Origin of the sequence: Castellaniella sp. FW104-7C03 (assembly GCF_040276085.1) — a bacterium.
In the GTDB taxonomy this organism is placed as follows: Bacteria; Pseudomonadota; Gammaproteobacteria; order Burkholderiales; family Burkholderiaceae_B; genus Castellaniella.
Map to the genome: position 1 here is coordinate 57,444 of NZ_JBELOK010000006.1, position 113,539 is coordinate 170,982.

106 protein-coding genes and 5 tRNA genes (2 of these 111 only partly in view) are annotated in these 113,539 nt (G+C 59.1%); 59 read left to right on the forward strand and 52 right to left on the reverse strand.

Going from position 1 to position 113,539, the window contains the following annotated elements:
* The 8 genes from ppk1 to ABS758_RS08770 form a co-directional block, all read left to right on the forward strand.
* On the forward strand, positions 1-2,029 hold the 3' portion of the coding sequence (gene ppk1, locus ABS758_RS08735) for a polyphosphate kinase 1 (protein WP_350382209.1). Its footprint begins 41 nt before the window's first position; the window shows 2,029 of its 2,070 coding nt (coding positions 42-2,070); its start codon lies beyond the left edge, outside the window; its stop codon occupies positions 2,027-2,029.
* Between the two features lie 120 nt (positions 2,030-2,149).
* Positions 2,150-3,196, forward strand: a complete 1,047-nt coding sequence (gene pstS / locus ABS758_RS08740) for a phosphate ABC transporter substrate-binding protein PstS (protein WP_350382208.1) — start codon at positions 2,150-2,152, stop codon at positions 3,194-3,196.
* A 176-nt stretch (positions 3,197-3,372) separates the two neighbouring features.
* Positions 3,373-4,314, forward strand: a complete 942-nt coding sequence (pstC, locus tag ABS758_RS08745) for a phosphate ABC transporter permease subunit PstC (RefSeq protein WP_350382206.1) — start codon at positions 3,373-3,375, stop codon at positions 4,312-4,314.
* Positions 4,315-4,319: 5 nt separating this feature from the next.
* On the forward strand, positions 4,320-5,180 hold the full coding sequence (gene pstA, locus ABS758_RS08750; RefSeq protein WP_350382204.1) for a phosphate ABC transporter permease PstA: 861 nt from the start codon (positions 4,320-4,322) through the stop codon (positions 5,178-5,180).
* A 17-nt stretch (positions 5,181-5,197) separates the two neighbouring features.
* Positions 5,198-5,980, forward strand: coding sequence for a phosphate ABC transporter ATP-binding protein PstB (pstB, locus tag ABS758_RS08755; RefSeq protein ID WP_350382202.1), 783 nt, complete (start codon positions 5,198-5,200; stop codon positions 5,978-5,980).
* Between the two features lie 121 nt (positions 5,981-6,101).
* Complete coding sequence (locus tag ABS758_RS08760; RefSeq protein ID WP_350382200.1) at positions 6,102-6,491, forward strand: PepSY domain-containing protein; 390 nt, start codon at positions 6,102-6,104, stop codon at positions 6,489-6,491.
* The gene (locus ABS758_RS08765) at positions 6,488-7,153 is read left to right on the forward strand and encodes a response regulator (RefSeq protein WP_350382198.1); all 666 of its coding nucleotides are present in this window, start codon (positions 6,488-6,490) and stop codon (positions 7,151-7,153) included. Before ABS758_RS08760 ends, ABS758_RS08765 begins: the two co-directional genes overlap by 4 nt.
* Entirely contained in the window at positions 7,150-8,529 is a 1,380-nt protein-coding gene (locus ABS758_RS08770; RefSeq protein WP_350382197.1) for a sensor histidine kinase, read from the forward strand. The genes ABS758_RS08765 and ABS758_RS08770 overlap by 4 nt, the downstream gene beginning before the upstream one ends.
* A 33-nt stretch (positions 8,530-8,562) precedes the next feature.
* Here ABS758_RS08770 and ABS758_RS08775 read toward each other — a convergent pair whose 3' ends face one another.
* The 6 genes from ABS758_RS08775 to ABS758_RS08800 form a co-directional block, all read right to left on the reverse strand.
* Positions 8,563-8,973, reverse strand: coding sequence for a DoxX family protein (locus ABS758_RS08775; protein ID WP_350382196.1), 411 nt, complete (start codon positions 8,971-8,973; stop codon positions 8,563-8,565).
* Between the two features lie 18 nt (positions 8,974-8,991).
* Positions 8,992-9,068: transfer RNA gene (locus ABS758_RS08780), tRNA-Pro, on the reverse strand.
* A 39-nt stretch (positions 9,069-9,107) separates the two neighbouring features.
* The gene (locus ABS758_RS08785) at positions 9,108-11,009 is read right to left on the reverse strand and encodes an LTA synthase family protein (RefSeq protein WP_350382195.1); all 1,902 of its coding nucleotides are present in this window, start codon (positions 11,007-11,009) and stop codon (positions 9,108-9,110) included.
* A 20-nt stretch (positions 11,010-11,029) separates the two neighbouring features.
* The gene (locus ABS758_RS08790) at positions 11,030-12,259 is read right to left on the reverse strand and encodes a phospholipase A (protein ID WP_350382194.1); all 1,230 of its coding nucleotides are present in this window, start codon (positions 12,257-12,259) and stop codon (positions 11,030-11,032) included.
* 52 nt (positions 12,260-12,311) lie between these two features.
* Positions 12,312-13,082, reverse strand: a complete 771-nt coding sequence (tam, locus tag ABS758_RS08795; protein ID WP_350382192.1) for a trans-aconitate 2-methyltransferase — start codon at positions 13,080-13,082, stop codon at positions 12,312-12,314.
* Positions 13,083-13,165: 83 nt separating this feature from the next.
* Positions 13,166-13,242: transfer RNA gene (locus ABS758_RS08800), tRNA-Arg, on the reverse strand.
* A gap of 153 nt (positions 13,243-13,395) precedes the next feature.
* Here ABS758_RS08800 and ABS758_RS08805 point away from each other — a divergent pair.
* Complete coding sequence (locus ABS758_RS08805) at positions 13,396-14,607, forward strand: trans-sulfuration enzyme family protein (protein WP_350382191.1); 1,212 nt, start codon at positions 13,396-13,398, stop codon at positions 14,605-14,607.
* A 78-nt stretch (positions 14,608-14,685) separates the two neighbouring features.
* Here the strand turns inward: ABS758_RS08805 and ABS758_RS08810 are convergent, their stop codons facing one another.
* The 5 genes from ABS758_RS08810 to ABS758_RS08830 all read right to left on the reverse strand — a co-directional run bounded on the left by ABS758_RS08810 (position 14,686) and on the right by ABS758_RS08830 (position 17,629).
* On the reverse strand, positions 14,686-15,165 hold the full coding sequence (locus ABS758_RS08810) for a carboxymuconolactone decarboxylase family protein (RefSeq protein ID WP_350382189.1): 480 nt from the start codon (positions 15,163-15,165) through the stop codon (positions 14,686-14,688).
* Between the two features lie 66 nt (positions 15,166-15,231).
* Entirely contained in the window at positions 15,232-16,686 is a 1,455-nt protein-coding gene (gene cls / locus ABS758_RS08815; protein WP_350382188.1) for a cardiolipin synthase, read from the reverse strand.
* 38 nt (positions 16,687-16,724) lie between these two features.
* Entirely contained in the window at positions 16,725-16,958 is a 234-nt protein-coding gene (locus ABS758_RS08820; RefSeq protein ID WP_350382186.1) for a hypothetical protein, read from the reverse strand.
* A 76-nt stretch (positions 16,959-17,034) separates the two neighbouring features.
* Positions 17,035-17,463: a multidrug/biocide efflux PACE transporter gene (locus ABS758_RS08825; protein WP_350382184.1), complete on the reverse strand. Its 429-nt coding sequence runs from the start codon at positions 17,461-17,463 to the stop codon at positions 17,035-17,037.
* Positions 17,464-17,553: 90 nt separating this feature from the next.
* Positions 17,554-17,629: transfer RNA gene (locus tag ABS758_RS08830), tRNA-His, on the reverse strand.
* A gap of 155 nt (positions 17,630-17,784) precedes the next feature.
* Here ABS758_RS08830 and ABS758_RS08835 point away from each other — a divergent pair.
* From ABS758_RS08835 to bamC, 4 genes are all read left to right on the forward strand, one after another.
* On the forward strand, positions 17,785-18,417 hold the full coding sequence (locus ABS758_RS08835) for an L-threonylcarbamoyladenylate synthase (RefSeq protein ID WP_417276052.1): 633 nt from the start codon (positions 17,785-17,787) through the stop codon (positions 18,415-18,417).
* A gap of 74 nt (positions 18,418-18,491) precedes the next feature.
* Entirely contained in the window at positions 18,492-19,145 is a 654-nt protein-coding gene (locus ABS758_RS08840; RefSeq protein WP_350382183.1) for a site-2 protease family protein, read from the forward strand.
* Between the two features lie 82 nt (positions 19,146-19,227).
* On the forward strand, positions 19,228-20,130 hold the full coding sequence (gene dapA, locus ABS758_RS08845; protein WP_350382182.1) for a 4-hydroxy-tetrahydrodipicolinate synthase: 903 nt from the start codon (positions 19,228-19,230) through the stop codon (positions 20,128-20,130).
* 1 nt (position 20,131) lies between these two features.
* Complete coding sequence (gene bamC / locus ABS758_RS08850) at positions 20,132-21,256, forward strand: NlpB/DapX family lipoprotein (RefSeq protein WP_417251571.1); 1,125 nt, start codon at positions 20,132-20,134, stop codon at positions 21,254-21,256.
* Positions 21,257-21,284: 28 nt separating this feature from the next.
* On the opposite strand, the gene ABS758_RS08855 is transcribed toward bamC, so the two are convergent.
* The 3 genes from ABS758_RS08855 to ABS758_RS08865 form a co-directional block, all read right to left on the reverse strand.
* The gene (locus tag ABS758_RS08855) at positions 21,285-22,487 is read right to left on the reverse strand and encodes a JmjC domain-containing protein (protein ID WP_350382181.1); all 1,203 of its coding nucleotides are present in this window, start codon (positions 22,485-22,487) and stop codon (positions 21,285-21,287) included.
* A gap of 48 nt (positions 22,488-22,535) precedes the next feature.
* Positions 22,536-25,127, reverse strand: a complete 2,592-nt coding sequence (gene mutS / locus ABS758_RS08860; protein ID WP_350382180.1) for a DNA mismatch repair protein MutS — start codon at positions 25,125-25,127, stop codon at positions 22,536-22,538.
* Positions 25,128-25,230: 103 nt separating this feature from the next.
* The gene (locus ABS758_RS08865; RefSeq protein WP_350382178.1) at positions 25,231-26,274 is read right to left on the reverse strand and encodes a CobW family GTP-binding protein; all 1,044 of its coding nucleotides are present in this window, start codon (positions 26,272-26,274) and stop codon (positions 25,231-25,233) included.
* 202 nt (positions 26,275-26,476) lie between these two features.
* Here ABS758_RS08865 and ABS758_RS08870 point away from each other — a divergent pair, with 202 nt between their 5' ends.
* Together ABS758_RS08870 and ABS758_RS08875 are read left to right on the forward strand one after the other, a co-directional pair.
* A complete protein-coding gene (locus ABS758_RS08870) occupies positions 26,477-27,637 on the forward strand; it encodes an alpha-hydroxy acid oxidase (RefSeq protein WP_350382176.1) in 1,161 nt (386 codons plus the stop codon).
* A gap of 300 nt (positions 27,638-27,937) precedes the next feature.
* On the forward strand, positions 27,938-28,759 hold the full coding sequence (locus ABS758_RS08875; protein ID WP_350382174.1) for a mechanosensitive ion channel family protein: 822 nt from the start codon (positions 27,938-27,940) through the stop codon (positions 28,757-28,759).
* 22 nt (positions 28,760-28,781) lie between these two features.
* Here ABS758_RS08875 and cysE read toward each other — a convergent pair whose 3' ends face one another.
* Together cysE and ABS758_RS08885 are read right to left on the reverse strand one after the other, a co-directional pair.
* Positions 28,782-29,696 carry a serine O-acetyltransferase gene (gene cysE, locus ABS758_RS14980; protein ID WP_417276105.1) on the reverse strand — a complete coding sequence of 305 codons (915 nt, stop codon included), beginning with the start codon at positions 29,694-29,696 and terminating at the stop codon, positions 28,782-28,784.
* Positions 29,697-29,702: 6 nt separating this feature from the next.
* Entirely contained in the window at positions 29,703-30,530 is an 828-nt protein-coding gene (locus tag ABS758_RS08885) for an RNA methyltransferase (protein WP_350382172.1), read from the reverse strand.
* Between the two features lie 40 nt (positions 30,531-30,570).
* On the opposite strand from ABS758_RS08885, the gene ABS758_RS08890 reads away from it, so the two are divergent.
* Entirely contained in the window at positions 30,571-31,353 is a 783-nt protein-coding gene (locus ABS758_RS08890; RefSeq protein ID WP_350382171.1) for an inositol monophosphatase family protein, read from the forward strand.
* A gap of 12 nt (positions 31,354-31,365) precedes the next feature.
* Positions 31,366-32,946, forward strand: a complete 1,581-nt coding sequence (locus ABS758_RS08895) for a TerC family protein (RefSeq protein WP_350382296.1) — start codon at positions 31,366-31,368, stop codon at positions 32,944-32,946.
* Positions 32,947-32,974: 28 nt separating this feature from the next.
* Here ABS758_RS08895 and ABS758_RS08900 read toward each other — a convergent pair whose 3' ends face one another.
* The 3 genes from ABS758_RS08900 to ABS758_RS08910 form a co-directional block, all read right to left on the reverse strand.
* The gene (locus tag ABS758_RS08900) at positions 32,975-33,751 is read right to left on the reverse strand and encodes a UDP-2,3-diacylglucosamine diphosphatase (RefSeq protein WP_350382169.1); all 777 of its coding nucleotides are present in this window, start codon (positions 33,749-33,751) and stop codon (positions 32,975-32,977) included.
* Entirely contained in the window at positions 33,744-34,253 is a 510-nt protein-coding gene (locus ABS758_RS08905; RefSeq protein ID WP_350382295.1) for a peptidylprolyl isomerase, read from the reverse strand. Before ABS758_RS08905 ends, ABS758_RS08900 begins: the two co-directional genes overlap by 8 nt.
* Positions 34,254-34,406: 153 nt before the next feature.
* A complete protein-coding gene (locus ABS758_RS08910) occupies positions 34,407-35,111 on the reverse strand; it encodes a tetratricopeptide repeat protein (RefSeq protein ID WP_350382167.1) in 705 nt (234 codons plus the stop codon).
* Between the two features lie 146 nt (positions 35,112-35,257).
* Here ABS758_RS08910 and cysS point away from each other — a divergent pair, with 146 nt between their 5' ends.
* From cysS to ABS758_RS08950, 8 genes are all read left to right on the forward strand, one after another.
* Positions 35,258-36,700, forward strand: coding sequence for a cysteine--tRNA ligase (gene cysS, locus ABS758_RS08915; RefSeq protein ID WP_350382165.1), 1,443 nt, complete (start codon positions 35,258-35,260; stop codon positions 36,698-36,700).
* An 8-nt stretch (positions 36,701-36,708) separates the two neighbouring features.
* The gene (locus tag ABS758_RS08920; protein ID WP_350382293.1) at positions 36,709-37,356 is read left to right on the forward strand and encodes a DNA-3-methyladenine glycosylase family protein; all 648 of its coding nucleotides are present in this window, start codon (positions 36,709-36,711) and stop codon (positions 37,354-37,356) included.
* A gap of 28 nt (positions 37,357-37,384) precedes the next feature.
* On the forward strand, positions 37,385-38,347 hold the full coding sequence (locus tag ABS758_RS08925) for an acetyl-CoA carboxylase carboxyltransferase subunit alpha (protein WP_350382163.1): 963 nt from the start codon (positions 37,385-37,387) through the stop codon (positions 38,345-38,347).
* The gene (tilS, locus tag ABS758_RS08930; protein WP_350382161.1) at positions 38,322-39,365 is read left to right on the forward strand and encodes a tRNA lysidine(34) synthetase TilS; all 1,044 of its coding nucleotides are present in this window, start codon (positions 38,322-38,324) and stop codon (positions 39,363-39,365) included. The genes ABS758_RS08925 and tilS overlap by 26 nt, the downstream gene beginning before the upstream one ends.
* 65 nt (positions 39,366-39,430) lie before the next feature.
* Complete coding sequence (locus tag ABS758_RS08935) at positions 39,431-40,699, forward strand: aspartate kinase (RefSeq protein ID WP_350382291.1); 1,269 nt, start codon at positions 39,431-39,433, stop codon at positions 40,697-40,699.
* Positions 40,700-40,733: 34 nt separating this feature from the next.
* Positions 40,734-40,826, forward strand: a tRNA-Ser gene (locus ABS758_RS08940).
* 181 nt (positions 40,827-41,007) lie between these two features.
* Positions 41,008-41,910: an ATP adenylyltransferase family protein gene (locus tag ABS758_RS08945; protein ID WP_350382159.1), complete on the forward strand. Its 903-nt coding sequence runs from the start codon at positions 41,008-41,010 to the stop codon at positions 41,908-41,910.
* A 112-nt stretch (positions 41,911-42,022) separates the two neighbouring features.
* The gene (locus ABS758_RS08950; RefSeq protein ID WP_350382158.1) at positions 42,023-42,952 is read left to right on the forward strand and encodes a 2-hydroxyacid dehydrogenase; all 930 of its coding nucleotides are present in this window, start codon (positions 42,023-42,025) and stop codon (positions 42,950-42,952) included.
* Positions 42,953-42,959: 7 nt separating this feature from the next.
* Here ABS758_RS08950 and ABS758_RS08955 read toward each other — a convergent pair whose 3' ends face one another.
* Positions 42,960-44,189: a spore maturation protein gene (locus ABS758_RS08955; RefSeq protein ID WP_350382156.1), complete on the reverse strand. Its 1,230-nt coding sequence runs from the start codon at positions 44,187-44,189 to the stop codon at positions 42,960-42,962.
* 15 nt (positions 44,190-44,204) lie between these two features.
* Positions 44,205-44,759, reverse strand: a complete 555-nt coding sequence (locus ABS758_RS08960; protein ID WP_492304510.1) for a hypothetical protein — start codon at positions 44,757-44,759, stop codon at positions 44,205-44,207.
* 187 nt (positions 44,760-44,946) lie between these two features.
* Between ABS758_RS08960 and ABS758_RS08965 the strand changes: the two genes are divergently transcribed.
* From ABS758_RS08965 to ABS758_RS09005, 9 genes are all read left to right on the forward strand, one after another.
* Positions 44,947-45,021: transfer RNA gene (locus tag ABS758_RS08965), tRNA-Arg, on the forward strand.
* A 219-nt stretch (positions 45,022-45,240) separates the two neighbouring features.
* Positions 45,241-47,916 carry a hypothetical protein gene (locus ABS758_RS08970; protein ID WP_350382155.1) on the forward strand — a complete coding sequence of 892 codons (2,676 nt, stop codon included), beginning with the start codon at positions 45,241-45,243 and terminating at the stop codon, positions 47,914-47,916.
* Positions 47,909-51,688 carry a tetratricopeptide repeat protein gene (locus ABS758_RS08975; RefSeq protein WP_350382154.1) on the forward strand — a complete coding sequence of 1,260 codons (3,780 nt, stop codon included), beginning with the start codon at positions 47,909-47,911 and terminating at the stop codon, positions 51,686-51,688. Before ABS758_RS08970 ends, ABS758_RS08975 begins: the two co-directional genes overlap by 8 nt.
* An 18-nt stretch (positions 51,689-51,706) precedes the next feature.
* On the forward strand, positions 51,707-52,243 hold the full coding sequence (locus ABS758_RS08980) for a penicillin-binding protein activator LpoB (protein WP_350382153.1): 537 nt from the start codon (positions 51,707-51,709) through the stop codon (positions 52,241-52,243).
* 88 nt (positions 52,244-52,331) lie between these two features.
* Entirely contained in the window at positions 52,332-53,618 is a 1,287-nt protein-coding gene (locus ABS758_RS08985; protein WP_350382287.1) for a PelD GGDEF domain-containing protein, read from the forward strand.
* A gap of 65 nt (positions 53,619-53,683) precedes the next feature.
* Positions 53,684-54,625, forward strand: coding sequence for a hypothetical protein (locus ABS758_RS08990; RefSeq protein ID WP_350382152.1), 942 nt, complete (start codon positions 53,684-53,686; stop codon positions 54,623-54,625).
* On the forward strand, positions 54,622-56,187 hold the full coding sequence (pelF, locus tag ABS758_RS08995; RefSeq protein ID WP_350382151.1) for a GT4 family glycosyltransferase PelF: 1,566 nt from the start codon (positions 54,622-54,624) through the stop codon (positions 56,185-56,187). The genes ABS758_RS08990 and pelF overlap by 4 nt, the downstream gene beginning before the upstream one ends.
* Positions 56,175-57,551, forward strand: coding sequence for an exopolysaccharide Pel transporter PelG (pelG, locus tag ABS758_RS09000; protein ID WP_350382149.1), 1,377 nt, complete (start codon positions 56,175-56,177; stop codon positions 57,549-57,551). The genes pelF and pelG overlap by 13 nt, the downstream gene beginning before the upstream one ends.
* Positions 57,544-58,416, forward strand: coding sequence for an endo alpha-1,4 polygalactosaminidase (locus ABS758_RS09005; RefSeq protein WP_350382148.1), 873 nt, complete (start codon positions 57,544-57,546; stop codon positions 58,414-58,416). The genes pelG and ABS758_RS09005 overlap by 8 nt, the downstream gene beginning before the upstream one ends.
* Here the strand turns inward: ABS758_RS09005 and ABS758_RS09010 are convergent, their stop codons facing one another.
* A complete protein-coding gene (locus ABS758_RS09010; RefSeq protein WP_350382146.1) occupies positions 58,417-58,908 on the reverse strand; it encodes an aminoacyl-tRNA deacylase in 492 nt (163 codons plus the stop codon).
* A 23-nt stretch (positions 58,909-58,931) separates the two neighbouring features.
* The gene (xerD, locus tag ABS758_RS09015) at positions 58,932-59,843 is read right to left on the reverse strand and encodes a site-specific tyrosine recombinase XerD (protein ID WP_350382285.1); all 912 of its coding nucleotides are present in this window, start codon (positions 59,841-59,843) and stop codon (positions 58,932-58,934) included.
* Between the two features lie 133 nt (positions 59,844-59,976).
* Here xerD and modA point away from each other — a divergent pair, with 133 nt between their 5' ends.
* The 3 genes from modA to ABS758_RS09030 are packed head-to-tail and all read left to right on the forward strand — an operon-like array spanning position 59,977 to position 62,174.
* Positions 59,977-60,726: a molybdate ABC transporter substrate-binding protein gene (gene modA, locus ABS758_RS09020; RefSeq protein WP_350382144.1), complete on the forward strand. Its 750-nt coding sequence runs from the start codon at positions 59,977-59,979 to the stop codon at positions 60,724-60,726.
* Positions 60,727-60,783: 57 nt separating this feature from the next.
* Positions 60,784-61,470, forward strand: a complete 687-nt coding sequence (modB, locus tag ABS758_RS09025; protein WP_350382142.1) for a molybdate ABC transporter permease subunit — start codon at positions 60,784-60,786, stop codon at positions 61,468-61,470.
* Positions 61,467-62,174 carry a sulfate/molybdate ABC transporter ATP-binding protein gene (locus ABS758_RS09030; protein ID WP_350382141.1) on the forward strand — a complete coding sequence of 236 codons (708 nt, stop codon included), beginning with the start codon at positions 61,467-61,469 and terminating at the stop codon, positions 62,172-62,174. The genes modB and ABS758_RS09030 overlap by 4 nt, the downstream gene beginning before the upstream one ends.
* Positions 62,175-62,204: 30 nt before the next feature.
* Here ABS758_RS09030 and ABS758_RS09035 read toward each other — a convergent pair whose 3' ends face one another.
* A complete protein-coding gene (locus ABS758_RS09035) occupies positions 62,205-63,041 on the reverse strand; it encodes a TOBE domain-containing protein (RefSeq protein WP_350382139.1) in 837 nt (278 codons plus the stop codon).
* 67 nt (positions 63,042-63,108) lie between these two features.
* Between ABS758_RS09035 and mog the strand changes: the two genes are divergently transcribed.
* The 7 genes from mog to ABS758_RS09070 all read left to right on the forward strand — a co-directional run bounded on the left by mog (position 63,109) and on the right by ABS758_RS09070 (position 69,048).
* Positions 63,109-63,750: a molybdopterin adenylyltransferase gene (mog, locus tag ABS758_RS09040; protein WP_350382138.1), complete on the forward strand. Its 642-nt coding sequence runs from the start codon at positions 63,109-63,111 to the stop codon at positions 63,748-63,750.
* Positions 63,751-63,820: 70 nt separating this feature from the next.
* Positions 63,821-64,885 (forward strand): class II fructose-bisphosphate aldolase, encoded by a 1,065-nt coding sequence (gene fba, locus ABS758_RS09045; RefSeq protein ID WP_350382137.1) that lies wholly within the window; start codon positions 63,821-63,823, stop codon positions 64,883-64,885.
* Positions 64,886-64,891: 6 nt separating this feature from the next.
* The gene (locus ABS758_RS09050; protein WP_350382136.1) at positions 64,892-65,779 is read left to right on the forward strand and encodes a phosphoribosylaminoimidazolesuccinocarboxamide synthase; all 888 of its coding nucleotides are present in this window, start codon (positions 64,892-64,894) and stop codon (positions 65,777-65,779) included.
* Positions 65,776-66,294, forward strand: a complete 519-nt coding sequence (gene purE, locus ABS758_RS09055; protein WP_350382134.1) for a 5-(carboxyamino)imidazole ribonucleotide mutase — start codon at positions 65,776-65,778, stop codon at positions 66,292-66,294. Before ABS758_RS09050 ends, purE begins: the two co-directional genes overlap by 4 nt.
* Positions 66,294-67,475, forward strand: coding sequence for a 5-(carboxyamino)imidazole ribonucleotide synthase (locus ABS758_RS09060; protein WP_350382132.1), 1,182 nt, complete (start codon positions 66,294-66,296; stop codon positions 67,473-67,475). The genes purE and ABS758_RS09060 overlap by 1 nt, the downstream gene beginning before the upstream one ends.
* On the forward strand, positions 67,468-68,487 hold the full coding sequence (locus tag ABS758_RS09065) for an L-threonylcarbamoyladenylate synthase (RefSeq protein WP_350382130.1): 1,020 nt from the start codon (positions 67,468-67,470) through the stop codon (positions 68,485-68,487). Before ABS758_RS09060 ends, ABS758_RS09065 begins: the two co-directional genes overlap by 8 nt.
* A gap of 111 nt (positions 68,488-68,598) precedes the next feature.
* Entirely contained in the window at positions 68,599-69,048 is a 450-nt protein-coding gene (locus tag ABS758_RS09070) for a MaoC family dehydratase (RefSeq protein ID WP_350382128.1), read from the forward strand.
* 70 nt (positions 69,049-69,118) lie between these two features.
* Here the strand turns inward: ABS758_RS09070 and purU are convergent, their stop codons facing one another.
* From purU to ABS758_RS09090, 4 genes are read right to left on the reverse strand one after another with little or no spacing between them, the layout of a single operon-like run.
* Positions 69,119-69,967: a formyltetrahydrofolate deformylase gene (purU, locus tag ABS758_RS09075; RefSeq protein WP_350382127.1), complete on the reverse strand. Its 849-nt coding sequence runs from the start codon at positions 69,965-69,967 to the stop codon at positions 69,119-69,121.
* Between the two features lie 5 nt (positions 69,968-69,972).
* A complete protein-coding gene (locus ABS758_RS09080) occupies positions 69,973-70,503 on the reverse strand; it encodes a flavin reductase family protein (protein ID WP_350382126.1) in 531 nt (176 codons plus the stop codon).
* 5 nt (positions 70,504-70,508) lie between these two features.
* Positions 70,509-71,141, reverse strand: a complete 633-nt coding sequence (gene pdxH / locus ABS758_RS09085) for a pyridoxamine 5'-phosphate oxidase (RefSeq protein ID WP_350382125.1) — start codon at positions 71,139-71,141, stop codon at positions 70,509-70,511.
* A 9-nt stretch (positions 71,142-71,150) separates the two neighbouring features.
* Positions 71,151-71,801, reverse strand: a complete 651-nt coding sequence (locus ABS758_RS09090; protein ID WP_350382124.1) for a gamma-glutamylcyclotransferase — start codon at positions 71,799-71,801, stop codon at positions 71,151-71,153.
* Positions 71,802-71,874: 73 nt separating this feature from the next.
* On the opposite strand from ABS758_RS09090, the gene ABS758_RS09095 reads away from it, so the two are divergent.
* From ABS758_RS09095 to acs, 4 genes are all read left to right on the forward strand, one after another.
* Positions 71,875-72,684 carry a tRNA threonylcarbamoyladenosine dehydratase gene (locus ABS758_RS09095; RefSeq protein ID WP_350382122.1) on the forward strand — a complete coding sequence of 270 codons (810 nt, stop codon included), beginning with the start codon at positions 71,875-71,877 and terminating at the stop codon, positions 72,682-72,684.
* 145 nt (positions 72,685-72,829) lie between these two features.
* The gene (locus ABS758_RS09100) at positions 72,830-74,716 is read left to right on the forward strand and encodes a propionate--CoA ligase (RefSeq protein WP_350382121.1); all 1,887 of its coding nucleotides are present in this window, start codon (positions 72,830-72,832) and stop codon (positions 74,714-74,716) included.
* A gap of 2 nt (positions 74,717-74,718) precedes the next feature.
* On the forward strand, positions 74,719-76,050 hold the full coding sequence (locus ABS758_RS09105; RefSeq protein ID WP_350382120.1) for an MFS transporter: 1,332 nt from the start codon (positions 74,719-74,721) through the stop codon (positions 76,048-76,050).
* Between the two features lie 73 nt (positions 76,051-76,123).
* Entirely contained in the window at positions 76,124-78,103 is a 1,980-nt protein-coding gene (gene acs / locus ABS758_RS09110; protein WP_350382119.1) for an acetate--CoA ligase, read from the forward strand.
* Between the two features lie 127 nt (positions 78,104-78,230).
* On the opposite strand, the gene ABS758_RS09115 is transcribed toward acs, so the two are convergent.
* From ABS758_RS09115 to ABS758_RS09165, 11 genes are all read right to left on the reverse strand, one after another.
* Positions 78,231-79,580, reverse strand: coding sequence for an MmgE/PrpD family protein (locus ABS758_RS09115; RefSeq protein ID WP_350382118.1), 1,350 nt, complete (start codon positions 79,578-79,580; stop codon positions 78,231-78,233).
* Positions 79,581-79,624: 44 nt separating this feature from the next.
* Entirely contained in the window at positions 79,625-81,178 is a 1,554-nt protein-coding gene (locus ABS758_RS09120) for a class I adenylate-forming enzyme family protein (RefSeq protein WP_350382116.1), read from the reverse strand.
* Between the two features lie 13 nt (positions 81,179-81,191).
* Complete coding sequence (locus tag ABS758_RS09125; protein ID WP_350382115.1) at positions 81,192-82,385, reverse strand: acyl-CoA dehydrogenase family protein; 1,194 nt, start codon at positions 82,383-82,385, stop codon at positions 81,192-81,194.
* A gap of 63 nt (positions 82,386-82,448) precedes the next feature.
* Positions 82,449-83,306 carry a nitrilase-related carbon-nitrogen hydrolase gene (locus tag ABS758_RS09130; protein ID WP_350382113.1) on the reverse strand — a complete coding sequence of 286 codons (858 nt, stop codon included), beginning with the start codon at positions 83,304-83,306 and terminating at the stop codon, positions 82,449-82,451.
* Between the two features lie 42 nt (positions 83,307-83,348).
* The gene (locus tag ABS758_RS09135) at positions 83,349-84,242 is read right to left on the reverse strand and encodes a glycine betaine ABC transporter substrate-binding protein (protein ID WP_350382112.1); all 894 of its coding nucleotides are present in this window, start codon (positions 84,240-84,242) and stop codon (positions 83,349-83,351) included.
* A 40-nt stretch (positions 84,243-84,282) separates the two neighbouring features.
* Positions 84,283-85,029 carry an ABC transporter permease gene (locus tag ABS758_RS09140; protein WP_350382111.1) on the reverse strand — a complete coding sequence of 249 codons (747 nt, stop codon included), beginning with the start codon at positions 85,027-85,029 and terminating at the stop codon, positions 84,283-84,285.
* Positions 85,026-86,066, reverse strand: coding sequence for an ABC transporter ATP-binding protein (locus tag ABS758_RS09145; RefSeq protein ID WP_350382109.1), 1,041 nt, complete (start codon positions 86,064-86,066; stop codon positions 85,026-85,028). The genes ABS758_RS09140 and ABS758_RS09145 overlap by 4 nt, the downstream gene beginning before the upstream one ends.
* A 29-nt stretch (positions 86,067-86,095) precedes the next feature.
* A complete protein-coding gene (locus ABS758_RS09150; protein WP_417251976.1) occupies positions 86,096-86,749 on the reverse strand; it encodes an ABC transporter permease in 654 nt (217 codons plus the stop codon).
* 194 nt (positions 86,750-86,943) lie between these two features.
* Positions 86,944-87,927 carry a GlxA family transcriptional regulator gene (locus ABS758_RS09155; RefSeq protein WP_350382108.1) on the reverse strand — a complete coding sequence of 328 codons (984 nt, stop codon included), beginning with the start codon at positions 87,925-87,927 and terminating at the stop codon, positions 86,944-86,946.
* 81 nt (positions 87,928-88,008) lie between these two features.
* On the reverse strand, positions 88,009-88,665 hold the full coding sequence (locus tag ABS758_RS09160; protein ID WP_350382106.1) for a MarC family protein: 657 nt from the start codon (positions 88,663-88,665) through the stop codon (positions 88,009-88,011).
* 108 nt (positions 88,666-88,773) lie between these two features.
* Complete coding sequence (locus tag ABS758_RS09165) at positions 88,774-90,420, reverse strand: electron transfer flavoprotein-ubiquinone oxidoreductase (protein ID WP_350382105.1); 1,647 nt, start codon at positions 90,418-90,420, stop codon at positions 88,774-88,776.
* A 108-nt stretch (positions 90,421-90,528) separates the two neighbouring features.
* Between ABS758_RS09165 and ABS758_RS09170 the strand changes: the two genes are divergently transcribed.
* The 10 genes from ABS758_RS09170 (at position 90,529) to ftsB (ending at position 100,250) form a co-directional block, all read left to right on the forward strand.
* Positions 90,529-90,966: an acyl-CoA thioesterase gene (locus ABS758_RS09170; RefSeq protein WP_350382104.1), complete on the forward strand. Its 438-nt coding sequence runs from the start codon at positions 90,529-90,531 to the stop codon at positions 90,964-90,966.
* A 36-nt stretch (positions 90,967-91,002) separates the two neighbouring features.
* Positions 91,003-91,698, forward strand: a complete 696-nt coding sequence (locus tag ABS758_RS09175) for a CoA transferase subunit A (protein ID WP_350382102.1) — start codon at positions 91,003-91,005, stop codon at positions 91,696-91,698.
* Between the two features lie 11 nt (positions 91,699-91,709).
* Positions 91,710-92,366 (forward strand): CoA transferase subunit B, encoded by a 657-nt coding sequence (locus ABS758_RS09180; RefSeq protein ID WP_350382101.1) that lies wholly within the window; start codon positions 91,710-91,712, stop codon positions 92,364-92,366.
* Positions 92,367-92,372: 6 nt separating this feature from the next.
* Entirely contained in the window at positions 92,373-94,184 is a 1,812-nt protein-coding gene (locus ABS758_RS09185) for a M24 family metallopeptidase (RefSeq protein WP_350382100.1), read from the forward strand.
* 98 nt (positions 94,185-94,282) lie between these two features.
* Positions 94,283-94,750: a MarR family winged helix-turn-helix transcriptional regulator gene (locus ABS758_RS09190; RefSeq protein WP_350382098.1), complete on the forward strand. Its 468-nt coding sequence runs from the start codon at positions 94,283-94,285 to the stop codon at positions 94,748-94,750.
* On the forward strand, positions 94,747-95,952 hold the full coding sequence (locus ABS758_RS09195) for an MFS transporter (RefSeq protein WP_350382097.1): 1,206 nt from the start codon (positions 94,747-94,749) through the stop codon (positions 95,950-95,952). The genes ABS758_RS09190 and ABS758_RS09195 overlap by 4 nt, the downstream gene beginning before the upstream one ends.
* Positions 95,953-96,018: 66 nt before the next feature.
* Complete coding sequence (gene pyrG, locus ABS758_RS09200; RefSeq protein WP_350382096.1) at positions 96,019-97,674, forward strand: CTP synthase; 1,656 nt, start codon at positions 96,019-96,021, stop codon at positions 97,672-97,674.
* Positions 97,675-97,692: 18 nt separating this feature from the next.
* The gene (kdsA, locus tag ABS758_RS09205) at positions 97,693-98,544 is read left to right on the forward strand and encodes a 3-deoxy-8-phosphooctulonate synthase (protein WP_350382094.1); all 852 of its coding nucleotides are present in this window, start codon (positions 97,693-97,695) and stop codon (positions 98,542-98,544) included.
* A gap of 122 nt (positions 98,545-98,666) precedes the next feature.
* A complete protein-coding gene (gene eno, locus ABS758_RS09210; RefSeq protein ID WP_350382092.1) occupies positions 98,667-99,953 on the forward strand; it encodes a phosphopyruvate hydratase in 1,287 nt (428 codons plus the stop codon).
* Positions 99,954-99,962: 9 nt separating this feature from the next.
* Positions 99,963-100,250: a cell division protein FtsB gene (ftsB, locus tag ABS758_RS09215; protein ID WP_350382091.1), complete on the forward strand. Its 288-nt coding sequence runs from the start codon at positions 99,963-99,965 to the stop codon at positions 100,248-100,250.
* Between the two features lie 51 nt (positions 100,251-100,301).
* On the opposite strand, the gene ABS758_RS09220 is transcribed toward ftsB, so the two are convergent.
* The 13 genes from ABS758_RS09220 to ABS758_RS09280 all read right to left on the reverse strand — a co-directional run bounded on the left by ABS758_RS09220 (position 100,302) and on the right by ABS758_RS09280 (position 113,050).
* Positions 100,302-101,330, reverse strand: a complete 1,029-nt coding sequence (locus tag ABS758_RS09220; protein WP_350382089.1) for a TadE/TadG family type IV pilus assembly protein — start codon at positions 101,328-101,330, stop codon at positions 100,302-100,304.
* A gap of 142 nt (positions 101,331-101,472) precedes the next feature.
* Positions 101,473-102,405, reverse strand: coding sequence for an Hsp33 family molecular chaperone HslO (gene hslO / locus ABS758_RS09225; protein ID WP_350382088.1), 933 nt, complete (start codon positions 102,403-102,405; stop codon positions 101,473-101,475).
* Positions 102,402-102,920: an RDD family protein gene (locus ABS758_RS09230; RefSeq protein ID WP_350382087.1), complete on the reverse strand. Its 519-nt coding sequence runs from the start codon at positions 102,918-102,920 to the stop codon at positions 102,402-102,404. The genes hslO and ABS758_RS09230 overlap by 4 nt, the downstream gene beginning before the upstream one ends.
* A 151-nt stretch (positions 102,921-103,071) precedes the next feature.
* Positions 103,072-103,260 carry a hypothetical protein gene (locus tag ABS758_RS09235; RefSeq protein ID WP_350382086.1) on the reverse strand — a complete coding sequence of 63 codons (189 nt, stop codon included), beginning with the start codon at positions 103,258-103,260 and terminating at the stop codon, positions 103,072-103,074.
* A 118-nt stretch (positions 103,261-103,378) separates the two neighbouring features.
* A complete protein-coding gene (locus ABS758_RS09240; protein WP_350382085.1) occupies positions 103,379-105,067 on the reverse strand; it encodes a THUMP domain-containing class I SAM-dependent RNA methyltransferase in 1,689 nt (562 codons plus the stop codon).
* 5 nt (positions 105,068-105,072) lie between these two features.
* Positions 105,073-105,489: a CopD family protein gene (locus ABS758_RS09245; RefSeq protein ID WP_350382083.1), complete on the reverse strand. Its 417-nt coding sequence runs from the start codon at positions 105,487-105,489 to the stop codon at positions 105,073-105,075.
* 2 nt (positions 105,490-105,491) lie between these two features.
* A complete protein-coding gene (locus tag ABS758_RS09250; protein WP_350382081.1) occupies positions 105,492-106,760 on the reverse strand; it encodes a glutamate-5-semialdehyde dehydrogenase in 1,269 nt (422 codons plus the stop codon).
* A 24-nt stretch (positions 106,761-106,784) separates the two neighbouring features.
* On the reverse strand, positions 106,785-107,840 hold the full coding sequence (gene holA / locus ABS758_RS09255) for a DNA polymerase III subunit delta (protein WP_350382079.1): 1,056 nt from the start codon (positions 107,838-107,840) through the stop codon (positions 106,785-106,787).
* Complete coding sequence (locus ABS758_RS09260; protein ID WP_350382077.1) at positions 107,840-108,466, reverse strand: LPS-assembly lipoprotein LptE; 627 nt, start codon at positions 108,464-108,466, stop codon at positions 107,840-107,842. Before ABS758_RS09260 ends, holA begins: the two co-directional genes overlap by 1 nt.
* Before the next feature lie 5 nt (positions 108,467-108,471).
* Entirely contained in the window at positions 108,472-111,123 is a 2,652-nt protein-coding gene (gene leuS / locus ABS758_RS09265; RefSeq protein WP_350382076.1) for a leucine--tRNA ligase, read from the reverse strand.
* A 217-nt stretch (positions 111,124-111,340) separates the two neighbouring features.
* Complete coding sequence (rpmG, locus tag ABS758_RS09270) at positions 111,341-111,508, reverse strand: 50S ribosomal protein L33 (protein ID WP_094827438.1); 168 nt, start codon at positions 111,506-111,508, stop codon at positions 111,341-111,343.
* Between the two features lie 19 nt (positions 111,509-111,527).
* Positions 111,528-111,764 (reverse strand): 50S ribosomal protein L28, encoded by a 237-nt coding sequence (rpmB, locus tag ABS758_RS09275; RefSeq protein WP_066453342.1) that lies wholly within the window; start codon positions 111,762-111,764, stop codon positions 111,528-111,530.
* A gap of 80 nt (positions 111,765-111,844) precedes the next feature.
* Positions 111,845-113,050, reverse strand: a complete 1,206-nt coding sequence (locus tag ABS758_RS09280; RefSeq protein WP_350382075.1) for a multidrug effflux MFS transporter — start codon at positions 113,048-113,050, stop codon at positions 111,845-111,847.
* 68 nt (positions 113,051-113,118) lie between these two features.
* On the opposite strand from ABS758_RS09280, the gene ABS758_RS09285 reads away from it, so the two are divergent.
* Positions 113,119-113,539, forward strand: partial view of a class I SAM-dependent methyltransferase gene (locus tag ABS758_RS09285; protein ID WP_350382073.1) — the 5' end (the start) only. 839 nt of this gene lie beyond the right edge of the window; only the first 421 of its 1,260 coding nucleotides appear in the window; its start codon is at positions 113,119-113,121; its stop codon lies off the right edge, out of view.

Below are 113,539 nucleotides of genomic sequence, written 5' to 3' on the forward strand. Positions count from 1 at the left end.
GCTTTCCGTTCTCAAATTCAACGAACGCGTACTGTCCATGGCAGAGCGCCTGGACGTACCGCCACTGGAGCGGCTGCGGTATCTGTGTATCGTGGGGTCAAATCTGGATGAGTTCTTCGAAATCCGGATGGCCAGCCTCAAAGAGCAGCAGCGGCAAACGCCCGAACTGACCGGTGTCGATGGGCTCACGCCCGCCGAAGCCTTCGATCGTGTGCAACGGGCGGCCCATACCCTGGTCGACCGCCAAAACCGCCTGCTGACCGGCGAGGTGATGCCCAAGTTGATGGAGTGCGGGGTGGGGTTGGTGTATTCCACCGGCTGGACGGATCTGCAGCGCGAATGGGCCTATGGCGTTTTCCTGCGTGATGTGCAGCCATTGCTGACACCTATTGGCCTGGATCCTGCCCATCCGTTTCCGCGCGTCTATAACAAAAGCCTGAACTTCATTGTTTCCCTGAGCGGCGAGGACGCGTTTGGGCGCGAAGGGCATATCGCCATTGTTCAGGCGCCACGGGCGTTGCCACGCATGATCAAGGTACCCTCCGAAATCTCCGGGATTTCTGATGGTTTCATGCTGCTCACCACATTGATCAATGCGTTTGTGGGTGATCTTTTCCCGGGCATGGACGTTCAGGGTTGTTATCAGTGGCGCGTCACGCGCAACAGCGACCTCTTCGTCGACGAAGAAGAAATCACCAACCTGCGTTTGGCGCTGCAAGGCGAGCTCTCGCAGCGCAATTTTGGTGCCTCTGTGCGTCTTGAAATTGCCCATGCGATGCCGCCGGATCTCGAACTGTTTCTGCAAAGAGAGTTCAACCTGGGCATCGCCGATACGTATCGCGTCAATGGGCCTGTCAACCTCTCGCGCCTGATGCAGTTGTGCACGCGGGCCAATCGTCCGGATCTCGAATACCCGGTGTTCAGGCCCCGCATCCCGGCTCCCTTTGATGGCGATCTTGAACGCCCGGAGGCAATGTTTGCGGCATTGGCCGAGCGCGATCACCTCCTTCATCACCCCTATCAATCGTTTCAGCCGGTGCTGATGTTTCTGCGTGCGGCGGCGGTGGATCCCCAAGTGGTGGCCATCAAGCAAACCATTTATCGCACTGGCGAAGACTCCGAGCTCATGAGCTTGCTGCTATCCGCTGCGCGGGCAGGCAAGGAAGTTACGGTGGTGGTCGAGCTCATGGCCCGCTTTGATGAACAAACCAATATCAACTGGGCTGCACGCCTCGAAGAAGTCGGCGCCCATGTCAGCTACGGGGTGGTGGGGCACAAGACGCACGCCAAGATGGCGTTGGTGCTGCGTCGAGAAGAAGGCCGGATCCGGCGCTATGGGCATCTGGGCACAGGCAACTATCATCCCCGAACCGCCAAGCTGTACACTGATTTTGGGCTGTTGACCGCCAACCAGGCGATTTGCGAGGACATGGATCAGGTGTTTTCCTTGCTGACGGGGCTGGGGGCGCGACGCGAACTCAAGCTTCTGTTGCAGTCACCCTTTACGCTGCACGATACTGTGCTCGAGCTGATCCACTCCGAAACGGCGTTTGCCCAGGCAGGCAAGCGTGCCCGGATTCGTGCGAAGATGAATTCGCTGCTGGAGCCCACCGTCATTCAGGCCCTCTATGATGCCAGCCAGGCAGGGGTGCGCATAGATCTGATTGTGCGTGGCGCCTGTGCCTTGCAGGCTGGGGTGCCCGGTTTGTCAGAACACATCCGGGTGCGCTCCATCATCGGACGCTTCCTCGAACACTCGCGAGTCTTTTATTTTTATCAGGATGGCGCTGAACCCCTGTATTTATCGTCAGCCGACTGGATGGATCGCAATTTTTTGCGGCGCGTCGAGCTGGCGGTGCCGGTGCTGGACAAAACCTTACGGCGGCGTGTCATTGACGAAGCCTTTACCTTTGCCTGGCGTGATAACCAGCTGGCCTGGGCGGCACAGTCGGACGGCCGCTACCAGCGTGTGCGCAACCGCCGGGTGCCGGTCAATTTGCACCAGCACTTGATGGCCCGGCTGGGGTAGTGCTTCGCAGGTGGCGTCCTGGCTTTTGTTGTCATCAAACTGTCATGCAAGGCCTTTAAGATGCTGTTCTGACGCACAAGCAGACGCGTCACCTTCAATTAACGATACAAGGTCTTCTACATGCTAAAACGTTTGCTGGTTCAATGTGCAACAGGCTGCCTGCTGGCTGCTGCCGCGGGCTCACCTGCCATGGCCGCTGACATTACAGGCGCAGGGGCATCCTTCCCTTATCCCATTTATGCCAAGTGGGCTGCAAAATATCATGAAGTCACTGGTAATCGAGTCAACTACCAGTCGATCGGCTCGGGTGGTGGGCAACAGCAGATCATTGCCAAAACGGTTGATTTTGGTGCTTCAGACGATCCCATGAAACCCGATGCCCTGAAAAAACACGAGCTGGTTCAGTTTCCGGCAGTGGTCGGGGGTACCGTGCCGGTGGTCAATATCAAGGGGATCGAACCGGGTAAGCTCAAGCTGACAGGCCCTATCGTGGCAGACATCTTCCTGGGCAAGATCAAGAAATGGGACGATCCCGCGATTGCCTCGCTCAATCCGGATGTGAAATTGCCTTCCAGCAGCATTGTCGTGGTGCACCGTGCGGATGGTTCGGGCACAACCTTTGGCTGGACGCACTACCTCGCCCAAGTCTCTGAAGGCTGGAAAAACACCGTGGGTGTTGGCAAGTCTGTGAAATGGCCTACTGGCCAGGGTGGCAAGGGTAACGAAGGTGTTGCAGCCTATGTGCGCCAGATCGGCAACTCCATCGGGTATGTCGAGTACGCCTATGCGCATCAAAATGGTTTGGCCTGGACACAGCTGCAAAACCGTGACGGTCAGTTTGTACAGCCTTCGCAAAAAGCGTTTGCCGCTGCGGCAGAGCATGCCGATTGGGCTTCTGCGCCGGGTATGGGTGTGATCCTCAATAACGAGCCGGGTGCTGATTCCTGGCCTGTCACGGCAGCCACGTTCATTTTGATGGCCCGCACACAGGAAAACCCAAAGCAGGCACACGAAGTGCTGGCTTTCTTCGACTGGGCCTGGCGTGAAGGTGCCGACATGGCCCGCGAACTCGATTACGTCCCCCTGCCGGATGTGGTTACAAAGTCGATTCGCGCCATGTGGGTGCAAGACATTCATGGCAAGGACGGCGCAGCTGTCTGGAAATAAGTAGTAAGTAGTATTGGTTGGCAAAAGGCCCGTGTTTGGGCCTTTTGCCGCACCAGGATCCCTGATTTGGCCACTGGCGCATCTGCAGCCGGTGGTTTATGGGAAAATACGACTTTTCAACCTCTTTCGGCGCTCTGTGTGTTTTTTCAACAGTCCGTCAATCTTGAAGCTCCTTCATGATCAATCAACACCGAAGTCTGCTGGTGGATACCGGTTTCCGGCACCTCACACGCTTCTTTGCGTTTCTGGTTTTCATCCTGCTGGCAGGTATTCTTGCGTCGCTGGTGTATGGCAGCCGTGAGACGCTGATTCGTGATGGCTTGGCGTTTCTCTGGACCAACAACTGGGATCCAGTCGCGCAACAGTTTGGCGCCCTGGTACCCGTGATGGGTACTGTGGTGAGTGCCTTGCTGGCTCTGTTGATTGCGGTGCCTGTCTCGTTTGGTATTGCGATGTTTCTTACCGAACTTGCCCCGGCCTGGGTGCGTCGTCCACTGGGCGTCGCCATCGAGATGCTGGCGGCCATTCCGTCCATCATTTATGGCATGTGGGGGCTGTTCGTGTTTGTGCCCTTGTTTCAGGCCTATGTGCAACCGCTGATTGTCGACACCTTTGAAGGTGTGCCAGTATTGGGTGCCTTGTTTGCGGGCCCCCCAATGGGCATTGGCCTGTTTACGGCGGGGCTTATTCTGTCCATCATGGTGATACCGTTTATTGCGGCAGTGATGCGTGATGTGTTCGAGCAGGTGCCGCCCATGCTGAAAGAATCCGCCTATGCGCTGGGCAGCACCACCTGGGAGGTGGTCTGGAAGGTCGTCTTGCCATACACCAAGCATGGCGTCATTGGCGGCATCATGCTGGGCCTTGGGCGCGCCCTCGGAGAAACCATGGCCGTCACCTTCGTGATCGGTAATGCCTTCAACCTGCCTGATTCCCTCTTTTCCCCGTCCAATTCCATTGCCTCGGCATTGGCCAACGAGTTCAACGAGGCAGGTGGCATACAAAAATCAGCGTTGCTTGAGCTTGGCCTGATCCTGTTTTTGATCACGACAGTGGTTCTGGCACTGTCCAAATTCATGCTTCTGAAACTATCGCGCAAAGAAGGCGCACACCACTGACGCCCATGCCTGCCTCCGAATCTACCATCGTTTTCAGTAACCCGATTTACCGGCGCCGCCGCGTATTCAATCGCCTGATGCTGACGCTGTCGGGGCTGGCGCTGGCGTCGGGTCTGTTTTGGCTGGCCTGGATCATTGCCACGTTGCTGATCAAGGGTGGCAGCGCCTTGTCGCTGACATTGCTGCTCGAAAGCACACCGCCACCGGGTGCCGCGGGTGGCCTGCTCAATGCCATTGTGGGCAGTGTGTTGATGTCGGGTGTGGGTACCCTGATTGGTACGCCCATTGGGGTGCTGGCAGGTACTTATCTGGCAGAATACGGCCGCCGGGGCTGGCTGGCGCCGGCTACCCGCTTTCTCAATGATGTGCTGTTGTCGGCTCCCTCGATCGTCATCGGCCTGTTTATTTACGCTGTGTATGTGGCTCAAGTGGGGCATTACTCGGGCTGGGCCGGTGCTTTTGCCTTGGCAATCCTGGTGATTCCGGTGGTGGTGCGCGCCACCGACAACATGTTGTCTCTGGTGCCCAACAGTCTTCGAGAGGCCGCCGCTGCCTTGGGCTGCCCGCAGTGGCGGGTGGTGGTGTTCATCTGCTATCGCGCAGCGCGCTCAGGGATTATTACCGGCATTTTGCTGGCAGTGGCCCGGATCGCCGGCGAGACCGCACCGTTGCTTTTTACCGCACTGAATAATCAGTTCATGTCCTGGAACATGAACGCCCCCATTGCCAATCTGCCGGTGGTGATTTTTCAGTATGCCGCCAGCCCCTTCGAAGACTGGAACCGCCTGGCCTGGGCCGGGGCTGCCCTGATCACCTTGCTGGTGTTGGCCATCAACATTATTGCCCGTAGCCTGTTTCGCAAATAATCTGCCCTGGTTCGCTCATGACATCGTTTAATACTGCTATCACCGAACGCACCAAGCTGGCGGTGCGTGATCTTGATTTTTATTACGGCACCTTCAAGGCCTTGCACGGTATCAATATGGATATCGCCGAAAACAAGGTAACTGCATTTATCGGGCCTTCGGGTTGTGGCAAATCTACCTTGTTGCGCACCTTTAACCGGATGTTCGAGCTGTATCCGGGGCAACGTGCCGAAGGCACGATCGAGTTCGACGGAGAAAATCTCCTCACTTCCCGGCTGGATATTGCCCTGATTCGTGCCAAGGTGGGGATGGTGTTTCAGAAGCCCACGCCGTTTCCCATGAGTATCTACGACAACATCGCTTTTGGTGTGCGCCTGTTCGAACGCCTCAGCAAAGGCGAAATGGACGAGCGCGTCGAATGGGCACTCACCAAGGCGGCCTTGTGGGACGAGGTAAAAGACAAGCTGGGGCAAAGCGGCAACGGGCTCTCTGGTGGCCAGCAGCAGCGCCTGTGCATTGCACGGGGCGTGGCTATCAAACCCGAAGTCCTGTTGCTTGATGAACCTTGTTCGGCGCTGGATCCCATCTCTACCGCCAAAATCGAAGAGTTGATCGCCGAACTCAAGGATGATTACACGGTAGTGATCGTTACCCACAACATGCAGCAGGCAGCGCGCTGCTCTGATTACACCGCCTATATGTATCTGGGCGAGCTCATGGAGTTTGGCCCCACCGACCAGATCTTTGTGAAGCCGGCGCGCAAGGAAACCGAAGATTACATTACCGGTCGCTTTGGGTAGGCATAGCCGAAGCCCAGGCACTGGCGGGTGCTGCTGATCAGAACCCGCTGTGCGGGTATTCACCTGGGGTTCATGATTGCCCCGCTATGCTGCAGGCATGTGAATCATCAAGGGGCTTCGCGTGTTACGCAAATTTCTTCTCGGCTTTTCGCTGTTGGCCATGCTGGTGGGCGGGGGCTTTGCCCTGGATGCCGCCCAGGCGCACGATCATGATCGTGCCCGTGCCGAGCAGCTTCAGGCCATGGGTAAGGTATTGCCACTTCAAAAGATTCTGGATATGGTGGCAGCTGAATATCCCGGTCAGGTGCTCAAGGTCGAGTTTGAGGAAGAAGACGGCAAGGATCTGGAGCTGGATTGCCAAAATGATGAGGCATGCCCGAGCCAATGGATCTACGAGCTCAAGATCCTGCAGGATAATAGCCGGGTGATCAAACTGAAAATCGATGCCCACACCGGCAAGATCCTTTTGGTAGGGCAGCGCAACCCACATTACAAGAGGGATCGTTCATGAGGCTTCTGGTGGCTGAGGATGAACCCGTGCTTGCTGCCCAGCTGACGTCCGCGCTGCAGTCTGCCGGATATGTGGTGGATGTGGCTGCGGATGGGCTGGATGTCGAGCATCAGGGCCTGTCGGAGCCCTACGATCTGGTGGTTCTGGATCTGGGCTTGCCTGGGCGCGACGGGTTATCCGTGTTGCGACGCTGGCGTGAAGCAGGCCGCGTGTTTCCGGTGCTGATTCTCACTGCCCGGGATCATTGGCACGACAAAGTAGACGGCATTGATGCCGGGGCGGACGACTATCTCACCAAGCCCTTTCATCTCGAAGAATTGCAGGCACGGGTGCGGGCTTTGTTGCGCCGGGCAGGCGGCCACGCGTCGGCTGATATCCGCTGTGGCCCCTTGCTCCTGGACACCCGGCAAGCCGGGATCAGTCTTGATGGCCAGCCGCTCGAGCTTACCGGACATGAGTATCGGGTGCTGGCCTATCTGATGATGCATCACGGAGAACTGGTGTCACGCAGCCAGTTGGTGGAACATATTTATGCCCAGGATTTCGACCGTGATTCCAACACCATCGAGGTATTCATCGCCCGCTTGCGGCGCAAAATCCCGCCCGAGCTGATTCAGACCGTACGCGGCCTGGGCTATCGTCTGGCAGCTGGCCCAGCATGAGACCACGCCTGCATGCACGATATCAGTCTTTGCGGGTAAGGCTGCTGGCTGCCTTGCTGGCATGGGTGTTGCTCAGTGTGCTGGCTGCCGGGTGGGGGATTCAGCAGCTCTTCCGGCAGCACATCATGGCGCAGCTGCAGTCCGAACTTAATATTTATCTGGATCAGCTCACAGCGGTTTTACAGGTAAATGCCGGCGGCCAGATCGCGCTCAGCTCCTTGCCGGGCGACCCCCGTTTCAATCAGCCCTATTCAGGCTTGTATTGGCAAGTTTCCGTGTCACAGGCTGATGGCAAAATCACACCGGTTCTGCGCTCGCGCTCTTTGTGGGATGCCGACTTGCCTCAGCAATACAGCGGCTTGCAGATGGGGCGGGATCTTGCCACCGAAGCGGTAGGCCCGTCGGGCCAGCAACTGCGTGTACGTGCCCGGTTATTGCAGCCAGCCGATGGGCCCTACGATGAGCTTCTGCTGATAGCAGGGGCCGACCAGCACCTGTGGGCCGAGCCCATTGACCGTTTTAACCGGATGCTGGCGCTGGCACTGGGCATTCTGGTGCTGGGTATGGCGATTGCCGCGTGGGCCCAGGTATCTTACGGGCTAAGCCCGTTGGTACGTCTGAGACGCCGCTTGCTGGATGTGCGAGAGGGCCGGGCCAGCCACATCGAAGGTGTGTTTCCCACAGAAGTTCAACCGCTGGTGCAGGATTTCAATGAGGTACTCGACCGTAATCAGCAGGCGCTGGATGGTGCCCGCCGGGAGGCCGGCAACCTGGCACACGCCCTGAAAACCCCGCTGGCCGTGTTGGCCAACGCTGCCAGGGCAAAAGACCCCGCTTTGCCAGAACTGGTTTCCGAGCAGGTTCAGGTGGCGCACCGCCAGGTGGATTACCACCTGGCACAGGCGCGTGCGGCCGCTGCGATTCGGGTACGGGGCTTAAGCAGCCCTGTGGCGCCCTTGCTGCAAGGCCTGGTGCGGGTGATGCAACGGGTTCATGCCGACCGGGCCCTGCAATATGATCTGTCTGGTGTGGATGAATCGCTGGCGTTTCGGGGAGAATCCCAAGATTTTGAGGAGATGCTGGGCAACGTGCTGGATAACGCGGGTAAATGGGCCCGGCGCAGGGTACAGGTCAGTGCCCGAAAGCACGAGAACATGCTTGAAATCAAGGTAGAAGACGATGGCCCTGGCTTACGCGCCGATCGCACTGAAGCCGTATTTGAACGTGGTCAGCGAGCCGATGAACGCAGGCCGGGCTCTGGTCTGGGGTTGTCGATTGTGAGGGATCTTGCCCAGTTGTATGGGGGCCGGGCCTATATGGAAACAGGCACCCTGGGAGGTGCCTGTGTCGTGATTTGCCTGCCGGCTGTCGGGTAGTAACCGCTTGCCGGCGGATTTTCCTGGCGGGGCTTAGTTGTAGCGGCCGTTGCGGCCACCCAGGCTGTAAGCGCCTGCGCCCAGCAAGGCCACTGCGATACCGCTAAAGAAGTACATGCCCTGAAGCTCGAGTGCCCAGCCACCACTCTTGCCCAGTGCAAGTGCGTCGGCCGAGTGCACCAGACCAAAGGCAAACAGCATGTTGATGGCGACGATCAGGCCTGCTGCACGCGTCCAGAGGCCAAGAACCAGTAGAACCGGGGCAAGGATTTCGCCAATATAGACGCCATAGGCGACAAAGCCGGGGATACCATGGGTTTGCAGCATGCCGGTGATCCAGCCTACGCCACCGCCCAGTTTTCCCAGGCCGTGCAACAGAATCAGGATACCCAGAGCCAGACGTAAAGTCAGTTTGCCGAGATCTTCAGTTGCTGTTGACGACATATGATGTCCTTTTAGTGATGGTCGGGGCGACATGATTCGAACATGCGACCCTCTGCTCCCAAAGCAGATGCGCTACCAGGCTGCGCTACGCCCCGACGTGTCAGGAACGCAAGATTCTACCACGAGCCACCAGGTTATTCGGTGACACGGCGTTTGAGCTCGGGCAGCGTATGAGCCCGATGCTGATAGGCCCATGATGGCCACAGCGCGTGCGCCAGTGCAATCTCTGCCAGGGCAGGGTCTTGCGGCAGGGGTGCATAGTGATCAGGCGCGGTGTAGCGGAAAAACAGTGCTTCCTGGTGTGGTTCCAGTACAACAAGTGTGTCTTCTTTCAGGTAGCCGTAGTGATCTTCATACTGCATCATGGCGCGCCCGCCAGTGCCGTCCTGGGTCAGGTCGTGGCCGATCATGGGATGGGCATCATCGATGCCAATCAGGGATAACAGGGTGGGTGGCAGGTCAATCTGGCTGATGATGCGGGGATCTTGCCGGGTCGGCACGCCTGCACCCAGGACCAGTGCCGGGATATGAAAGTGGCGCAAGGGGATGCGTTGTGCGCCACCCACCCGGGAATCATGGTCAGCCACAATCAAAAAGACAGTGTCTTCCCAGTAGGTGCTTTGCTGTGCCCGCTCAAAAAACTGGCCGATGGCCCAATCGGCATAGCGAACCGTATTTTGCACGGTGGCAGGGTCGCCCGCTACGGCGATGCGGCCGGCCGGGTACTCCCAGGGTGTGTGGTTGCTGACGGAAAACGCCAGATGCAGTGTGGGTTGGTCTGTATCGGTTGACAGCAGATCATGCAGTTTATTGAACATGTCTTCGTCGCTGGCACCCCAGGTACCGATAAATGCGGGTGACTCGAAGCTGGGCAGATCGTGCAGCTCGTCAAATCCATTGCCCAGAAAAAAGCTTTTCATGTTGTCAAAATGGGCTTCGCCCCCGTATATGAAACGGGAGCGATAACCGTGCTTGCGCAGCAGCTGGGCCAAGGTAAAGAAGTTGCTTTGTGCATTGGCCAGGCGCAATGCCGCATCAGACAAGGTGGGTGGAAACCCGGCCGTGACAGCTTCCAGGCCGCGTACCGAACGTGTGCCCGTGGCATATGCACGGGTGAAATTCCAGCCCTGGGCGGCAAGTTTGTCCAGGTTGGGGGTCAGGTTGGCACCGCCCAGATTGCCGACATATTGAGCCCCCAGGCTTTCCTGTACGATCAGCACCAGGTTTTTTGGCCGGGAGGGGTGCTGGCTGGCAGGTTGGTGGTGCAAGGTGGGCAAATCAGGCGGGCCGGGCGGGATGTTGGCCCACTGGCACACCAGGGCCTGCAGGCGGTCGTCGGGCAGGTTGCCATACACATCGGCTGCCGAGCGCTCATTTTTGATGGCGTACAGCGCAAACAAAACGTTGTAGAAAGAATTGAGTGGCAAGGTGTTAAGCAGGCTGTCGCCGCACCAGGCCACCGAGGCAGGGTTGATGGGGCGGTGCCCGAGGGTGCCCCGGATGGCCAGCACGATCAGTGCGCCAATCAGGAGGGTCAGGGCGATGCGCCAGGGCCAGGCCGGCAAAGTGTTTGGGGCGGCTGATGCCAATAGCGTATGACCCAGCCAGGCAGCCAGCGCCATGGCCAGTACGGCAGCTGCCAATACCGTCTTGTAGCCTTTCCAGAGCATCCCGAACACTTCTTTTGGATACTTCAGGTAATCAAGATACAGGCGGTTGGGGCGGCTGTCGTACTCGAGAATGAACTGTGGCGTGGAGATCTCCAACAGTACAAAGACTAGCCACACAAGCTGCAGCCAGAGACCGGTGACAAAAATCGCCATGGGCTGATCGGCCAGCCATGGGGCCAGCAAGGCCGGTACGCCCGCCCACATGGCGATCTGGTTGAGGTCGATGCGCAGCCCCCAGCGAAACACAATCCAGGGTGCCGGCCCGGCTGCCCGCAATCGCGGCCACACCCACAGAGCCAGCAGTGCGCGGCTGGCAGTTAAAAACACCAGCATTGCCAGGATGAAAATACCGATCTGCGTGAACATACTGTGTCCTGGAACAGGGGTCAGGGAACCAGCGCGATGCCGATACGGACTTGTGGGTCGCTTTTTTGCATATAGCCCAGCAGTGTTTCACCGTATCCCTGGAAGTACTGAAGATACAGGTACCCGTTCATGTGCAGAAACGTACGTTGAAGCGGCCAGGCAGCCTCGAGCTGGGTGGCGTGTCCCTCGCTGCCCTGCCGGTACAGGCCCGAGAGTGCGAGGCCATTGTCTTGCTCGTAGCGCATTTTCCAGTCGACATAGCCAAGGTAATCCTGATAGCCCATGTCGCGGTCTGTGACAAAGTATTGTTTGATGCGTGGCATGAAACTGATGCGGCTGCCGCTGCCGAGCCGGTAGCTGACTTCGGGTTGGATGTAGAAATCATTGAGCGACCGTGAATCCTCGCCCTCCTTGCCGTTGGATTTATGTTCCACCCCGGTGTTCAGGCCAAGGGTCCAGCGCTTGTCTGGGGAATCCCAAAGTGATTCGCGTGCCCAGAACAGACTGGGGTTATAGGTGGTATCCACGAAGGGGATGGAATCCGAGTGCAGATCCCACAGGGAGGTCTGGGTGTAGCCAAAGTACCAGTTGTCCATGAAACTGGGATGAGCGGGATCCGTGGGGCTGAAGGGGCGATACTTGAAACTGAACTGGAAGCGTGCATTGGCCCCGTCCTTGCTGCCCAGGGCGAAATACATGGGCTCGTAGGGAGAGAGCGCATTGCGGAAAGTCTCAAAGGGCGAAAGCGCTGCGGTTTCTTGCGTGGGTGCGGCGGTCAGCGGGCTTTCGGCAAGGCTTTCCCCGGCAGGCGTGGTTTTGGGAGAGAGGCCCGTGCCGCGTGCAATCGTGGTGCCGCCATCCCCCACCTGAAGCGCCAGCAAGGTGTTGTCTGCGCCATTTACCGTCAGTGTGATCAGGCCTTGTGCATCAGCCGGCACGGTACTTGTCCACACCATCTTGGTAAATGTATTGGCGGGCAGGTCGGCCGTATCGGCTGAGGTGCGTAGCTGAAACTGGGCAGGGGTGACATGGCCCTGGCTGTCCATCCACTGGCCGGCCAGTGCCGTGGGTATTGGGCTGGCCAGTGGGTTGCCGGTGTCATTAACCAGCAGGCCTTGAAGTTCGATTGCCGTGCCAGGTGCTGCCTGGGTGTTGCCCAGCCGCAGTACAAGCTCGGCGTGGCTGGCGGTGGGCAGACCGGACAGCAGGGCGGGCAAAAGCAAAAAACGCAATAAACGTGAAATGATCATGGGTCTAATTTGGGCAAACAATGCTCAAAACTGTAGCACTGCTGCGGTGCGGCTAACGTGTCGCGATCAGAAAGAGGCGGGGGATCGGTAACAAAACAGATCCGTCGGCCTGAGCGGGATAGGCCGGTACCAACGCCTGTTGGTATGCGTCCAGAAAAGCCGTTTGTTCGTCTGGCGATAACTGCGCCAGAAACGGCCGCAGGGCGCTGCCCTTGAACCATTGCACAATATCGGCCACGCCGCCCGGCAGCATGTGCCAATAGACGGTGCGCCAGATATCCACGCGTTGGCAGTGTGCGATCAGCAGGTTGTAATACCAGGGCACCGGATGCTGGGGAAACCGGGTGCTGCGTTCGTCGCCGATGCGGGCCGACCAGCGGGGGTCGGTGGCCACTTGCCGCATCAGGGTTTTGACGAGTTCTTGCTGGTTATCCGGCATCTGGATGGCCAGGCTGCCACCCGGGGCCAGCTGTGCAGCCAGCTGGGGAAATAATGCGGCATGGTCGGGTATCCACTGCAAGGAGGCATTGGCCAGGATCAGGTCGTAGGGCTGCCCGGGATCCCAGGTGGCGATGTCGGCCTGCTTGAAGCGGACATCAGGCAAGCGTTCGCGGGCGGCTGCCAGCATGTCTGCAGAAGAATCAACGCCGCAGATGGCCGCGTCCGGGTGGAGACGCTGCAGAATTTCGGTGGAGTTTCCAGGCCCGCAGCCCAGATCGGCTGCCCAGGCAACCTCACGGGGGGGTACCGCTGCCAGCAGATCCCTGACAGGGCGGGTGCGTTCGGATTCAAACAGGGCGTATTGCGCTGCCGACCAAGTCATGGGGAGGTGTCCTTGATAGTGTCGAAAACCCATCTACTGTCTATCGTCGGGGTGCTTCGACCGGAGTGAAGCAGCCCGGGCGCTGGCCCGCCCTGCAGGAGTCGAACCTGCGACCTACGGCTTAGAAGGCCGTTGCTCTATCCAGCTGAGCTAAGGGCGGTTAGAGATGCAGCTGACAGCCCGACAGGGCAGATGCATGTCCGTGAACCCTGAATTCTAACGTGCAATCGGCCAGCCGGCATTTGTGTGCCTATGGATTGGTACACCGCGGGCGGTATCATGATTCTTTTCCAGGCACTGGAGCCTTTTTCCCATGAATCCGCATTTGCCCGATGTTGCTGACCCTGCTTCCTGGCAGGAGCAAACCCTTGTATTGCATGGTGACGCTGCCTGTCACCATGATTCGGCCGTGGTGCCGCCGATCCATTACAGTGCCACTTTCCGGGCGGCATCGGCAGAAGCGTTTTCGGAGATGGCCACTTCGGTGCGGCCGGCCACCTTTTATACGCGTCACGGCAATCCCGTCAACAAGCACGTCGAGGCCATCCTGGCCAAGCTTGAGGGGACAGAAACCGCCTTGTTGACGGGCTCGGGGATGGGGGCAATCTGCACCACCATTCTCGCGCTGTTAAAGGCTGGAGACCACGTGGTGGCCCAGCAGCGTCACTATATGAGTACTTCCAAGCTGTTTTCAGAGGTGCTGACGCGCTATGGGGTTGAAGTCAGTTTCTTTGATCAGACCAATCCGGACAGCCTGAAGGCCGCCCTGCGGCCCAATACCCGGCTCGTCATGGTAGAGACGCCCGTCAACCCCAGCCTGTCGATTACTGATCTGGCAGTGGTGGCCTCGATCGCCCAGGCACATGGGGCGCTGACTGTCGCCGACAACACGTTTGCCTCACCGCTTAATCAGCGCCCGCACGATTTCGGTATCGACATCGTGGTGCACAGTGCCACCAAGTATCTCGGGGGGCACAGCGACATCATGGCTGGCGCCATCTGCTGCAGCGAAGCCCTGGCTGAAACCATCTGGAAAATGCATGTCACGCTGGGTGCAGTGCTGTCGCCCATGGATGCCTGGCTGTTGCTGCGCGGTTTGCGCACCTTGTCACTGCGCGTCGAGCGCATCAATGCCAATGCTCTGGCAGTGGCCCGTTGGCTGGAAGCCCGGCCCGAGGTCGAGGAAGTGCTCTATCCGGGGCTGGAGAGTCATCCGCAGCATGCGCTGGCCAGTCGGCAAATGAAAGGCTTTGGCGCGATTGTGGCGTACTCATTAAAAGGCGGTTATGCAGCCACCCAGCGCTTTGTGTCCGGGCTCAAGCTGGCTACGCAGGCAGTCAGTCTGGGCGGGGTCGAAACCCTGGCCGTGCATACGGCCTCGATGTGGGCCAGCTCGATGACCGAAGCCGATATGCAGGCAGCAGGCATCCAGCCCAATTTTGTGCGGATGTCGGTGGGGGTAGAACACATCGACGACCTGACGGCAGACCTTGCCCAGGCGTTGGCACAGGCCCAGAACCCGTAACGCAAGCAACGCCAGAGGCCAGACACTGCCCAAACGCTGGGTTTGAATCCAGTGTCTGGGCAGCTGTCAACGCAAGGTTCAGGACAAACCGGCTTTGTCCAGACCAAACTGTTTGTCGGCTGAGCCCGGCTCTGCCTGGAAGCCTACTCCCAGGCGGTTCCAGCCGTTGATGGCGACGATCAGAAAGGATAGGTCTGCGAGCTCTTTTTCGGAGAGTTGTGCGCGTACCCGCTGGTAAAGCGCTTCGGGGACGCCATGCGCAGGCAGTTGCGTCAGGGCTTCTGTCCACTCGAAGATGGCTTTTTCCTTGGCATCAAACAAGGGCGACTCGCGCCAGACGGCGACGTGGTGCAGACGCAGCTCGCGCTCGCCCGCCAGCTTGCCTTCTTTGACGTGCATGTCGACGCAAAATGCGCAGCCATTGATTTGTGAGGCGCGTAGCGTGACCAGATGGCCGATCTTGGCCAGAAATGGGTTCTGGTGCAGGGTTTGGCTGAATTCAGCGAACTTTTTTGCCGCCTCAGGCGAGGCCTGATAGTAGTTAAGACGTCGAGACATAGTGTGGATCCGATAAGCTCAGTAAACAACCTGTTTATTCTGCACCATTTTGGTACTGTTTGCAGCTTACAGATAGGGGCTGGCCAACCAGATCAGGCGGTTGCGCAACTGCTTTGCAAAGGGGATGGCCTTGAGCGAATCCAGTGTGACGGCTTCTGAGTCGGCGATGATTGTGTCGATTTTGCCCGCAATTTGCTGTGCCAGAACCTGATCGTAGATTTCCATGTCCAGCTCGAAGTTTAGTCGCAGGCTGCGGGGATCAAGATTGGACGAGCCCACATATGACCACCCATCGTCGATAGTGAGCAATTTGGAGTGGTCGAACGTGCCTCTGGACCGCCATACGCGGCAGCCTGCCGCAATCACCTGATTCAGCTGCGAGGTCATGGCGTAGTTGACCAGGCGCAAGTTGTTGCGCCCGGGGATGACGATATCCACATGAACGCCACGGCGCGCTGCGGTATTGAGCGCACCCATCAGGGTTTGATCAGGCAGAAAGTACGGTGACTGAATGCGCACATTGTGTTGTGCCACTGCCAATGCGCCCAGCAGCACATTATGTGTGGCGGCAATAAAGCGATCGGGGCTGGAGCGCACGCAGCGTGCGGGCACTTGCGGCAGGGGTGTGCTGGTTGAACTTTGACACCAGTCTTCGATCAGCAGCCGTTCGCGGGTGGTGAATTCCCAATCGTTGGCAAACACGGCAAACAGCTGGGTGGCCACGGGGCCTTCTACCTGAAAATGAGTGTCGCGCGCGGCATGGCGGCCGGTTAAGGATTGCATGAATCCCTCGCGGATATTCATGCCGCCCACAAATCCGATGTGGCCATCGACAAACAGTACTTTGCGGTGGCTGCGCAGATTGGCGTATGGCATGCGCAGGCCCAATACATGAGACATGAAAAGCTCGGTACGGATGCCATCGCGGCGCAGCAAGTGCACGATGGGGGGGTGAGAGTATTTGGACCCCACTGCGTCGATCAGGACACGAATAGTGACACCACGCTCGTGGGCCCGGCGCAGGGCCTGGGCAAATTGCAGGCCGATACGATCGTGGTCGAAAATATAGCTTTGCAGGGCGATGCAATGGCTGGCCGAATCGATGGCTTGCAACATGGCCGGGTAAGCTTCGTCACCGCTGTCCAGCAAGGTAATGTGGTTGCCATCGTGCAGGGGAAACCGGCTGATGCGGTCGCATAACACTTTCAGCGATGAAAACTGTGGCCCTGCCAGGGTGCGGATATCGCGCACCGACTCTCTGGCGTGGTTGACGTAGTCTTTGATCAGGCGGCTGCGTTGCGTGGATAGCTGATCGTGGCGGATCCGGTTGATGCCTGCCACCAGATAGAGAAATGGCCCCAATAATGGCGACATCAGGATCACGCCTACCCAGGCAATGGCAGCGCGGACATCGCTTTTGTTCATGGCGGCGTGGATGGCCGCAAAGGCCCCCACGAATAACGATAATGTGGCCACCAGGTGGGGCCAGTAGGCGGAGAGGAATTCGGTGATTGCCAGCATGACCTGCTATCTATGTGCCAGAGTGGGGTGGGCCGCTGTCAGGGTTCGGTGCCCGGGCGCTGGCTGAGCGTATCCAGCCAATCGGGGTTGGGGGGGCCTTCTGCCGCGGGCTGCTGGTTTCGGGAGTTGGCGCGCCAGACCCCGCCGCCAATACCCGGCAAAGGCTGTGTGCGATACCAGAACCAGCGGCCATCGGCATCCTGGGCAGCCCAGTTCCAGCCATCGGGCGCGGCAGACCAATCGGGCAAGACAGGAGAGTGGGGGGTGTTCATGAGCATTGGCCACCAAAAAAGAAGGGCTGGGCGCAGGCGCCCGGCGACCCTGGTCGGTTTCTGGTGGCCGTATGGCTTATGACGTGGTCACCAGATTCTCACGAATCTTGTCATATCCCAGATTGAAAAGAAAGCCGTACGGTAAATAGAACAGGACAAAGCCGATATCGAGGATCAGTGCCTGCAAATAAGAAATATCCAGCCACCAGGCAACAAACGGGATGGCAATCAGGATCAGGCCGGCTTCGAACCCGCAGGCATGCCCCACGCGCACCCAGTAGCTGCGCTCGAACCCCCAGCGGGCCTGCAGTCGGTCAAAGAGCCAGTTATAGAGCATGTTCCAGGCCACTGCGATGGTGGCGATCACGGCTGTGAGGATGCCCATGCTAAGGACGGGCCGTTGGGTAATCCATGCCGCCAGTGGCGCGGATATGCCAATGGCAAGGATCTCGAACGTCAGGGCATGAAAGATGCGTTCGGAGAGTGGCCGATGATGGATCTGCATGAGGGAAAGGTGCTTTGGGCGGTGTCGTCATCGCGTTAAAGCATCGCAGGCAGGGTCGTCCCTGGCTGGCCCCAGAAAACGGGGATTTTATGGGGTGACCGATGGGGCTCGAACCCACGACAACCGGAATCACAATCCGGGACTCTACCAACTGAGCTACGGTCACCGCCGAGAGAACGAAGATTCTAGCATGCTTGAAAAGCTTTTGCAGCGCCAGGCAGGCCTCTTGATCCGCACAGGATTTTGGGTCATGTTATGGGCTGTGGACCTGGTGGTTCAAATGTGTACCCGCCGGGACTCTTCCCTTAAAAGGAAACGCTTATGGCTATCGCCCAGATTTTTGTGGTTCACCCAGACAATCCTCAGTCCAGATTGCTGCAGCAGGCAGCCGATCTTCTCTCTCAGGGCGGGCTGGTGGCAGTGCCGACGGATTCCAGCTATGCGGTGGTGGCGCGCCTGGATGACAAGGCCGCCGCCGAAAGCCTGCGCCGCCTGCGTGGCCTGGATGATCGACATCACCTTACTGTTTTATGCCGCGATCTCGCCGAGATCAGTCACTTCGCAAAAATCGAAAACTCTCACTATCGTCTTCTCAAAATGGCCACTCCCGGCCCCTGGACGTTCATCCTCGAGGCCACCAAAGAAGTACCACGTCGCGTCTCACATCCCTCGCGCAAAACCATCGGCATCCGCGTACCTGATCACCGTGTGGCGCGTGCGCTCATCGATGCAGTGGGTTCGCCCTTGCTGTCCACCACCCTGATCCCCCAGGGCGAAGCCTTGCCGCTGAACGACGCCCAGGATATTTTGGCGCGCTACCAGCACGATCTTGCCGCAGTTGTGGATGGTGGTGCATGTCCTTTCGACCCCACCACCGTGATTGACCTTACCCAGGAGGCGCCGCAAGTGGTACGGGTAGGGCGCGGAGATCCCGCCACCCTGGGGCTGCTATAAGACTGCGTCATCTGCAATAGCGGTTATGCTTGCAAAGATTGCTGGCGTGGGCCGGCTTCTTTGCATGCTACTTGATGGAAAATCTGATCCAGACCATTGCGGTGTACGCGCTGCCGGTGTTGTTTGCCATTACGCTGCACGAGGCAGCTCATGGCTACGTGGCGCGCCACTTTGGTGATCCCACGGCGCACCAGGCAGGTCGTATTACCCTCAATCCCCTGAAACACATCGATCTCATCGGCACCATTGTGGTGCCATTGGTATTGTTGTTTGTCTCTCGCCTGATGGGGGGTGGTCTCTTGTTTGGCTGGGCCAAGCCGGTGCCGGTTAACTGGAGTCGCCTGCGCAGGCCCAAGCGCGACATGCTGTGGGTGGCGCTGGCCGGCCCTGCATCCAATCTTTTGCAGGCCATCTTTTGGGTACTGTTCTGGCAGTTCATGCTGTGGGCCGGGTTGACCCAGGGGCAAGGCGATTTCTGGACATTGATGACGCATGCCGGTGTGCAGATCAACCTGGTGCTGATGGCGCTCAATCTTTTGCCGCTGCCCCCACTGGATGGCGGACGCATCGTCTTTAGCCTGCTGCCCGCCCGGTTGGCCTGGCAGTATGGCCGGATCGAGCCCTATGGCCTGGTCATCCTGATCGTGCTGATGATGCTGGGCTGGCTTTGGCCGCTGATGATGCCTTTGCTGCGGTTTGGCGAGTGGGTTGTAAACGGATTTTTATAAATCCCTTACCTGAATCCGGTAAACTTGCTTTTTTGTATCGCCCAGGGCTTTTCCCGGGCGTCTTTCGGAGGCTTTCTTCATCATGGCCGGTACGGATTCATCCTTTCCAGTCTTGCGGGGCAGCATGGTTGCCCTGGTCACGCCCATGCACCCAGATGGGCAACTCGACCTGGAAGCTTTTCGAAAACTGATCGATTGGCATGTGGCACAGGGCACCGACGCCCTGTGCGTTGTGGGTACGTCGGGCGAATCCCCCACGGTCACGGTGCAAGAGCAAGCCGAGCTCATCGAGCTTGCCGTGCGCCATGCCGAGGGCCGGATTCCCGTGATTGCCGGCACCGGGGGCAACTCCACCTCCGAGGCCATCGAACTTCAGCGCCATGCCTATGCCGCGGGGGCCACTGCCGGCCTTACTGTGGTGCCTTACTACAACAAGCCCACCCAAGAGGGCCTGTACCAGCATTTTCGCGCCATCGCCGAGTCCGTCGAGCTCCCCAGCATTTTGTATAACGTGCCGGGCCGCACCGTGGCTGATCTGTCCAACGAAACCATCCTGCGTCTGGCTCAGGTACCTGGCATCATTGGTGTCAAGGATGCCACCGGCAATATTGCCCGGGGTGCACAGCTTATCGCGCAAGCCCCCGAAGGCTTTCACGTCATCAGTGGCGACGATCCCACAGCTGCCGCACTGATGCTTTTGGGCGGCCACGGCAATATCTCCGTGACAGCCAACGTGGCGCCGGCCCTGATGCACCAAATGTGCGCGGCTGCCTTGAGCGGTGATGTCCCTGAAACCCGCCGGCTTAATAACGCACTGGCTGCGTTGGGACGCGTGCTGTTTCTCGAGGCCAACCCGATTCCCGTCAAATGGGCAGTGGCCGAGATGGGGCTTATCCAGCTGGGATATCGCCTGCCTCTTACGCCTTTGTCTGATTCATTCCGCACCGTGGTGCGCCAAGCCTTGATTGATGCAGGTTGCCTCTGACATGATGACTCCCCGTACCTCGTTTTCCCTGGCCAGCATGGTGCTGGTCAGCCTGTTGGCTGGCTGCTCCACCATGGGCCAGCTTACCGGGCAAACCGAATCCGTCGAATACAAAAGCACGGTAACCGGCGATCCCTTGTCCATCCCGCCCGACCTCACCCAGGCAGCTGACAACACCCATTACCGCGCCCCCGAGGGCGTGGCCAGCCTTAGCGCGTATTCGGCCAGCCAGCGTACTCAAAGTGCCAATCCGGCCGATCGCGTCCTGCCTCAGACACCGGGTATTCAGGTGATGCGTGACGGTACTCTGCGCTGGTTGCAAGTCGATGAGCCCGCCGAAACGCTTTACCCGAAACTCATTGAGTTCTGGGGTCAGCAAGGCTTTACCATCAACAACCAAAACCCCAAGGCTGGCCTCATCGAAACCGATTGGGCAGAAAACCGCGCCAAGATCCCCGAGGGCTGGCTGCGCAGTGCACTGGGCAGTGTCCTCGACCAAGTCTTTGATAGCGGCGAGCGCGATCGCTTCTCCACGCGCATCGAGCGCCTCAACGGCAAAACCGAGGTCTACATCAGCCATCAGCACATGGAAGAAACGCCCACCGGTGACGGTACGGCCTTCAAGTGGGTGTTTGGCAAAGAAGATCCAGGTCTCAATGCCGCGATGCTGGCACGTTTGATGGTCTATCTGGGTGCCGATCAAAAGCAGGCGGCGCAAGAGATTCAAAATGCATCCAAGGACGCCGGCCCGGCAACCACCGCACAGCTTGACGAAGGGCAGGCTTCCTTAACCGTCAACGAGTCCTTCGACCGCGCCTGGCGGCGGGTCGGGGTGGCCATCGACTCCGCCCGCTTCACCGTCGAAGACCGCAACCGCGACCAAGGTGACTATTACATCCGCTATCTCGACACCGACACCGGCGAGAAAATTGAGCAGCAAACCGTGTTTGGCCGGCTGTTTGGCACCCGTAATTCAGCCGAGCCCCTTAAGTTGCGTGTGCACCTGGCTGGCCAGGGCAGCGCCACGCAAGTAACTGTGCTGGATGAGCAAGGGCAGCTGCTGACAGACGCCACTGCGCGCCGTATCTTGTCGGTGCTGGATAAAAACCTGAAAGACGCGCAGTAAATAATGGATACCTGCCCTTAGGGGCAGGTTATCGCTCCCAGTGGGCCCAGCCTTCCTGTAGCCATTCGTCCAGGGCACTCAGGTTATCGGCTGGCAACAGCGCAATGTCCTGCGCCGGCAGGCTGCGCTTGTCGGCCAGCGCATGCAGGGCCGCGGAAGGCGTCACATCAGCCACTTCACCATTGATAAACACTTGTTGCCCGCTGTACATCAGCCGGGTACAGCGATCCAGCACCAGCTGTCCGGTGGCGGGAATCTCCTCGGTGAGTAGCGGTGCATCGTCGGCGGGGTCGAACAGAGCGTTTTCGGGCAGTGACGTCAGCCACTGGCCTAGAAACCTGGCTGCAACCGCCTGATCCAGGCGGATTTTTTGCAAGGTGGCCAATGCGGAGTCAATCAGGTGCTCGGGCAGTGCCGCCGGGTGCTGGGTGGGGGCCTGGTCTGCATCCGAGTACAGGGCCGACATATCCGGGCCGGGCAGATACGGTTGCCCGTACAGGCCTGCGGCGCCCAGGTGTTGCGCACAGATTTGATCAGCGGCGGATTCCAGCAGGCCACGTGCCAAAGTGGCCTGGCTGGGAACCCGAAACCCGATGGACAGGGTCATGCAGTCGGCACCAACCGCAATGCCATCGTGGCACACATGCGGGGGCAAATACAGCATGTCGCCGGGTTCAAGGATGTCGTCTGCATCGGGCTGAAAATCTGCCAAAATTTTTAGGGGCAGGCCAGGCACCAGGGAGAGGTCTGTCTGGCTGCTGGTGCGCCAGCGGCGTTGGCCGTGGCCCTGCAGCAAAAAAACATCATAGCTGTCGTAGTGTGGGCCCACACCACCGCCATCGCTGGCGATGCTGATCATCAGATCATCCAGACGCGCATCTGGAATAAAGCGAAACAGGCGCATCAGCGCTGCCGTATCGTCATCGTGGAGATCGGCACTTTGCACGAGAAGAGTCCAGTGCGCCTGGGTCATCGGGGGCAAGCGCCGAAAGGGCCCCTGTTTCAGCGACCAGCCTTTGGTGCCGTGCGACACCAGGCGTGACTCGACTTCTTCTCGACGGGCGAGGGTCTGAACATCTTTTATCGTGACGGGGGGCTGAAAACCCGGGAGCGCCTGGCGGATTAGAAGGGGTTTTTTTTGCCAGTAATCGCGCATGAACTCGCGCGGGCTGAGCCCCCCCAATAGCTGGGTGGGCAGATCGATATCAAGGGGCGCGTAAAGGCTGGTCATGGTGGTGTTCCGAGGCAGTGGCTGCCGGCGGGCCGGCAGCGCCGCCGGTTACAGGAAATCCCGGCGCAATTGATAAACGAGTTCGAGCGCCTCGCGTGGGCTGAGTGTGTCCGGGTCGAGGGCCTTCAGGGCTGTTTTCAGCGGCGAGTCGGCGTCATTATCTTCTTCTTCCACCTGCTGGATGAACAGGGAAAGCTGTGAATCTGGGCGGCTTCTGGCCTCGAGCTCGGCCAACTCTTTGCGGGCATGCCGGATCACCACCGGAGGAATGCCGGCGCGCTGGGCAACGTGCAGCCCGTAACTTTGGCTGGCTGGACCGGGGCGCACCTCGTGCAGGAAGACGATGCCGTCAGGCGCATCGGCGGCAGCCAGGTGAATGTTGTTTACACCGTGTGCTTTTTCTGGCAGGCGGGTGATTTCGAAGTAATGCGTGGCAAAAAGCGTAAGGGCCCGATTGTGGGTGAGCAGGCGGTGGGCGATGGCCCATGCCAGGGCCAGGCCGTCGTAAGTGGACGTGCCGCGGCCGATTTCGTCCATCAGCACCAGGCTGTGAGGAGTGGCAGCAGACAAAATCACGGCTGCTTCCATCATTTCCATCATGAAGGTCGAGCGGCCACCGGCAAGGTCGTCAGCGGCGCCGATGCGGGTGAAGATGCGATCGAGCGGGCCAATACGGGCCTGGCGGGCCGGCACATAACTGCCAATGCGTGCCAATAGCGCAATCAGGGCGACTTGGCGCATATAGGTGGATTTGCCCCCCATATTGGGGCCGGTGATCAGCAGCATGCGCCGCTCTTCGTGCATCGTGCAGTCGTTGGGGGTAAAGACTTCGAGGCTGTGCTCGACCACAGGATGGCGTCCAGCCTGGATCTCGAGACAGCTGTCTGCGCAGAGCTCGGGCGCGATCCATTGGTGGGCCTGCGCATGGTAGGCCAGTGCCGCCAGCGCGTCGATGCGTGCCAGGGCGGCGGCGCAACGGGCCAGTGCGGGTGCGTGTGCGGCGCATTGCATCAGCACTTGTTCAAACAGTATTTTTTCGCGGGCCAGGCCGCGCTCACGTGCCGACAGCACTTTATCTTCCCAGGATTTGAGCTCTGGTGTGATGTAGCGCTCGACATTTTTGAGTGTCTGGCGACGGCGGTAGTCGGCGGGCACTTTATCAGCTTGCCCCCGGCTGACTTCAATAAAAAAGCCGTGTACCCGGTTGTATTCGACCTTGAGGTTGCTGATGCCGGTGCGCTCGCGTTCGCGCGTTTCGATCTCCAGTAAAAAGGCACCATTGTCGCCCGCCAGTTGCCGCAGGGCATCCAGCTCTGTGTCGTAGGATGGGGCAATCACGCCGCCATCGCGCACCATCAGGGCGGGTTCTGGGGCAATCGCCGCCTGCAGGATCTCGGCCAGTGCCGGGGCGACAGGTATCTCTGACAGATCATCTGCCAGCAGGCCGTGTGCCTGAAAGGCGCCGTGTGTCTGTTGGGCCAGCGGCGGCAGAAGAACCAGCGCATCGCGCAGGCTGGCAAGTTCGCGCGGGCGGATGGTGCCCAGTGCCAGGCGTGTCGCCATGCGTTCGATGTCGGGCAAGGTGCGTAGTTGGCCGCGCAGGGTGTCCAGTGCTTGGCTGTCTTGCGGTGACAGCAGCAGGGTGATCGCGTCCTGGCGGGCCTGCACCCGGACGTTGTCGCGCAAGGGCGATTGCAGCCAGCGCCGCAGTTGCCGGCTGCCCATGGGCGTACAGGCATGGTCGATGGTACTGAATACTGTTGGACCGTCTGTTTGGTTCAGGGTCTCGGTAATCTCTAGATTGCGCCGTGTGGCCGGGTCAAGAATCACGTAGTCGCTGTGGCTGTCGGCGGCCAGGCCTTGCAGGTGCTTAAGGGACTGGGCTTGCGTGGCACTGACATAGCGCAGCAGTGCGCCGGCGGCGCACAAGGCGGCAGGCTGATCGTCCAGGCCAAACGCACCGGTGTCGCTCAGGCCAAAGTGCTGCAGCAGTGTGTCGCGTGCGCCATCAGCCTGAAAGTGCCAGTCGGGGACCCGGCTGATGGCTGCATCCAGATGGCTGCCTTCCAGCAATTGGGTGTCTTCTGTATCGGCGCACACAATCTCTGCCGGGGCAATGCGGGCCAGTTCAGTGTCCAGCAGCGCGGGCGTGCTTTGACAGGCCTTGAATTCGCCGTTGGCCAGGTTCATCCAGGCCAGGCCAATTTGGGTATGGCCACGGCTCTGTATGGACACCCAGGCCGCGATGATGCGGTCTTCGCGTGCGGGCAACAGCGCGTCGTCGGTCAGCGTGCCTGGCGTCACCACGCGGACAATCTTGCGTTCGACTGGCCCTTTGCTGGCGGCAGGGTCGCCCACTTGTTCGCAGATGGCGATGGATTCTCCCAGTGCCACCAGCCGGGCCAGATAGCTTTCCATGGCGTGGTGCGGTACCCCGGCCATGGGAATGGGCGCGCCATTGGACGTGCCTCGCTTGGTCAGCGTCAGATTCAGCAGACGCGCGCCGCGCTCGGCATCCTCGTAGAACATCTCGTAGAAGTCACCCATGCGGTAGAACAGCAGGTGTGAGCCCGCCTGCGCCTTGAGTTCGAGGTATTGGCGCATCATGGGGGTGTGGTTGGAGAGATCAGGGGTGGTCATGCGCGAGGGATACGGTGGCGGTTGGGGGTTGAAACCGTATTATCGTCGATGATGCAGGTGGGTGATGTAAGCGAGGCTGTCGGATGCCTCAATCCCCCAGGTTTTAAGACAAAGAGCCACGTAAAACGTGCAAAGTCTCCTCAATCTCGTGCCTGCTGACGTCGCGGGTGATAAAAACCAGGCGCGAGCGCCGATCCGCATCGGGCCAGGCAGGGAGCGTGGTGGGCGGATAAAGGATGTGCTGCACACCGTGGATGACCACAGGTTGGTCTTGGTCCTGGATATTCAGGATGCCTTTGATGCGCAGAATATTGGTGCCAACAAGATTCAGCAATAATTCAAGCCAGGCATCGAGTGAGCCCTCGGAAATCGGCTCGTCCACGGTAAAACAAAAAGCCTGGATATGATCATCATGGTGGGTAGTTCCGTGGTGGTGGGCAGCGGCATCTCGTTGGGCATCCTCCCGGTACGCTGCTTCGTGCAGCCACTGCTTCACATCAGGTGTCTTCCCGTCAGTTGAAAACAAACCGAGATCCAGCACGTTGCTTGCCGCAATCTCGCCACGCTTAATGATATGGCGCGGTGCCGCCGGGTTGATGGCATCCAGCCGCTGCAGCAGGGTTTGGCGTTGGTCGTTGTCCACCATATCCGCTTTTGTCAGTAATAGGCAATCTGCGATGGCGGCCTGGCGCACAGCCTCTGGATGACGGTCCAGCGTGGCGTTGCCGGTAGCCAGATCTACCGTGGCCACGATGCCGTCCAGGCGATAGTGCTTGGCCACCTGTGGGTGCGTCATCAGCGTGTGGATGATGGGGGCGGGGTCGGCCAGGCCCGTGGTTTCGATCAGAACACGGCGAAACTGCCGCCGGCCGTTGCGCGAGAAGCGCCATGTAATGTCGCGCAGGGTCTGGGCCAGATCGCTGCGGATGGTGCAGCATAGGCAACCGCTGCTCATCTCCATGACGGGATTCTCGGTGCTATGGGCCACCAGCATGTGGTCCAGCGGCATCTCGCCAAACTCGTTGATGATGACCAGCGCGTCCGCCAACTCGGCTTGGCGCACCAGATGATTCAGTACCGTGGTTTTGCCGCTGCCCAGAAAACCGGTTAATAGCGTGACGGGTATCAGGCTTGGGGTTGTGTTCATAACTCTTTGCTTGAGAGGGGTGTGCCTGGGTACCCAGCGGGCCTGTGGCCTGAGATAGAGGTAGGTTTAGGCTGGGCTGCCTGTCGCAGAGAAGGCATCGGCACAGTAAGCGGGCAACACGGTATTATCGTCCAAATCTTTTGTCTCCCAGAGTGTTGGCAGCGTGTCTGGCCACTTTGGGTGTCCCGCCAAGGAGACCGTTTTGCCATCCCTGCAACAGATCACCTGTGTTGATGATTTCCAGCGTCTGGCGCGCCGCCGGGTGCCGCGCATGTTTTACGACTATGTGGATTCGGGCTCCTGGACAGAAAGCACCTATCGTGCCAACCACGCCGATCTTCAGGCGCTTAAATTTCGCCAGCGTGTGGCCCGCAATATCGAGCACCGCCATTTGCGCAGCACCTTGCTGGGCGAGGATTACGCCATGCCGCTTGCGCTGGCGCCCACAGGGCTGACCGGCATGCAGCGCGCAGATGGCGAGATCCTGGCAGCGCGGGCAGCCGAGCGCTTTGGGGTGCCCTTTACCTTATCCACCATGAGTATCTGCTCGATCGAGGAGGTGGCCGCGCACACCAGCCGGCCGTTCTGGTTTCAGCTGTACGTGATGCGGGATCGTGAGTTCATCGGTCGCCTGATCGACCGCGCCCGCAAGGCGGGGTGCTCGGCCCTGATGGTGACCATGGATCTGCAGGTGCTGGGCCAGCGCCACAAAGACATCAAGAACGGGCTGTCCACGCCGCCCAGGCCCACCATTGCCAATCTGCTCAATCTGGCGACCAAGCCGGCCTGGTGCTGGCAGATGTTGCATACCCGGCGTCGGGTGATGGGCAATATCGTGGGGCATGCCCAAGGGGTCAGTGATATGCGCTCTCTGGCGGTCTGGACTGCCGAGCAATTTGATCCGGCGCTTGGCTGGGCCGATCTGGCCTGGATCAAAGAGCGCTGGGGCGGCAAGATCATCGTCAAGGGTGTCATGGATGCCGAAGATGCGCGCCTGGCCGTACAGGCGGGTGCCGATGCGATCGTGGTGTCCAACCATGGCGGGCGTCAGCTGGATGGTGCGCCATCCACGATTTCGGCGCTGTCACCTATTGTGCGTGCGGTGGGTAGCCAGGCCGAAGTCTGGATGGATGGCGGGATCCGCAGCGGCCAGGATGTGCTGCGCGCGCTGGCGATGGGCGCGCGCGGGGTGCTGGTGGGCCGCGCATTTCTGTATGCCCTGGGTGCCCTCGGAGAGGCCGGCGTCAACCGTTGCCTCGAGCTCATCGCCAATGAGCTCAGCGTCTCGATGGCTTTTTGCGGGCGCACGAAGGTTGGGCAAATCGATGCAGATGTCTTGTTGAATTCTGCGTTGTATTCCTGATTCCCTCATTGGTGCTGTGGTTGGTGTTTTTTTGTCCATGCAACGCAAGTGCTTGATCAATAAGAAAAACCCGGGTTAACCCTTGGCTTGTCCAGCGCTTTATCCACAGGAGGCGTGGATAAAGTGGCATAGGCAGTGCCGGGCATCCACTGGTCAATTTATGATCTTGGTTTTCAAGCCCCTGATGTTGCAGGGTAATTTAGGGTGATCCCGTACTTGTCCAAGACCTTGTCCACATCCTGCGTGGACAATTCAGGCACGTTAGAATCGCTCTGTGCACATATGCCCGGAGTCAGATTTATGGAACAACTTCAATCTTTTTGGGCCTCGATGCCCGACATGCGCGGGGCTGCCGTGCATCTCGTGGTGACGCTGCTGATTCTGGTAATTGGCTGGATGGTATCCAATCTGTTGGGCCGCTGGATGCGGCATGTGGCAGATCGCTCCAGCCGGATTGATCCCACCATCGTCCCCATGGTGCGCACAGTGACTGTGTGGGCGGTACGTATTGTCGTGCTGCTGGCGGTGCTGGCGCGGCTGGGGGTGCAAACCGCCAGCCTCGTGGCCATGCTGGGTGCTTCTGCCTTGGCCATTGGCCTGGCTTTGCAAGGAACACTGCAAAATTTTGCTGCAGGCATCATGCTGTTGGTGCTGCGGCCCATACGGGCAGGTGAATACGTTTCGGTTGAAGGCAAGGGTGAGGGCGTGGTGGACGAAATCGGCCTGTTCATGACACGCCTGGTGTGTATCGATGGGCTGCATCTGCTGTTGCCCAACTCGTTGGTGTGGGGCAGTCCCATCGTCAATTACAGCCGCAACAAAACACGCCGCATGGACATCCTGATCGGGGTGCGTCACGACGATGATCTGGATGCTGCCTTGGCCATCTTGCGGCAACTGATAGACCAGCATCCGGATGTGCTGCAGGATCCCCTACCACAGGTGATGGTGATGGAGTATCGCGAAAGCACCATCATGATCAATCTGCGCCTATGGACGCTGTCTGATCTCTTTTGGGATGTGCGCTTTGATTTGCAACGCAAGGCGCCGCAGGTGCTGCGCGAAGCAGGCCTGCGCAGCCCCATCCCCTTGAGAGAGGTTCGCACCATAGACGCAGCCTAGGCGCGGCAAGGCCGCGCCAGGCTTACTCCACCATGCGGTTCAGGCGCTCGGCGTCCAACGGGCGCTGGCCGTTTTCTATCCGCTGGCCAAGGTCTTCCATTGCCTGGCACAAACGGTGGATGCGCGCATCCTGTTGTGCGGTGTGGTTGATCAGCTCGTGCAGCACTTTCACCAGTGGGTCGTCATCGGATCGACCCACCCCATAGGGTGCAAACTCGTCGTTGCCGCTGGCATCACCGGAGGCGTTGTCAGCGGCCTGACCCCGCTGCAACAAAGCCTGTAGTGGTTGGGCAGACCAGTCTGTCACACAAGGGATCTCGGTATTTTGTGCCGCCACCGTTGCGGCGGCTGCATCGTGGGTATCTGCGGGCGCGGCGTTGCCGGCCTGGGCTGGTTGCGGAGACTTCTTGGCAGAGTGATCCTGGGGCAGGATGATGCGGGCAGGGTTGCCCACCGCGGTGGCCCCGGCCGGCACAGGCTTGATGACTACCGCATTGGATCCTATCCGTGCGTGGGCACCAACGGTAAAGCCGCCAAGAATCTGGGCGCCTGCGCCCACCACCACGCCTTCTTCCAGTGTAGGGTGGCGCTTCTCGCCCTTGTAAAGACGCGTGCCACCCAGGGTGACGCCCTGATAAATGGTGCAATCGTCACCGATCTCGGCAGTTTCACCGATCACCACCCCAAACCCGTGATCAATGAATACGCGCCGGCCAATCTGTGCCCCCGGATGTATCTCGATGCCGGTAAGCAGGCGTCCGATGTGCGACAAAAAACGCCCGGCCCAGTACCAGCCTCTGGTCCAGAGGCCATGTGCGGCGCGGTGAATCAGGATGGCATGCAGCCCCGGATAGCACGTCAGGATTTCGATACGGCTGCGGGCGGCGGGGTCACGCTGGTGGATGCAGGCGATTTCTTCGCGGAGTTGGTCAAACATAGTGATTTATGAATTGTCCTGGTGGGAGGCTGTCTTGGCCGTGCGGATCATGGCAGTGCACATGCCTCGCAGCATATCAACTTCGTCCACACTGATGTGGCTGCGTGTCCACAGGTGTTGCATCCGAGGCAGCAATTTTTTAGGGTGTTTGGGATCCAGAAACCCGATCGCGACCAGCGCTTGCCCAAAGTGTTCTACCAGGGCGTGGATGCGCTCGTTGCTGGCGGGGTCTGTTCCCGGGTTGTGACGGCCATGCGTATCTGGCAGGCGTGCCTCGTGTGTGAGGGGCAGCAGGGCGTAGCGCATTTCCCAGGCGGCCAGTTGCAGCGCCTGAGACACATTAAGCGAGCTGTAGGCCGGGTTGGCCGGGATGTGGCACACCTGCTGGCAAAGCAGGATGTCTTCGTTGGACAGCCCCGAGCGCTCGGTGCCCAGCACGATGGCGATTTCTGTGTCGGGTGTACTGCCCAGTGCCTGGGCCGATTGCAGTGCGGCTTCGCGGATATCGCAGGGGGGGGCTCCCAAGGCTCGTGCCCGGGCCGTCAGGGCAAAGGCCAGTGTGCTGGGCCCCAGGGCTGCAGACAAATCAGGGTGGATCTGTGTGCGCTCAAGAACGTCTGTGGCGCCGCTGGCCAGTGCCTGGGCGTCTGCGTGCTGGCAGATCTCGGGGTTGGCTGGGGCCACCAGATGCAGGTGTTCGAATCCCATGGTTTTGATGGCGCGCGCTGCCGAACCTACGTTGCCGGGATGGCTGGGGCTGACCATGATGAAGCGCACATGAGCGAAGGGATTAGGCCCGCTGGAGGGGAAATCGGAGGAATCTGGCAGAGTCATTTAAAATAGGAAGTTATTTACCCGTGATCTTTGGAAACTTATGCACCCGATGCTTAACACCGCCATCAAGGCGGCACGCCGCGCAGGCGCCATTATTAACCGCGCCAGCCTGGATCTCGAACGCCTGAACGTAGCGCGCAAGGGACCCAAAGACTACGTCACGGAAGTCGACCGCGCCGCTGAAGAATCCATCATCGACATTTTACGCACAGCCTACCCCGAGCACGGGTTTCTGGGTGAAGAATCCGGCGAACACGCCGCGGCAGGTACAGGTGCCCAGGCAGAATTCCAGTGGATCATCGATCCCCTGGACGGTACCACCAACTTCATTCATGGGTTTCAGCATTACGCCGTCTCCATTGCGTTAATGCATCGTGGCCAGGCTGCGCACGTGGTTATTTACGACCCCTCCCGCAACGAGATGTTCACAGCCAGCCGCGGCAGTGGTGCTTTTCTCAACGACCGCCGGGTTCGGGTCTCGTCCTGCCTGCGATACCACGATGCCTTGCTGGCCTCGCATATCCCACAATCCACCGCGCTGCCTGCAACGTCTCCTTATGTGTCCCTGTTGGCCGATTGCGCAGCTGCACGGCGTACAGGTTCTACGGTGCTTGATCTGGCCTGGGTGGCGTGCGGCCGTCTCGACGGCTTTTGTGGCGTCGGCCTGAAGCCCTGGGATATGGCGGCAGGCAGCCTGCTGATTCTCGAAGCCGGTGGCCTCATTGCCGATTTTGACGGCGAGCAAGCCTGGCTTCAGTCTGGCAACGTGCTGGCGGCAACGCCCAAGATATTTGCCCAGATGATTTCACACTGGCAAGCCTGATAAGGATTCATGATGGAATGGTTGCTGGATCCGGCAGCCTGGGTGGGGCTGTTCACCCTGATTGTCCTGGAAATTGTTCTGGGCATCGACAATCTGGTGTTTATCGCCATTCTTGTCGACAAGCTGCCACCCAAAGAGCGTGATCGCGCCCGTGTGCTGGGCCTTACCCTGGCCCTGGTGATGCGTTTGCTGCTGCTTACCCTGATGTCGCATCTGGTCAAGCTCACGGCGCCTTTGTTTCATCTGGGAGATTTCGGGTTCTCAGGGAGAGACCTGATCCTGATTGTCGGCGGGTTTTTCCTGCTGTTCAAGGGTACCTTCGAGCTGCACGACCGCATCGAGGGCCGCACACAGCATGCCTCCGGTTCTCGGCTGCATGCGGGCTTCTGGGTGATCGTCACGCAGATTGTGATTCTGGATGCGGTCTTCTCCATCGATTCCGTCATCACGGCCGTCGGGATGGTCGATCATCTGGCCATCATGATGGCCGCCGTCGTGATCGCCATGGCAATCATGCTGGTGGCCTCCAAGCCACTCACTGCGTTTGTCAATGCGCACCAGACGGTGGTCATTCTGTGTCTCGGGTTCTTGCTGACCATCGGTTTTTCGCTGGTGGCAGATGGCTTCAAGTTTCCTGTGCCCAAAGGCTATCTGTATGCGGCCATTATTTTCTCGGTGATGATTGAGGCCCTGAACCAATGGGCCAAGCGTAACGTCCGACGGGCAGAGTCGCGCCGTCCCTTGCGCGAGCGCACCGCCGAAGCGGTATTGCTGATGCTGGGCCGCCGTCCGCTGGTGGGCCCGGAGCCCGAGGCAGATGACGCTGCACGTACAAGCGTCCAGGCATTTGGCGACGAAGAACGCAATATGGTCAGCGGAGTGCTGACGCTCAGCGATCGCAATGTCCATTCGGTGATGACGCCGCGCACCGACGTCTCGTGGATCAATCTCGAGTCTCCCCCCGAAGACATCCGCGAGTTGATCATCCGTGAGCCACATAGTTTCTTCCCGGTGTGCCGCGGAACACTCGATGAGGTGGTAGGCGTCGGGCGTGCCAAAGAGCTGCTGCTGGATGTGCTCGAACACGGTGCGATCCGCGAAACGCGCTTGCGTGAACCTATTATTGTCCACGAGTCCATCGAGATTCTGTCGCTGATGGCAACCCTGAAGCGCGCACACGGCTTGCTGGTACTGGTGGCCGACGAGTTTGGCTCGATTGTGGGGGTGGTGACCCCCATCGATATCTTCGAAGCCATTGCCGGCGAGTTCCCCGATGAGGATGAGGCGCCCGACATCATTGATCAGGGCAATGGCCGCTGGCGTGTGGATGGCGCAGCCGATCTTCATCACCTCGAGCAACTGCTGCACACGGACGGACTGGTCGATGAGGACGAAGAGTATTCCACGATTGCGGGATACCTGCTTAGCCGCTTTGGACGTTTGCCCGAGGTGGGCGACCACTGCGAGCTTGTGCATGATTACGATGGCTTTCGCTTTACCGTCGCTGCCCTGCAGGGCAGGCGCATTGCGGCCGTCCAGATCGAGCGTCTGATGTCAGCCGATGCTGATCCGGATGTTGAGGTGCTGGGCTAGCCAGGGGCTGTCAGTGCCCAGCCCTGGCTCAGGCGTCTGGCGGCCAGTGATGCGCCTGGATGCCTGTCTGGCTGATGCTGATCCACCCGCCCCGGCCCTTTGGGACGTGGTCAAAATCCCAATCGGGCAACACCCAGCGCTGTGCGGCCTGGCCATTTACCGTCAGGGTGTGCAGGGCCGGCTGGTGGGTGTGTCCGTGGATCAATACCCGGCTGTCCGTGCTGCGCAATGCCTGGCAAACCGCCTGCGGGTTCACATCCATGATCTGCATGGGCTTGTGGTGGCGTGCCTGGCGGCTGCGGGCCCGGGCCCAGTCTGCAATGGCACGCCGCCACGAGAGCGGAAAGGATAAAAACAACCGTTGTATCCAGGCTGTGTGGACGATGCGCCGAAAGCGCTGGTAAGCCGGATCGTCGGTGCAGTATTCGTCGCCGTGGGCCAGCAAGATGACACCTGCCTGGGTGTCAATCAGCACCGGGGCAGGCAGCATGTGCGCACCCAGGGCCGTAGCCAGTGCATTGCCCATCAAAAAATCGCGATTGCCGTGCGACAGATATACAGGAATGGCGTGCGCTGTTTGGCGCAAGTGCATAAGTGCTGTGGCCAGCCAATCGGGAGGCTGGTGCAATGCGTGGTCGTCGCCGATCCAGGCGTCAAAGACATCGCCGCACAAGATCAGGCCTTGCGCCTGCTGGCGCGCCAAGGCCAGAAAATCGTAAAAGGCCTGGGCGGTTTTGGGGATGTCTGCCCCCAGATGGATATCCGAGGCGATCCAGAGATCGCCTCGTAGCGTCAGATTATTCAACCAGTGTGGCGCTTTCGATGACGATGTCCTCGACGGGTACGTCTTGATGAAAGCCCTTGTTGCCTGTTTTAACCTTCTTGATCTCGTCGACCACTTCGGTGCCCTCGATGACCCGGCCAAACACGGCGTAACCCCAGCCGCTGGAGGTGGGAGCGGTGAAGTTCAGGAAGTCGTTATCGGCGACGTTGATGAAGAATTGCGCGGTGGCCGAGTGAGGGTCTGCCGTACGGGCCATGGCTAACGTGTAGCGATCATTTTTGAGGCCGTTGTTGGCTTCGTTTTCGACGGGCGCGTGGGTTTGTTTTTGTTTCATGCCGGCTTCAAAGCCGCCGCCTTGCACCATGAAATTATTGATGACACGGTGAAAGATGGTGCCGTTGTAGAAACCTTCGTTGACGTAGCTGAGAAAATTCTCGACCGTCTTGGGCGCTTTCTCGGCGTCCAGTTCGATCAGCATGTCGCCCATGTTGGTATGCAGTTGGACGCGCGGGTTTGTGCTCATGGAGTTGCCTTCGGTAGAGTGGGTCGGGTTGGACGCTGCGCTGGCCAGGCCCGGGGCCAGGATCAGGGCGCAGCCCAAGCTGAAAATACGTATCCCGGAGAAGATACGCGAGTGAGAGACGAGATCAAGCATTGTGCAGACCAGAAAACGGGTTTATCGGGTAACCGCATCCGCAGGCTGGCTGGGTGCCTGCGTGGCATCCGGCGGAGTACCTGCCGCGGGCTGGGAGGCTGTCTTGCCTTGCATTGCTTTGGCCCGTGCAAAGGATTGTTGGGCCAGTGCCATTTGAACATGCCCGAGGTTTTCGAGGGCAGGGGCAAAATTGGGATCTGAGACCAGCGCCATATCGAGGGCATTGCGGGCCAGCTCAAGGTGGCCTTCACGCGTGTACTCGATGGCTAATGCGTTCCAGGGCTCTGGAAGCTCTGGATAGGTTTGTGTCATGGACAGCCACAGCGCAGTGGCTTGTTTGTGCTGGCCCAATGCCACCAGTGCGCGTCCTTTTTGGAACATCAGTTGCACGTCCTCGCCCAGGGTGCCGGCCTCTTTGCGTGCCGACTCGCGTTGCTGGATGATTTTCAGGGCATCTTGTGCCTTGCCGTTGTCGATGAGGGTAGCCACGCGCTGGCTGATCTGGGCCGGGGTAAGCGGCACCGCTGTATTAACCGATGGCGTGGCTTTTTTAAGGAGATTGGCCAGCCCCTGCCAGCCACCTTCGGGGGCGGGCGCTTCGGTAAACTCGCCCGTCGAGGGGTCAAACGTCAGGCCTTGGATCGTGGTGACAGACGCGTTAGTATCAGGGGGCGCACTTTGTGCAGGGGCGACAGCCAGGCCTGTGCACAGAATAAGAGTAGTCAAAAAAACACGGATCACGACGCGCGGCACCTAAGAAGGGGTTTCGGAGATGAGGTCTGGGGACGGTTATACTTGGCAGTTCATTTTACATCCCATTGCGCGGCCCAACGGTTGGGCGCGTCGGGATGGTTTGACCTTCTCCACCCGACATGCTGCACATTTATAACACCCTTTCGCGCCAGAAAACCCCCCTGCAGACAACACAGCCTGGGGTGGTCCGGATGTATGTATGCGGGATGACAGTCTACGATTTCTGCCATCTTGGCCATGCGCGCATGCTGGTCAGTTTCGATGTGGTGCAGCGCTGGCTGCGGGCGTCGGGTTATCAGGTGCAGTATGTGCGCAACATCACAGACATCGACGACAAGATCATTCGTCGGGCCGTCGAACGCAACATGCCCATCCGTGCCCTCACCGAGTTCTTCATCGACGCCATGCATGCCGACGAGCGCGCCCTGGGGGTGCAATCACCTACCCACGAGCCCCGCGCCACCGAGCATGTGGCCGGTATGCTCGATATCATCCAGACGCTCGAAGCCCGCGGCCTGGCCTATCAGGGGACGGATGGCGACGTCAATTTTTCAGTTCGCAAGTTTCCTGGTTACGGCAAGCTGTCGGGCAAATCCCTCGATGACCTCCGTGCGGGCGAGCGCATTGCCGTCTCGGCGGGCAAGCAAGATCCACTTGATTTTGTCCTCTGGAAATCCACCAAGCCCACCGAGCCCGCCGACACCCGCTGGGAGTCGCGCTACGGCCCGGGGCGTCCGGGCTGGCACATCGAGTGCTCGGCCATGAGCCGGGCCTTGTTGGGGCTGCCGCTGGATATCCATGGTGGCGGGCCTGATCTTAAGTTTCCGCACCACGAAAACGAAATCGCCCAAAGCGAAGGCGCCTTTGGGGGCACCTTGGCCACTACCTGGATGCACTGCGGGCCCATGATGGTGGACGCCGAGAAAATGTCCAAGTCACTGGGCAATTTTCGCCGTATCCGCGATACGCTATCCACGGATGCCCAGGATAACGCGGCCACCTATACCGTCAACCCGCGTGAAGCCGAGATGCTGCGTTTCTTTTTGCTGCGCAGCCATTACCGCAGCATGCAGAACTACGCGCCCGACAACCTCCAGGATGCCCAGCACGCGCTGGATCGTCTGTATCAGGCCTTGGCCAATGTCCCGCCGGCGGCAGTCAGCATCGATTGGGATTCCTCGCATGCGCAGGCGTTTCGCGAGGCCATGGACGACGACTTCAATACCGCTGGTGCCGTGGCCATCCTGTTCGAACTGGCTACTCAGGTCAATCGCACGCAAGATGGTCTTGTTAGTGGGCAGTTGCGGGCACTGGGCGGTGTGCTGGGCATTTTGCAGGCAGATCCCCAACACTATTTGCAGTCACCCACCCGGTTCTTGTCGGCGCAGCCGTCGGTGCCACAGTGTTCCTCAGGCGACATCGAGGCCCTGATTGCCCAGCGCAAACAGGCCAAGGCCGAGCGTGATTTTGCCCGGGCTGATGACATCCGTGCGCAGCTGCGTGCCTTGGGTGTCGAGCTTGCCGATGTCGCCGGAGGTGACACGCAATGGCGGCGGGTGTAGAGATGGATATGCATTGTCCGGATATGCGCCTGCAACGCCCTGCGTACTGGGATGAGGCCTGCGATCACCTTGTTCAGCGCGACCGCATCTTAAAGAAACTGATTCCCATGTATGGCCAGGAGTGCATTCAAATGCCTCAGGGGCCGTATCAAACGCTTATCCGCATCATTGTGGGCCAGCAGATCTCGTTGGCGCTGGGGCGCAAGCTTTGGCGGCAACTGGTGCAGGACTGTGGCCCAGAGCTGCATCCCGAGTGTATCCTGAGCCGTACCGAGGCCGAGCTTCGTTCTTTGGGCCTGTCGTTGCGCAAGGCACAATACGTGCGCGACGCCGCACAGTATTTTCAGCAAGCCAGTTGGCTGGATGGCGCGTGGTGGCAGGCGCAGGATAACGCGGCCATTGTGGCGCGCCTGTGCGAGATCCGCGGGGTAGGGCGATGGTCTGCCGAGATGTTCCTGATTTTCTTTCTTGGGCGCCCTGACGTACTGCCGCTGGATGATACGGCACTGCTAAAAGCCATCTCCTGTCATTATTTCAGTGGCGAGCCTGTCTCCCGCTTCGAAGCCCGAGAAGTGGCTCAGGCGTGGGCACCCTGGCGCACAGTGGCCAGCTGGTATCTGTGGCGCAGCTTGGATGCTGCCGCCGTCGAATATTGATTTTTTCCTTCCCGGAAATTCTGCTCTTATGCGAAATACATTTCTAGAATTCGAACAGCCCCTGGCAGAACTTGATCAGAAGATCGAAGAACTCCGCTATGTGCAGACAGACTCTGCCGTGGATATCTCCGAAGAAGTCAGCCGGCTGCAACAAAAAAGCCAGGCCCTGGCCAAGAGCATTTATGCCAAGCTCACGCCCTGGCAAACGGCACTGGTGGCGCGCCATCCCCAACGGCCCTACACGCTCGATTACGTGCAGGCGCTGTTTACCGATTTCCACGAGCTGCACGGTGATCGCATGTATGCCGATGACCAATCCATCGTGGGTGGGCTGGCGCGTTTTAATGGCACCCCGTGCATGATCATTGGCCACCAAAAGGGGCGGGACACCAAAGAACGCGCCTTGCGCAACTTTGGCATGCCGCTGCCCGAGGGCTATCGCAAGGCCTTGCGGCTGATGCGCCTGGCCGAGAAATTCGAGCTGCCCATCTTTACCTTTGTGGATACCCCGGGTGCCTATCCCGGCGTAGGGGCCGAAGAACGCGGCCAATCCGAAGCCATTGGCCATAACCTGTTTGCCATGGCCGGCCTCAAGGTACCTATCATCGTCACCATCATCGGCGAGGGTGGATCAGGTGGCGCATTGGCCATTGCCGTCGGCGATACGGTGATGATGCTGCAATATTCCACTTATTCCGTCATCTCCCCCGAAGGCTGCGCTTCGATTTTGTGGCGCAGTGCCGAGAAAGCCTCTACGGCGGCCGAAGCACTGGCCATTACCGCACCCCGCCTCAAAGACCTGGGCCTCATCGACCGCGTAGTCAGCGAGCCCGTGGGCGGTGCGCACCGCGATCCGGACACCATGGCGCGTCAGTTGCACCGTGCGCTGGCCGACGCCCTGCGAGAACTCTCCAGCCTCGAAACCGACGAGCTGCTGCGCCGGCGCATGGATCGCATTTCTGCGTATGGCCGCTTCCAGGAAGCCCGCTAAGCCTGCCTGGGCGCTTGATCCCCACCTGACGGCTGCTCTGCAAAAAGCAGTGCAGGCCTTGCCGGATGCGGCTCCTCTTGGGGTGGCGCTCAGTGGCGGGGCGGATTCCGCCATGCTGGCGGTGCACGCTGCGCAGGTGGCGGCCGTGTCGGGGCGCGCGCTGCATTGTTTTCATATTCATCATGGCTTGCAGCCTGCCGCCGACGAGTGGCTGGCGCAGGCGCACCGCCTGGCCGGTATTCTTGAGGTGGCTTGCCACAGCCGGCGGATTCAGGTCAGTGTCCAGGGCACTGGCATGGAGGCCGCCGCCCGAGAGGCGCGCTATGTTGGCCTGGCTGCTCTGGCGCAGGCGGTTGGGGTGAATATCCTTTTTTTGGCCCATCACCAGGACGACCAGGCCGAGACGGTTTTGCTGCGGCTGCTGCGTGGGGCAGGGCCAGAGGCCCTGGCGGCCATGTCGGCACAGATTCATCACCACGGTATCTTGTGGTGCCGCCCGTGGCTAAGCCAGCCCCGGTCCCGGATCCTGCAGGCGGCGGGTCAGTTTGCCGCCATTACGGGCTGGCATCCGGTGCAAGACCCCAGCAACCACGATACCCAATACAAGCGCGCCGCCCTGCGGCACGACCTTGCCCCGGTGCTCGACAAGCATTGGCCGGCATGGCGTACCAGCCTGGCGCGCCATGCCGGCCAGGCGGCTGATCTTGGCCTGTGGATGGCCAGCACCGCCAGCGACGACTGGCAAGGCCTTGATCCTTCTGCCGATGGACGCAGCTTCTCGCTGCTTGCGTGGCGTCAGTTACCGGCCGTGCGTCAGGCGGCCTTGGTTCGCTATTGGCTGCAGTGTCAGGGCTTGCGCATGCCCACAGAAGCCCGCCTGGCCGATTGGCTGCGCCAGTTTCGGCAGGTGCATGCGCTGGGGCATGATCGCCTGGTTTCTTTGCCACACGAAGGGTATCTGGTGCAGGTGCGACGCGGCCGTGTGGTTCTCTCGGAAACATCTGCGAAACCCAGTTAAAATACCTAGTTCATCTCCGGTCTCGTCTTTTGGCATTGCCGGCCTGCAGTGTTTACGTCTTAGTCATCATGCTTATTGTTCAAAAATACGGCGGCACCTCAATGGGGTCTGTCGAACGCATTCAAAATGTCGCCAGGCGTGTGGCCAAGTGGCATGCGGCAGGCCATCAAGTGGTGGTGGTGCCGTCCGCCATGTCTGGCGAGACAAACCGTCTGCTGGGCCTGGCCAAAGAGATCTCTCCGCAACCCGATCCCCGCGAGCTCGATATGCTGGCCGCCACTGGCGAGCAAGCCAGCAGCGCCCTGTTGGCCATTGCGCTCATGCGCCAGGGTGTGGCGGCACGCAGCTATGCCGGCTGGCAGGTGCCTGTGCGTACCGACAGCAGCTACACCAAGGCACGCATCAAATCGATTGACGACACGCGCGTGCGCAGCGATCTCGATGCGGGCCGGGTAGTTATCATCACCGGCTTTCAGGGTATCGACGACGATGGTCATATCACCACGCTGGGCCGTGGCGGTTCGGATACCTCCGCAGTGGCCGTAGCCGCTGCCATGAAAGCCGACGAATGCCTGATTTTCACGGATGTCGACGGTGTCTACACCACCGACCCCCGTGTTGTACCCGAGGCGCGCCGGATGAACGTCATCTCATTTGAAGAAATGCTCGAGATGGCCTCACTGGGATCCAAGGTGCTGCAGATCCGCTCGGTCGAGTTCGCCGGCAAATATCAGGTGCCCTTGCGCGTCCTGTCCTCGCTCACCGACCCTCTGATCCCCGTCGATGTTGAAATGCATTCGGGCACACTGATTACTTTCGAGGAAGATCAAAAAATGGAATCCGCCGTTGTTTCTGGCATCGCCTTTAGCCGCGACGAAGCCAAGGTTACGCTGCGCAACGTCCCCGACACCCCGGGCGTTGCCTATTCAATTCTTGGGCCCGTGGCTGCGGCCAACGTCGATGTCGACATGATCCTGCAAAACATCTCGCAGCAAGGCATGACCGACTTCTCCTTCACCGTCAATCGCAACGATTTCACCCGCACGCTTGATCTGCTCAATAACCAGATCGGGCCTGCCGTGGGCGCCGGCGAAGTCGTCTCCGACGAGAAAGTCGCCAAGGTCTCCATCGTCGGTATTGGCATGCGCAGCCACGTAGGCGTTGCCAGCCTGATGTTCCGCACACTGGCCGAAGAAGGCATCAACATCCAGATGATCAGCACATCAGAGATCAAAACCTCTGTGCTCATCAACGACAAGTACATGGAGCTTGCCGTACGTGCCTTGCACAAGGCCTTCGAACTCGATCAGGAGCCTGTGCAGGCCGACGCCTGAGATCTGGCACCTGTGCTAGAATGCCGATCTTGCTGGAGACGTGGCCGAGTGGTTGAAGGTACTCCCCTGCTAAGGGAGCATGCGGCTTATACCCGCATCGAGGGTTCGAATCCCTCCGTCTCCGCCAGCAAGCCAAAAAGCCCTGATTTCTCAGGGCTTTTTGCTTTTCTGATAAAAGGCGGCTGGGCCCGTGTCCAAAAGCACTTTGCATGGATATCCTACAATCGTCCGGGAGTCCGACGGCGGGGGGCCGAAGCGGACAGCATGGGGCCAGGGTGATCATCCCACCCCCAGACCGGGAGAACACCATGGAATTCAGCCTCATGCGCGATGTGCGCATCCGCACTGAGTCGGCCATCGCCTCGGGCGATTTATTGCCTATTCAAGCCGAACAAGTGATTCTGCAGGAGCAGGGTCTGGCTTTTATTGTGCGTTGGGTGGCCGCGCTGGCCGCCAAGGATGCGGCCAGCAAGCCGGCAGCTCAGTCGGGTGCTTCCACAATCTTGCCGGGTGGGCCGCGCGACCCGGATTTCAATCCGTTCCTTCATCCAGACCCTGCCTTATTGGTGGGGGCGGTGGGCGATCATCATGTGGCGATTCTGAACAAGTTTCCGGTTTGCCTGCATCACCTGGTGCTGGCTCGGCGCCAGTTTGCCGAGCAGAGTTCGCCCCTGGAAGAGATTGATTTTCAGGCGCTGGCTGCCGTCCTGTCGGCCGAAGGCGGTCTGGGGTTTTACAACGGCGGTGCGGCCGCCGGGGCCAGCCAGCGACACAAGCACATTCAGTGGATTCCCGCCTCGGACCAGAATGCATCGCTGCAAGCCCTGGGGGCAGGCCTGCCGGCCGGCTTGCCGGAGGGGGCTGTTGCCCGCCATCCAGCCTTGCCCTTGGCTCATTGTTTCGCGCCGGTCAATGCGGGCGTAGGGGCCGATGTCGCAGTCAGTGCTCGCAGTATGCTGGCTGCGTTTACGCAGGCATGCGGGGTGCTGGGCCTGCGCCCTGATGCCGATGGTCTGTTGCCGCCATGCAATATGTTGGTTGGCGATGGCTGGATGCTGGTGCTGCCGCGTAGCCAGGAGCATTTTCAGGGCGTATCCCTTAATGCCTTGTCTTTTGGCGGCACGATCTACGTGCGCGATCCCGCCCAGATCGATGCCATCCGGGCGGCTGGCCCGCTGCAGGCGCTGGCCAGTGTTGGTGTGGCGGTTTAGGCGCCTTTGCCAAAGTATCGGCAGATGGTGATGGTGGCTGGCATTGGCCCAAGTAAAGCAGTACTTGCTAGACTGGCTACTTTTCCAACACTCGCTACCACGCGGATCTCCCATGGAAATCGTTTTCGCCTCCCGTCATGATTCTGAGCCCCTGCAGTGGGTGCAAGCCCTGCAGGCGGCGTTGCCTGAGCATAAGGTCAGTTTGTGGGATGGTGAAGCGCCCTCCGGGCAGGCGCAGGTTGCGGTGGTGTGGGCACCTCCGGCAGAGCTCTTTGCCCGCGAGCCCCAACTGACGCACGTGTTCAATCTGGGTGCGGGAGTTGATGCATTGTTGCGGCTGCCGGATCTGCCCGCCGATATCACATTGGTGCGCATGGAAGATGGTGGCATGGCTGTGCAGATGGCCGAGTATGTCCTGCATTACCTGATCCGCGAGTCCCGGGATCTGGGCCGTTACGCCAGCTTGCAGTCGCAGGCGTGCTGGCAGCCTCAAGCGGATATCGACCGCGCGGCCTGGCCGGTGGGGGTGATGGGGGGCGGCGTGATGGGGCGCCGCGTTGCCCAGGCCTGTGCCGCGCTGGATTACCCGGTGTCGGTGTGGTCGCGCAGCGGGCAGCCAGTGGCTGGTGCGCAGGCGTTTGGGCAAGACCAGTTATCTGATTTTCTGGCCAACACCCGGGTTCTGGTCAATGTCTTGCCCCTGACCGCGGCCACCCAAGGTATTTTGTCGCGCACGTTGTTTCAGCACTTGCAGGCCGATGCCTATCTCATCAATATTGCCCGGGGTGGGCATCTGGTGGATGCTGATCTGCTGGAGGCTCTTGAAAATGGCCGCCTGCGAGGTGCAGCGCTGGATGCGTTTGTACAAGAACCTTTGCCCAAGGAGCACCCGTTTTGGGCGCATCCGCGTATCCAGGTAACCCCCCACGTGGCAGGTGCCAGCCTGATGGCCATGACAGTGAACCAGATTGCTGGCAAGGTGCACGCCATGACCCGTGGAGAACCCATCAGCGGTGTCGTTAATCGCGCCAGGGGGTACTGACTGTGCCTCAGGCAAAAAACCAGTAGCACACTGCGATGGCTGCCAGCACACCGGCGAAGTCGGCCAGCAGTGCGCAGCCCACGGCGTGGCGGGCACGCTGGATGCTGACGGCACCAAAATACACGGCCAGTACATAAAAGGTGGTTTCAGTGCTGCCTTGCACGGTGGCTGCCAGCAAAGAGGCAAAGCTGTCTGGGCCTGTGTGCTGCATGGTTTCGATCATCAGGGCGCGTGCCGCACTACCTGAGAAGGGCTTCACCAGGGCGGTGGGCAGGGCATCTACAAAGCGTGTGTCCAACCCCAGGGTGTGCACGCTCCAGCGGATGACATCCAGCAATAGGTCCAAGGCGCCAGAGGCCCGCAGCACGCCAACCGCACACAGCATGGCGATCAGGTACGGCAGCAGGTTCTTGCACACCTCAAAGCCCTCTTTGGCCCCTTCGATAAAGCAGTCGTAGACGGCGACGCGCTTCCAGGCGCCGGCCAGCAAAAAGGCGATGATCACCCCAAACAACACCAGATTGCCCAGCAAAGAGGACAGCGCCGAGACGGCCACTGCGCTGAGGCTGGCCAGCAGAGCCATGAATCCACCCAGGAGCAGGCCGCCCGTAGCCAGCCAAGCGAGTACAACCGGGTCTTGCAGGCGCAAGCGCTGCATAAAGGCCACTGACAGCAGACCCACCAAAGTGGATGCCGAGGTTGCCAGGAGGATAGGTAAAAACACCAGGGTGGGGTCGGGTGCTCCCTGCTGGGCGCGGTACATGAATATGGACACCGGCAAGAGCGTCAGGGAGGATGAGTTCAGCACCAGAAATAGAATCTGCGCGTTGGTGGCAGTGTCCGGCTTGGGGTTAAGTGTTTGCAGGGCATGCATGGCACGCAGGCCAATGGGGGTGGCGGCATTGTCCAGCCCCAGCGCGTTGGCGGCAAAGTTGAGCGTGATCAGCCCAAGGGCTGGGTGCCCGGCGGGTACTTCGGGCATCAGGCGCAAAAACAGCGGGCCCAGCAACCGCGCCAGGCCGCGCACCAGGCCGGCCGCCTCGGCAATTTTTAAAAACCCCATCCAGAGCGTCAGGGTGCCCAACAACAGCAGCATGATCTTGACGGACAGATCCGCCATGTCAAAGAGGCTTGTGATCAGATCCGAAAAAATATCGGCGTTGCCCAGCACCAGCCACTGGAACAGCCCCGAGGCTGCCGCCACCAGAAAAAATCCGAGCCACAAAACGTTAAGCATCGCTGTGCGCCGGGCTTAGAAGCGTGGAAACATGCGGTCGTGGTCGTACATGGGGTCTGGCCCAGGGTGAAATTTGGTCACCTGGTCTCCGTTTTGCCCCATAAATACATACATCAGTGAGTTCCAGACGTGATCCTGCTTGTATCGGTAGCTCCAGACCACTTGCTGCGAGCCAGGCAAACCGGCGGTGTCGATGATGGCCGGCGGGCCAAACTCGCAACGCACCTGGGCGGCCGTCCAGGTGCCGGTTTTCAGTACCTGAAAATGCTCGTCCGTCAGCACGGGCTGTATTGTGTCGATACGGCCCTGACCATCGATGGTGCTGGCCCAGGCAAACTGTCCCATGGGTTGTTGCGACCACACCGCGCGGTGCAGGCCGTCTCGATCAGTGCATTGCAAGGTGGGGGCCCCAAACTGAGCTGCTACCTGATCCAGGGGGGTGCCGGGTGGCGCTGAAGTAACGGATGTGCAGCCGGCCAGTAATGTGGTGGCACCCAGCAGGGCAGCCATCAACGGGCGTGGGTACGCTTTTGCTTTTGGGTGGCAGGTGAACAAGTAAGCAGGCGCCATGGCAGTCCTCCGGATGGATGCCTCCAGTGTAATCGGCGTTGCCGTTGTTTAGGCACGGAGACCGGGCCGCACGGCAGCCCGGCATGTTTTATACTGGCGGCCTGGTTTGTTGCGGGGTCTCTGCGCGGCAAACCTGCCAGGTGTTGCGTTCGCATACCGTCTGCGCTGGCTGTTGTACCAGCTCAGTGTCTCCTTAGTTAAATGGATATAACTTTCCCCTCCTAAGGGAAGATTGCAGGTTCGATTCCTGCAGGAGACGCCAATAGCGCTTCAAAGCCCTGTTCGATGCTTTCGTGTTTCCTAAGGAAATGGGTCTGCTCCATCTGAAATATGTGGTTATTCATGCGATTTCCACATGTATGTGCATGCCATAATCGTAATTTGTTCAAAATCGTGTCCAACCATCGCGATAAATTACTTTATGGCCCCAAGCCTTGTATCGCTTAACCGACGTCGCCCACGAGCCTTTGTGTCTGTGTGTATGCGTTTTATGTATGCACTTTTGATGTATGGCCTGTGTAGCACTGTATGGGCTGTATCCCCAGGTGTCGTTCATAGCCCGCGCGTGGTGGATTCACCGGATGTGGCGCTTTACTATCAGAAAGACGTACCTGTCGATTTGTTGAAAGCATTCGATGTGGTGGTTCTGGATCCGTCCAAAGCAGTGCCGCCTGACGCGCCCAGGCGAGTAGGGCACAGCCAGTGGTATGCGCGTCTTCGCGCGGATGCGCTTGGCCAGATCATCGAGAGCCCGGCTTATTTTTTTGCTCATCGGCTGGCCAGTTTGTTGTCGGCGGGTTACGACGGCGTTTTGCTGGATGATGGCAGTGACCTCAACGACCACTCAGCGCAATTGCAGGCGCAGATGCTGCAGGTGTTCGCAGCCTTCCAACAATATGCGCCTGGGGTGTCTGTCATTGTTCGCAATTACCCGGATCTGGCAAGTCACGTGGGCAGTCAACTTCGCGCGGTGGTATTGGATGGCGTGTATGCGCAAAATGGCGTGTTGTTGTATCCGCAGACGCGTGCCGAGACCTCTATTGCATTGCAAGGACGCTCCGTGCCTGTGGTGGCACTAGGGTATTGTCCTGTACACGATCTGGCATGCCGGCGTCGTATGGCACGTGCCATCCATGCGGATGGTTTTATTCCTTATGTCTCCGATCGCTCCCAATCCTTGGTGGGTATTGGCGATCTCGAAGTTTTTCCGCGCAAGGTTTTGATGGTGCAGTTGGACCTCGGAGGGGCGCCTTTGGATAGCAGCCGCGGGGTGCGCGTGTATTCGATGCCACTCAACCAACTGGGCTATGACGTTGAATACGTGGACGTGCAGCATCTGCCAAGCCGGCTCACTCGTGATCGTTATGCCGGGGTGGTGGTAGCCCTGGAAGCCAATCCCCCAAACACAGCGGCGTGGCGTCGTTGGCTATTGACACGTGTGGCGCAAGGGATGCCGGTGGCCATTTTGGGACGATTGGGTTTTGATCTGGATCCCGCCTCGGGCGCTGTTCTTGGGCTTTCTACCGTACAAAGGATAGAAAATTTTCAATTGCCGGTGCGGATAAGCAAACAGGCGCCCATGATGGGTTTTGAGATGCTTCCTGCACCTGATATCAGGTCGCTCAGCAATCTTCGCCTTACTGGTGGCGGCCAGGTATTGTTGCAGGTAGAAGCCGCAGGCCGACAGTATGATGAGGCTTTTGTCAGTTCATGGGGAGGGTATGTTTCAGACAGGTTTACGGTGATAGCGCTCAGTTCGCTTCCGGGCGATCGTTGGGTTGTTCAGCCCATGCAGTTTTTTCGGCAAGCGTTGCAACTGCCAAGTATCCCAATGCCCGTGGTGACGACAGAAAATGGCCTGCGGCTGTTGTTTGTCCATATCGATGGCGATGGTTTTCCGTCCAGGACTGAATTCCCGGGAAATCAGCTGAGTGCAGAGGTGCTCAGGGATCAGATACTAAAGAAATATCAGATTCCGCAAACGGTCACAGTGATCCAGGGTGAAATCGCGCGTGATGGGCTTTATCCTGCATTGTCTCCAAAACTGGAGAATCTTGCGCGCGAGATCTTTGAGTTGCCCAATGTGGAAATCGGTAGCCATACGTATTCCCATCCTTTCATATGGGAGTTCATAAAGGGAAACAAGATAGAAGTACCGGATCTTGCCAGGCTGGATAGCCCTCCATATCTGGATATCCCTGGCTATCAGTTTGATCTAAAAAAAGAGATCGTCGGATCCATTAAATATATCAATGATAATCTGGCACCGACAGGCAAAAAGGTCGAGATTTTGCAGTGGTCCGGCGATGCTCAACCACCTGAAAATGCAGTGCAGATGGCGTCTGATGCAAAGGTCTTGAACATCAATGGTGGTGATACAACAATCACCACATCCAATAACTCCTGGACGGCGATTGCGCCGATTGGAGTTGCGAAGGGTGAGGGTGACGGTGCATATCAGGTATATGTTGGTGAGATGAATGAAAATGTTTTCACAGGCGATTGGACTGGCCCGTTTTATGGCTATCGTCGTATCGTTGAAACATTTGACCTTACTGATTCGCCAATTCGCTTTAAACCGGTCAATATTTATTATCACTTTTATTCAGCTACCAAGACATCGTCTTTGAAAGCATTGAATATTGCTTATGATGATGCATTATCCCGGAAAGTATTACCTATTTACACTACAGAGTATGTCAAAAAAGTGCTTGATTGGCGACATGTAGCCATAGGTCGAAAAGGCGATGAATGGAAAATTCAATCGGGCAATTACCTGCGTGAGATCTATTGGCCTTCTTCCAAAACTCCGCGCCTGTTGGGTTCTCGTGGTGTGAGCGGATACACACGTGATTCCCGCGGTGTGTATATCCATATGGGGTCAAGTCTGGCCGAGTTTCTTATGCAGGATCAGCCCGACCAGAAAGTGCCGAGCATTGACCGTGCTGCCGGTCAGGTGCGTGCGTTCCAGCGGCACGGCCGTAATATGAAATTTCAGTTTGGTGGATATTACAAGCCTTATCTCATTTTCAGGGATGTAGCGGGGTGTCGTGTTTCTATTGATGGCCAGATCCGGCCAGTTGGCCCCAGGTTTAATGTGTCGGGAAACGTGTCCAAACCAGTTCGCCTGCACGATATCAGGGTGATATGTGACTAGTACCCCAGCTACAACACGCATCGTGTCTCCCTGGTTGTTGGGGGCGCTGGCTATTTTTCTGGCAGTGTTTTTATATATCGTAAAGCCAGGTACGTCACAGCTGATTGCAAAAATTGCGGCAGAGCCGCTGTCACCACTTTCAGTTTCCTATCTTGAGGCGTGGTTAAGGGCAGAGCCTGATTCGCCCCGTTTTCAGGCTTTATTGAGCAGTCAATATCTAAAACTTGGCCGTTGGGATGATGCCGTTCAGGTGGCCTCCCAGATCGAATCAAATGCGGATCCGGTGATTCGGTTTGCCAGTGTGCGGTTGCAAGCACAAGCGCTGGAAGGCAAAGCGTTTGAGGCACCTGCTGATTCGCCGCAGCGGCAAGCACGCATTGCACAACTCTCGCAGTTTCTCGGGCGCCTTACGGACGAGAATCTGGACATTGAGACCTTGAAGCTGTTGGCTGGCGTGGCTCGGGATGCGGGAGCGCGTGACGCGAGTCGGCAGTTTTATCAGCAATTGACCCGCCAGGATGCTGCGGGTGCCGTGCATTGGTACTCGGCTCTGGGAGCGATGGCCCTTGCGGATGGTCAGTACACAGAGGCGGCAGATGCGTATTTTCAGGCCCAGGCGCTAGTGCAATCGGTAGTTGATCGCCGTCAGTATTTTTTGGCCGCAGTGCAGTCTTTGCAATCAGGCAATTTGGTAGCGCTGGCCTGTGAACAGGCCCAGCAGCATGTTGGAGACCTTGATTCTGATCTGCCGACACTACGCTATTTGATACGCCTTGCAGAGTCGGCCAACCGATATGATCTGGTTATTTTGTACGGGCGCAAGATGGCCAAACAGTTGGCCTTCGTTCCTCGTTTCGCGGATGGCCTTCTGGGTGCAGTACACGGTGGCTGGCAGCCACCGGCGCATACTGTGCGTGTGGCAACCAAGCAGGATAGTGCACTACCATCGCAGGCTCCAGGTTCGGATTTCGAGCTTCTTTATCATGCCTTTATGGCCAGCGGCAGCTTGCAGGATGCGATAGAAATTGTGCAACGCGCATTGGCCAAGCCAGAAGCCGATCGTTCCGTGTGGCTGCAGCGGCTGGCCGAGTTATCCGACTGGACAGGGCATACGCAGATGTCGCTTGAAAGCTGGTTGGCCTTGGCGCGTGAGTTCAACGATCCGCGTGCCTGGAACCGCTTGTTGGTGCTGGCACCCCAGTTGGATGAAGACCAGATCTATCTGCAGGCACTGCTGCATGCTGGCAGAGGGGACCTCCCCCATGTGCAGGAGATCATCCAGACCTACGAGCGCCTGGGTAACCCAGAAGCGGCAATGGCCTATCTGGAGCAACAATTAAAGGGTAAGGGCAATCGACATTTGCTCGAGCTCCTCGCAGAGTTGTCCGGGCGGGCGGGTCATGATGCGTTGTCTTTGGCCAGCTGGAAGCAGCTGAATACGCACTATGGTCCCAATCCGGCCTATGCATTACACATTGCCACTCAACTGTATATGCACCGGCAAGCCAAAGAGGCCTTGGCTGTATTACAGGAAGCCCAACCGGTGGCCTTGCAAAAGGGTGCAACGCAGGGTTTCTGGAAGAGCTACATTGATCTGGCTCGGCTGCTGGGGCAGGGTAACCTTGTGGATGGTCAGGTGTGGGCAAAGTTGCTCAAACACGCCCCTGATGCACAAACGTTCGACAGCATGCTTTATTTTTATTATGGCTCGCCGATTGACGTCGGGCGGATCGCTGAAGTGGCCTACCGCCAAACCCACGATATTGCGTATTTGCAACAAGCGATGGAAGCCTATGCAACGGCACGTGCATGGCCGCGTATCCAGTTGCTGTTGCAGCAGCTTTCCAGCCGAGATCAAGAGGCGCTTGAGCAGTCTCCCAAGGCGCTCGAGGCCAGGGGTAATTATTGGCTGGTGACCGGCAAGATTGATCTCGGACTGAAAGACTTGGCGCGTGCCTATCAGTTGCCTGAGGGAGCAGGGCAAGTGGGTGAGGCGTACCTGTGGGCATTGCTGTCTTTTGGAGATCGGGCTTCGGTGCGTCGTATCAGTCGGCAGCTTGCGCAAGCTCATCCTCAGGATCCCGCGTATGCACGGGTGTTGGCGGCGGCTGTCTTACAGCTGGGCGAGCCTCGCAGGGCGTTGCGCTATCTTGATCTTGCAGGTATCCCCGCCCGCCAAGATCCTTTGTGGCTGATGGTTTATGCGGACGCCAGAGAGGCCCTGGGACAGCAGGGTTTTGCCCGGCGTATCCGGCGCCACGCTTGGTATTTGCTGGTACGGGCCCATCCCTTTGATGAAGACTCGCTCGATCGAAGTTCTGCGCGGGTAGTGTTGGGACAAATGTATCTTGGCGGAGATGCTTCCCTGTTGTTGTTGAAGCGCATGGTCCACCGTGATCCTTATGCCGAACTTGACAATGCGATTGCCGGGTCTGTGCTTGGCAATATCCCAGGTGTGCCATCGTTAAATCAAGTCGGTTCAAAAGCAATTGGCGCAGATGCGTCGGCAGGGTGGAGTGATCCCAATACCGTACCGTTGGTTTTAGGCTGGGCTTTGGCGGGCGAACACTACGCGCTGGCTCGTGCGTGGCTTGGAAAACGATACCTGACAGAGCTTCAGAAGCCAGATAGCGTCCAGCTCGCACTAGCGCTTCAAGACCATGACGAAGTACAGATCGCCACTATTTTGGGTAGGGATTCAGCTACGCTGTCACCGGATGCGAAAGTGCAGGCGCTGGACTCATTAGACAGGATTGCGAGTGCTCAGACCGTCGCGTTTGAGGCATATAGCCAAGCATCGGAGAGTGCCATTTGGGCTGAAACCTGGCGTGATGTCGGTCTTAAGTACCGACCCTCCGCAGGTGTCTTGGCTGATAGTGCCCAGGTTGATGATTTGAGTTGGCGAACGTTAGATCTTGATGCGGGTTTGGCGTTATCGCCGCATTTGGCTCTGAAGGTTCGCAGGACAGACCGTTGGTATTCAATTCGTAATAATCAAAGGCTTGGGTGGGTGCCAGAACACGATCGGGCCAGTCGCTTGGCCTTATCGAGAGATGATGCCTCTCATCATGCCGAGGTGGAAGTTGGGTGGCGCCAGGCATATCAGTCCTTTGCCACCCTGAGGGCGTCCACCGAGTGGGTCTTGTCTCCTGAGTGGCGCCTGGCGCTTGATGCCGGGCTGAACCAGCGCACAGAGCTGACCAGCTTGCTGGCAGTGGCGGGGCGTCAAACGGCTGGCTCGGCAGCACTGTCCTGGGACAGCCAGCGAAACTTCTTTGTGCAAACGAAAGTTTCGTATGCACGCTACAACTTGCAAGATGGTGAGCGTCTCGGTGCGAGCTTGGGATATGACACATCCGTTGGCTACCATGTGAGGTTGGGTGGGCCACCCATCAGCTTTCAACTTCAATACAGTGATTGGCATTACTCCTCTGAAGACACCCTTTTACCGGTGCTATCGGCTTTTATGGCGGATCAAACGGTGCCTACGGCTGCAGACATCATGCCATCCAGCACGCGGCAGTATGGTTTGTCGTTGCAAGTTGGGGGTGGTGGGTTGCGCGAGCAGTATCGGTCAGGTTGGCAGCCGTTTTTTGACCTCTCCTGGCTGCACGACAAGCGGCAGGGCTGGGGCTTGGGGGTGGCTGGAGGCATGAGTAGTCCAGTGCTTGGTCGTGATCGGCTAGGTCTTTTTGTAACGCATGAGCCGGCCCGTCAGGGCGATGGTCAGGCGTCCACCCAGGTAGGGCTTTATTACCGGGTTTTTTATTAACGCAGAGGGAATATGACCATGATAAAAATATTGCATCGGTGGCTGGTCGTCGGCCTCACGGTTCTTGGGCTGAGCGCCTGCTCTACAGTTGACGTCTCACAGGCACCCGACATTCAATCGCAGGATGTAATTGCTCTGTTGCCAGTTGTCAATTACACCGAAACTCCCGAGGCTGGCCGCCGTGCTGGCAGTATTGCGTTTGGTATTCTCCAGACGCAGGGGCATGCCAGCGTGTTGCGCAGCTCCGATACCGCAGCCAGCGATGCTTTGTTTGGCGATGTCACTTTGAGTTCATTTCAAGAGGCCCTGGACGCGGCACGAGAAACTCCTGCGCGGTATGCGCTGGCGGGCTCTGTGCAAGAGTGGCGCTACAAAGTGGGGGTCGACGGCGAGCCGGCGGTTGGCCTAGCGTTTCATTTGGTTGATCTGCAATCGGGTGCCACGGTCTGGAGCGCGACTGGGAGCCGTGTCGGTTGGAGTCGCTCCAGTGCTGCAGGCGTCGCCCAATCATTGATCCGTGAGTTGCTGAGCCCACTTCGGACTCAAGGTCATTGATACCATGGTGATACGGACTGGCTCTGTTGCTCAAGCGAGCGATATGGTGCAAAAACGCCGACCGTCCAGAGGACGGAGCAGTCTGGTGATGCCTGCAACTCGGAAAGGTTGGCAGCCAGTGCTCGAGGTCCTTATCGGCATGCTGGGCATGTTTGCCTTTTGCGCGGCGGTGCGCCCGCAAGATCCTCTGCTGCTTCAGTTTGGCTTCCCTTGGCTAGGCGCCTATGCCCTTGTTTTTGCCTTGAGATACGGGGCACTGCCGGGCGCGTTTGCGGGCGGGTTATTGTTGCTGGCGTGGTGGTTTCTGGTTGGGGTGCCCGAGCAATTTCCGAAGGAGTATTTTGCTGGTACCTTTGTTGTGCTTATTTTGGCAGGCCATTTTTCTGACCGCTGGGTGAGCCGGATTCAAAGTGAAAATAGCGTAAACATCTACCTTAATCGGCGCCTGGCATCATTGACAAACACGCATTATCTTTTGCGTATCTCACATGATCGGCTTGAGAAAGACTTGCTTTCCCGCCCCGTCACGATGCGCGATGTACTGGCACGCTTGCGAAACGAGGTCACCCCAGTTCCAACCGGCACAGGGTTACCACATGTTCAGGCGTTCCTCGACTACCTTGCTTCTGTCGCGCAGGTTAATGAGGCGGCAATATTTCAGGTGCAGGGCACAAATATTTCTCAGAAGATCTGCGCATCGGTTGGCCCAGACTTCATCCTGAAACGTGATGATGCTCTTTTAAAAGAATGCATTGCACTCCGAAAGCTGGTGCACTTGCGCGACCAGAAAGAGTATCAGTCTGACTATCTGGTTTGCGTCCCATTGGAGACCGCGTTGGGTGATTTGTTGGGCGTTCTAGTGATTCGGCGCATGTTCTTCATGTCTCTGAATTTCGATACCCTGCAGTTGATTCAGGCAATGGCTGTTTATTACGCTGATAGCTTGCAAGACCAGAAGCTGATTCGCTTTGTTCAGCAGCGTGTTCCAGGGTGCCCGGACGATTTTGCACTGGAAATATGTCGCCTGGGGCATCTTGCTTCGCGACATGGGCCGGTGTCCCATCTGGTCGCCTTAGCATTTAATCGCGAAGGGCCTGATCAGTCGTCTGTGTTTATGCAGATGGCTCGTCAACGTCGTGCGCTGGATATGGTTTGGGTGCTGGAAACTCCGCGTGCCCGAGTCATGGTGACATTACTGGTATTGGCTGATGATCTCGGCCTGGATGGTTACGTTTTGCGTATAGAAGATACCTTGCGTGCGCAGTTCGGCCTGGATTTCGAATCGGCAAGAGTGGCTGTATATAGCCAGGCGATTGATGACGCAGATGTTGCGACAACTCTTGAACAGTTTGCTTCGCATTGGGAAATCTCATGAGTATCGGGCGCGTCATCGCTGCTGTAGGCTTGGCTGGGTTGGCGTTGCTGTTGCAGGGTTTGGCGTTGCTGTTGCTGGTTTTTGGTCCTTGGCCGCCAGAGCCTCGCTTAGCGGTATTTTTGCTTGTACAGGTGTTGGTGTCATTATCGAGTGCTGCCAGTCTTCATGGGCTTCTACCTCTCCGTATGCGGCATCCTGCCTGGAAAGGTTTGCTGGCCAATGCAACAACGATTTTTTTCTTGCCAGTGGCTGGGCAAGTGTTGATCATCGGAGTGCTGCTGTTTGCCCGTTGGCTGCCTGCGCATAGCCGGCGGCTCAATACCGTGGTGGTGGGTGCGCCAACATTCGATTCGAAGCTGTTGGATCGTGTTCATCCGGGCGGTGCCACCCGGGCCAGGGCTCAAGCCAGCCATAGCCAGGTGCCGGTACAAGAGCGCATGGCGGCGATGATGGCGATTCGCACTGCGCCGCTACACCTGACCAGCGGACTGCTTCAAGATCTGTTGGGCGATACGCAAGATGAGGTGAGGCTGCTTGCGTACGGTATTCGTGATCGTGGTGAGCAGCACATCACGCAGCAGATTGCCGCGGCCAATAAGCGCTTGCAGCAACACGCCGGAATGCGCCGCGCAGGCATTGATCACGCACATCTGGCAGAACTGTACTGGGAATTGATCTATCAAGGGTTGGTACCGCTTGAAATGCAGGAATACACCCTTCAGCACGCCATCGAGCATGCACAAGAGGCGTTGTCCATCGACCCCAAACTGGCAGGTATGCATTTTCTGCTGGGTGCGTTGATGTTATATCAATACGCTCCTGATGCGGCGCTAGAGCATTTTCGGGCGTCTCAGCAATTGGGTATGTCTGAAAGTCGCTTGGCGTCACGGATAAGCGAAGCGCTTTTCATGCAAAGGAGGTTCAGCGAGATCCCTGCGTGGTTGAGTAAATTTCAGGCCGCATACAGCGGTGCACAGATGCAGGCGTTGGAGAGGTACTGGTTATGACCCCTGTCGTTGCAAAAGAAGCCAGTCGTGCGGATATTGCGCTACTGCTGGAGGGTACCTTCCCCTATGTGGCGGGGGGGGTTTCCTCATGGGTTGCTGATTTGTTGCGAGCTCATCCACAATATACGTTTGCCATTCTCTTCATTGGCGGTAGAAAACAGGACTACGGTCCACCTCGATATCCGCTCCCGGAAAATGTCGTCTGGTTTCGAGAGGTTTTCATTTTTGATGAAAGTGCCCGTATGCCAGTGCGGGAAGCGCGTTCCTGCCCTGTGGATGCGATGCAATCCATACAAGCCTTTCACGATGGCTTCTATCGCGATAAACAACCTGTGGATGCGCCTACTCTCAAAGATATTTTGCCCCTAATTTCGTCAGGTGGGCCAGTTACCGAAAAATTATTTTTGCACGGCCAACAATCCTGGGAGGAAATTCGCAAACGGTATCTTGAAAACTGCACGGATCCTTCTTTTACTGATTATTTCTGGACGGTTCGCATCATGCATATTCCGTTATGGAAATTGATCCGAGCTGTTGAAGATATGATTCCAGTGTCGATGTGTCATGCAGTATCTACTGGTTATGCCGGCTTTTTTGGCGCATTGATGCAGGCATGCCGGAAAACCCCATTATTGCTGTCCGAGCACGGAATTTACACCAAAGAGCGCCAGATCGATCTGTTTCAAAGTGCGTGGATTCGCGATAATCGCTCTTTGCTTGAACGTAATGTCGTACAAATTCCTTATTTCCAGGCGCTCTGGATGCGGTTTTTTCGGACATTGGGAACGATGGCCTATGACGCGGCCAGCGTGGTGTCTGCTCTGTTTGAAGAAAATCGTCGTCGCCAGGTGCAAGATGGTGCGGCACCTGAGAAAACACAGGTTATTCCCAACGGAATCGAGATTGATCGGTATCTGGCCTTGCGTCAGCAGCGGCCAATAGAGATACCCCCGGTGCTGGCTTTAATCGGTAGAGTGGTTCCCATCAAGGATATCAGGACATTTATTCGTGCTGTGTTTATTGCAGCGCGTACACAACCGGATGTCCAAGGTTGGATTGTTGGGCCAGAAGATGAAGACCCTGATTATGTGGAGGAGTGCAGATCGCTGGTTGCTACGCTAGAACTGCAGGATCGGGTGCATTTTCTTGGGTTTCGGGATGTACGTGAAATTCTTCCTTTGGTTGGGCTTGTTGTGTTGAGTTCCATCAGCGAAGGCTTGCCGCTGGTGATTCTCGAGGCGTATGCGGCAGGTGTTCCAGTGGTGTCGACGGATGTTGGTGCCTGCCGTGAACTAATCGAAGGCTCTGGCCCTGAAGACCGCGCACTGGGTGTGTCTGGCCATGTTGTGCAGCTGGCAGATCCTTCAGGCCTTGCTCAAGCATGTCTGGGATTGTTATCCAGCCCAGACTCCTGGCGCGCTGCACGTGTGGCAGGGATCGCACGCGTAGAGCGTTACTACTCGCGCCGGCAGATGATCAATACGTATGATCAACTGTACAAACACCTGTTGGCAGGAGCGGCAGAGGGCCATGTGGCTAAGGGGGCTATATGGCCGGAATAGGGTTTGAGCTGCGCAAGATCCTGGCCAAGGACAGCTTGGGCAGTACTGTTCGTGCGTATTTTTATGCGGGGCTGATCAGCTCTGGGCCGTTTATCCTCTCGATTCTCGGTATTCTCCTGATTGGTTTGTTAACCACTTCACTTGTACAGCCCCCTTCAGATGTTACGCAGTTTCAGGTGTCTGTCACTTACCTGATGGCGGGTAGCCTAATCGTCTCTGGCGGTTTTCAATTGGCGTTTACACGTTATATATCAGACCTTATTTTTGAAAAACATGATGAGTGGGTTCTGCCATCGTATAACGCCGTGTGTCTGGCCGTAACAATGCTGAGTGGGGTGTTGGGCGTTGCGCTGATGTTTACGGTATTTACAGGGCAGTCTCTTATTTACCGGCTATTGATGTTGATGGGCTTTGTCATCTTGGGCAATATCTGGATGGCAGTTATTTTTCTCGCGAGTATCAAACAATATCGAGCGATTCTGCTGGTATTTGCTATGGGCTATGGGATAACCGTCGTGGGTTCTGTAAGCCTGCTTCATTATGGTGCCGAGGGCTTGTTGACAGGTTTTGTTATTGGGCACGCAATATTGTTGTTGGGTGCGAACGGCTTGATCTGGCAAAACTACCGCTCAGAACACTATCTAAGTGGCGAGTTTTTTCAGTGGCGCAAGTTGTATGTCAGTCTAGTTTTTGTTGGTATTTTCTTTAATCTTGGAATCTGGGCAGATAAATTTATTTTCTGGTATTCGGCTGCCGGCCAATCGGTGATTGGCCCTTTGCGCGCATCCCTGATCTACGATATTCCGATTTTCCTGGCGTACTTGTCGATCATTCCAGGGATGGCGATGTTTCTTTTGCGTATTGAAACTGATTTCGTGGACCAGCATCATGCGTTTTATTCAGCGGTTCTAGGTGGTGGCTCGTTGGAGGATATCGATGCCAAACATGCGGGGATGGTGCGTAGCGCCCGTGAAGGTCTTTATGAGATCTTGAAGATTCAGATCCTGGTGTGTTTGTTGGTGATGGTATTTGGAGAAAACCTCCTAAATGCTTTAGGGATCTCCACCTTATATATGCCCTTGCTGCAGATTGATGTAGTGGCCGCAGCCTTGCAGGTTCTGTTTTTAGGCACCTTAAACATCTTTTTCTATCTGGATCGGCGAGATATTGTATTGTGGCTTAGCGGTCTTTTTTTGCTGCTGAACATTGTCTTCACCGTCTTGACGCTGTACTTGGGACCTACCTCTTATGGCCTGGGCTATGCCGGTGCCATGCTGGTGATGGTGGTGGTTTCTATCTATAGCCTGGATCGCTGCTTTGCGAAGTTACAGTTTCGGACGTACATGATGCAGGCGTATGGCTGAGATGGCATCTATGTGTAAAAATATCCAGTCTTTTTTGCGCAAAGCCACCCGAGGCATCTTGTGGGTTCCCGTGGTGCTGTGTTGCGGCCTGGGCCGGGCTGTGGCAAGCGATATCTCCAGCATTGTGTTTTATTACGGGTCAGATACACCGGTTCAAGCCCTGTCAAGATTTGCGGTTGCGGTACTTGAGCCCGATGCTCATCCGAAGGGGCCACCGCACCAGGGCACAACGCGGTGGCTGGCTTATGTCAGTGTGGGCGAGGTCCTGGATTCGAGGCCTTATTATTCCCGGATGCCGCAAACGTGGCATCTTGGTAAAAACGATGTGTGGCACTCTGTTGTTGTGGATCAATCTGCACCGGACTGGCCCAAATTTTTAGTGAATCAAGTGGCGACGCCTTTGTGGCGCCAAGGTTATCAAGGTCTTTTCCTTGATACGCTTGATTCATACCAATTGGTCAGTAAAGATCCTGCCGTGCTCGAGCGTCAGCGTCAAGGTTTAGTTCGGACGATTCGTGCCTTGCGTCGTGCCCGGCCTAAAGCGATATTAATTTTGAATCGTGGCTTTGAACTCTTGCCGGATATACATAACCAGATTGATGCCGTTGCGTTTGAATCTCTTTACAGCGGCTGGGATCAGGCTGCCAGCAGGTATGTTACGGTGCCCGAGCCAGATCGTGCCTGGTTGCTGGGTCAGGCAGCCAAAGCCAAAAGCTATGGCTTGCCTGTTATTTCAATTGACTATTGTCCGCCAAACGATAAAGAGTGCACGCAGCAGACCAGCCGAAAAATAAGATCGCATGGTTTGATTCCTTACGTGGGCGACGGGCACTTGCAGCACGTTAATCTGAATATGCTGCCCTAATCATTCCCCCAGCGCCACATCCACAGGTTTTGCCTGCAGTGCGTCACGTAACACCGCTGAGGGCACGCTGATCAGGTAGCCGCGTCGGCCACCGTTCAGGTACACCACATCGTAATCCAGCAGGCTGCGCTCTACCCATACGGGCATGCGTTTGCGCGTGGCAAAGGGCGAGGTGCCACCCACCTGATAGCCCGAGTGGCGCTGGGCGGTGTCGGGCGTGCAAGGCGCTACCTTCTTGACGCCAATCTGGCGTGCCAGGTTTTTGGTGGAGACTTCACAATCGCCGTGCATCAGGACAACCAGGGGATGTGCCTGCTCGTCTTCCATGATCAGGGTCTTGGCCACCTGGTGCAGGGGCACCTCCAGTTGGCGTGCGGCCTCGCGTGCGCCGCCGTGATCCACGTATTCGTAGGGGTGCTCGCCAAAGGGGATCTTTTGCTGGCGCAACCAGTGGGTGGCGGGTGTTTCTGAGGTATGCCGGGATTTGCTCATGGCGGAGGTATGGTCAGAAGGCTTCAGGCCCTGGGGTGATGCTGGGCGTGCAAGGTTTTAAGGCGCTCGCGGGCAACGTGAGTATAGATTTGCGTGGTGGAAATATCTGCGTGGCCCAGTAGCATTTGCACCACGCGCAAATCAGCGCCGTGATTCAGCAGATGGGTGGCAAATGCGTGGCGCAATACATGTGGTGATAGCGGCGCGTGGATATCGGCCTGCTGGGCGTACTTGCGAATCAACAGCCAAAAGGCCTGGCGGGTCATGGCTGCGCCGCGCGCAGTCACAAACAGTGCATCGCAGAGCCGTGCCCCCAGGATTGCAGGGCGGCTGTCTGCCAGGTAGCGATCAATCCAGTACAAGGCTTCCTCGCCCAAAGGCACCAGGCGGTCTTTGGCGCCTTTGCCCATCACTACCCGCACCACGCCTTCATTCAGGCTGGTGTTTTGCACACTCAGGTTTACCAGCTCGCTGACGCGCAGGCCGGTGGCATACAGGGTTTCCAGCATGGCACGGTCGCGCAAGCCCAGTGTGGCTTCGACATCGGGGGCTTCCAGCAGGGCATCCACCTGTGCTTCAGACAAAGTCTTGGGAAACCGGGCGGGTTGCCGTGCACTGTGCAGGCCCAGACAAGGGTCTTCGTGACACAGATTGCTGCGCAGGGCCCAGATATAAAACCGGCGCAGTGCCGCCAGGCGGCGGTTTGCCGTACTGGCTTTGCTGTGTTGGTGCTGGGCAGCCAGCCAACTTTGGATATGGTGCTGGCTGGCTTGCTCTGGCGGGCAGCCCTGTTCTGCTTGCAGCCAGGAGGCAAAGGCTGTGAGATCTTGCCGGTAGGCGCTCAGGGTGTTGCCTGCCAGGCCGTCTTCCAGCCAGAGGGCGTCCAGAAAAGTATCGATGACAGGAAAGGGAGAGGGAGAGGGCGGTTTAAGCATGTCCGCGTCAGGATTGGGGAGGTTACGCGCAACCACGGTTTTCATTCTACCTGACCCGCTTCAGCGGCTCATTGCGTAATATACCTATATATATTACGATAACCAGCGTTGCTGAAACCTGGGAAGTGCGCTCATGTGGTGCCGCCGTCTTGTCCTCGCAGGGGTGCTGTCCGCCTTTTTGCCGCCCGCCATGGCGGATGAAATTCTGGTGTCGGCAGCATCGAGCCTTACACAGGCCTTCACTGCTTTGGCAGCGCAGTATCAGGTCGCCCATCCGAATACGGTTGTGCGCACCAGCTTTGGTGCGTCTGACGTGGTGCTACGCCAAATTCTCGAGGGCGCCCCTGCGGATGTCTTTGCCTCCGCGGATCAAAAGGCCATGGACAAAGCGGCCCGGGGCAAGGCGATTGACCCGGCTTCCCGCACTGATTTTGTACGCAACCAACTGGTGTTGGTGGTGCCACGCGATAATCCTGCAGGCGTTACCTCGTTGCAGGACCTGGCCGGCACAAATATTCATCGCATTGCATTGGGCAACCCGGCCTCGGTGCCAGTGGGCCGGTATACCCAGGCTGCACTGCAAAAAGCAGGGCTGTGGGATGGCGTTCGGGCCCACGAGATTCTTGGGCAAAATGTGCGCCAGGTACTGAGCTACGTCGAACGTGGCGAAGTGGATGCCGGCTTTGTGTTTGCCACGGATGCGGCAATCATGAAAGACAAGGTAAAGGTGGTTCAGACCGTGCAGACGCCCGTGCCCGTGGTGTATCCCATTGCCCTGGTGCAGCGTCCTGATCGCGCGGCCAAGGCCGAAAGCTTTCTGCAGTTTGTGCTGTCCGATACGGGGCAGGCCGTGTTGGCCCAGTATGGCTTCTCCAGGCCCTAAGTAGTTGGGGCAGAGGCATATGTCGGCAGTGTGCATGGATGATGACCGGATGCGGTTATGAATACGGATCTCTGGGTACCCCTTCTTTTATCGCTGAAGGTGGCCGGCTGGGCCACCGTAGTAGCTACCGTGGCCGGGATTGCGGTGGCCTACGGCCTGTCGCGCTGGCCATCCCGCTGGAGCGATGTGGTGGATGCGCTGCTCACCTTGCCCATGGTGCTGCCGCCCACGGTCATTGGATATTATTTGCTGGTGCTGCTGGGCCGGCGTGGCTGGTTGGGTGGCTGGCTGCAATCGCATGGCATCAGCCTGGTCTTTACCTGGCAAGGGGCCGTGATTGCTGCCGCATTGGTGGCGTTTCCTCTGGTGCTAAAGGCTGCACGCGCAGCCTTTCTGGAGGTCGATGCCCGGCTGGAGCAAGCGGCTGCCGTGCTGGGCTTGTCGCCGGCTGCGGTCTTTTTTAGGGTCAGCCTGCCCTTGGCGGCACGGGGCATTTTGGCCGGGGTGTTGCTGGCCTTTGCCCGTGCGTTGGGCGAATTTGGTGCCACCTTGATGATTGCCGGAAACATCCCTGGAAAAACGCAAACGCTCTCTATCGCCATCTACGAGGCTGTGCAGGCAGGCAACGATGACGCCGCCAATATCCTGGTGCTGGTCACTTCGGTGACTTGTGTAGTGGTGCTGTGCCTGGCGGCGTGGCTGGTGCCCAGTGGGCGTCGCCATCCGGGCAGGAGATCCGCATGAGCCTGTCTGTGGCGTTGCGCTGCCAGGTGGGTGGCGCCGATGGGTTTTTATTGCAACCAGCCTGGCACACCGATGCGCGTCGTGTAGCCCTGTTTGGCCCGTCGGGCGCGGGCAAGAGCCTGACCATGCAGGCCATTGCAGGCCTGCTGCGCCCCGATGAGGGCCGCATTGTGGTGGATGGCCGTGTGTTGTTTGATCATGCGACGCATATCAATGTGCCCCCGCCGCAACGTCATCTAGGCTATCTGTTTCAGGATTACGCGCTGTTCCCTCATCTCACGGTCTGCCAGAACATCGCGTTTGGACTGCGTACCGGCTGGCGCAACTGGCCAGCCCGGCCCTGGGGGCGTGTACGGGTGCTGCCCGCGCAGGCACAGCGCTGGGTGCAGGCGTTTCAGCTGGGGCATCTGCTTGACCGGTATCCCGGCCAGTTGTCAGGCGGGCAGCGCCAGCGCGTGGCCCTGGCCCGTACGCTGGCAACCGGCCCCAGCCTGTTGCTGCTGGATGAGCCCTTGTCTGCCCTGGATATGGGTTTGCGGGTGCAGATGCGCCGCGAGCTGGCCCAATTGCAGCGAGATATTGGTATCCCCACCATCCTGATTACGCATGATCAGGCAGATGTTGATGCCCTGGCCGATCAGGTGTTTCGTATTGAGCACGGTGCTGTCGTGGGCACATCGCCGGTCTTGCCTGCTGCTTCTTGAGCCGTAAGGAACCAGCCGTTTGGTCGATGATCAGTCGAGCGTGCCCAACAACACGTCGCTGGCCTGAAACAGGGCCTGGGCCTGGCTGCCCGATGGCAATGGCGCAGAAGCAGGCAAACCTTGAGTAGCCGCGGAGGCGGCAGCCAGCCCCGTAACCTGGATGCCCGGGGTGATTTCCAGTGTGATTTCCCGCAGGGTGGGGTCTGCCTCGGTGTGGATCAGATGGCCCAGCCACCGCGTGGTGGTGTCTGCCGCCAGCGTGGGTGGGGTGTCTGCAAGCGGTGTGATGGTAACCGCCTGGGCTTTGATGAAGGCCAGGGCGCGTCTGCCGGTGCGTAAGGCCAGACGCCCGGTGCTGGCATGTGTGAGGGTGGCTTTCAGCACCACAGAGGGCGCGATTTCGAGCTCGATTACATCGTTGACGCCTTGCCGGAAAATGGCTTTGACATGGCCCTCGAAGCGGTTGCGGGCCGAAGTCTGCAGCGCCATGCTGTGCAAAAGATCCATATGGCGCACGCTGTCGGGGCCAAATCGTGACAGCACATCCATGAAACGTTGGTGCTCTGCCTGTACGGCCTGGTACCAGGCAAGCAGCTTTTGGGCCCGGGGGGTGAGTTGTGCACCCCCTCCGCGCTTGCCACCCGTGACGCGCTCAACCAGCACGTCGCCCGACACACTGTTCATGATATCCACTGCATCCCAGGCGGCCTTGTAGCTCAGGCCGATCTTGCGGGCTGCTGCGCTGATGGAGCCTTCAGTGCCAATCGCCGCCAGCAGGGCCATGCGACGCTCGGACCCCCAGCTTTGGTCGCCGTTGCGCAAGCTGAAGGTGGCGCTGAGTTCGGGAGAGGGGGGGGTGTCGTGCATATCCGCAGTGTACCTGTACAAGGTACCCTAAAATATCCCCATTTATTGCTGTTCTGGTGCCAATCTCATGTCTCAGTCGTTTCCCTTGCGGCGCCGTCATCCGGATGATCTGATTGTGGGTCTGGTGTCGGTGTCTGATCGTGCTTCTTCGGGTGTGTATCAGGATCAAGGCATCCCGGCGCTCACCGAGTGGCTTGGCCAAGTGCTGACTCACGCGCCGCAAATTGTGTCGCGCCTGATTCCCGACGAGCGCGACGGTATTGCCGCCACGCTGCGCGAGCTGGTGGATGAAGCCAGGTGCGATCTGGTGCTGACCACGGGCGGGACGGGGCCGGCGCGCCGGGATGTGACCCCTGAGGCCACGCTCGATGTGGCCAGCCGCGAGATGCCCGGGTTTGCCGAGCAAATGCGCCAGGTCAGTCTCAAGTTTGTGCCCACGGCCATTTTGTCGCGCCAGGTCGCGGTCATCCGCGAAAGTGCAGATCACGCGGCCCTGATCATCAATTTGCCCGGCCAGCCAAAAGCCATTCGCGAAACCCTTGAGGGCCTGCGCGATGCATCGGGGGCGGTGCAGGTGGCGGGGGTGTTTGCCGCCGTGCCCTATTGCCTGGACTTGATCGGTGGGCCGTATATCGAGACCCATCCTGGGATCGTGAAATCCTTTCGGCCGAAATCGGCACGTCGGGCAACAGACGGCAACCAGCAGTAAATCCCGTTCCGCCTTAAAATCTGGGCAATCCGATTTCTTTTTTCACACCCTTTTACCTGGAGGTCCAGTCATGGCCCTGGTTTCCATGCGTCAACTCCTGGATCACGCAGCCGAGCACGGCTACGGGATTCCTGCCTTTAACGTCAATAACCTGGAGCAAGTCCAGGCCATCATGGAAGCCGCGGCCCAGACAGACAGCCCGGTGATCATGCAGGCCTCTGCAGGTGCTCGCAAGTATGCCGGCGAAGGCTTTCTCAAATACCTGATTCAAGCCGCCGTCGAAACCTACCCGCATATTCCGGTGGTGATGCACCAAGACCACGGGCAGTCGCCCGATGTGTGCCAGGGTGCCATCGATCTGGGCTTTTCCAGCGTCATGATGGACGGCTCCCTGATGTCGGATGGCAAATCCATTTCGTCGTACGAGTACAACCTGGACGTGACGCGTCAGGTGGTACAGATGGCGCACAAGCTGGGCGTTACCGTCGAAGGCGAGCTTGGCTGCCTGGGCTCCCTCGAAACCATGAAAGGCGACAAAGAAGACGGGCACGGCGCCGAAGGCACCATGACGCGCGAGCAACTGCTCACCGATCCCGAACAGGCCGCCGATTTTGTCACACAAACCCAGCTGGATGCACTGGCCATTGCCGTGGGCACCAGCCATGGTGCCTATAAATTTACGCGCAAGCCCACGGGCGACATCCTCTCGGTGCAACGCATCAAAGAAATCCACGCCCGCCTGCCCAATACGCACCTGGTGATGCATGGCAGCTCCAGCGTGCCCCAAGAGCTCCTGGCCGAGATCCGCGAGTTTGGCGGCGACATGAAAGAAACCTACGGCGTGCCGGTCGAAGAACTTCAAGAGGCCATCAAGTTTGGCGTGCGCAAGGTCAATATCGATACCGATATCCGCCTGGCCATGACAGGTGCCATCCGCCGTTTTATGGCCGAGAATCCAGCCAAATTCGACCCGCGCGAATACCTCAAGCCTGCACGCGAAGCCGCTAAAAAGGTTTGCCTTGCCCGCTACGAGCAATTTGGCACGGCTGGCCATGCATCCAAGATCAAAGCCATTCCGCTGTCCGACATGGCTGCCCGCTATGCCGCTGGCGATCTCAAGCAATTGGTGAAATAAACCCCCATGAAGGCCTTGCTCCAATCCACTATACAGTCGCTGCCCCTGCTGGGGCGCGGCAAGGTCCGCGACATGTATGCCGTGGGCGAAGACAAACTCCTGATCGTCGCCACAGACCGGATCTCGGCCTTCGATGTGATTCTCGACGACCCCATCCCCGGCAAGGGGTGCGTACTCACTGCGCTTACCGAGTTCTGGCTCAAACGCTTGGGTCATCTGATTCCCACGCATCTCACGGGGATTGCCCCCGAAGATGTCGTTGCCCCCGACGAGCGCAGCCAGGTGGCGGGGCGTGCCATGGTGGTCAAGCGGCTTGATCCCATCCTCGTAGAGGCGGTGGCGCGTGGCTACCTGATTGGATCTGGCTGGAAAGACTATCAGGCCAGTGGTGCCGTGTGCAGTGTGCAGTTGCCCGCCGGGCTGCGCCAGGCCGACAAGCTGCCAGAACCCATTTTCACGCCGGCGGCCAAGGCCGAGTTTGGCCACCACGACGAAAACGTGGATTTCGCCTATGTCGTGGCTCAGGTCGGGGCAGAGCTGGCCGCCGAAATCCGGCGTGTCACTCTGGCGTTGTACACCGAAGCCGCTGCCTATGCTGCCCAGCAAGGCATTCTCATTGCCGACACCAAATTTGAGTTCGGTCTGGACGAGCAAGGCACCTTGCATCTCATGGACGAAGTCCTGACGCCGGATTCTTCGCGCTTTTGGCCTGCGGATGGCTACGCGGTGGGTATCAGCCCACCGTCATTCGACAAGCAGTTTGTCCGCGACTGGCTGGAAACCCAGCCATGGGATAAAACTCCGCCGGCGCCCCGCTTGCCGGCCGAGGTGCTTGAACGCACCGCCGAAAAATATCTCGAGGCACAGACACGCCTGACACAGGGGGCTCAATGACACAGCCAACTGCTGCTGCCGATACGGTGGTTGTGGGCCTGATCATGGGCTCATCCAGCGACTGGGATGTCATGCAGCATGCAGCCGCTGTGCTCGACGAGTTCCAGATTCACTACGAGTCCCGCGTCGTGTCTGCTCACCGCATGCCTCAGGAGATGGCCGATTATGGCGCCCAGGCCCTGGCACGTGGTCTGCGTGCCATCATTGCAGGGGCAGGGGGGGCTGCACATTTGCCAGGCATGATGGCAGCACTCACGCCCGTGCCGGTGTTTGGTGTGCCCGTGCCATCCCGCTATCTGCGGGGCCAGGACTCCCTCTTGTCCATCGTCCAGATGCCACGCGGCGTGCCCGTGGGCACCTTTGCCATCGGTGAATCCGGCGCAGCAAATGCCGCCTTGCACGTGGTGGCCAACCTGGCCATGACAGACGCCAAACTGCTGCAGCATCTGCAGCAGTTTCGTGCACGTCAGACACAAACGGCACGCGCCATGGTTGTGCCTCCCGAGGTCTCGTAATGGCGGGTCAAGCTGCTGCCAGCCGTAACGTGATGGCAAATCCTGGCGCTTGGCTGGGTGTGCTGGGTGGTGGCCAATTGGGCCGGATGTTTTGCCAGTCGGCGCAGGCGATGGGGTATCGGGTGATGGTGCTCGATCCTGCGCAGAGTTCGCCGGCAGGCATGGTGGCCGATGCGCACCTGTGCGCTGCTTACGATGATGCGGCCGCACTCGATCAACTGGCGGCGCAATGTGTGGCCGTTACCACCGAGTTTGAAAACGTACCGGCCGACAGCCTGCGCCGTTTGGCAGCATCCTGCCGCACCACGCCGTCCGGAGACGCCGTGGCCATTACGCAAGATCGCGTGGTCGAAAAATCCTGGTTGCAGGCAGCCCAGGTGCCCGTGGCACCACATGCTGCAGTGCTGCAGATGGCCGATCTTGATACCTGCCCGGATGCGCTGTTTCCCGGCATTCTCAAGACCGCCCGCCTGGGCTACGACGGCAAGGGCCAGGTACGTGTGCAAACACGTGCCCAGGCACATGCTGCCTTCAAGGCCCTTAAAGGTGTGGCGTGCGTGCTAGAGGCCTTGCAGCCGCTCGATTACGAAATCTCGGTGGTGGTGGCCCGTGGGCTGGATGGCCTCACTGTCACGTACCCGCCGTCGCGCAACAGCCATCATGATGGCATTCTTGCCCTTTCGGTGGTGGATGGGTCGGTGCCGGCAGCGGTGGCAGATCAGGCGCGCCAGTATGCGTTGCGCGTGGCGGATCACCTGGATTATCACGGCATCTTGTGCGTCGAATTCTTCATCCTGCAAGAGGGTTCGGTGCTTGCCAACGAAATCGCGCCCCGGCCACACAACAGTGGCCACTATACGCAAGACGGTTGCCTTGTCAGCCAGTTCGAGCAGCAGGCCCGCATCATGGCCGGTTTGCCACTGGGAGTTACCGATACGCTATGCCCGGTAGCCATGCTTAATTTGCTGGGTAATCTGTGGTTTGATGCCCAGGGCGCGCAGCGCGAGCCCGATTGGGCCGGGGTCCTTGAGATCCCTGGCACCCGCCTGCACCTGTATGCCAAAACAGAGGCACGCCCGGGCCGCAAGATGGGGCATATCAATATCGTCGGTGCAACAGCGTCTGAGTTGCAGGCGCGCATTGGGCGGGTGTGTTCGGTTCTGGGTTTGCCTGATGCCTGAGTCTACCCAGGCCAGGATCCTCGAAGCCGCCCACCGGCTTAGTCAGGGGCGCCTGGTGGCTTTTCCCACCGAAACCGTCTATGGCCTGGGCGCGGATGCCGAAAACCCGCAAGCTGTGGCGCGCATCTACCAGGCCAAAAGGCGGCCGGCCAATCATCCAGTGATTGTGCATCTGGCACCCGATACCGACCCCGCATATTGGGCGGCCCAATTGCCGCTGCAGGCCAGGCAGTTGATGGCGGCGTTTTGGCCCGGGCCCCTGACGCTGATTCTGCCGCGTGCGGCACATATCCCGGATGCTGTCAGTGGTGGGCAAGAGAGCATCGGTTTGCGATGCCCCGCCCATCCGGTGGCACAAACGCTTTTGCACATCTTTGCGTCACTGAAGCCGCATGGCTGTGGCGGGGTGGCGGCGCCCTCTGCCAATCAGTTTGGCCATGTATCGCCCACGCGCGCAGAACACGTGCACCAGGAGTTTCCGGATCTCGATGATCAGGCCTTGCTGGTGATCGAAGGTGGCGACTCCCAGATCGGGATCGAATCCACCATTCTTGATCTTTCGCGGCTGGACAAGGGCGTTGGCCCCACCTTGCTGCGCCCGGGACAAATCAATATTTACCAGTTGGCTGAGATACTGGGTGATCTCCCTGCCTTGCCAGATGCAGCGGCGCCACGGGTATCCGGGTCTCTGAAGGCGCATTACGCGCCCTACACGCCGCTGGTTTTACTGGATTTGCCTGCTTTGCCTGCCTGGCTGGATCAGCATCATCGGGCGGGCCGGCGTGTCGCTGCCGTGGTGCTGGATGAGGCTCCGGGGCCTGCCCCTGCCGGGGTGGATTGGGTGGTTTTACCGACCGATCCTGTCCAGTATGCCCGGCGCTTGTATGCCTTGCTGCGTGAACTCGATGCGGCGGGCTATAGCCAGATTTTGCTCCAACGTCCCCCGAATGATGCCATCTGGCAAGGCGTCAACGATCGTATCGGGCGGGCGGCTGCAGCGTTTTCCGGCTGATGCGCCAGATGCCCGCGTTGCGGTAAACGGCAAGGCACGGGCCTGCCACCCAGAAGCGGTTAAACTGGCTGATTATTCCTTTTTGATTGCCGGCGATTGTCGGACAGTATTATGAAATTCAAGGAACTCGAACCCGGGATGGTGATCCACCAGGGGCCTGTCACCATGGACGAGGCTGAAATGCTGGCCTTTGCCCGGGCCTACGACCCTCAATGGTTTCATGTCGACCCGGAGCGTGCCAAAGACAGCCGCTGGGGTGGATTGATTGCCAGTGGCTGGATGACGTGTGGTGTGGCCATGCGCATGGCGGTTGACGGCATCCTGCACGACTCCGAATCCTTCGGTTCTCCCGGCCTCGAGCGCCTGCGCTGGATGGTGCCTGTGCGTGCCGGCGATCAACTCAGCCTCGAAGCCACGGTCGACTCCAAACGGGTGTCTTCTTCGCGTGAAGATCTCGGTATCATCCGCTGGACATGGCGTTTGTTCAACCAGGACAAGGCTCAGGTGCTCGAAGTTGAAGTCACCAGCCTGTTCGAGCTCGAACTCCCCACTTCACACTGATTCTCTTTGCCTGCCTGCGCGGCAGCCAGGCCGATTGCGTATTGCACAGGCCTGGGGTGCCTTGTAGTGTTTACCGAAACACCACCGTGCGCCGGCCGTTTAGCAAGATGCGATGTTCGACGTGCCAGCGCACGGCCCTGGACAACACCACGGATTCAATATCACTGCCGATACGGGTCAGGTCTTTCGGGTTCATGGCGTGGTCAACGCGCTCGATATCCTGCTCGATGATCGGGCCCTCATCCAGGTCTTGCGTCACGTAGTGTGCGGTGGCGCCAATAATTTTTACGCCGCGGGCATGGGCCTGATAATACGGGCGCGCGCCTTTGAATCCGGGCAAAAAGCTGTGGTGGATATTGATGGCGCGGCCAGACAGTGCCTGGCACAGATTCGCCGATAAAATCTGCATATAACGTGCCAGCACCACCAGATCCACACGCTCCTGGGTGCATAAATCAAGGATCTGCTGCTCTTGGGTAGTACGGGTGTCTGCGGACACCGGCAAGTAGTGAAACGGCAGCCCGTTGGCTTCGGCCAGGCTTCTGAAGTCTTCGTGGTTGGATACTACTCCGGCAATCTCCGCAGGCATCTGCCCGCTGTGCACCCGAAACAGCAAGTCGTTCAGGCAGTGGCCCTGGCGGCTGACCAGCACCAGCAGGCGTGCCTTGCGGTGGGTGTCATGAAAATCAAACTGCATGTCGAAGCGCTCGGCGATGGGCGCAAAGTCTGCTTGCAACATGCCCAGGTCGGCGTCCTGCGGCAGAGAAAAGTGCACGCGCAGGAAAAACTGCTGGCTGTCCACGTCGCCAAACTGCTGTGCGTGAACAATATTGCCATGGTGCGTCAGCAGCCAGCTGCTGACAGTATGGACAATGCCCATGCGATCTGGGCACGAGAGCGTCAGAATGTAATCGTGCATACGGTTCAGTTGCGAGACAGGGGTTCGCTGCCTTGAGTCAGGTCGAAGTCGCCCGCGTGATAGATGAGCGGAGAAAGCAATTGCCGTTGGCAGTGCTCTACCCGGCCCACAAAAATGGTGTGATCGCCCGCTTGATGGTGCTGGGTGTTGTGGCACTCAAACCAGGCCGCGCAACGGTTGTCTGCCAGCATCAGGGTGCCGTTGGGGGCACGCTCCAGCGCCTGGCCGGCAAAGCGCTCGGCGTGTGGGCCCTTGGCAAAGCGGCGTGCCAGATCGATCTGGCTGGCCGACAGCACGTGGATCACATAACGATCCAGCGCCAGGAATGCCTGCAGGGAGACCGCTGTCTCCACCAAAGACCACAGCACCATGGGTGGCTCGAGCGAGACCGACGAAAACGAGCTGATGGTCAGGCCCAGGGGCAGTCCAGTGTCGGGGTGTTCGGCTGTAATAATGGTGACGCCGGTAGGAAAACGGCCAAGTGCAGAACGAAAATACAAGGACGGAAAATCAGGAGACTGAGGGTGTGATGTCATGGCAATCAGGGGGCCAGGCGTGTCAATTGCCAATGTTGGGTGTCATCCAGATCATAAACCAGGCGGTCGTGCAGCCGTGAGGGACGCCCTTGCCAGAACTCGATGTGGTTGGCCTGTATCCGGTATCCGCCCCAGTGAGGGGGCCTGGGGGGCTGATCTCCCAGCGCTTGCGCCAGATCGTTGGCTCGCTGCGCCAGCGCCTCGTGGGTGATGGGTTGGCTTTGAGGAGATGCCCAGGCGCCAATCCTGGAGCCCAGCGGCCGGCTGGCAAAGTAGGCATCGGATTCGGCTGCTGCCACCTGGCTGACCATGCCTTCGATGCGTACCTGCCGTTCAAGTTCGGGCCAGAAAAACAGCAAGCTGGCATGCGGATTGGTGTTTAATTCTTGTCCCTTGCGCGACTGGTAATTGGTGTAAAACACAAAGCCCTGGGTGTCGAAGCCCTTCAGCAGCACGATACGGGCCGACGGCCTGCCGGAACAATCTGCCGTAGCCAGTGTCATGGCAGTGGGCTCATGCACTTCGCTGTGCAGAGCCTGCTGAAACCATTGATCGAACTGGGTGTAGGGATCTGCCGCAGCGGTAGATTCGAGCAGTTCAAATTTTTGGTAGGTCTGGCGGATATCGGCGATGGACATGGTGCCTGTTTATACAAAAGAGGGGATGGACGCCTGTAGGGCTTGGGTAATTGTCTTGAGCCGGCGATCGGGGATGCCCGCTGCGTCGAGTGCATGGGCGGTTTGCAAGACATAGTCAGTGCATGCGCCATAGCGTCCGTGCCCGCGCAGCACCGCTGCTACCGTTTGCTCGAGGCTGAGGCCGGAGACATAGCCGTTATCCTGGCGGTCCATGGTGAAAACCAGGCCGGGCACCACACCCGCATCCGTATGGCACGACAGCCATCGTGGAATATACGAGGCACTGGGCATTTCGCGTTTCCAGAGAGCCAACATGCTGTCGGGTATTTGCTCTGCCGCAATCCGAAACGCCCGGCCGGTGCAAGAGCCACCCAGATCCAGGCCAAAAACCAGCCCTGGCTGCTGCGGCGTACCCCGATTGATGCGTGACCACAGGCAAAGTGCGCGATGGTAGCCGTGAATTCTGGCCTGGCGTGCCTCGAGGAAGTTGAATTCGGGGCGCCAGATGAGCGAGCCGTAGCCAAATACCCAGAGGTCGGATCGTTTATCCCAGTGCTGCAGGGTTTCCCGGATGGATGCCTGGTGCCAGGCGTCGTCTCGCAGCTGCAGCGCATCGGGGTGCGGCGGCTGGTGTGGGATCTGAGGGGAAAAGGCATTCACAGGGCTAACACATCATCAGTGGGCTATGCATCTTATTGTATTGTAGAGGACGATCATTAATTTCCTGCTTCCCATGTTTGATTCATCTTCTTCTGATCTCACCACTCCAGACCTCGATCGCCGGTTTTCCGGCCTTGATCGGCTGTACGGCGCGGGTGCGTGGCAATCCATTGCCCAACACCATGTAGTGGTGGCGGGCATTGGTGGGGTGGGCTCGTGGTGCGCCGAGGCGCTGGCACGATCCGGGATCGGGCATCTGACGCTGGTGGATCTCGATCACATCGCCGAATCCAACATCAATCGGCAGGTGCATGCGCTGGGCAGCACCCTGGGGGCCTCAAAGGTGGCTGCGATGGCCGCACGGGTGCGCGATATCAATCCAGCGTGCCAGATCACCGAGGTTGATGATTTTGTGGATGCCGGCAATATCCAGTCCATTCTGGCGGATCATCCCTCCGGGGTACTGATCGACTGCACGGACCAGGTGTCCGCCAAGATCGCCATGATTCTCCAGGCGCGCACCAGCGCCTGGCCCATGCTGTGTTGCGGCGGGGCGGGGGGCAAAACTGATCCGCTTAGTCTGCGGGCAGGTGATCTCTCCGAGGCTGTCCACGATGCCTTGCTGGGACGTATCCGGCAAACTCTGCGTCAGCAGCATGGCTATCCTAAGGGTGGGGTTGCCGGCGGCAAACCTAAGCAGCGGGTGCCGCGCATGAAAGTTCAGTGCCTCTGGTTCGAGCAGTCTGTGCGTTTGCCTGAGGCCTGGACGGCAACCGCGCCGCAGGGCCTGTCGTGCGCCGGGTATGGGTCCAGCGTTACTGTCACAGCCACAATGGGGCTGGCTGCCGCCAACTGGGCACTGGAACGCTGTCTGGCCGGCTAAGCCCCCTGTGTAAGCCCTATGTCAGGATTCCGCAGTACGGTCGAGGCTGGTGTAGCATGTTGGCACCAAAACCATTCAAGATACGTCCGCATTACGGGTGTCTGGCAGGATGCTCGGGTAGCAGGACGACCAGGAGACAGACATCATGCAGAAAATCCGCGAGGTTCATCGCCAATCGATACAGGATCGGGAAACCTTCTGGGCTCAGGAAGCCCGGCGGATTCACTGGGAAACCCCGTTCTCCCAGGTGCTGGATTATTCCCGGCCGCCGTTTGCGCAGTGGTTTGTGGGCGGGCGCACCAACCTTTGCTATAACGCAGTCGATCGCTGGCTGGATACCCAGGCGGATCAGCCTGCCCTCATCTGGGTCTCCACCGAGGTCGACAAAGAAATCGTCTATACCCGGGCGCAGCTTTCCCAAGAGGTCAACGCAGCAGCAGCGATTCTGCAAAGTCTGGGCGTCCAGCAGGGTGATCGTGTCCTCATCTATCTGCCCATGATTCCCCAGGCTGCATTTTTCATGCTCGCCTGTGCGCGTATCGGGGCGGTTCATTCGGTCGTGTTTGGTGGGTTTGCAGCGCACAATCTTGCGCAACGCATCGACGACGCCGAGCCCAAAGTCATTGTTTCCACCGATGCGGGTTCACGCGGCGGGCGGCCGGTTCCCTACAAGCCGCTGCTGGATAAGGCTATCGAACAATCCGCCCATGCGCCCGAGCACGTGGTGCTGGTGGATCGCAACCTGGTGCCCATGCAACTGACTGAGGGGCGCGATCTCGATTACGCCACTTTGCGAGCCCGCCATCTGGACGTGCAGGTGCCGGTGGTATGGCTTGAATCCAACGCGCCCAGCTATATCCTGTACACCTCCGGCACCACCGGAAACCCCAAGGGTGTGCAAAGAGATGTCGGTGGTTACGCGGTGGCCCTGTGTGCCTCGATGGAGTACATCTTTGGGGGCAAGCCTGGAGACGTCTATTTTTCAGCCAGCGACGTAGGCTGGGTGGTGGGGCACTCGTATGTGGTGTACGGCCCACTGCTTAACGGCCAGGCCACGGTGATGTACGAAGGCACGCCCGTGCGTCCGGATGCGGCCATTTTGTGGCGCATTATCGAAACCTATCGTGTCAGCGCACTGTTTTGTGCGCCCACGGCCATCCGGGTGCTTAAAAAGCACGACCCAGCCTTGCTTACCAAGCACGACCTCTCCAGCCTGGATCGCATTTACCTGGCGGGTGAACCACTGGATGAACTCACTGGGCAGTGGCTTTCCGAGGCCCTGGATAAGCCGGTTATCGACAACTACTGGCAAACGGAAACCGGTTGGCCCATTTTGTCTGCCCAGCCAGGCATCGAAGAAATCCCCCTGCGCTTTGGCAGCCCCTCGGTGCCTGTCATTGGTTTTGATGTCCGGGTGGTTAGCGAGGCCACAGGCCAGGATTGCGGCCCCAACGAAAAAGGCGTGGTGGCCATCCAGCCACCCCTGCCGCCCGGTGCCTTAAGCACCATCTGGCGCAACGACGAGCGCTTTGTCAAAACCTATTTCGAGTCCTTCCCAGGCCGGCTTACCTATTCTACGTTCGACTGGGGGCTGGTGGACAAGGACGGCTATTGGTTCATTCTCGGGCGTACCGACGACGTCATCAATGTCGCCGGGCACCGCCTGGGCACTCGCGAGATCGAAGAATCCGTCAACACCCATGCCGCCGTGGCCGAGTCTGCCGTGGTGGGGGTTGCTGATGAGACCAAGGGGCAAGTGGCCATGGGGTTTGCCGTACTGCGCAACCCCGCCATGCTCGATGAGCCAGGCAGCCGGGATCGTCTCGAGGCCGAAATCAAACATGTCATCGAAGAGCGTAACGGCCCGGTGGCACGGCCGGCCCGCATCCTGTTCGTCACCAACCTGCCCAAAACGCGTTCCGGCAAGGTGCTACGCCGCGCCATCGTGGCCTTGTGCGAAGGCCGGGATCCTGGCGATCTCACCACCATCGAAGATCCCAGCGCTCTGGAACAAATCCGCGCGGCGCTGTAATCATGGGTCGAGTAAAGGATGCGGTGGCTGGGGGGGCATTGCATCCGGGGGTGCGGCGGCGGGAGCTCTGGTCGTGGGCCATGTACGATTTTGCCAACTCGGGCTACACCACGGTGGTGCTCACCACGGTCTTTAACGCCTATTTTGTGGGCGTGGTGGCGGCGGGGCACGCCTGGGGCACGCTAGCGCTTACCGCGGCCTTATCCACGTCCTATCTGATTGTGATGTTGGCCATGCCCTCTCTGGGTGCCCGGGCCGATGCCCGGGCGGGGCACCGGCGGCTTTTGTTTACCAGCACTGTAGGCTGTGTGTTGGCCACGGCCGTCCTGGCCACTGTGGGGCCCGGCGCCATTGCCTGGGGCTTATTCTGGCTGGCGGCCTCCAACGTGTTTTATTGTGTGGGCGAGTCCACCGTGGCTTCTTTTCTACCATCCTTGGCGCGCCCGGAGTCCATGGGCCGGGTGTCCGGCTGGGGCTGGAGCTTTGGCTATTTTGGTGGCATGCTGGCGTTGGGCTTGGCCTTGTGGGTGGCCAGCACTGCCGGGGCGCGGGGCTTGTCTGCCCCCGATTACGTGCCCTGGATCATGCTGCTCACCGCGGTTCTGTTTGCCTTGGCGTCGCTTCCCTCGTTTGTGTGGCTGCGCGAGCCCAAACATAGGCAGGCAGCACCTCCGGCACAACCCGTTTTTGCCCAGTTGCGCGCTGCCTGGCAAGAAACCCGGCGTGATTTCCCAGATTTTCAGCGGCTGCTGCTGTGTATTGCCTGCTATCAGGCAGGGATCACCGTGGTTATTACCTTGTCCGCAGTCTATGCTACTGAGGTGATGGGGTTTGACATGCAGCACACCATGCTGCTGGTGTTTCTGGTCAATATCGCTGCGGCAGCTGGGGCGTTTGCCTTTGGTTATGTGCAGGATCGCATCGGCCACAAGCGTGCACTCGCCATCACCTTGGTGGGGTGGATTGTCATGGTGCTGCTGGCAAGTGCCACCCAGACACTGGCGGTGTTCTGGTTGGCAGCGGCACTGGCAGGTTTGTGCATGGGCACCAGCCAAAGTGCCGGGCGTGCCATGGTTGGCGTGTTGGCCCCTGTCCATCGTCCGGCTGAGTTTTTCGCACTCTGGACATTTGCAGTTCAGTTGGCGGCAGTCGTGGGCCCGCTTACCTATGGCGTGCTAGTGTGGCTGACGGGTGGCAACCACCGGGTGGCTTTGCTGGCCACCGGTATATTTTTTATGCTGGGCCTATGGATACTGGCAGGGCTGGATTTTGCCCGGGGCCAACGTGACCGGGATGCAGGCAATCAGGCGGTTGCATTTGTCAGGGTCAAGTAAGACTCGTGCAGTACGGTACACAGAACACAATTCAAACATGATGTCACCACATCAAACAAAAGGAGCGAGCGCAATGGCTACGGAGATTGAATCCATACTGGTAGAAAACCGTGTTTTTCCGCCACCGGCAGACTTGGTCAAGCAGGCCAATGTGTCTGGGATGGAAGGCTATAAAGCCCTGTGCGACGAGGCCAATCGGGATCCAAACGCGTTCTGGGCCCGTCTGGCCACGGAGAACCTGATCTGGGAGAAACCCTTTACCCAGGTGCTGGACGAATCCAACAAGCCCTTCTATAAGTTTTACCCGGATGGCCAGATCAATGTCTCGGCCAACTGTCTTGATAAACATCTGGGTACACCGGCCGAGAATCGGGTGGCCCTGATTTTCGAGGCGGACGACGGTGCCGTCACCAAAATTACCTATAAAGAACTGCACGCTCGCGTGTCGCAGTTTGCTAATGCGATCAAATCGCTGGGCTTCAAGAAGGGCGAGCGCGCCGTCATCTACCTGCCGATGTCCATCGAGGCGGTGGTGGCCATGCAGGCCTGCGCACGCCTGGGCATCATTCATTCGGTGGTGTTTGGCGGCTTCTCGGCCAAGAGCATCCACGAGCGTACCGTCGACGTCGGCGCCACGCTGATTATCACGGCCGATGCACAGATGCGCGGCGGCAAGGCCATCGCGTTAAAGAATGCCGTGGATGAGGCCATTGCCATGGGCGGATGCGAGGCCGTGCGCAAGGTTATTACCTACAAGCGCACCGGCTCTGATGTGCAGTGGGATGCCGGCCGCGATCTCTGGTGGCACGATGTGATCAAGGGGCAGTCGTCCGATTGCCCGCCCGTGCCTGTGGATGCAGACCATCCGCTGTTCATCCTGTATACCTCGGGTTCAACCGGCAAGCCCAAGGGCGTGCAACACTCCAGTGCGGGCTTCTTGCTGTGGTCTTTGATGACCATGAAATGGACGTTCGACTCCAAACCAGACGACGTCTTCTGGTGTACCGCCGACGTCGGTTGGGTGACCGGCCACTCGTATGTCACCTACGGGCCGCTGGCTGCCGGGGTTACCCAGGTGGTGTTCGAGGGCGTGCCCACTTACCCGGATGCGGGCCGTTTCTGGAAGATGATCCAGGAACACAAGGTGTCGGTATTCTACACAGCGCCTACGGCCATCCGCTCGCTTACCAAGGCGTCCGAGGCGGATGCCAAGGTTCACCCCAAATCCTACGACCTTTCCTCGTTGCGCATCATCGGCTCGGTGGGCGAGCCCATCAATCCCGAAGCCTGGGTGTGGTACTACAACAATGTCGGCAACCAGCGTTGCCCGGTGATCGATACCTGGTGGCAAACCGAAACCGGTGCCCACATGATCACACCACTGCCGGGCGTCACACCGCTTAAGCCCGGTTCCTGCACCTTGCCGTTGCCCGGTATTGATGCCGCCATCGTGGATGAAACCGGCGAAGAAGTCGAACGCGGCAAGGGTGGCTTTCTGGTCATCCGCCGCCCGTGGCCATCAATGATCCGCACTATCTGGGGTGATCCCGAGCGCTTCAAGAAAACCTATTTCCCTGAAGAACTCAAAGGCTATTACCTGGCTGGCGACGGCGCCCAGCGCGATAAGGACGGCTATTTCTGGATCATGGGCCGTATCGACGACGTGTTGAACGTCTCGGGCCACCGCTTGGGCACGATGGAAGTCGAATCCGCCCTGGTGGCTCACGAACTGGTGGCAGAAGCCGCCGTGGTGGGTCGTCCCGATGATACAACCGGCGAGGCCGTGGTGGCCTTTGTGGTGCTTAATGGCGCATTGCCAACCGGTGATGATGCGGTGGCGATGGCCAAGCTGCTGCGCGATTGGGTGGCCAAAGAGATTGGCCCCATTGCCAAGCCGCGTGAAATCCGCTTTGGCGAGAACCTGCCCAAGACGCGTTCGGGCAAGATCATGCGCCGTCTGCTGCGTGTTGTCGCCAAGGGCGAGCCCATCACTCAGGACGTCTCCACGCTGGAGAATCCTGGCATCCTGGATCAGTTGGCCAAGGTGCAGTAAAGAGTGTCGACCGATGCGCTGTGATCCAGTGCATCGGGCACAGCCGAAGGGGCGGGGATACATTCCCGCCCCTTCTTTTTTGGGTGCTGGGTGGGCTGTGCCACAGGGTTTGGAATGTACCGCCTGGTCAGGCGGCCGTGAGTATCAGATCCAGCAGTGTGTTTAGCACGGGGCCTTCGGCGTCGTCATCGGCCAATGCGTCGATCGTTTGCTGTAACTGTCGGCAACGTACCTGGCCCAGCACCGGTTCAGCCAGCGCCAAGAATTTATCGGTCACTTCCGTGTCCGTAAGCGGCGCTTCTGCGTCGCCTCGTGCCGTGTGGGGGCCGGATTGCAGTGTGCGCCCATCGTGCAGGATGATCGTTGCGTCCGCCCAGCGCTCGGCGGGGAAACGTTGGCTATATGACGCGTTTTCGGTGATCACCATTTTTTCGCTGAGCCGCCAGACCTCAGGGTCTTGCAATGCTGGTCCGTTGATTTCCCCCGCGCCTAGCCGTTGATGGCATAGGGCGGAAGCAACCGGGAATGGCAGGCTGTACTGTGCTTGCTCTGTGGTGTCCGGGTGACGCGTGGCCAGCCGTGAGGCTTCGTAGAATGTTGAAATCCGGATCTCGGCAATATCGGCTGCCTGCAGGGAGTGGGTGCGCGCCAGGGACAGTGCAGCTTCAACGGCAGGCTGCGCCCAGCGGCAGACGGGGTAGGGTTTGAAATACTGTTCCATGATTGCCCACCGTCTGCCCGTATCCTGCCAGAATGACGCCACCGTTTTGTCTTCCATTGTCACGGCGGGCGCGCCGGTGAAGCCGTCGGCGGCCAGCAGGGCTGCTGATACGCCGGCCATGGCGCCCCAGGCAGAGCCATCTTTCACCATGGTTGGATGATCGATGCAACGCATCATCTGACTGCGTGGGCCGAAGTATTCGGCAATACCCAGTGCCTCTCGCGTGCGATTCGTGTCCAGTGCCAGGGCACGGGCTGTCAGCGCGGCCGCGCCGAGCGCGTTCCAGGCACCGGAGGTGTGGTAATCACAAGCGGTGGCATGCAGGGCCACCCCCGCACGTGTGGCGATTTCGTAGCCCAGCGCCAGGGTGGTCAGAAACTCGCGGCCGTTCCTGATCAGGCCGGCATCCGCCAAGGCGGCCGTGACAGGCAGGATGGTGACGCCAACATGGCCCTTGGTAAGGACATGGCCGTCGTGGGCGTCGATGCTGTCGATCGTTGCCGCACCGGCCAACACCATGCCCGGAAGGCTGACAGATCGGCCATCGAACAGCATCCGGGCACTGTGTGTTGTGGCGCCGTATTGTGTGGCCGCATGCTGGCACATGATTTTTGAAAGAGGGGTGACTGTTCCTGCAGCGGCGACGCCGCACAAGTCCAGCAGGCATCGGCGTGCCTGCAGTACCCCGGCTTGCGGCAGATCTTCAAAGCGCAGCGCATGGATAAATTCGAAAACATGGTGCGAATGATTGGACATGATTGGTCTGATCGTTGGTGTGGATGATGAAGCGCGGCCGGCGTTTATGCTTCCAGCCCGTACTGCCGGATGAGTTCGTGCTTCAGCACCTTGCCGCTGGGATTAAGGGGCAGCTGTTCGGCAAAGAAAAACCGCCGTGGGCGCTTGAAGGCGGCCAGTAGGCCACTGTTCTGACAAAAGGAATCAATGACGTTGGCGTCCAGGTGAGGATCAGAGCGGACGATAATCGCGGTGACCATGTGCCCCCATTTCGGATCCGGCAAGCCGATGACCGCAGCTTCCCTGACACCGGGGCAGCGGTACAGTACCTCTTCTACTTCGCGCGGGTAGATGTTCTCGCCTCCAGAGACGATCATGTCATCGGTACGCCCCTGGAATGTGTAATAGCCGTCGGTATCCTGGCTAAACAAATCCCCGGTATAGAGCCAGCCATGTTTCAGCTTGCGGGCGGTCTCGGCTGGGTTGTTCCAATAGCCTGCCATCATTTGGGGGCCTTGCACGATCAGTTGGCCGATAGTGCCCGGTGAAACAACTTCGTCTGGTGGTACGTCGCGCTGGGGGTTGTGGGAGACGATCCGTGCCTGGGAGATCAGGGTAGGCTTGCCGCAGGAGCCAGGGCGAGCCAGCGCGTCTTCGGGATGCAGGAGCAGGGTGAGGCTTGCTTCAGTCATGCCGTAGCCGTTGTATACACCGCTGCAGAATTCGCGCAGCACCCTCTCCATCGTGGTTGCGGCGATGGCGGCCCCGCCCGTCGTGATCATGCGCAGGGATGAGACGTTGAAATCCCGGAAGTGAGGGTGAAAGAGCATTTGCTGGATCTGGGTGGGCACCGCAAACAGCGTCGTGATGTGCTCGGCCTGGATCATTTCCAGTGTGGCGCCTGCCTCGTAGTGGCTGGCGATGATGTTGGTGCCACCGACGAGTACGTGCGGCAGGAAATAGGCCTGCATGCCGCCCACGTGATAAAGCGGTGCAATGTGCAAGGCCCGGTCTGCGGCGCCCAAGCTGTATTCCATTGTGCAGTTCATGGCGATGGCAACATCGTTGGCATGCGTGTGCATGACCCCTTTGGGGCGGCCAGTTGTGCCGGAGGTGTACACCAGCGCGGAGAGTTGTCCGGCATCCGGGTGATAGGTTGGTTCTTCCGTGTTGCCGCTGCTGGCCAGTGCCTCGTAGTCGTGGTGGCCGGGGGTGACAAGCACACCTTGCGGCGCGACAGCAATGAAGTCGTGAGTACTGTGCACTTCTCGTGCAGCCGCCAGCGCACTGGCGGCGTGCGATTGGCTGTAGGCCAGCACGCGTGCACCCGAATCGCGCAAGATATGAGCAACTTCTGCGGGTGCCAGCCGGAAATTCATTGGTACGACCACGGCACCAATTTTTTGGCAGGCAAAGTACAGGGTTGCGGATGCTTCGTCCGTCTTCAAATACAGCGCGACACGGTCCAGCGGCCGCACGCCCATATCAGACAGCGCGTGGCAGAGGCGGTTGATCCTGGCATTCCAGGCCGCGTAAGTCCATCGCCGTCCTTCAAAGACCAGCGCCTCCTTGCCAGGATGCTTGTCCACCGTTTGGGTGAGAATCGAGGAAACGTTCATACTGGGCTAGTCGTCAGAGGTTGGGTTTGATGGAGGGCATGTCGGTGCTGGCAATGAGGTACTTCACCATTTCGGAGGTGCCGCCAACGATGGTGAGTGCGCGTGCATCGCGGTAGATTTGCTCGGCGCGACCATATTCTTTGGTCAGGCCGTCTCCGCCCAGAATCTGGACGGTGGCATCCGCACAAAACAGGGCGGTCTCGGTGGCAACCAGCTTGGCCATCGAAGCCGGCTTCATCAGCTCTTTGGCGGAGAGCGCTCCGGCGTCGTAAAGCAGGGCAGCCTTGTAAGTGAGCAGCTCGGCGGCATCGATGCGCCAGCTCATTTCTGCCACGCGATCCCAGATGAGTTGTTTGCACCCCAATTTCTGCCCGAAGCTGTTGCGCCGCTGTGCGTGCGTGGTGGCAATGTCGAATGCCGCGCGCGCCTGCCCCAGGCCCGAGCCGCCGAGGATGACCCGCTCGAAATTGAACATGCCCAGCATGATGCGAAACCCTTCGTCTCGACGGCCCAGCAGGTGGTTGGCGGGTACCCGGCAGTCCTGGAACTCGACTTCTCCGACAATGCAGCCCCGTCGCCCCATGAAGGTGTAGTTGCGAGGGAAGCGGATGCCGGGCGTGTCCTTGGGGACAACGACGGCACTCATGCCTTTTTGCGCGGTTACCGCAGGGTTGCTGATGCCGTAAACGATGTAGGTGTCGGCCACGGATGCATTCGAGATATAGCGTTTGAGCCCGTTGATCACCCATTCGTTGCGTGTATCGTCGAACGTTATCCGGGTTTGCATGCCCGCACTGTCTGAACCTACGTTGGGCTCAGTGACGCAAATCGCCCCTATTTCACTGCCGCCGATGATGCCGTCCAGATAGTGGGCCCGAATGTCGGGCAGCGCATAGCGGTGTAGGGGATAGGCGCAGGAAATTGCCGTGGCGATGGTGGTCTCAAAGGCGTAGTTGATTGCGGCGGCTTCTTCGGACAGGATCACGGCATGAACAAGGCCGGGTGTGGATAGCGAGCCACGGTAGAGATCAGGAAACATCAGCGTCAGGTAGTGGGCCTTGCCCAGTGCCTGGACAACGGCCTTGACTGCTGCCCAGTCCTGTCTGTTTTCGATCGCGTCCGATCGGGGGGCGAGTTCGCGCTGCAGAAATTCGCGGGTGGTGGCGCGGAACTCCCTGGCTTCCGGGTCCAGAAGATAATCCTTCATCGTTTGTCCTGTACGTGTTTTGTATTGCGGGTTTGTGTCGTGCGCTCGGAGGATGGCTTGAGGTCAGCCGGGGGAGTTCATGATGCGCTGCAGTTCCCGCAGGTTCAGGTCGGGGTTGCAGTCTCGCAAAGTGGGCAGGTTGAATCGCGCCTGGCGTACGGCTTCGTAGTCCAGGTCGGCCCAGGCCAAGCCACTTTTCCCTTCGGGCACTTGTGCCACGATCTGACCTTGCGGATCGAGAATGCGTGAGCCCCCCCAGAATTGGGTGTTGTGTTCCTGCCCCAGCCGGTTTGCCATCAGGATTGGGGTGCCGTACATCATGGCGTAGAAGCGCGTGGCGAGATCCCAGCCTTGGGGGTTGGAGAAGCCGCCACTGACAACCCCGAGGGCGGAACTGATGGGTGCCAATAGCACGGTGGCCCCCTGCAGCATGGCCAGGTGAACCAGGGCTGGGTTCCAAAAATCGGCGCAGATCAGCAGGCCGGCTTCCCAGGGGCCGCGAACCGGGCAGGTATTCACTTGTTGGCCGGCGGCGTACAACTTGCCTTCTTCCAGTTGGCCGTAGGTAGGCAGATTGATCTTGCGGTGCACGAAGCGCACGGCGCCGTCCCGCGCCACGGCCATGACGTTGTGAAACCGGGCTGCCGGGGCTTCTTCCACGAAACCGAAGACGACATCAATGCCTTTGGCTGCGGCCGCAATTTTTTGGATGATTTCATGGTCGGTGCGTCGCGCCAGCGCCAGTGCCGCGTCGCCCAGGCTGTAGCCCGTCAGGGACAGTTCCGGGAACAGCAGAAGATCCGCCTCCTGGGCCCGGGCCTCTTCGATGAGTGCCAGGTGTATCTCCAGGTTGTAGGCCAGGTCGCCGCATCGCCCTTCGGTCTGGGCGACGGCGGCACGCAGGCGTGAAGCGTCGGTCATGGTGTCATGTCCTTTGATTGCAAATGGCACGGTGGGCTCTGTTCAGATCAGCCCTTTTTCCTTGAGAAACGCTTGGCATACATCGCTGATGGATTTGTGATCAACGTCAACCTGAGCGTTCAGGTGGGCCATGGTCTTGTCGTCCAGTACGGCAGACAGGCTGTTCAGGGTGTCGGCCAGCTTGGGTTGTTTATCCAGGACGGCCTTGCGGATGACCGGGGTGAGTGCATAGGATGGGAAATAGTCTTTGTTATCTTTCAGCACCACAAAATCAAAGGCGGGAATACGCCCGTCCGTGGCGAAGACCAGGGCGACGTCCACCTGTTTGTCACGCAGTGCCTGGTAGGTCAGCCCGGTATCCATGCGCTTGATGTTGGCGCGTTTAAACTCGAAACCGTAGGTCTTCTGAAGCGGTTTGAGGCCGTCGGCGCGGGCATAGAATTCGGCATTGACGGCAAAGGTCAGGTCTTTGCCACCGTTCAGGGTGTTTGCCAGGTCGCTGATCGTATGGATGCCCAGGCTATCGGCTTCTTGGTGACGCATGGCTAATGCATACGTGTTGTTGGCCTTGGAGGGGTTCAGCCAGACCAGCCCCTTGGCGGCGTCCAGTGCTTTCACTTTGGCATAGCCGTCCTGCGCCGACATCGGCGTGGTTACTTTGTTGTAGACAATCAGCGCCGTGCCGGTGTACTCCCAGTAGACATCGACCTGGCCGTTTTCCTGTGCTTGGCGCAGCACGGCGCTGCCCATGCCGGCGCGTGTGTCAACGTCATGGCCCTTGGCTTTCAGCAACTGGCTGGTCATCTCTGCCATGATCTGCTGTTCAGTGAAATTTTTGCCGCCAACCACGATGGGGTCGGCGGCCGCCGCCTGCCCGGAAAAAATAACGAGGGCCGCGGTGGCGCTTGCCTGGACGAGTTTGAGGATCTGCTTCATTTGTCTACTCCTTGGGGAAGAAAAGCTGCGCTTGTAAACGCTATCGCAGTGGATTGACGCCTCGGGGGATCAGGGCGTTGGCCGTCATGCCTATGAGGGCATCGACGGCAATTGCCAGCAGAGCCGTCGGAATGGCGCCTGCCAGCATGGTTCCGGTGTCGTTGAGGTCGATGCCGGTAAAAATCAGCTCGCCCAGCCCGCCGCCGCCCACCAGGAAAGCCAGGGGCACGGTTCCGACGTTGATGGCCAATGCAGTGCGGATGCCTGCAAAGATCACGAACAATGCATTGGGCAGTTCTACCTGCCACAGCACCTGCCAGGCGTCCATGCCTACGCCATAGGCAGCCTCTTGCAGATGCTGAGGGACGGCGGTCAGGCCAGAGTAGGTGTTACGCACGATGTACAGCAGTGAGGCAACCCACAGTGCAAAGATGGCCGGCGCGGTGCCGATCCCGAGCAACGTCATGGACAAGGCCAGGACTGCCAGGGTTGGAATAGTGGTGCCGATATTGAGCAGCTGCATGGCGCCTTCGGCCCAACGGCGCATAAAGCGGCGGCTCAGCACAATACCCAGCGGCAAGCCGGTGGCAATGGCCAGCCCGCCGGAGATCAGTGTGAGTTCGATGTGCTGGCGGGTCAGGTAAAGAATGTCATCCCAATGAGAAAGGATATCCTCGGCCATACCATTTATTTGCAGCCAGACGCCAGCCAAGGCCAATAGGGCAAGAATCAGCAGACGGTCGTTTTTGACGCTGGGCTGCCGCGGTGTGCTGACCCCCCGGCTCATGATTCGGGCCCCTGCAATTCCCGCGCCGCGGTGTCCTGGCGAGGTACCTTGTCGTGGTGGCTCAGCATCTGCCGGATCGCTTGCTGAGTAATCCTGCCGCAGTATTGTCCGGCGGGGTCAATCACCGTCAGTTCGTCCAGATCATAGGTAAACATCTGCGACACGGCCATGCGCAGATCCTCGTTTTCAAGGATCTGGCATTCGGGCCTGTCTTCCTGTGTGTGATAGGGCTGGCCGGTGCCGTTTGTGGCTGGCAGCGTTGCCAGCACATCGTGTACCGTCAGCAGCCGCAGACGCTTTAGTGTGCGATCACGCCCCACGAAATCCGCAACGAATTCATTGGCTGGAGAGGCCAAAACATTGTTGGGCGTGTCAAATTGCTGCAGGCAGCCTTCACGGAAAACAGCGATCTTGTCACCCATCTTGACCGCCTCGTCGATATCGTGGCTGACAAACAGGATCGTCTTGCCCAATTTTTCCTGCATCTTCAGGAACTCGTCCTGAATGACCTGGCGGTTGATCGGATCGATTGCCCCGAAGGGCTCATCCATCAGCAGCACTGGGGGGTCTGCCGCCAATGCGCGGGCTACGCCAATGCGTTGCTGCTGACCACCGGAAAGTTCTTTGGGATAGCGCGGCAGAAAGATGGCCGGGTCCAATGCAACCATTTCCAGCAGGGCCTCGGTGCGCTGCTGGATGCGCTGCTTGTCCCAGCCCAGCAAACGGGGCACGACGCCGATGTTTTCACCAACCGTCATGTTGGGAAACAGGCCAATCTGCTGGATCACATAACCGATCTGCCGCCTCAGGCTGATGGTGTCGTAGTCGGTGGTGTCTTTACCGTTTAAAAACACCCGGCCCGAGCTGGGCTGGATGATGCGATTCACCATCTTCAGTGTGGTCGTTTTGCCGCAACCTGATGGGCCCAGCAAAATGCAGATTTCACCCGTCGGCACTTCCATGTTGATGTTGTCGGCGGCTGTGGCGATGCCTTCGTGGGTGGTGAATTTTTTAGTGAGGTTTTCCAGCCGGATCATGGTGTCGGGCCTCTTTTCTGGTTTAGGGGTCAGGCGGTTTGCACACCGGCCGGCGTGAGACGGTTCTGCAGCCATAGCAGAAAGAAATCAGCAACAATCGCCAATACGCTGACAGCAACGGCGCCCGTCACGAGTTGGCGGGGATCTGTTTGCGAAATGCCACGGCTGATGAATACGCCCAAGCCGCCCGCGCCAATGTAGGCAGCGATGGCCATGATGCCGATGGAGAGCACCACGGCGCTGCGCACACCGGCCATGATGACTGGTATTGCCAGCGGGATTTCCACCCGGCTCAGCCGCTGCAAGGGGGTCATGCCCATGCCGCGTGCGGCTTCCCGCAGGGCAGGATCGACATTATTGATGGCGGTATAGGTGTTGCGGATAATCGGTAATTGCGAATAGAGCAGTACCGCGATGACGGCGGGCACGTAGCCGATGCCGTGGCCAAACAGGGATAACACCGGGATCATCACGCCAAAAAGCGCGATTGATGGCACTGTCATGATGATCGAGGCAATGTAAAGCACCAGGTTGGCGGCGCGCTGGTTCTGCGTGATGGCGATACCGATGGGCACACCCGTCAGGATGGCCAGCCCGATGGCTACGCCCACAAGCGAAATATGCTCAATCGTGCGGGCAAGGATCAGGTTGGCATGGCCGACCATGTAAAGCAGGATGTCCACGAATTTGTCTCCTCTTTTGAGGCGTGGGGCGTTGTGCTTGCAACACCTTTATGTGGCGTAGACTGCCATGGTGTCATGGCTGTGTTTCCGCACTTTGAGCGCCCATAGTAGGGTGTCTTCGCTTGTGCTGATAGTCCAGAATAGACGTTATATAGTCTTTTTATGCTATTGCTGGATTTTTGCCTGTGGCGGCTTCAGGCGCCTGGCATGTGTGGTGCGTCTGTGTAGCGCCCACGCTGATGCCCGCGCGCAGCGGTGGGCGTATGGCTGAAACGCTCGCGAAAGCAACGAATGAAGTGCGAGGTTGTGGCAAACCCGCAGGCCAGACTCACTTCGGCCACCGGCATACCGGTTTGCTCCAGCAGATTGCGGGCGCGTTCAAGACGCAGGTTCCGATAAAAGCCGCTGGGTGTTACCGAGAAATTTGATTGAAACAGGCGGTTCAGTTGCCGTACCGACAAACCAACCTGCAATGCCAGCTGTGCACTGCTCAATGTGTCTTCCATGTGCCGCTCCATGCATTCGATGGCGGCCAGCAGGTGCGGGTTGGTTACGTTCAGGCGGTTGCGCAGCGACAGGCGCTGGCTGGCCCGGGATTTGCGGATTTCCGGGTGGATGCATTGTTCTGCCACAGCGGTGGCCAGGCGATATCCATGCCGCTGGCCGATTAGATGCATCATCATGTCCAGCCCCGCGGTGCCGCCTGAACAGGTCAAGCGCTGACCATCAATTTCGTAGAGCTCATCGGTGATATTCAATAACGGGAATTCCTCCCGCAGTCCCGCCACGTTTTCCCAGTGAATGGTGCAACGGTGCTTGTCCAGCAAACCTGCCCGGGCCAGAAATAGCGGGCCGACAGAGGTGGCCCCCAAATTGACGTTGTGGCTGGCCAGCCGGCGCAGCCAGCCCAAGATGTCTGGGGTGCAGTACGTATTGGCATCGATTCCGGCCACGACAATCAATGTATCCAGCGTGCCGGGTGCTTCCATGCGTCCGGTAGGCTCGAATAGCAGGCCATTGCTGGCTGGAACCGGCAGATTTTCTGGTGTAAACATTTGCCAGCGGTAGAGTGGTGTTTCCACCAGGCGGTTGGCCATGCGTAGCGGTTCGAGCACGCCCGAGAATGAAAGCATGGAAAACTGCGGGATCAGCAGAAAGCCGAATTCGACGGGTGCCATATATCGCCTCGGGTGTCGTGCCTCGCCGTCTTGAAGGAGGCCGAGGCTGCGGCAGCGCTGCCGTTCAGTGCTGCCGCGATATCAGTGCGCCAGCCCTGGCAGCATCGCCTTGGCGCCGGCAAACACCATCTCTACCGCAATGGCGGCCAGGATGATGCCCATGATGCGGGCCATGATAACGCGCATCTTGGTGGACAGCAGTTTGCCGATTGACGCGGCAAAATACAGAACGACAAACAGTGCGGCCAGTACCGCCAGCAGCACTACGCTGAAACCGACGATACGGGCTGTGCTTCTGGCCTGGGCACTGTAGATGATCAAGGTGGTGATGGTGCCGGGCCCGATGATCATGGGAAAGGTCAGGGGGTAGAAGGCTGGGTTGTCATCCGTGCCTGCGGCCGCTGCCGCAGCGGTGTTGGCACTTTTTTCCTGGGTGGCGCGCTCGTGGGATGTAATTGGTTGGCCATTCAGCATGGACAGCGCAATGCCAATCAGTACCATGCCGCCCGCAACCCGGAAGGAGTCCAGACTGACACCAAAAAAGCTGATGATGTGGCTGCCCCCCAGTGCAATCACGACGCACATGGCAGTGGTGTATCCCAGGATGGACACGGCCAGATTGCGCTGCTCGGCCACGGATTTCTGTGTGGTCAGTGCCAAAAACAGTGGCAGAGTAATAAAGGGATTCATGATGGCGAACAGCGCGCCCAGAAACTTGGTGGCGTATGCGATATCCATTGATTTTTTTGCCGGGGCCTTGCCGCTCAGGTGCTGATGTAGCCATAAGGTGACAACATCATTGGGTGATGAAAAAGGGCGCTGTCCTAAGCAGCGCCCCGTGTCATTTTACATGCCGTTATATACCGGCCCTTCGCCACCCTGTGGTGTCACCCAGACAATATTTTGCGTGGGATCCTTAATATCACAGGTTTTGCAATGGACACAGTTTTGCGCGTTGATCTGCAGACGGTCTTCGCCGGTGTCGGTTTTGACGAACTCGTACACGCCCGCCGGGCAAAAACGCGCCTCGGGGCCGCCGAACTTGGCCAGGTTTACCTGCACAGGCACGGTATCGTCCTTCAGTGTCAGGTGCGCGGGCTCGTTTTCATCGTGGTGCGTATTGGAGATGAACACCGAGCTCAGGCGATCGAATGTCAGCTTGCCATCGGGCTTGGGGTAGTCGATGCGCGCACACTGCGCTGCGGGTTGCAGGCAGGCGTGATCCGGTTTGGTGTGATGGATGGTCCAGGGGATGCTGCCCTTGAGCAGCCATTGCTCAACACCTGTCATCAGCGTACCAATGGTGCGGCCTTTTTTAAACCACTGCTTGAAGTTGCGTGATTTGTTGAGCTCGGCATGCAACCAGGAGGATTCAAATGCAGCGGGGTAGGTGGTCAGCTCATCGTGGCTGCGACCAGCTGCCAACGCCTCGAATGCGGCTTCGGCTGCCAGGGCCCCTGTCTTGATGGCCGAGTGGCTGCCCTTGATGCGCGACGCATTCAGCACACCGGCTTCGCAGCCCACCAGGGCGCCTCCGGGAAACACCATCTTGGGCAGCGACAGCAGGCCGCCGGCTGTCAGCGAACGGGCACCGTAGGCCACGCGCTTGCCACCTTCGAAGATGCTGCGGATATGCGGGTGTGTCTTGTAGCGCTGAAATTCGTCAAAGGGCGACAGCCACGGGTTGGCGTAATCCAGCCCCACCACCAGCCCAACCGCCACCAGATTGTCCTTGAGGTGGTACAGGAACGAGCCGCCGTAGGTATCCGAATCCAGTGGCCAGCCGGCCGTGTGCATCACCGTGCCAGGCCGTGCCTGGGCAGGATCAACCTCCCAGAGTTCTTTGATGCCGATTGCATAGCTTTGGGGGTCGCGTCCGGCATCCAGACGGAATTTTTCGATCAGCTGACGTCCCAAATGGCCACGAGAGCCTTCGGCAAAAATCGTGTAACGGGCAAGAAGCTCCATGCCGGGCTGATAGGCATCGGTATGGCTGCCGTCTTTGGCCACGCCCATATCGCCCGTCAGTACGCCTCGCACGGCACCAGTGTCCGAATAAAGGATTTGAGCAGCGGCAAACCCCGGGAAAACATCCACGCCAAGGGCTTCAGCCTGCTCACCCAGCCAGCGGGTGACATGCCCCAGGCGCACAATGTAATTGCCGTGATTCTTGAAGCAATCGGGAAGCAGCCAGCCCGGTGTGCCGCGGCTGCCTTTTTCGGTCAGAAACAGAAAGCGGTCTTCCTGAACCTCAAGATCTAGTGGGGCGCCTTTTTCTTTCCAGTCGGGGATGAGCTCGGTGATGGCTCTTGGATCCATCACACAGCCCGACAGAATGTGGGCGCCGATTTCGGATGCCTTCTCCAGCACACAGACGCTAACTTCCTGGCCGCGATCCGTGGCCAGTTGCTTGAGGCGGATGGCGGCTGACAGGCCTGCCGGGCCGCCGCCAACGACGAGGACGTCGTATTCCATGGATTCGCGTTCAGTCATGTCTATGGCTCCCGTGTCTTGGTGCTTGAATTGCCGGCCATTGTATTGCAGATCGTTATACTGCATGGCTGTGAATGACGCGGGCCCGGCCTGCTCAAGGAGTGTTGCATGTCCGCTGAATATCCAGACAGTCAAACACCTTCAGGGACGTTTGAAATCCAGCTGGACGTATGGTGGGGCGATATGGACGCACTGCGCCATGTCAATAACGTGGCGTATTTTCGTTATTTTGAAGAAGCACGCGTACGTTTGTTTCGGGCTATGGATCTGGAGCCCTCCAAGGGGCGTTACTGTGTGCTGGCACATGCCTCGTGTGATTTTCTGAAACCGCTGTTGTATCCTGCTTCTATTGTGGTGGGCATGACGCTTGTGCGTGTGGGCCAGACCAGTATCGAGCTCGATTGCTGGATCGCCTCGGCTGGCAACCCCGAAAACCGTCATGCGCATGGCCGCAATGTGCTGGTGTGCACCGATGGTGCCACCGGCCGGCCTGTACCCTGGACATCTGCAGATCGCCACGTGTTGGCGCACTGTTTTTCGCACTGATTCTTTTTTCTCAGTTGGTCTCAAAGGAAACGTCGTATGGATAAAGTCTATGAAAACGCTGCCGCGGCTTTGCGCGACATCGTTGCCGACAACCAGATGATCGCTGTCGGCGGTTTCGGGCTGTGTGGCATCCCCGAAGCGCTGATTGCCGCATTGCGGGACTCCGGTGTTCAGGGGCTCACGTGTGTCAGCAACAATGCGGGCGTGGATGATTTTGGCTTAGGACAGTTGCTGACTACGCGCCAGATCAAAAAAATGATTGCCTCGTATGTGGGCGAAAACAAAGAATTTGCGCGTCAGTTCATGGCCAAAGAGCTCGAGCTCGAGTTTACGCCGCAAGGTACCCTGGCCGAGAAGCTGCGGGCAGGTGGTGCCGGTATCCCGGCATTTTTTACACCCACCGGGGTGGGTACCGTGGTGGCCGATGGCAAGGAAACCCGCGAGTTCAACGGCCGCACCTATCTGATGGAAACCTCGCTGACACCCGACATCTCTCTGGTGAAGGCCTGGAAGGCTGATCGCAGCGGCAACCTGGTGTTTCGCCGCACTGCGCGCAATTTCAACCCCAATGTCGCCATGGCCGGGAAAATCACCGTCGCCGAGGTCGAAGAGGTGGTGCCCACAGGCACCTTCGATCCCGATGAAGTTCATTTGCCGGGCATTTATGTGCACCGTATCGTCCTCAATGCGCATCCCGAAAAGCGCATCGAACAACGCACTATTCGTCAATAAGGGGCATTTACATGGCTTGGGATCGTGAACAAATGGCGGCACGTGCTGCCAAAGAATTGCAAGACGGTTTTTACGTCAATCTGGGTATTGGCCTGCCCACAAAAGTGGCCAACTACGTGCCTGACGGCATGGAGGTCTGGTTGCAGTCCGAAAACGGTTTGCTGGGCATTGGCCCGTTTCCCACGGATGATCAGGTCGATGCCGACCTGATCAACGCCGGCAAGCAAACCGTCACCACATTGCCTGGTTCGTCCATCTTTGCCTCGGCCGATTCCTTCGGCATGATTCGTGGCGGCAAGATCAATCTGGCCATTTTGGGCGCCATGCAGGTGTCCGAGAAAGGCGATCTGGCCAACTGGATGATTCCGGGCAAGATGATCAAAGGCATGGGCGGTGCCATGGACCTCGTCGCCGGGGTTGGCAAGGTCGTTGTCCTGATGGAGCACGTTGCCGTCAATAAAAAAGATGGTTCCGAAAGCCTCAAGCTGCTGCCCGAATGCACCTTGCCGCTTACCGGCGTCGGGGTGGTCAACCTGATCATCACCGATCTGGGCGTCATGGAAGTCACCGACAAGGGCCTCAAGCTCACCGAGCTCGCCCCCGGCGTCTCTGTCGACGAGATCAAGGCCAAGACGTCTGCCAAACTGGATGTGTCGGCAGTTGCCTAAGGAACCATGGTGTCTTTGTTGCATTCTCTAGCGGCTCCGGCCGATCGCATTGCGGCCCTGCGCGGGCAGATGGCCCTGTCCGGGGTTCAGGCTTGCCTGATCCCCACGGCCGATCCCCATCTGTCCGAATATCTGCCAGAACACTGGGCGGCCAGGGCCTGGCTGTCGGGTTTTGATGGGTCGGCAGGCAGTCTGCTGCTTACAGCAGATTTTGCCGGCCTCTGGACGGACAGCCGTTATTGGGTGCAGGCTGATGCCCAGTTGCAGGGTTCAGGCATCGTCTTGATGCGTGCGGGTGCCCCCGAGGTACCCGACATGCTGGATTGGCTGCTTGAACACCTGCAGCAGGGAGACCAGCTGGCAGTGGACGGCCGCGTGCTGGATCAGTCCACTGCAACACGCTGGCAGCCGGCCTTGCAGGCCGCCTCGATCAGCCTTGTGCTTGGACAAGATCCTGTTGGCGCCATCTGGGAAGATCGCCCCGATCTGCCCACCGCGCCGGTGTTCGAGCACCTGCCGCCGCACGCCTGCCGCAGCCGCGCTGCCAACCTGGCCGAGGTGCGCCGGGCCATGCAGGCTAAAGGGGCTCAGTACCACCTGTTGTCCTCTCTGGACGACATCGCCTGGCTGCTTAATCTGCGCGGCGCCGATGTCGATTACAACCCGGTATTTCTGGCGCATGCCTTGCTGGATGAATCCCGCGTGCGCCTGTACGTGGCGCCTGCAAAAATTGATGCGGATCTGGCTGTGCGTCTATCTGAGGATGGGGTCGAGCTGCGTGATTACCCGTCGCTGGCAGCCGATCTGTCGCAGTTGCCGGTCGATGCCCCCTTGCTCGTGGATCCCGTGCGGGTGACGGCAGGTACGCTGTCGCATGCCACGCAAACCCGCCTGATCCAGGACATCAACCCTTCGCAGTTGCTGAAAGCTGTCAAAACAAGCGCAGAAGCTGCTCAGATCCGTCAGGTTATGGCCCAGGATGGTGCCGCCCTGTGCGAGTTTTTCGCCTGGTTTGAGGCTGCCCTGGCCGAGGGCCAGAAGCTTACCGAGGTTGATGTCGACACCTATTTGTCGGCTGCACGTGCGCGGCGCCCTGGGTTTGTCAGCCTGAGCTTCGCCACTATTGCGGGTTTCAATGCCAACGGCGCGATGCCGCATTACCGTGCCACGCCGCAGGCGCATGCGTTTATCCAGGGTGACGGCCTGCTCCTGATTGATTCGGGCGGGCAGTATCTGGGTGGCACCACCGATATCACCCGGGTAGTGCCCATAGGCACGCCTTCGGCGGCGCAGCGGGTGGATTACACCTCGGTACTCAAGGCCCATATTGCGCTGGCCCGCGCCCAGTTTCCAGTGGATACCCCGTCATCTGTGCTGGATACGCTGGCGCGTACCCCTTTGTGGCAGCGTGGCCTGGATTACGGTCATGGCACCGGCCATGGGGTGGGCTATTTTCTTAACGTGCACGAGGGCCCACAGTCTATTTCCGTGCGTGGCCATGCCCGAGCCCACCAAGGCATGCGGGCAGGCATGCTCACGTCCAACGAGCCCGGCCTTTACCGGGACGGCCAATGGGGCATTCGCATCGAAAACCTGATGCTGGCTGTGCCTGCGGCGCAAACGGCCTTTGGCTCGTTTCTGGCGTTCGAAACCGTCACACTGTGCCCCATTGATACTCGTTGCGTGGTACGCGAGCAACTGTCTGCCGATGAGATCCGCTGGCTGGATACCTACCATCAGCACGTGCGCAAGCAGCTGCTGCCCCTGGTGGATGGCGATACGCGCAACTGGTTGATGCAACGCACCGAGGCTATATAACCAGCCACACCACCAGCTGTTTCTGATGCTCATTCCATCGGTTCAGCTGGTTTTTTCGCTATAATTGCATAGCTATACTATTTAAATATGGATTTGACATGTCTGGGTCTGCTGATCATTTATTGGTGGGTGCACAGCTGCTTGATCGCATCGTCCGGCTTAACCGCTGGGTTACCCATCACACCCAATGGGCTGTGCCTTTGGCGCAGGCGCGGGTGCTGTCTCAGATCAGCCAGTTGGGCCCGTCCCGTGTGGGAGACCTCGCCCGGGCCGAGCACTGCAGCCAGCCCACCATGACCACCCTGGTCAAGCGTTTGCTGCAGCAGTCTCTGGTGCGGCGCGTACCCGATCCCTCCGACGCGCGTGCGGGGCTGGTGTCCCTTACCCCCGCAGGACAGCACATGCTCGACGACTTGCGTCGCGAACGGGCGAGGGTGATGGGGGCGCTTATTGCCCAGCTTGCGCCTGCCCAGCGCCAGGGCCTGGACACCACGTTGCAGACCCTGGAAGGCTTGCTGGATGCGGCCTATACCGATTCTGTTTATTTTCCGGATCTTTCATCATGAATTTATTGCGACAACCCAAAGCCGTCATGGCCGTCGCGTTTGCCTGTGTCATTGCCTTTATGGGCATCGGGCTTGTGGATCCCATCCTCAAGCCGATTGCGGATTCCCTGGGCGCTACGCCCTCACAAACCTCCCTACTGTTTACCAGCTACATGGCTGTCATGGGTCTGGCCATGCTGATCACCAGCGTGGTTTCCAGCCGTCTGGGGGTCAAGCGCACGCTGCTGCTGGGTTTGCTGGTCATTATTGCGGGGGCCGGGCTGGCCGGGATGTCTGGGTCAGTGATGGAGATCGTCGGCTACCGCGCCATCTGGGGCCTGGGCAATGCGCTGTTTGTGGCCACCGCACTGGCCGCGATTGTCAGCGCTTCCCAAGGGTCTGTTCGGGATGCCGTCATTTTTTACGAAGCTGCGCTGGGTGTAGGGATCGCCGCCGGGCCGCTTATCGGTGGCGTGCTGGGTTCCATTTCCTGGCGCGGGCCTTTTTTCGGGGTGTCGGTATTGATGGCCATCGCTTTTGTGGTCACGTTCTTTCTGTTGCCGCCCTTTGCCGCCACCGTGCACCACAGCACCTTGCGCGACCCTTTCCGGGCCCTCAGGCATCCCGGCTTGCTGGGGGTGGCCATCACCGCGCTGTTGTATAACTTCGGCTTTTTCACCTTGCTGGCCTACACGCCATTTCCGCTGGACATGGGCGCGCAGCAGGTGGGCCTGATTTTCTTTGGCTGGGGGGTGATGCTGGCGTTTGCTTCCGTGTTTCTCGCACCCCGTTTGCAAAGTGCGTGGGGCACGATTCCATCGATTGTGTTTGCCCTGCTGGGTTTTGCCCTGGTGCTGGCCGTGATGGCCATCTGGACAGACCATAAATCTGTGCTGGTGGTTGGTGTGGTGGCGGCCGGCCTGTTTTTAGGCATCAACAATACCTTGGTCACAGAAACCGTCATGAAAGCAGCCCCTGTCGAACGCGGAGTAGCCTCTGCGGCCTACAGTTTTGTCCGCTTCAGCGGCGGGGCGGTGGCGCCCTGGCTGGCAGGCTATCTGGGTGAAACCCTCAACGATCACGTGCCCTATTGGGTGGGCACGCTTGCGGTATTGGCTGCTGTGGGGGTGCTGCTGGCAAGCCGTGCACATTTGACTGCTGTTGACCAGCCGCACGACCTCGAACCCGTTGTGCCGACGGCACCTGCAGTCGAGGGCTGCTAAGCCCGTCAGCAAGCGGCTATAATTCCCATTTCCCGCTCCGCCCGTCCACACCGGGCAAGTATTCAAATGACCAAATACGTATTCGTCACGGGGGGAGTCGTCTCATCCCTGGGCAAAGGCATTGCTGCGGCATCTCTCGCCGCCATCCTAGAATCCCGCGGCTTGCGGGTCACCATGCTCAAACTGGATCCCTATATCAACGTCGATCCTGGCACCATGAGCCCGTTTCAGCATGGCGAGGTTTTCGTCACCGAAGACGGGGCCGAAACCGACCTTGATCTCGGCCACTACGAGCGCTTCGTCTCGGCACGGATGCACAAGGTCAATAATTTCACCACCGGTCAGATCTACGAATCCGTCCTGCGCAAAGAGCGCCGTGGCGATTACCTGGGTAAAACCGTACAGGTCATCCCGCACATCACCAACGAGATCCAGGATTTCATCGCCCGCGGCGCCAAGGCGGCCTATAACGGCCAGGCCGATATCGCTATGGTCGAGATCGGCGGTACGGTGGGTGACATCGAATCCCTGCCGTTCCTCGAGGCCGTGCGCCAGATGAGCCTGCGCCTGGGGCGCAATCAGTGCGCGTTTGTGCACCTTACGCTGGTGCCGTTCATTGCTTCTGCCGGCGAGCTCAAAACCAAGCCCACTCAGCACTCGGTGCAAAAACTGCGCGAAATCGGCATTTATCCCAATGCCCTGTTATGCCGCGCCGATCGCCCGGTGCCCGATGACGAGCGTGCCAAAATCTCATTGTTTTCCAATGTGCCGCTGGATGCCGTGATTTCTGTGTCCGACGCGGATTCCATCTACAAGATTCCGGCCATGCTGCATCAGCAGGGGCTCGACAGCCTGGTGTGCGATGCGCTGGCCATCACGCCACCGCCCGCCGATCTCACCGTCTGGGATCGCCTGGTGCACGACCTCGAAAACCCGCGCGGCTCGGTCACTATCGGCATGGTCGGCAAGTATGTCGATCTCACCGAGTCCTATAAATCGCTGTCCGAAGCCTTGGTGCACGCGGGCATTCATACTCATTCCCGTGTCGATATCGTCTATCTGGATTCCGAAGAGATCGATACCCAGGGCATCGCTTGCCTGGCGGGCCTGGACGCTATTCTGGTGCCCGGTGGCTTTGGCAAACGGGGTACCGAAGGCAAGATCAAGGCCATCCAGTATGCCCGCGAGCACGGCATCCCCTATCTGGGCATCTGCCTGGGCATGCAGCTGGCTGTGGTCGAGTTCGCACGTCATGTGGCGGGCTTGGGCGGTGCCAACAGCACGGAGTTCGATCCTTCCGCACCGCATCCCGTGGTGGCCCTGATCACCGAGTGGCAAGATCGGGAAGGCAAGATCGAGAAGCGCGATGCGTCTTCTGATCTTGGCGGCACCATGCGCAAAGGGGCCCAGCGTTGCCCGGTCAAGCCGGGTACACGGGCTGCCAGCATCTATGGCACCGAGGTCAACGAACGCCATCGCCATCGCTACGAGGTCAATAACGTCTACGTCAATCGCCTCGAAGAAGCCGGCATGGTCATCAGTGCCCGTACGCCCACCGAGAATCTGCCGGAGATCATGGAGATCCCCAGTCATCCGTGGTTCATGGGCGTGCAGTTTCACCCCGAGTTCACCTCTACGCCGCGTGACGGCCATCCTTTGTTCAGCAGTTTCATTCAGGCAGCGCTCACCTATCAGCAAAGCCAGGTAAAAAAGGCCGGTTGACGGCCAAAGGGGTACCCCATGCAGTTATGTCACTTCGAGGCCGGGCTCACCCAGCCCTTGTTCCTGATTGCCGGGCCATGCGTCATCGAATCCCGCGAGCTCGCTTTCGAGACGGCCGGTGTTTTGCAAGAAATCACCCGGGCCCTGGGTATCCCCTTTATCTACAAAAGCTCGTTTGATAAGGCCAATCGCAGCTCTGGCGCGTCTTTCCGCGGCCCGGGCATCGATGAGGGCCTGAAAATTCTGGCCGATGTGCGCCAGCAGCTGGGCGTACCCGTGCTCACCGATGTGCACGAAGCCGGCCAGGCCCGCGAGGTTGCCTCGGTTGTGGATGTGCTGCAGACGCCGGCCTTTTTGTGCCGCCAAACCGATTTCATCCAAACCTGCGCAGCCACGCTCAAGCCGGTCAATATCAAAAAGGGGCAGTTTCTGGCCCCCGAAGACATGCTGCAGGTTGTGACCAAGGCCCGTGCCGCTGCCATCGAGGCAGGCGGAGATGGCCAGAACATTATGGTTTGCGAGCGCGGCGCATCGTTTGGTTACCATAATCTGGTTTCTGACATGCGATCCTTGGCCATCATGCGCGATACGCATTGTCCAGTGGTTTTTGATGCCACGCATTCGGTTCAGTTGCCCGGCGGGCAGGGTACCCGGTCGGGTGGCCAGCGCGAGTTTGTCCCTGTGCTGGCGCGTGCGGCGGTGGCGGTTGGCGTGGCCGGTGTCTTTATGGAAACGCACCCTGATCCCGAAAAAGCATTATCCGACGGCCCCAATGCTGTGCCGCTGGATAAAATGCGGGCCTTGCTGCAAAGCCTGGTGGCGCTGGATCGTTGCGTCAAGCAAGACGGCGCGGTATCACTGACTCTGTAATAGCGGCTATAAAGCCGGGCTAAACGTGCGGCGGCCGTCCTGAAGTAGACTGAACCCGTGCATCCCCCGCTACAATAGTGGGGTTTCCCTTGAACACATTACACAGGCAGGACACCCTCACCATGAGCGCAATTGTAGATATCATCGGACGCGAGATCCTCGATTCACGCGGCAACCCCACTGTAGAGTGCGACGTTTTGCTCGAATCCGGTGCCATGGGTCGGGCTGCCGTGCCCTCGGGTGCCTCCACGGGCTCACGCGAGGCCATCGAGCTGCGCGACGGTGATAAAACCCGCTATCTGGGCAAAGGGGTGTTGCGCGCTGTCGAGCACATCAACACCGAGATCTCCGAGGCACTGTTGGGCCTGGATGCCCAAGAGCAAACGTTTATCGACCGCACCCTGATCGAACTCGACGGCACTGAGGATAAAAGCCGCCTGGGTGCCAATGCCATCTTGGCTGCCAGCATGGCAGTGGCCAAGGCAGCCGCCGAAGACGCCGGCCTGCCCCTGTACCGCTATTTTGGTGGCAGTGGCCCCCTGCAAATGCCCGTGCCGATGATGAACGTCATCAATGGTGGGGCGCATGCCAACAACAGCCTCGATCTCCAAGAGTTCATGATCCTGCCGGTGGGCGCGGCCAGCTTCCGTGAAGCCCTGCGCATGGGCGCAGAAATCTTTCATGCACTCAAAAAGATCATTGCCGATCAAGGCATGCCCACTGCCGTGGGTGACGAAGGCGGGTTTGCGCCCAACGTGGCCAACCACGAAGCCGCCATCCAGCTGATCCTGCAAGCAATCAGCGCCGCCGGCTACGAGGCCGGCACGCAAGTAGTGCTGGGTCTGGATTGCGCCAGCTCCGAGTTCTACCGTGATGGCAAGTACCATCTGGCCGGCGAGGGGGGTGTGTCTTTAAGCTCGCAGGATTTTGCCAATCTGCTGGCCTCCTGGTGCGACAAATACCCCATCGTCACCATCGAAGACGGCATGGCCGAAGACGACTGGGACGGCTGGCGCATTCTCACCGAGCAACTCGGCAAAAAGGTTCAGTTGGTGGGCGACGATCTCTTCGTCACCAACACCCGTATTCTTAAAAAGGGCATCGAGCAGCACATCGCCAACTCGATCCTCATCAAGATCAACCAGATCGGGACCCTCACCGAAACCTTCGCCGCCATCGAGATGGCCAAGCGCGCCGGTTACACCGCAGTCATTTCGCACCGCTCGGGCGAAACCGAAGACGCCACCATCGCCGATATCGCAGTGGCAACCAATGCCATGCAGATCAAAACCGGCTCTCTGTCGCGCTCCGACCGCATGGCCAAGTACAACCAGTTGCTGCGTATCGAAGAAGAGCTCGCCGAAGTGGCCAGCTATCCCGGTGTGTCTGCCTTCTATAACCTGCGCTAAAACGGCCTCATGCGCCTGCTCAGCCTGGTTCTGCTGGCGCTTGCGCTAGTCATCCAGTACCCGCTTTGGTGGGGCAAGGGTGGCTGGCTGCAGGTGCAGGCGCTCGAGACGCAGGTGCATAAAGAAACGGATACCAACCAGGCCCTGATGGCCCGCAATAACGCCTTGCAGGCCGAAGTTCAGGATCTTAAAACCGGTATCTCCGCCGTCGAAGAGCGCGCCCGGGGCGAGCTCAACATGATCCGCGAAGGCGAATACTTCGTACAGGTCTTGCCGCGGCCGCCTCAAGGCCAATAAGGTTCCGCAGGCCAGCCATTGGCCGTTTGCGCCGTTTATCCACATCAGATCTTAAGGCGCACACAGCGCATCTGGCGGGGTGCCTGCGTCCGTACCGGGTGCCGGGGCGTGCCCGTCGCCTGTGTCAGAGCCGGGCACGCCCTCGTTGTTTGCGCCCGCTGGGTTGCCATCATCACTGGCTGCACCCGGAGAGGCCCCTTTGCCATCGGGTATCGGTTCGGTGGATGGGTTTGGCACGTTGCCAGTGGCCGGCGGGTCTGGCATTGCGGGCAGGGGTGGTGCCGGATTACCGGGCAGTGGCTGATTGCCTGGTGCTGATCCATTTGCGGTGCCCGGCGTGGCATGCACCACGCGGCCATCCGGCAGATCCGGCCAGTTCAGTGGATCGGATTGCATCGATAGCGTCAGCCTGCGCTTAAAGGGCAAATACCCGTGCTGCATCATGCGCCTGGCCAGTGGGTCGGGGTGCAGGTCGGCCAGTGCCCGTATCAAGCCTGCTGTGGGTGGCAACAGGGCTTGCTGGGGCCACCAGAGTTCCAGGCTCAGCGTATTGGCCTGCTGGATCGTCTGGCCGGACTGTGGCCCACGGCCTTGTGGCCAGCCTTGGGTAAGCCGTTGCTGGTGCTGCAGAGCCTGGTAATCGTTGCGGATGCGTGCCAGCCCTGCGGGATGGTCGGCGTGATCGGCAAAGGCGGTAGTGGTGGGCTGCAGGATGCGGATCTGCCAGGGGATGCCCAGAGACGCCTGATTGGCCAGTACCCGGGATTGTGCTGTGTGGTTTGGGTAGAGGCGGTGCAGCGATTGCTCGAATGCGGCCGCAATGGCCTCAGGGCTGGCCTGGCGGGTGATGCCCGCCCGGGCGGCATCCATCAGGTTCAGGCTAAGGGTCTGGCGCAGGTTCATCCAGTGTGCCAGTTCGGCACCTCCCAGGCCCAGGCTCAGCATGGGCATGGCTACCAGCAAAAAGCCGGCCATGCCCATGCCGTGCTGTTGCCATGCGCTGCGCAGGCAGACGGCCTTGTGCCGCCGGCGGTCTGTTGCGGGCGCAGGCCTGTGTGCCTGAATGAGGTACCTGCGCATGCGTGGCTCTACGACAGTGTCTGAGGCCTGTCCAGGAATGCAACAGGATGGACACCTAGTGTGCCGCAATCGCCCGCAGCAGGGCAGGCGGGGGATCCCTCTGTGCTGCTTTGGGGGTACCGGGGCTTGTCAGCCGCAAGAATCAGTGGATGGTGCCCGAGCCAGGTGCGGGGGTTTGAGCGGGATCGTCCAGGAACAGGCTGGCACAATCCACAGCGTCAAAATCGTAGGGTTTGCCGCAGAAATTGCAGTCGATATGCACCTGTCCTTGTTCTTCAAGGATGGATTGAACCTCGGCCTGGCCCAGATTGCGCAGCATGTCTGCCACCCTGGCACGGGAGCACGGACAGTGCCAGCTGACTTCCTGGTCGTCAAAGGCCAGCAGGTCGTCTTCCCAAAACAGCTTGTGCATCAGGGTGTCAGGGCTGTCGGCCAACAGTTCGCCGGGCCGCAGGGTTTCGGCCAGCGTCTGGCAGTGCGCCCAGGTGGCGTTGGCTGCGTCGGTGGCGGCGGGGGTTGTCTGGGGGCTGCTGGGCATTGGCATGCGTTGCAACATCAGCCCGGCACATTGCTTGTTGTCTGCCGCCAGCCACAACCGGGTGTCCAGCTGTTCGGAGTGCTTCATGTAGTGTTCCAGCGCATCAGAGACGCGATCGCCTTCCAGGGACACAATACCCTGGTAGGGCGTTGCGCCGTTTTCCCGGTGGCTGGGATCGAGCATCACGGTAAAGCGTCCTTGCTGATCAGCGTTTAATAGTGCTTGCAAAGAAGCGGATTCGGGGATGATGGCGTCTTCGCGCAATTGTGCGGTGGCACGCAGCTGCAACGCGGCGGTGCATTCGACCATGATCAAGCGCACAGGCCCGTTGCCTTGCAGCTGCAGCACCACAGAGCCATCAAATTTGATGTTGCCGGCCAGCAAAACAGCCGCTGCCGCGAGTTCGCCCAAAAGTTGCACGACCAGCGGCGGGAGATTCTGGTGCGCCAGCCCGGTTTGCCAGGCTGACTCCAGATGCAGGGCCTGCATGCGGGTGCTGTGGTCGGGGGTAAGGTATTTTTTTAGGATATTGCTCATGTCAGGGTAGACCGGAGATCGTGGAGTTCAGTGCCCAGAAGGCGATCATGCAGAAACTGGCCCTGTGGATCTATCCACGTCCAGATGAAAATTGAAAACGGTGCCAGAACAATCAGCGTGTCGATGGCCGGCCAACCGCTTAAATGGGCAATGCCGCCAATCAGCAGGGCACTCAGCAAAGGCAGTGGCCACAATAGTACATAGCGCAACAGCATGCGGCCGGTGCTGACGGGGCGCCCGCCGCGATCTGTCAGGCGGATATCCCAGGTTTTCATGGGCAGGGTCTGGCCACCGCGGCGCCAGCAGGTCACAAAATACACGCCGATTGCGATAAACAGGACTACCTGGCGCACATTGCGCAGCATTAGCCCGCTGCGGCTTTGCGTCAGCGTGTCGAACAGGTAGCCTGTCAAAAACACCACCCCAAACAGCAGGACGCCTTCATACATCATGGAGGCAAAACGCCGCAAGCGTGGTGGGGCAAGGGGCGGGACAGGCAAGGCGGAAGCAGACATGGTAGGCCGGGATCTAAAACGCACGTGGCGTGAAAGCCGCATTATCCCATGGTCACGCCTTGTGTACGGCGTCTGGTATCCGTCTGACTGCGCAGGCAAAGCAAAGGCCGCCCTAGGGCGGCCTTTGCCAGATCAGCCTGTTGTGGCGTGATCAGTTGGCGGTGCGTACCGTGTGGTGCACTCGGCCTTCCGGGGTCTTGAAGAAACTGGCAACTTTCTGAACCAGCGATTTCACCATGCGATCCAGTGTGTATTCTTGTTGGGCCTCGATGGCTTCAGCCAGCAGTTGGCGTTCCAGGGCATCGGTCAGGCGGACATCCGCGTAGTTCGTGTTTTTCATTGCAAGCCTCTTTGCGTGAAAAGAGCGTTTCGCTCGGGTTAACCCTATTATAGGGTTTACCCTAGTCAAAATGCAAGTGCTTGCACTGAAGATAAAAGGCGGGTGTGGCCCCGATGCATCAATCGATATCGTTTGCCTGGCCCGGGTGGTCACGATACCCTTTGGCTACCAGATCAAACTGGAACAGGCGGCAATCCAGTGCACCGTTATGCAAGGGATGGCGCCGTCGGGCTTTCAGCCGCAGCTGCTTGGGAAAATCGAGGTCGCTGGTGATGACATTGAGCTGCCAGCCTGCATACTGCTGCTTAAGCTGTGAGGCCCATTGCGACCAGAGCTCTGCTTCGCCGCTGCCCAGACGCTCGCCGTAGGGCGGGTTGGTTACGATCCAGCCGTGGTCGGCTGGTGCCGGCATCTGCCGTGCGTCGCACACACGAAAATCAATCGTGCCGGGGCTTAGATGAGCCCGCTCGGTATTTGCCCGGGCCGCCTCGATGGCCGCTGCATCGATGTCGCTGCCCACCAGGGGTTGCTCCAGACGGGGGGCAATATGACTGCGAGCATCCTCTTTCAGGTCGCGCCATAGGCGTGCATCGTGCGGGCGCAGCCGTTCAAATCCGAAAGGCCGCCAAATGCCTGCGGGTACGCCCAGCGCAATCCAGGCGGCTTCAATCAGGATGGTACCGCTGCCACAAAACGGATCCAGCAGGGTGGCGTCGGGTTGCCACCCGGACAAGGCCAGCAAGCCGGCTGCCAGGTTTTCGCGCAAGGGGGCCTCGCCTTTGTCCAGTCGCCAGCCGCGCTTGAACAACGATTCTCCTGATACGTCGAGGTAGAGGGTTGCGTGCGTGGCGTCCAGAAACAGGTGTACCCGGGCGTCCGGGCGCACGGTGTCAATGTCGGGGCGGCTACCTTCGCGCTCGCGCAGGCGGTCGCAGATGCCGTCCTTGGCCCGCAGATTGCAGTATTGCAAGCTTTGCATCGGGCTGTGGATGGCAGAGGTATCCACACGCAAGGTGTCCTCGGGGCCAAACCAGCGTTCCCACTCGGTTTCGCGTGCCAGGGCCAGGATGTCGTCTTCGTGTTGCACCGGGGCGTGGGCCAGCTGTACCAATATCCGCGTCGCCAGGCGTGAATACAGATTGGCGCGCAAGATGCCGGTCCAGTTGGCATCAAAATGGCAGCCGGCCCGGCCTGCCTCAACCCTGTCGTAGCCCAGTGCCTGAAGCTCCAGGCTCAGGGCCTCTTCCAGCCCGTGGGGGCAGGGCGCAAACACGTGGAATACTTCGGCGGTAAAGGGGGCTCTTGGGCGCCGCGCCTTATGCTGAATACGAGGTGGTGCGTCTTCGTCCGGCCGGCGGCGCTCGGTGGTAAATGTCCGCGCCCTGGGTGTGCGGGGTTCAGGTTGCCAGGAGGTATCGTCTGCCCGGGTGTTTCGCCGGGCGTCTGACCGTGTGCCTGGCCGCCCGGAGGCACCGCGAGGGCGGGCAGAGGGTGATCCGTCTGTCTGCCGTGCGGGTGAACGTGGTCGTGAGGGTGATGACTCATCGAAGCGGCGTGAGGGCGAACGGCCCGGGGCCTGGTCGTCCCGCCATCTTGGTGCTGTACCGGGCCGGGACTCCCTGGCGTGGCTTTTCGGGCTGCTGGTTTCGGGCGTGTCTTCACCGCGGGCGTGCAGGGCGCGCTCTTGCAGCGCTGCCTGGCGGGCGCGCGCCCCCGACCGCTTGGGGCGTTGGTCGTCGTCGGGCTCTTGGTGAGTGCTCTTTTTGGGCTTGAGACGCAGTGTTTTGCTGGGGCTGGAGTCGGTCATAGGGTTCAGAAGGGTTTAACCACCACGAAGATCAGAATCAACAGCAGCAGCAGGACGGGGATTTCGTTGAACCAACGGAAATACCGGTGGCTGTGCCGGCTGGATCCGTTGGAGAACACCCGCAAATGGTGGCGGCAGGCGATATGAAACGCCAGCAAGCCCAGAACGCCACACAACTTGGCATGCATCCAGATCTGGCCTTGCCCGATGCCGTATCCCAGCCACAGGATCAGGCCTAGAATCAGGGCCAACACCCCTAAAGGGGTCATGAAGCGGTACAGTCGCTGCGCCATGCCCAGCAGCGTCTCGCGCGTAGGGGCATCGGTGGTCTGGGCCAGATTGACAAAAATGCGTGGCAAGTAAAACAGGCCGGCGAACCAGGACACCACAAACAGGATATGAAACGTTTTGACCCACAACATGCTTAGCCTCGCAGCTGGCCGTTGCCGGTAAGCACCCATTTCTGGATGGTCAGGCCTTCCAGGCCAACCGGCCCGCGGGCATGCAGCCGGTTGGTGGAAATGCCGATTTCCGCACCCAGGCCGTACTCGAAGCCGTCGGCAAAGCAGGTGGGCAAATTGACATACACCGAGCTGGAATCCACCTCGCGCTGAAAACGCTGGGCTGCCGAGATGTCTTCGGTGAGGATGGACTCGGTGTGTTCGGAACTATACCGGGCAATGTGATCCATGGCCTCGTCCAGGGAATCCACAACCTTCACGGCCAGTATGGGGGCCAGAAATTCGGTGGTCCAGTCGTCCTCGGTGGCTGGCACCGCACCGGGCATCAGCGCAGCGGCCCGTGGGCAGGCGCGCAACTCGACGCCCAACTGGGCAAAGCGTGCTGCAACACCCGGCAGCCAGGCGGCAGCGATATCAGTATGCACCAGCAGGGTTTCCATGGCACCACAGATCCCGCAGCGGTAGGTTTTGGCATTCACCACAATCTCAAGCGCCTGATCCAGCCGGGCGGCGCGGTCGACAAAAATATGGCAGTTGCCTTCCAGGTGCTTGATCAGCGGGATGCGGGATTCTTTGGACAGGCGGGCAATCAGGCTTTTGCCACCGCGAGGGATGATGACATCGATATGGTCTGTCAGGGTGATCATCTCGCCCACGGCCGATCGGTCGGGCGTATCCACCACCTGTACGGCCTGTGCAGGCAAGCCTGCTGCCTGCAGGCCTTCCTGGATGATGGTGCCCAGTGCCTGGTTGGAATAAAACGCCTCGCTGCCGCCGCGCAAAATCGTGGCATTGCCCGATTTCAGGCATAGGGCGGCCGCGTCGATTGTGACGTTGGGGCGGGATTCGTAGATGATGCCGATCACGCCCAGCGGTACGCGCATGCGGGCCACCTGCATGCCATTGGGGCGCACGATGGTTTCGCTTAAACCGCCGATGGGATCGGGCATGGCGGCAATCTGTGCCAGGCCGGCAGCCATCGTATCCAGCGCCTTGTCCGACAGTTTCAGCCGATCCATCAGCGGGGCTTCCAGGCCACGTTGCGCCGCAGCCTGGAGGTCGCGTGCGTTTTCATCCTGCAGCCATTGCCGGCGGTCCTGCAGTTGCTTGGCCATGGCCAAGAGGGCGGCCGATTTGGTGGCCCCGGAGGCAATCCGCATGTGTCGGGCTGCCTGGCGTGCCTGGCGGCCCAGTTGTTCTAGCGGTGTGTGGTCTGTGTGTGCAGCAGTCATGGCAGTCTCGGAAAGACGTGAAGATCAGGCGCGGGCAGGGCGGCGGCCCGGCGTGCTGGCGATGCGTAATACCAGGCGGGCCAGTTCGTCCCAGGGGTTGGAGAGCCGGCCAGCCACCGGGATGCCCTTGATCAGGCAGTCGACTTCGTGGGTATGACGCAGGGCAGCCGGCCAGGCTTTGCTGGGCACACGCTGCAGCGCCTGTTTGAACAGACGCTCGCGGGGCCCAAAAATACGTTGTGCCCGAAAAGCGTTCTCGGGGTTGGGTTCTTGTGCCAGACGTGCCAGCAGCCGGATTTCCTCGCCTACCGACCACAATACCAGCGGCAGCGCCTCGCCTTCGGCGTGCAGGCCGTCCAGGATGGCAAGGGCGCGATCGCTTTGGCCCGCCAGCATCGCATCGCGCAGGTCGAAGGGGTTGTAGCGGGCCACATTGAGGACAGCTGCCTGGATATCGGCCAGTGTCAGTGCGCCGGCAGGATGCAGCAGGGCCAGTTTCTGGATTTCCTGGTGGGCAGCCAGCAGATTGCCTTCTACCTGGTCGCTTAGCCAGGCCAGCGCATCGCCGTCTGTCGATTGATCCTGGCGTGCCAGGCGCTCGGTAATCCAGCCAGGCAGTGCGGCCCGGGTGATGCTCGGGACGTCGATCCAGAGTACCTGTTTTTTAAGCGTTTGAACCCATTTGGCTTTTTGGCTTGCCCAATCCAGTGTGGGAAGCCGAATCAATATACGCACATCCGGCAATTGTCCCTCGGCGGCCATGGTGGCCAGCGACTGCAAGGCGTCTGCCCCGGCTTTGCCGGGTTTGCCAGTGGGCAGGCTGATTTCCAGCATGCGCAAATCGCCAAACAAAGAGGTGTTGCGCGCCGTGGCCAGGGCTACCGACCAATCGCTGCGCGCGTCCATCACCAGGTGTGTGCGTTCGGTGCACCCTTGCTGGATGGCCGCTGCCTTGCAGGCATCGGCGATCTCGGTGACCAGCAGGATCTCGTCTCCCGACAATACCGCGCAGGCGGGCAGCTCGCGGCCGTCCTGAAACTGCTCGATCAACTGGCGGGCGTCGGACGCTTGTCGGGACACTAGTACCCCCGTCCACCCGGGTTCATCAGCAGTTCACCGGCCGAGTTGTCTTGCTGGATGGTGTCATCGGGCATCTGGACCACCGGCTGTGCGGCTGCGTTTTCATAGGCTTCCTGGACATCTGGTGCGCTCAGGCGTCGCAGAATCTGATCGATCAGGCTCTGGCGCATGTCCTTGAAAGTGCGGGTGATCTCGCTTTCTTTGGCCTGCACGATGCGGTCGTTGTAGGGCAGCTCGCGGATACTGTGCAAGGTGGTGGGCGCCAGCAGTACGTGGCCTGCGGGGTCGAGCAGCTCGAAGGTGAAATCAAGATTGAGCTCGTATTCTTCGACCCGGCCTTCGGTGTCGATGGATAACTGCCGCAGCTGTTGATTTTCGGATATCTGGTGTAGATAGACGTCGGCCTCGGATCGCTCTCGTATAAATCGCGTATCGGGCGAATTGGCGCTGACGATGCGCTCTAAACGCGCACCAAATGCCGAATCAAGATTGATGTTGGTGTAGATCTGGTGAAACGGCAGCGGTGTGGCAGCTTTAAGGTGGAAGCCGCATGCGCCCAGCGCCAGCAGGCATCCCAAGGACAGAAGCAAGCGCAGCAGGCGGTTGGGTGCAGGCAAAGTGTTCATGCGGCTTATCCCACAATATTGACCAATCGGCCAGGCACCACCACCACACGCCGGGGTGGGCGGCCCTCAAGGAACTTGCCAACGGCTTCGTGTGCGGTGGCCATGGCTTCGATGGTTGCTTTATCGGCGGCTTCGGGTACATTCAGGTGTCCGCGCACTTTGCCGTTGATCTGCAAGACCAGCTCGACCACATCCGCGTGCAAGGCGGCGTCGTCAACTTCGGGCCAGCTGGCGTCGAGAAGATCGCCAAGCGAATCAGCAAAACCAAGCTCGCGCCACAGTTGCCAGGTGATGTGTGGCACCACCGGGTACAGCACGCGCAACAAGATGGAGGTGGTTTCGGCCAGGGCCGGGCCCGCGACACCCGCTTGCGCGGCAGCCTCCAGTGCGTTCAGCATTTTCATGGCGGTAGAGACCACGGTGTTGTACTGAATGCGCTGGTAGTCGTAGTCGGCCTGTTTCAGCAGGCTGTGAACCGTGCGGCGCAGGTCGGCCGCGGCATCGTCCAGGCCTTCCCAAGAGATGCCGGGCTTGAGTTGATCGTGCAGGGCCGCCTGCTGGCTTTGGCAGTAAGACCACAAACGCCGCAAGAAGCGATACGCGCCATCCACCCCGGAGTCGGACCACTCGAGGGTGGTTTCGGGTGGGCTGGCAAACATCACGAACAGGCGGGCCGTGTCGGCGCCCATGCTGTCGATCAAGGATTGAGGATCGACACCGTTGTTTTTGGATTTCGACATGGTGCCGATGCCGCCGTAATCCACGGCTGAGCCATCGGATTTGAGGCGGGCACCCGTGATGGCGCCTTTGTCATCGGTGATGTTTTCGACCTGTTCGGGCCAGAAGTACTCGATGCCGCCACGCGAGTTGCGGCGCGAATAGATGTGGTTAAGCACCATGCCCTGGCAAAGCAGCCGGGTAAAGGGCTCGGAAAACTTCAGCATCCCGAGGTCGCGCATGACGCGGGTCCAGAACCGCGCATACAGCAGGTGCAAGACCGCGTGCTCGATGCCGCCGATGTATTGATCCATCGGCATCCAGTAGTCGTTGCGTGCATCCACCATGGCCTGATCGTTGCCTGGTGAGGTATAGCGCATGAAATACCAGGACGAATCAACAAAGGTGTCCATGGTGTCGGTTTCACGTCGCGCCGGCTTGCCGCAAGACGGACAATGGCAGGACAAGAAGGCCTCGTGTTTGGCCAGGGGGTTGCCACTGCCATCGGGGACGAGGTCTTCTGGCAACACCACCGGCAGGTCTTTCTCGGGCACTGGTACCGGCCCGCAATCGGGGCAATGAATGATGGGGATGGGGGTGCCCCAATACCGCTGACGGGAGATCCCCCAGTCGCGCAGGCGCCAGGTGGTGCGCAACTGGCCCAGATCCATGGCCTGGAGGTCGGCTGCCACGGCCTGGATGGCCTGGGCCGTGCTCAGGCCATCGTATTTGCCCGAGTTGACCGTACGGCCGACTTGTTTGTCGCCATACCATTCTTGCCACTGGATATCCGACCACGTCTGGCCTTCGGCCTGGATCACCTGGTGGATAGGCAGGCCATATTTGCGTGCAAAGGCAAAGTCGCGCTCGTCGTGGGCAGGTACGCCCATGACGGCGCCATCGCCGTAAGTCATCAGTACATAATTGCCTACCCAGACCGGGACAGGCTCGCCGGTAAGAGGATGAGTGACAAACAGGCCGGTGGGCAGGCCTTCTTTCTCGCGCGTGGCAAGTTCGGCCTCGGTGGTGCCACCCTGGCGGCAGGCTTCGATAAAGCTGGCGAGTTGCGGGTTGTCCTGGGCCGCGCGTGTTGCCAGAGGATGCTCGGGGGCCACCGCGCAGAAGGTGACGCCCATGATGGTGTCGGCGCGCGTGGTAAAGACATGCAGCAGGCCGTCCTGGATCAGATTGCCCTCAGCGTCCCGGATATCGTGGCGAAAAGCAAAGCGTACGCCTTCGCTGCGGCCGATCCAGTTTTCTTGCATCAGGCGCACGCGCTCGGGCCAGCCGGGCAGGCTGTCTTTCAGGGTGTCCAGCAGCTCGTCGGCGTAGTCGGTGATGCGCAGGTAGTAACCGGGGATCTCGCGTTTCTCAATCACCGCTCCCGAGCGCCAGCCGCGCCCATCAATGACCTGCTCGTTGGCCAGTACGGTTTTGTCGACCGGATCCCAGTTGACGGTTTGAGTCTTGCGATAGGCGATGCCTTTTTCGAGCATCTTCAGGAACAGCCATTGGTTCCATTTGTAGTAGGCCGGATCGCAGGCGCACATTTCGCGCGACCAGTCGATGGCCAGACCCATCGCCTGCATCTGCTTTTTCATGTAGGCAATGTTGTCGTATGTCCATTTGGCCGGGGGCACGTTGTATTTCATAGCGGCGTTTTCAGCCGGCATGCCAAACGCGTCCCAACCCATTGGCATCAGGACGTTATATCCGCGCATGCGCAACTGGCGCGCCATCATGTCGTTGATGGTGTAGTTGCGCACGTGGCCCATGTGCAGCTTGCCGCTGGGGTAGGGCAACATCGAGCAGGCGTAGAACTTTGGTTTTGGCGAGCCATCCGCGTGAGTGGCGTGTTCGGTGACGCGATAGACGTCGCCTGCGCGCCAATGGGCCTGAGCGTCGGATTCGACCTGGTTCGGGTTGTAGCGTTCCTGCATGGATGTGTCTGGAGAAAGAAAGGGTTGAAAAGGGGCCAAGCCAGACATTATAGGGCGCAACAGTATCCGTGATGCCCGGATGTGCCGGATGTGGGAGTGCGACGGCGCCGGGGGTGGCCGGGTGTGGCTTGCGTGGCAGGCGGCGGACATAAAAAATCCCCGCCGATAGGCGGGGATGATCGAAACCGGTGAGACGGTCCGGGTGAGGCGGCCCGGATTATTTCAGTTTGATTTCTTTGTAGTCGACGTGCTTGCGAGCAACGGGATCAAATTTCTTGATCAGCATTTTCTCGGGCATGTTGCGCTTGTTCTTGGTGGTGGTATAGAAATGACCCGTACCAGCCGTGGATTCAAGCTTGATTTTTTCGCGGATACCTTTTGCCATGATGTATTCCTAGGGCCAATCAGGCCAGTTCGCCGCGGGCACGCAAATCGGCCAAAACGGAATCAATGCCGTTCTTGTCGATGGTGCGCAGGGCTTTGGTGGACACGCGAAGGCGCACCCAGCGGTTTTCGGACTCGACCCAAAACCGGCGCGATTGCAGGTTGGGCAAGAAGCGACGCTTGGTTTTGTTGTTCGCGTGCGAGACATTGTTGCCCACCATTGGGCCTTTGCCGGTTACTTGGCATACGCGTGCCATGGTCTCACCTCTGTATCTATATCAGGAAAGCCTGTCATTCTATACTGAAGTGCTGCTTTAGAGCAAGTAGCCTTTTGATCTTATATGGGTGCCCTAAGGACAGGCGGCTTGGCCAGGTGGCTGGCTACCCACGACAGCAGTGCGCAAATCGTTAGCAGGGTGGTAAGCGGCAGGGGGGTATCCGCATGCCATAGGCTGATTGCAAACCCTGACAGCGCGCCACACAGCATTTGCAGGCAGCCCATCAATGCAGACGCCGTGCCCAGCCGTGGGCCTTGTTCGGCCAGGGCCAGGGCCGCCGCATTGGGGTTTACAAACCCCTGGCTGGCCATGAAGCCTATCAGGCACACCATCAGCAGCGGTAGTGTAATCCAGCCGGCAAGCGTCAGGATCAAGCCCAGTGCGGTCATCAACACCAAAGAAATCTGGGCGCGCAGCAATAGTTTCAAGGGGGTATGGCGGCGCAGCAGGCGAGCACTGAGCTGTGCAGCCAAAATCAGCGATGCAGCGTTCAGGCCAAACAGAAGCCCAAACCAGCGGGGGTCGATGCCGTAGATGTCGATGAACACCTGGGGCGAGCCCGAGATATAGGCAAACATGCCCGCAGAGCCAAAGCCCCCCGCCAGTGCGTAGCCCATGAAACCGCGATGCCGCAGCAGCAAGCGAAAGTTTGCTGTAATGGTGGAGACGGCCAGCGGCGTGCGTAACTCTGCGGCCAGGGGCTCGCGCATGTTTCGCGTGGTCAGCCAGGTCAGTGCCACGCCGGCCGCAGCCATCAGGTAGAACACCGTGCGCCACGAGCCCAGAGTAACCGCCTGGCCACCCAACAGTGGCGCCACAATGGGCATGACGCCCATCACCAGCATTAATAAGGACAAGGCCCGGGCGGCTTCCTGCGTATCCAGGTAATCGCGGATAACCGCGCGCGGAATCACCATGCCGGCGGCGCCGCCAAATGCCTGGACAATGCGCCAGACAGTCAGTTGATAAATGTTGTCGCTCAGTGCGCAGCCCAGTGAGGCAATGGTGAAGAGCACCAGCCCGACCACCAGCGGCAACTTGCGGCCATAACGATCCGCCAGGGGGCCATACAGCAGCTGCGCCCCTGCCAATCCCAGCAGGTAACTGGCGAGCGTTCGCTCGACAAGGCCCTGGGGTGCTTGAAGGTCGTGAGCGATGGCGCCGAAGGCCGGCAAATACATGTCAATTGCCAGCGGGCCCAAAGCTGCCAGCGCGCCCATCAGAACCAGCCAAGATGGCATCAGGGCAGGGATTTTACGGGGCATTTGCGGCTTGATGAGGGCATCATTGGCGCTACTATAACAAGGTTCGTTGTGAACACAGGGAGGCTCTGTTGACTGCTCTTGTATCCGTTATCGAAAACAAGCTTGGTGCATTGTCCATTCCAGTATCCATGGAACTACCCGATGGTCAGCGGGTAGGCGCGGCCGATGCTCAAGTGCACTTCATCATCAAGGATTCGTCCGTACTCACGCATTTTGCGGCTGGCGAAGTCGGCGCCTTAGGCGAAGACTACGTCGAGGGCAAATTCGAGTTCAATGGCTCGGTGCGCAACTTGATGAGTCTGGCATCAAGTATCTTGCCAGGCTCGCCCGTCGAGGCAGCCGAGCTCGGCTGGCTTACCGGCCTGGTTCAGCGTCTGGTGTCGGTCTGGCGTCACTCTATAGAGCGCGATGCCCGCCAAATCGAATTTCACTACGATTTATCCGATGATTTCTATGCCTTGTGGCTGGATCCGCGCCGGGTGTATTCCT

Excerpts from the sequence above, each read along its gene's own strand:
- ABS758_RS08840 (WP_350382183.1), top strand. The coding sequence starts at position 18,492 with ATGGAAAATCTGATCCAGACCATTGCGGTGTACGCGCTGCCGGTGTTG.
- ABS758_RS08905 (WP_350382295.1), bottom strand. The coding sequence starts at position 34,253 with ATGAGCACAAACCCGCGCGTCCAACTGCATACCAACATGGGCGACATG.
- rpmB (WP_066453342.1), bottom strand. The coding sequence starts at position 111,764 with ATGGCACGCGTATGCCAAGTAACCGGCAAAGGCCCAATGGTGGGCAAC.
- purE (WP_350382134.1), top strand. The coding sequence starts at position 65,776 with ATGACACAGCCAACTGCTGCTGCCGATACGGTGGTTGTGGGCCTGATC.
- ABS758_RS09005 (WP_350382148.1), top strand. The coding sequence starts at position 57,544 with ATGGCTGAGATGGCATCTATGTGTAAAAATATCCAGTCTTTTTTGCGC.
- ABS758_RS08875 (WP_350382174.1), top strand. The coding sequence starts at position 27,938 with ATGGAACAACTTCAATCTTTTTGGGCCTCGATGCCCGACATGCGCGGG.
- ABS758_RS09095 (WP_350382122.1), top strand. The coding sequence starts at position 71,875 with ATGTTTGATTCATCTTCTTCTGATCTCACCACTCCAGACCTCGATCGC.
- ABS758_RS09240 (WP_350382085.1), bottom strand. The coding sequence starts at position 105,067 with ATGACCGACTCCAGCCCCAGCAAAACACTGCGTCTCAAGCCCAAAAAG.
- ABS758_RS09080 (WP_350382126.1), bottom strand. The coding sequence starts at position 70,503 with ATGACATCACACCCTCAGTCTCCTGATTTTCCGTCCTTGTATTTTCGT.
- ABS758_RS08810 (WP_350382189.1), bottom strand. The coding sequence starts at position 15,165 with ATGTCTCGACGTCTTAACTACTATCAGGCCTCGCCTGAGGCGGCAAAA.
- leuS (WP_350382076.1), bottom strand. The coding sequence starts at position 111,123 with ATGCAGGAACGCTACAACCCGAACCAGGTCGAATCCGACGCTCAGGCC.
- fba (WP_350382137.1), top strand. The coding sequence starts at position 63,821 with ATGGCCCTGGTTTCCATGCGTCAACTCCTGGATCACGCAGCCGAGCAC.
- ABS758_RS09260 (WP_350382077.1), bottom strand. The coding sequence starts at position 108,466 with ATGAACACTTTGCCTGCACCCAACCGCCTGCTGCGCTTGCTTCTGTCC.
- hslO (WP_350382088.1), bottom strand. The coding sequence starts at position 102,405 with ATGAGCAATATCCTAAAAAAATACCTTACCCCCGACCACAGCACCCGC.
- ftsB (WP_350382091.1), top strand. The coding sequence starts at position 99,963 with ATGCGCCTGCTCAGCCTGGTTCTGCTGGCGCTTGCGCTAGTCATCCAG.
- eno (WP_350382092.1), top strand. The coding sequence starts at position 98,667 with ATGAGCGCAATTGTAGATATCATCGGACGCGAGATCCTCGATTCACGC.
- ABS758_RS08960 (WP_492304510.1), bottom strand. The coding sequence starts at position 44,759 with ATGGCGCCTGCTTACTTGTTCACCTGCCACCCAAAAGCAAAAGCGTAC.
- tam (WP_350382192.1), bottom strand. The coding sequence starts at position 13,082 with ATGACTTGGTCGGCAGCGCAATACGCCCTGTTTGAATCCGAACGCACC.
- ABS758_RS08895 (WP_350382296.1), top strand. The coding sequence starts at position 31,366 with ATGGAATGGTTGCTGGATCCGGCAGCCTGGGTGGGGCTGTTCACCCTG.
- ABS758_RS08950 (WP_350382158.1), top strand. The coding sequence starts at position 42,023 with ATGGAAATCGTTTTCGCCTCCCGTCATGATTCTGAGCCCCTGCAGTGG.
- pstA (WP_350382204.1), top strand. The coding sequence starts at position 4,320 with ATGCCTGCCTCCGAATCTACCATCGTTTTCAGTAACCCGATTTACCGG.
- bamC (WP_417251571.1), top strand. The coding sequence starts at position 20,132 with ATGATGACTCCCCGTACCTCGTTTTCCCTGGCCAGCATGGTGCTGGTC.
- ABS758_RS09230 (WP_350382087.1), bottom strand. The coding sequence starts at position 102,920 with ATGTCTGCTTCCGCCTTGCCTGTCCCGCCCCTTGCCCCACCACGCTTG.
- ABS758_RS08805 (WP_350382191.1), top strand. The coding sequence starts at position 13,396 with ATGAATCCGCATTTGCCCGATGTTGCTGACCCTGCTTCCTGGCAGGAG.
- ABS758_RS09070 (WP_350382128.1), top strand. The coding sequence starts at position 68,599 with ATGAAATTCAAGGAACTCGAACCCGGGATGGTGATCCACCAGGGGCCT.
- ABS758_RS09120 (WP_350382116.1), bottom strand. The coding sequence starts at position 81,178 with ATGAACGTTTCCTCGATTCTCACCCAAACGGTGGACAAGCATCCTGGC.
- ABS758_RS09010 (WP_350382146.1), bottom strand. The coding sequence starts at position 58,908 with ATGAGCAAATCCCGGCATACCTCAGAAACACCCGCCACCCACTGGTTG.
- ABS758_RS09060 (WP_350382132.1), top strand. The coding sequence starts at position 66,294 with ATGGCGGGTCAAGCTGCTGCCAGCCGTAACGTGATGGCAAATCCTGGC.
- ABS758_RS09165 (WP_350382105.1), bottom strand. The coding sequence starts at position 90,420 with ATGACTGAACGCGAATCCATGGAATACGACGTCCTCGTCGTTGGCGGC.
- acs (WP_350382119.1), top strand. The coding sequence starts at position 76,124 with ATGGCTACGGAGATTGAATCCATACTGGTAGAAAACCGTGTTTTTCCG.
- ABS758_RS09280 (WP_350382075.1), bottom strand. The coding sequence starts at position 113,050 with ATGCCCCGTAAAATCCCTGCCCTGATGCCATCTTGGCTGGTTCTGATG.
- ABS758_RS09235 (WP_350382086.1), bottom strand. The coding sequence starts at position 103,260 with ATGAAAAACACGAACTACGCGGATGTCCGCCTGACCGATGCCCTGGAA.
- ABS758_RS08855 (WP_350382181.1), bottom strand. The coding sequence starts at position 22,487 with ATGACCAGCCTTTACGCGCCCCTTGATATCGATCTGCCCACCCAGCTA.
- ABS758_RS08770 (WP_350382197.1), top strand. The coding sequence starts at position 7,150 with ATGAGACCACGCCTGCATGCACGATATCAGTCTTTGCGGGTAAGGCTG.
- ABS758_RS08885 (WP_350382172.1), bottom strand. The coding sequence starts at position 30,530 with ATGACTCTGCCAGATTCCTCCGATTTCCCCTCCAGCGGGCCTAATCCC.
- ABS758_RS08955 (WP_350382156.1), bottom strand. The coding sequence starts at position 44,189 with ATGCTTAACGTTTTGTGGCTCGGATTTTTTCTGGTGGCGGCAGCCTCG.
- ABS758_RS08980 (WP_350382153.1), top strand. The coding sequence starts at position 51,707 with ATGATAAAAATATTGCATCGGTGGCTGGTCGTCGGCCTCACGGTTCTT.
- ABS758_RS09125 (WP_350382115.1), bottom strand. The coding sequence starts at position 82,385 with ATGAAGGATTATCTTCTGGACCCGGAAGCCAGGGAGTTCCGCGCCACC.
- mog (WP_350382138.1), top strand. The coding sequence starts at position 63,109 with ATGTCTCAGTCGTTTCCCTTGCGGCGCCGTCATCCGGATGATCTGATT.
- ABS758_RS08865 (WP_350382178.1), bottom strand. The coding sequence starts at position 26,274 with ATGAACACAACCCCAAGCCTGATACCCGTCACGCTATTAACCGGTTTT.
- mutS (WP_350382180.1), bottom strand. The coding sequence starts at position 25,127 with ATGACCACCCCTGATCTCTCCAACCACACCCCCATGATGCGCCAATAC.
- pstC (WP_350382206.1), top strand. The coding sequence starts at position 3,373 with ATGATCAATCAACACCGAAGTCTGCTGGTGGATACCGGTTTCCGGCAC.
- modB (WP_350382142.1), top strand. The coding sequence starts at position 60,784 with ATGAATACGGATCTCTGGGTACCCCTTCTTTTATCGCTGAAGGTGGCC.
- ABS758_RS08925 (WP_350382163.1), top strand. The coding sequence starts at position 37,385 with ATGCGAAATACATTTCTAGAATTCGAACAGCCCCTGGCAGAACTTGAT.
- ABS758_RS09115 (WP_350382118.1), bottom strand. The coding sequence starts at position 79,580 with ATGTCCAATCATTCGCACCATGTTTTCGAATTTATCCATGCGCTGCGC.
- cls (WP_350382188.1), bottom strand. The coding sequence starts at position 16,686 with ATGCTGGCAATCACCGAATTCCTCTCCGCCTACTGGCCCCACCTGGTG.
- ABS758_RS09250 (WP_350382081.1), bottom strand. The coding sequence starts at position 106,760 with ATGACTGCTGCACACACAGACCACACACCGCTAGAACAACTGGGCCGC.
- dapA (WP_350382182.1), top strand. The coding sequence starts at position 19,228 with ATGGCCGGTACGGATTCATCCTTTCCAGTCTTGCGGGGCAGCATGGTT.
- ABS758_RS09170 (WP_350382104.1), top strand. The coding sequence starts at position 90,529 with ATGTCCGCTGAATATCCAGACAGTCAAACACCTTCAGGGACGTTTGAA.
- ABS758_RS09100 (WP_350382121.1), top strand. The coding sequence starts at position 72,830 with ATGCAGAAAATCCGCGAGGTTCATCGCCAATCGATACAGGATCGGGAA.
- ABS758_RS09220 (WP_350382089.1), bottom strand. The coding sequence starts at position 101,330 with ATGCGCAGGTACCTCATTCAGGCACACAGGCCTGCGCCCGCAACAGAC.
- ABS758_RS09180 (WP_350382101.1), top strand. The coding sequence starts at position 91,710 with ATGGCTTGGGATCGTGAACAAATGGCGGCACGTGCTGCCAAAGAATTG.
- ABS758_RS09065 (WP_350382130.1), top strand. The coding sequence starts at position 67,468 with ATGCCTGAGTCTACCCAGGCCAGGATCCTCGAAGCCGCCCACCGGCTT.
- pstB (WP_350382202.1), top strand. The coding sequence starts at position 5,198 with ATGACATCGTTTAATACTGCTATCACCGAACGCACCAAGCTGGCGGTG.
- pdxH (WP_350382125.1), bottom strand. The coding sequence starts at position 71,141 with ATGTCCATCGCCGATATCCGCCAGACCTACCAAAAATTTGAACTGCTC.
- ABS758_RS09030 (WP_350382141.1), top strand. The coding sequence starts at position 61,467 with ATGAGCCTGTCTGTGGCGTTGCGCTGCCAGGTGGGTGGCGCCGATGGG.
- ABS758_RS08890 (WP_350382171.1), top strand. The coding sequence starts at position 30,571 with ATGCACCCGATGCTTAACACCGCCATCAAGGCGGCACGCCGCGCAGGC.
- modA (WP_350382144.1), top strand. The coding sequence starts at position 59,977 with ATGTGGTGCCGCCGTCTTGTCCTCGCAGGGGTGCTGTCCGCCTTTTTG.
- ABS758_RS08970 (WP_350382155.1), top strand. The coding sequence starts at position 45,241 with ATGCGTTTTATGTATGCACTTTTGATGTATGGCCTGTGTAGCACTGTA.
- cysE (WP_417276105.1), bottom strand. The coding sequence starts at position 29,696 with ATGTTTGACCAACTCCGCGAAGAAATCGCCTGCATCCACCAGCGTGAC.
- ABS758_RS09195 (WP_350382097.1), top strand. The coding sequence starts at position 94,747 with ATGAATTTATTGCGACAACCCAAAGCCGTCATGGCCGTCGCGTTTGCC.
- ABS758_RS09140 (WP_350382111.1), bottom strand. The coding sequence starts at position 85,029 with ATGAGCCGGGGGGTCAGCACACCGCGGCAGCCCAGCGTCAAAAACGAC.
- ABS758_RS09035 (WP_350382139.1), bottom strand. The coding sequence starts at position 63,041 with ATGCACGACACCCCCCCCTCTCCCGAACTCAGCGCCACCTTCAGCTTG.
- rpmG (WP_094827438.1), bottom strand. The coding sequence starts at position 111,508 with ATGGCAAAAGGTATCCGCGAAAAAATCAAGCTTGAATCCACGGCTGGT.
- ABS758_RS09155 (WP_350382108.1), bottom strand. The coding sequence starts at position 87,927 with ATGGCACCCGTCGAATTCGGCTTTCTGCTGATCCCGCAGTTTTCCATG.
- xerD (WP_350382285.1), bottom strand. The coding sequence starts at position 59,843 with ATGCTTAAACCGCCCTCTCCCTCTCCCTTTCCTGTCATCGATACTTTT.
- ABS758_RS08775 (WP_350382196.1), bottom strand. The coding sequence starts at position 8,973 with ATGTCGTCAACAGCAACTGAAGATCTCGGCAAACTGACTTTACGTCTG.
- ABS758_RS08835 (WP_417276052.1), top strand. The coding sequence starts at position 17,785 with ATGGCTATCGCCCAGATTTTTGTGGTTCACCCAGACAATCCTCAGTCC.
- kdsA (WP_350382094.1), top strand. The coding sequence starts at position 97,693 with ATGCAGTTATGTCACTTCGAGGCCGGGCTCACCCAGCCCTTGTTCCTG.
- ABS758_RS08945 (WP_350382159.1), top strand. The coding sequence starts at position 41,008 with ATGGAATTCAGCCTCATGCGCGATGTGCGCATCCGCACTGAGTCGGCC.
- pelG (WP_350382149.1), top strand. The coding sequence starts at position 56,175 with ATGGCCGGAATAGGGTTTGAGCTGCGCAAGATCCTGGCCAAGGACAGC.
- ABS758_RS08920 (WP_350382293.1), top strand. The coding sequence starts at position 36,709 with ATGCATTGTCCGGATATGCGCCTGCAACGCCCTGCGTACTGGGATGAG.
- ABS758_RS09105 (WP_350382120.1), top strand. The coding sequence starts at position 74,719 with ATGGGTCGAGTAAAGGATGCGGTGGCTGGGGGGGCATTGCATCCGGGG.
- ABS758_RS08765 (WP_350382198.1), top strand. The coding sequence starts at position 6,488 with ATGAGGCTTCTGGTGGCTGAGGATGAACCCGTGCTTGCTGCCCAGCTG.
- ABS758_RS09245 (WP_350382083.1), bottom strand. The coding sequence starts at position 105,489 with ATGTTGTGGGTCAAAACGTTTCATATCCTGTTTGTGGTGTCCTGGTTC.
- pstS (WP_350382208.1), top strand. The coding sequence starts at position 2,150 with ATGCTAAAACGTTTGCTGGTTCAATGTGCAACAGGCTGCCTGCTGGCT.
- ABS758_RS08825 (WP_350382184.1), bottom strand. The coding sequence starts at position 17,463 with ATGCAGATCCATCATCGGCCACTCTCCGAACGCATCTTTCATGCCCTG.
- ABS758_RS08985 (WP_350382287.1), top strand. The coding sequence starts at position 52,332 with ATGCCTGCAACTCGGAAAGGTTGGCAGCCAGTGCTCGAGGTCCTTATC.
- ABS758_RS09175 (WP_350382102.1), top strand. The coding sequence starts at position 91,003 with ATGGATAAAGTCTATGAAAACGCTGCCGCGGCTTTGCGCGACATCGTT.
- ABS758_RS09135 (WP_350382112.1), bottom strand. The coding sequence starts at position 84,242 with ATGAAGCAGATCCTCAAACTCGTCCAGGCAAGCGCCACCGCGGCCCTC.
- ABS758_RS08785 (WP_350382195.1), bottom strand. The coding sequence starts at position 11,009 with ATGTTCACGCAGATCGGTATTTTCATCCTGGCAATGCTGGTGTTTTTA.
- ABS758_RS09190 (WP_350382098.1), top strand. The coding sequence starts at position 94,283 with ATGTCTGGGTCTGCTGATCATTTATTGGTGGGTGCACAGCTGCTTGAT.
- ABS758_RS09145 (WP_350382109.1), bottom strand. The coding sequence starts at position 86,066 with ATGATCCGGCTGGAAAACCTCACTAAAAAATTCACCACCCACGAAGGC.
- ABS758_RS09185 (WP_350382100.1), top strand. The coding sequence starts at position 92,373 with ATGGTGTCTTTGTTGCATTCTCTAGCGGCTCCGGCCGATCGCATTGCG.
- cysS (WP_350382165.1), top strand. The coding sequence starts at position 35,258 with ATGCTGCACATTTATAACACCCTTTCGCGCCAGAAAACCCCCCTGCAG.
- ABS758_RS09050 (WP_350382136.1), top strand. The coding sequence starts at position 64,892 with ATGAAGGCCTTGCTCCAATCCACTATACAGTCGCTGCCCCTGCTGGGG.
- ABS758_RS08790 (WP_350382194.1), bottom strand. The coding sequence starts at position 12,259 with ATGATCATTTCACGTTTATTGCGTTTTTTGCTTTTGCCCGCCCTGCTG.
- purU (WP_350382127.1), bottom strand. The coding sequence starts at position 69,967 with ATGCACGATTACATTCTGACGCTCTCGTGCCCAGATCGCATGGGCATT.
- pyrG (WP_350382096.1), top strand. The coding sequence starts at position 96,019 with ATGACCAAATACGTATTCGTCACGGGGGGAGTCGTCTCATCCCTGGGC.
- ABS758_RS09160 (WP_350382106.1), bottom strand. The coding sequence starts at position 88,665 with ATGGATATCGCATACGCCACCAAGTTTCTGGGCGCGCTGTTCGCCATC.
- ABS758_RS08820 (WP_350382186.1), bottom strand. The coding sequence starts at position 16,958 with ATGAACACCCCCCACTCTCCTGTCTTGCCCGATTGGTCTGCCGCGCCC.
- ABS758_RS09130 (WP_350382113.1), bottom strand. The coding sequence starts at position 83,306 with ATGACCGACGCTTCACGCCTGCGTGCCGCCGTCGCCCAGACCGAAGGG.
- pelF (WP_350382151.1), top strand. The coding sequence starts at position 54,622 with ATGACCCCTGTCGTTGCAAAAGAAGCCAGTCGTGCGGATATTGCGCTA.
- tilS (WP_350382161.1), top strand. The coding sequence starts at position 38,322 with ATGGCCGCTTCCAGGAAGCCCGCTAAGCCTGCCTGGGCGCTTGATCCC.